Raw genomic sequence first — 93,647 nt, forward strand, 5'->3', positions numbered from 1 at the left:
GGCAGTGTGAGTCGACTAAAAACATAATGTCTCTCTCAAAGATGGGGAACAGGCAGTACGGTGCCTGGTTGCAGGTAATGCTCAATACGAAGAATAAGATCGGTTAACACCAGCTCACGGTTTACGCCTGTTACGTTCAGCAGTTGCTGACGACAATGACAAACGTCACCGAGTATCGCCTGTATCTGGGCAACGGATAACCGTTCTGCGATAGAAGATATCAGGTCCAACGCATCAGGATTCGTTAAATGGGAAACCCCATACGGACGTTTCAACGCATCCGTCAACAACGTTGCCAGCCAGTGTAAACGGGCGGTAGCCTGATCGTGGTTTAACGCCGCGAGCAAGATATACCAGTCGCCTGCGTTTAATGTGTTCACCAGTGCCGCACAAAAATCTGTGCGGTGCGCCCAGCTTTCAGCCTGCAACAACGTAAGTGCCGCGCCAGGCGAACCTGCGCTCAGGCGCAACGCGCTAAGCAGCGCTTCTGACGACGCAGTCACCTCACGAGCAAGCCAGGAGATCGCATACGACTCCTGAGGTGGCGCAAGATGATGTAACCGGCAACGACTGCGTAATGTCGCCAGCAAGCGAGCTGGCTCTGTGCTGGCGAGGAAAAACCAGGTTTGTGCCGGGGGTTCTTCCAGCGTTTTCAGCAAGGCGTTGGCGGCGGCATCGGTTAACTGGGCAGCATCCGGGATCCACACGACCTTCGCACCGCCGAGACGCGAATGCTCGTACAGCTTTTCACTGACTTCGCGTACCGCATCAACCCCGAGCGTGCTTTTGCCTTTTTCCGGCAGCAGCGAATAGTAGTCAGGGTGCGTCCCCGCCTGCATTAGCTGACAGCCGCGGCACTGTCCACAGCTTTTATGCCCTTCCGGCTGCTGGCACATTAAATAGCGGCTGAGGGCGTAAATCAGCGCGTCGTCGCCCATTCCGGGTAACGCCTGAATCAGTAACGCATGGTGACCACGACCCGTCTGGTAGCTGGCTACCAGTTTTTCAAAATCCGGTCGTAACCATGGGTACCATTTCATGCGCCCTGCTCCTTCACCCATTGGGTGATGGTATGACGGATATCAGCCATCACAGCCTCCAACGGCTGCGTAGCGTCTATAGTACGAATGCTGGCGTCTTTGGCAGCCAGCTCAAGATAGCGCGCGCGAGTACGATTAAAGAAGTCGAAAGATTCCTGCTCAATACGATCCAGCTCGCCGCGGGCACGGGCACGCTTCAACCCGACTTCTGGCGTCACATCCAGATAAATCGTCAGGTCCGGGCGAAAATCACCAAGCACCGCATCGCGCAGGGTTGTCAGCATATTTTGATCGATACCGCGTCCGCCGCCCTGATACGCCTGGGTCGACAGATCGTGACGATCGCCAATTACCCACGCGCCTTTCGCCAGTGCAGGTTTAATAACGGTTTCGACCAACTGTACACGCGCCGCGTAAAACATCAGAACTTCGGCTTTATCGGTAATGACCTCGTCACCGACCGATTTAATATCCAGCACCAGACTCCTTAGTTTCTCAGCCAGCTGCGTTCCACCAGGTTCACGGGTGAAAACCATGTCACGAATACCGAGTTGCTCAAGTGTCTCCACCACCACGTTACGCGCGGTGGTTTTTCCGGCGCCTTCCAGGCCTTCAATGACGATATAGTTACTGCCCATTTTTTTCCTTAAGCACTTTCAGGTAATCCTGCACGGACCGGTTATGGCTGGCAAGATTGGTGTTAAACGTGTGGCCGCCTTTACCGTCAGCCACAAAATAGAGATACGGCGTTTTTGCCGGATGCGCCGCGGCCTGCAATGAAGCCTCTCCCGGCATGGCAATCGGGCCTGGCGGCAGTCCAGTAATGGTATAGGTGTTATAGGCGGTCGGGGTGTCTAAATCCACACGCGACAATTTGCCATTATACCGTGTACCCATCCCGTAAATCACGGTCGGATCGGTTTGTAAACGCATACCGATACGTAAGCGATTAATAAAGACCGAAGCCACCTGGTCGCGCTCGCTGGCAACCGCAGTTTCTTTTTCAATAATAGAAGCCATGGTTACCAGCTGATTTTTGTCCTGATAAGGCAGGCCATCAGCGCGCCCCTCCCAGACAGTATCCACCGCTTTAACCATTTTCTGATGCGCGCGTTTTAGCAACGCTACGTCAGTAGTATTGGCGGTATACATCCAGGTATCTGGCCAGAACCAGCCCTCCACCCATTGCGGGTTTTCCAGCTTCAGCGCCTCGGCAACAGTCTCATAGCTATCGTCGCTCAGCGTATGTTTGATATACGGGGCATCACGCAGCTGTTTGAGGTAATCGCTCAGGCGCATCCCTTCAACCAGACGTAACGGGAACTGCGCCTCTTTGCCGCTTTCCAGCAGTTGCAGCATGTCCCGCACCGTCATGTCAGGCGTGAAGCGATATGTTCCGGCCTTAAAATGCGACAGCTCGGGCTCCACACGCAGCAGCCACTGGAACACGCGCGGACGATTGATAACTTTGTCTGCATACAGCTGTTCGCCGAGAGCCAGACGGCCCGTTCCCGCTTTCAGCGTAAAAATCGTTTCTTCTTTAATCAATAATTTGCTGTCCGCCAGATGGCGAACTTTCCACATTCCCACTCCAGCGGCAATGCCCAGCACAACCAGCAATAACAGGACAACAAGTAACAGTTTTTTCATGACTAATTCGGGTGCTCACAAAGTGGGGCTAAATAATCGAATAACAAACGTGAAGACAACAACGTGTCGCCACAGGCACGCACGGGAATAATGGGCATTAACGCGTTACAGACGACGATTTCATCAGCCTGCATTACCTCCTCCAACCCGGCATACACTTCGACAATACTGAATGGCGATTGTGCCAGCATCCGGATACAGAATTGTCGCATAATACCGTTCACTCCGGCCTGGTCCAGCCGGGGCGTGTAAACCACATCGCCTTTACGCCAGAACAAATTAGCCGCACAGCATTCCGTAACCCATCCCTCGCTGTCAAGAACCAGCGCTTCATCGGCGTCCGTCTGTTCAAGATGAGAGCGAATCAACACCTGCTCCAGTCGATTCAAGTGTTTAAGCCCGGCAAGCAGTGGATTACGTCCCAGCCGCACTGGGCTTAGCGCCAGCGTAATACCTTCTTGCCGCCAACGATCGTAATGATCGGGCCAAGATGAAACGGAGAGGATGCGTGTGGCACTATGACAATTTTTGCCACTGTAACCCCGGCCTCCACTGCCACGGCTGATAATCACTTTCAACACACCGCGTACGTGCCCTTTCGCCAGCATTTTCATTTCATTTTGCAGCTCGGACCAATCTTCAAAAGAGATCAGCAGTTTTTGGCAAGCGTCTTGTAAACGCTCAAGATGCGCTGCAAAGAGAGGAATTTCACCGTCGATAATACAGGCAGTGGTAAAACAGCCATCACCAAATTGGGTCGCTCGATCGCTTGCGGCCAGCATATCTTGCTCGCAGCCATTAATTAAGAACATGGTGGCTCCTTATTTCTGGTCCGCTAGTTTGGCAGGATGAGTAACACAGGACAAGGGCGGAAAACCGAATAAAAAAAGGCCCGACAAGCGGACCTTTTCAATTTGCTATCGATGCTAGCGCATCACCTGACGGACTTAAATCTTTTTAAAGATCAAAGAGCCGTTGGTACCACCGAAGCCAAAGGAGTTACACAGCGCATACTCCAGACCACTAACCTGACGCGCTTCGTGAGGTACGAAGTCCAGGTCACAACCTTCATCCGGGTTATCCAGGTTGATGGTTGGCGGAATAGCCTGATCGCGCAGCGCCAGGATAGAGAAAATAGACTCTACCGCGCCCGCCGCACCCAACAGGTGTCCGGTCATGGATTTGGTGGAGCTTACCATCACACGGCTTGCCGCATCGCCAAAGACAGATTTCACTGCCTGGGTTTCAGCTTTATCGCCTGCAGGCGTAGACGTACCATGCGCGTTCACATAGCCAATCTGACCCGCTTCGATAGCCGCATCGCGCAGTGCGTTGACCATTGCCAGCGCAGCGCCTGCACCGTTTTCCGGTGGCGACGTCATGTGGTAAGCATCGCTGCTCATACCGAAGCCAACGACTTCAGCATAGATTTTTGCACCGCGCGCTTTCGCATGCTCGTACTCTTCCAGTACCACCATGCCAGCGCCGTCGCCCAGCACAAAGCCGTCACGCTCTTTGTCCCATGGGCGGCTTGCCGCTTGCGGGTTATCATTACGCGTAGACAGTGCACGTGCCGCGCCAAAGCCACCCACACCCAACGGCGTACTGGCTTTTTCAGCACCACCCGCAACCATCGCGTCTGCATCGCCGTATGCAATGATACGTGCGGCATGACCGATGTTATGCACGCCTGAAGTACAGGCGGTCGCGATGGAGATGCTTGGCCCTTGCAGGCCGTACATGATGGTCAGGTGACCAGCCACCATGTTAACAATCGTCGACGGAACGAAGAACGGGCTGATCTTACGCGGTCCACCGTTTACCAGTGAGGTATGGTTTTCTTCGATCAGACCGAGACCGCCAATACCAGAGCCGATAGCGGCGCCAATACGATGAGCGTTCTCTTCCGTAATTTCGAGGCCAGAATCCTGCATGGCCTGAACGCCAGCGACAATTCCATATTGAATGAAGGCATCCATCTTGCGCTGTTCTTTACGCGAGATAATGTCTTCACAGTTAAAATCCTTTACTAAGCCAGCAAATTTCGTTGCATAGGCGCTAGTATCGAAATGGTCGATCAGGCTGATGCCACTCTGACCGGCAAGGAGAGCTTTCCAGGTAGACTCTACGGTATTGCCGACAGGAGACAACATGCCCAGTCCGGTCACAACTACACGACGCTTAGACACGGTTGTCCTCCAGGGAGGGAAAATAATTCAAGTGGGATAAAAAGATAAAACTCAGGCGGTCGAATGACCGCCTGGAGATGTTCACTTACGCCTGGTGGCCGTTGATGTAATCAATGGCAGCCTGAACGGTAGTGATTTTCTCAGCTTCTTCGTCCGGAATCTCAGTATCAAACTCTTCTTCCAGAGCCATTACCAGCTCAACGGTGTCAAGAGAATCTGCGCCCAGGTCTTCAACGAAGGAAGCATTGTTGGTTACTTCTTCCTGCTTAACGCCCAGCTGTTCGCCGATAATTTTCTTAACGCGTTCTTCGATAGTGCTCATACTCTTAAATTTCCTATCAAAACTCGCTTTCGCGATGGTTTTCGTAGTGTATAAAATGTTGAAAAATTTGCAACTAAATCCCGGCAGGTCTTACCACGATTTTACGTTATTTTGAGGCCAAGACCTACAATAACGCAAATATTTTTCATCGTGGTTAAACCATGTACATCCCGCCGTTGACGTGCAAAGTCTCACCTGTGATGTAACTTGCTTCGTCAGAAGCTAAAAATGCAACCGCACTGGCGATTTCCTGAGCGCCACCGAGGCGACCCGCAGGAACCTGCGCCAGAATACCCGCACGCTGATCATCAGACAGCGCACGCGTCATGTCCGTTTCAATAAAGCCCGGAGCAACAACGTTTACAGTAATGCCACGAGACGCAACTTCGCGCGCCAGTGATTTACTGAAGCCGATCAGACCCGCTTTCGCCGCAGCGTAGTTAGCCTGACCCGCATTTCCCATGGTACCAACCACAGAACCGATAGTGATAATACGCCCATGACGCTTTTTCATCATAGCTCGCATTACCGCTTTTGACAGACGGAAAACAGATGACAGGTTGGTTTCGATGATATCGTTCCACTCGTCATCTTTCATGCGCATTAACAGGTTATCACGAGTAATCCCGGCATTATTGACCAGGATATCGACTTCACCAAATTCTGCGCGAATATTTTCCAGAACAGATTCGATAGATGCCGGATCGGTCACATTCAACATCAGACCTTTACCATTTGCACCTAAGTAATCGCTAATGGCCTGCGCGCCGCTTTCGCTGGTAGCAGTACCGATAACTTTCGCGCCACGGGCAACAAGTGTCTCAGCAATTGCGCGGCCAATGCCACGGCTTGCACCGGTAACCAGCGCGATTTTTCCTTCAAAACTCATGGTCTTCCTCTTTTATTGCTCTAGCGCCGCAGACAATGCCGCCGGCTCATTCAGTGCCGAAGCAGTCAGGGTGTCAACAATACGTTTCGTCAGACCGGTCAGAACTTTACCCGGACCGACTTCATACAGGTGCTCTACGCCCTGGGATGCCATAAATTCAACGGTTTTAGTCCACTGAACCGGGCTATACAGCTGACGAACCAGCGCATCGCGAATTGCGTCTGCCGTGGTCTCGCACTTCACGTCGACGTTGTTCACAACCGGAACAGTCGGCGCGTTAAAGGTGATTTTCTGCAGCTCAACGGCCAGTTTCTCAGCGGCAGGCTTCATCAGCGCGCAGTGAGAAGGAACGCTGACCGGCAGCGGCAGCGCACGCTTAGCGCCCGCGGCTTTACAGGCAGCACCAGCACGTTCTACGGCTTCTTTATGCCCGGCAATAACCACCTGACCCGGTGAGTTAAAGTTTACCGGTGAAACCACCTGGCCTTCGGCAGACTCTTCGCACGCTTTAGCGATAGCGGCATCGTCCAGACCGATAATAGCAGACATGCCGCCAGTGCCTTCCGGAACCGCTTCCTGCATGAATTTGCCACGCAGTTCAACCAGACGTACGGCATCGGCAAAACCGATAACACCCGCACATACCAGCGCAGAATATTCGCCCAGGCTATGACCCGCCATCAGCGCAGGTGTTTTACCCCCCTGCTGCTGCCATACGCGATAAAGCGCAACGGATGCGGTCAACAGCGCGGGCTGCGTCTGCCAGGTTTTATTCAGTTCTTCAGCCGGACCTTGCTGAGTCAACGCCCACAGATCATAGCCCAGTGCAGCTGATGCTTCAGCAAATGTTTCTTCAACAATTGGGTAGTTTGCTGCCATTTCAGACAACATCCCAACGGTCTGGGAACCCTGCCCCGGAAACACAAATGCAAATTGCGTCATGTTTAAATCCTTATACTAGAAACGAACCAGCGCGGAGCCCCAGGTGAATCCACCCCCGAAGGCTTCAAGCAATATCAACTGCCCAGCTTTAATACGCCCGTCGCGGACGGCTTCGTCCAGCGCGCAGGGTACGGAGGCAGCAGAGGTATTACCATGTCTGTCGAGCGTCACGACAACATTATCCATCGACATACCCAGCTTTTTAGCTGTCGCGCTGATAATGCGCAGGTTAGCCTGATGCGGCACCAGCCAGTCCAGCGCAGAACGGTCGAGATTATTGGCTTCCAGCGTTTCATCAACGATGTGCGCAAGCTCGGTCACCGCGACTTTAAATACTTCGTTACCCGCCATCGTCAGGTGGATCGGGTTTTCCGGGTTCACGCGATCGGCGTTAGGCAGCGTCAACAGTTCGCCGTAGCGACCGTCAGCGTGCAGATGCGTGGAGAGAATGCCTGGCTCTTCTGATGCGCTCAGTACAACCGCACCAGCCCCATCACCGAAAATGATGATCGTTCCGCGATCGGTTGGATCGCAGGTACGGGCCAGGACATCGGAGCCAACGACCAGAGCATGCTTAACTGCGCCAGATTTAACGTACTGGTCGGCAACGCTCAGGGCGTAAGTGAAGCCAGCACAAGCGGCTGCAACGTCAAACGCCGGACAGCCTTTGATCCCCAGCATACTTTGGATCTGGCACGCCGCGCTTGGAAATGCGTGAGTGGATGATGTGGTAGCAACCACAATCAGACCAATTTGTTCTTTGTCGATGCCCGCCATTTCAATCGCACGGTTTGCGGCGGCAAAGCCCATCGTCGCAACTGTTTCATTTGGCGCTGCAATATGGCGTTCACGGATACCTGTACGAGTGACGATCCACTCATCAGATGTCTCAACCATTTTTTCCAAATCGGCGTTAGTACGCACTTGTTCAGGCAGATAGCTGCCAGTACCAATAATCTTCGTATACATGTACGCTCAGTCACTTTTTGGTTATATACCGCTACGAGCAAATCGCTGATACGTTGGCCACATTCACAAACGCACCGTTATCTGTGTGCTCGTGATTTTGCGCTTTCGCCACCGTCCAGCAGTTCGAATCCAGCTGGGTATACAGATTCCAGGCGAGCGGCAATTCGCTGAGGAACTTGTCGCTGCACCGCCTGCACTGCCTGTTCAATCGCGACTTCAAATGCTCGCTGATTGGCCGCACCATGACTCTTAATCACCGTGCCGCGCAATCCTAACAGACAGGCGCCATTATACTGGTCGGGGTTGAGGTGACTAAATCGCCTTGTCAGGCTTTTTTGTAACCAACGTTTTAATAACAGAAGCCACCACGACCGTTTTTTGCCCTCACCCTGAGATTTCAGCAGTGAAAGGAACATTCTGACAACACCTTCCATCGTCTTTAATGTGACATTACCTGTAAAACCGTCACAGACCAACACATCGGTTTTGCCAGTCAGTAACTCATTGGCTTCAAGATAGCCGATATAATTAATGGAAGGGATTGTTTTTAGCACAGCTGAAGCATCTCGAATACTGTCGAGACCTTTCGTTTCTTCTTCGCCGATGTTGAGTAACGCTACGCGAGGATTGGCAATGCCAACAACCTCTTCTGCCAGCACGGAACCCATGACGGCAAATTGCACCAACATCGTGCTATCACAATCTACGTTGGCGCCCAAATCCAGCACCACCGTTTTGCCCTTTTGCTGATGGGGTAACACCGTCACCAACGCAGGACGCTCAATCCCCTCAAGAGGTTTGAGCAATAACTTCGCAAGTCCCATGAGTGCGCCCGTATTACCGGCGCTGACACAAGCTTGTGCCTGACCTTCTTTCACGAGCTCCAGGGCAACACGCATTGAGCTTCCACGACTGGCGCGAATAGCTTGCGAGGGCCGGGCATCACTGGCAATAACTGACTGAGCAGGGATAATCTGCAGACGCGAACGTTGTTCGAAGTCAGCTTTGGCAAGTAATGGCGTGATTGTATCGGGATTCCCGACTAAAAGAAGTGTGAGTTGCGAATTAGAATTCAGTGCCTGCAATGCTGCAGGCACTGTCACGGTAGGGCCAAAATCTCCCCCCATGACATCTAACGCCAGGGTTAGACGTGTCAAGGTATCGTCGCTGCCCGGTTAGGTGTTTCCCCAGTCACCCGGGGAAAGCCTCACTAAGCTTCATCACGCGTTCACTCTTTGTCTTTCTCACCAGAAGTGGGAAAGCCATTGAGTCATGCGTGATTACTTAGCGATTACCTTACGGCCACGGTAGAAACCGTCGGCAGTGATGTGGTGACGCAGGTGTTGTTCACCAGAAGTTTTGTCTACAGACAGGCTGGTGACTGCGGTCAGAGCGTCATGAGAACGACGCATGCCACGTTTGGAACGGGTTGGTTTATTCTGTTGTACGGCCATGGACCTTACTCCTCAATTACTTACGCTTTAAGCTGGCTAATACGGCAAATGGGTTTGGTTTTTGCGCTTCATCAGGCAATTCGCCAAAGACCATGTCCGCCTCGGACACTTCACAGTGTTCAGAATCATGCACCGGAACTACCGGCAAGGAGAGGATAATCTCATCTTCAACCATTGCAAGCAGATCGATTTCACCGAATTCGTTAACCTCAATCGGCTCATACGCTTCCGGGAGTGCTTCAGCCTGCTCGTCAGAACGGACAGGACTAAAACAATATGTTGTGTGAACATGAAGTGGGAACGGTTTCCCGCAACGCTGACATTCGAGCGTAACCGATACCTTCGCATCACCGGTTATAACGGCGAGACGCTGGTTATCGATAGCGAACGACATGGAGCATTCCACATCACTGTCCACACTGACTACAGAATCGGCGACGCGCTCAACCAGATCAGAAGTATAGATACCTTCATAATCGAGGCGTTTTTGAGCCGTACGAACCGGATCAAGAGTCAGGGGTAATTTTACCTTTTGCATAGGGCGCGCATATTAACTTTGTAACGTCATATAGTCAAAGAAAAAGGCAGCCTGTGGTTGCCTTTTGCCAATAATTCGCACACATTGCGGGTCATCGACTTAAAATCGCTCAAGACAAGCCACTACAGCCAGCTTGTAGGTCGAAGTCCATAGTTTAAAATGGCTCTCATCAATACGCTATATGCGAGGGAAAAAATATGCCTCAACTTATTCTTGCTTCAACCTCCCCCTGGCGTCGCGCTTTACTCGAAAAACTGGCAATCCCGTTTGAATGCGCTGCGCCAGAGGTTGATGAAACGCCGTTGCCCGGCGAAGCACCACGCCATTTAGTCTTGCGACTGGCGCAGAAAAAAGCGCAATCTCTCGCCCACCGTTACCCATCGCATCTGATTATTGGCTCCGATCAAATTTGTGTTCTTGATGGTGAAATAACCGGCAAACCATTAACTGAAGAAAATGCCCGCCAACAATTACTCAAAGCCCGTGGCAATATTGTGACGTTTTACACCGGACTGGCGCTGTATAATTCTGCGACCGGACATTTACAAACTGAAGTAGAACCTTTTGACGTCCATTTCCGTCATTTAAGCGAGGCGGAAATTGATGATTATCTGCGTAAAGAGCGCCCGCTCCATTGTGCAGGTAGTTTCAAAAGTGAAGGGTTAGGTATTGCACTCTTTGAACGCCTGGAGGGTCGTGACCCAAATACCCTGATCGGTTTGCCGCTTATCGCGTTGTGTCAAATGCTGCGGCGGGAAGAGATGAACCCGTTGAATGCCTGATTGATCTGCCTGATGGCGACGCGATGCGTCTTATCAGGCCTACGGTACATCACACGATTGTAGGCCTGATAAGCAACGCGCATCAGGCTTTACTGCGTAAAACCTCGAGGCAGCGCTTCAATTGCTTATCCATCGGCGCTTCAATACGCATCACTTCACCCGTTCCCGGATGGGTAAATTTCAACGCTGCGGCGTGCAGGAAAAGTCGATTCAACCCCGTATCCGCCAGTTGCTTATCGAACTCACGGTCACCGTAGCGATCGTCAAAAGCAATTGGATGACCGGCATACTGGGTATGCACACGAATCTGGTGCGTACGTCCGGTCACCGGGCTACAGCGCACAAGCGTGGCAAACGCATAGCGCTCTTCCACTTTAAAACGTGTTTCTGACGGTTTGCCTTCCTGGTTCACCCGCACGATACGCTCGCCGCTTTGCAGAATGTTCTTTAACAGCGGCGCCTGCACGGTTTTGACATGCGACTGCCATTGGCCTCGAACCAGCGCGAGATAGTCTTTCTGCATGCCTTTTTCACGCAGTTGTTCATGCAATGAACGCAAGGCTGAGCGTTTTTTGGCAACCAGCAGCACGCCGGAGGTATCCCGGTCGAGGCGATGCACCAGTTCAAGGAAACGCGCTTCCGGGCGCAGCGCACGTAATCCTTCAATGACGCCAAAGCTTAACCCGCTTCCACCATGTACGGCCGTACCTGAAGGTTTGTTAAGCACCAGAATGTGGTCATCTTCATATAAAATGACGTCGGTCAGCGCAGCGACCTTTTGCAGGTTCGGTGAAATGGCCTCTTCTTCACGTTCAGCGACACGCACAGGTGGAATACGCACAATATCCCCGTCTTCGAGTTTGTACTCGGGTTTAATGCGTTTTTTATTCACCCGCACTTCGCCTTTACGCAAAATGCGATAAATCATACTTTTCGGCACGCCCTTAAGCTGGGTGCGCAAAAAGTTATCGATGCGTTGCCCTGCTTCGTCGGCAGTAATGGCAACTGTTTTTACGGCTGGAGTCTCTGTTTTCATGGGGGCCGATTTTAAATAGCCATCAAGATTCGCGCCACACATTTTTCTATGCTTATATTAACTGCTATACCCTATTACTTAAGTTTGACATAGCCGATTTGGTGGTTATTAAAGCAATCACTACGCGGAAGTGAAAAAACTGTGAGTAACCGGGTGATAAATGGCAAAAGTCATCTTGCTATAACAAGGTTAGCAGTGGAATAATGAGGTTGTTTCCGTGTTGAATCTTGTTAAAACAAGAACTTTTCCGGAATGACCCAATTTTGCCCGACCGATCATCAACGCAGCAATGGCGTAAGACGTATTGATCTTTCAGGCAGTTAGCGGGCTGCGGGTTGCAGTCCTTACCGGTAATATGGAAGCTTTTCTGGAGAGTAACACCCAGACTGTTCCCCTGATAATTGCGCTGTGTTTCCGTATGAAATGCAGGCAACCGACACTCTGCGCCTCTTTGAGCTGACGATAACCGTGAGGTTGGCGACGCGAATAGACACGAGGCCATCGGTTCACACCCGGAAAGGCATTACTCTGCCCGCAGCTTAGTCGTCAATGTAAGAATAATGAGTAAGTTACGATGAAAAGAATGTTAATTAACGCAACTCAGCAGGAAGAGTTGCGTGTCGCCCTTGTAGATGGGCAACGTCTGTACGATCTGGATATCGAAAGTCCTGGACACGAACAGAAAAAAGCCAACATCTATAAAGGCAAAATTACCCGTATTGAACCGAGTCTGGAAGCTGCTTTTGTTGATTACGGCGCTGAACGTCACGGTTTCCTCCCGTTAAAAGAAATTGCCCGCGAATACTTCCCCGCTAACTACAACTCCCATGGTCGTCCCAACATTAAAGACGTGTTGCGCGAAGGTCAGGAAGTCATCGTTCAGATCGATAAAGAAGAACGCGGCAATAAAGGCGCTGCGCTGACTACCTTTATCAGCCTGGCGGGTAGTTATCTGGTTCTGATGCCGAACAACCCGCGCGCGGGCGGTATCTCCCGTCGCATTGAAGGCGACGACCGTACCGAATTAAAAGAAGCGCTGGCAAGCCTGGAACTGCCTGATGGCATGGGCCTTATCGTGCGTACCGCAGGGGTCGGCAAATCCGCCGAAGCGCTGCAGTGGGACCTGAGCTTCCGCCTGAAGCACTGGGAAGCGATTCAAAAAGCCGCTGACAGCCGCCCTGCTCCGTTCCTGATCCACCAGGAAAGCAACGTTATCGTTCGCGCTTTCCGTGACTACTTACGTCAGGACATCGGCGAAATCCTTATCGATAACCCGAAAGTGATGGAGATGGCGCGTCAGCACATCGCCGCATTGGGTCGTCCGGATTTCAGCAGCAAAATTAAACTGTACACCGGCGAAATCCCGCTGTTCAGCCACTATCAGATCGAGTCTCAGATTGAGTCCGCATTCCAGCGCGAAGTACGTCTGCCGTCCGGCGGCTCAATCGTTATTGACAGCACAGAGGCCCTGACCGCTATCGATATCAACTCCGCGCGTGCAACTCGCGGCGGCGACATCGAAGAAACTGCGTTCAACACTAACCTTGAAGCAGCCGATGAAATTGCCCGTCAGCTACGTCTGCGCGACCTCGGCGGTCTGATTGTAATCGACTTCATTGATATGACGCCGGTTCGCCACCAGCGCGCGGTTGAAAACCGTCTGCGCGAGGCCGTACGCCAGGACAGAGCGCGTATTCAGATCAGCCATATTTCTCGCTTCGGTCTGCTGGAGATGTCTCGTCAGCGTCTGAGCCCGTCTCTGGGTGAATCCAGCCATCACGTGTGCCCGCGCTGTTCCGGCACCGGTACCGTACGTGATAACGAATCACTGTCGCTGTCTATTCTGCGTCTGATCGAAGAAGAAGCACTGAAAGAAAATACGCAAGAAGTTCATGCTATTGTTCCTGTGCCAATCGCCTCTTACCTGCTTAACGAAAAACGTACCGCGGTTAATGCTATCGAAACGCGTCAGAATGGCGTGCGCTGTGTGATTGTGCCAAACGATCAGATGGAAACCCCGCACTATTCTGTGCTGCGCGTACGCAAAGGGGAAGAAACACCGACCCTGAGCTACCTGCTGCCGAAACTGCATGAAGAGGCAATGGCATTGCCGACGGAAGAAGAGTACGTCGAGCGTAAACAGCCTGAGCAACCGGCGCTGGCCACCTTCGCTATGCCAGACGTTCCGCCAGCCCCTGCTCTGCAGGAACCTGCCGCGAAAGCCGCCGCGCCTAAAGCTGCAGCAGCAACCGCAGCCGTTGCCGCACAGCCCGGTTTGATTAGCCGTTTCTTTGGCGCACTGAAGTCCATCTTCGGTGGTAGCGAAGAAGTGAAACCGGTTGAACAACCTGCGCCGAAAGCTGAAGAGAAAACCGAACGCCAGCAGGATCGTCGTAAACCGCGTCAGAACAATCGTCGCGACCGTAACGATCGTCGTGATAACCGTGATAATCGCGGTGACCGCGACAACCGTAGCGAACGTTCAGAAAACGGCGAAAACCGTGAAGATAACCGCCGTAACCGTCGTCAGTCCCAGCAGCAAAATGCGGAAGCTCGCGATAACCGCCAGCAAACCACTGATGTTGCAGACAAAGCGAAATCCGGTGATGAACAGCAGGCGCCGCGTCGCGAACGCAACCGCCGTCGTAACGATGACAAGCGTCAGGCTCAGCAGGAAGTTAAAGAGCTGAACCAGGCTGAACAACCTGTGCAGGATACTGAGCAGGAAGAGCGCGTACGTCAGCCTCAAACCCGCCGCAAACAGCGTCAGTTGACTCAGAAAGTTCGTTTCACAGACAGCCCGGCGGTTGAAGCCGAAGTGGCTACTGTTGCTGCAATCGCTGAAACTGCTGTTGCTCAACCAACAGAACAGCCGGTACCGGCACAGCGCACCGAACTGGCGAAAGTTGATCTGCCAGCCGTCGTTGCGACTGAGCAGGAAGACAACAGCGAAGCTCGTGACTCCAACGGTATGCCGCGTCGTTCTCGCCGCTCTCCTCGCCATCTGCGCGTCAGTGGACAGCGTCGTCGTCGTTACCGTGACGAGCGTTATCCGGTTCAGTCACCGATGCCGTTAACGGTCGCCTGCGCATCTCCTGAATTAGCGTCCGGTAAAGTTTGGATCCGCTACCCTGTCGCACGTCCTCAGGATCAGCAGGTTGAAGAACAGCGTGAACAGGAAATGGTCCAGCAGCAAGCTGCACCTGTCGCCGTAGAACCTCAGGTTGCTGCCGCTGCCGTTGAACACATTGTGGATACCCCTGCGCCGGTTGAAGCCGTGCAACCAGAGGTTGTCGTAGCTGAGCCTCAGTCCGCCGTTGTTGAAACCACACAGGTTGAAACCACGCATCCGGAAGTGATTGCGACCCCGGTCGAGGAACAACCGCAAATTATCGCTGCATCTGATGCGCCCGTAGCAGAAGAAATCGCCGCTGAAGCCGAACCTGTGGCTGACGTTGTGACTGCACCAGTTGCCGAAGAGCCTGCAGAGGTGGTTATTCCCCAGCCAGAAGTGGTTGAAGAGATTACTGAGGTTGTGGAAACAGCGCCAGTTGTTGAAGAGGTTGCAGCGCCGAAAGACGTTGTTGCCGCGCCTGTCGTCGAAACTGAAGTCGTTAAGGCTGAAGTTGTCGCAGCCAGCGCTGATGCTGAACACCTGCACAGCCATGCAACCGCGCCAATGACCCGCGCTCCGGCACCGGAATATGTGCCAGAAGCGCCGCGTCATAGCGACTGGCAGCGTCCGGCATTCGCCTTTGAAGGCAAAGGTGCCGCAGGTGGACACAGCGCAACGCATCAAGCGACTGCGCCAGCAACACGTCCACAGCCTGTTGAGTAAGCCATAATCAATATCAAAGCCGGCCCTCGGGTCGGCTTTTTTATATCTGATCTACACCTTTCATCCCCGTCAGCTGCGGCATAACATCCTTCATTAGGGCCAGAAACTTGCGTAAGCGGGTCGGATAGTAACGCGCCCACGGATAAACCAAATGTACAGGCAACGGCGCCGCATGCCACTCAGGTAGCAACGCAACCAGACGTCCATTGGCAATATCCTCCGCCACCATCCAGCTTGAAACAATTGTCACTCCCAACCCCGCCAGCGCGGCATTTCTTGCGACATAAATACTGTCTGTGCTTAATCTGGGTGAAATATTCAGCGTGACTGGCTCATTACGCAATTGGTGCAACAACGAAATGCTATGCTGATAAAACGTGTTCACGGCAATCCAGGGCAGCGCTGATAACTGCTCAGGATGAGAAAGCTCGCCATATTGCTCCAGCAGTCCTGGACTCACCACCATACTACGGGGAACTTCAGCCAGTAAGACGGAAACCGTGGCCGGATCCACCTCAGCACCAACCCTGATCGCACAATCAATATTATCGCTCAGAAAATCAACGGTTTTATCGTTGAGCATCCACTCTACTGCCAACTGGGGATAGCGCGAAAGAAACTGCAAAAGTGGCTCAAGTAGTTGTTGTTGCCCGAAGGCATGCGGTGCGCGGACTCGCAACGTCCCCACCGGTTCATCTTCTGTGACATTAAGTCCATCTTCCAGCGCCAGCCAGGCATCAATAATCTTCTTAGCATGCTGATAGCCTCTTTCGCCATCGTCGGTCAATTTCATCGCATGCGTGGTACGCATAAGCAGTTTCACACCCAGCAGCGTTTCCAGCGATTGCAGCCGTCGGCTAACGGTCGCCTGCGTCGTCCCTATCTGTTTTGCCGCTGCCGAAAGCGATCCTGCTTCAACAATACGTACAAACGTACGCATCAGCTCCACCCTGTCTATACGCTCATTTTTTATCATTTTCAGTTTCATCATACGCCTGACGTATAACTGTTTTACCACTGCGCTCGCTACCGCGCCACTCGCTGAAGGATAAAAATAGCCGCACATCCTGTGATTGAGGAATCATTTGTGAACACACATACCGCACTTTCCCGTTGGGTCATTTTTGTTCTGGCAATGGGCGCCGGATTCAGCGTGGCCGCTATCTACTACGCCCAGCCTCTTCTGCCTTTAATGGGTCAAGATCTGGCCTTAAGTCTCACCGGTATGGGGTTGGTCCCGACGCTGACCCAGGCGGGATATGCGTTAGGTATATTGTTTTTATTGCCATTAGGCGATCGTTATGACCGCCGGACATTAATCCTGCTGAAAAGCATCTCTCTTGCCGCGCTGCTGCTGGCCTGTAGCTTTACCGGTCAGTTGCATTCGCTATTACTGGTGAGCCTGCTGATGGGAATGGCGGCAACCATGGCACAAGATATTGTGCCTGCGGCGGCAATACTGGCGCCCGAAGGCAAGCAGGGAAAAACGGTGGGCACGGTGATGACGGGCCTTCTGCTGGGGATTTTACTCTCACGTACCGTCAGTGGACTGGTGGGCGAAGCGTTTGGCTGGCGCGAGATGTACCAACTCGCTGCCGTCAGCATTGCCGTAATTACCGCGATTATGTGGAAAGTACTGCCTCGCTTTACGGTCCATTCCACGTTGAGCTATCCATCATTAATGCTCTCAATGGCGCAACTTTGGCAACGATATTCCACCTTGCGCCGCGCAGCACTGGCACAAGGCTTTCTGTCCATAGCCTTTAGCGCCTTCTGGTCTACGCTGGCGGTAATGTTATCTGAGCATTACCACATGGGTAGCGCTATAGCGGGTGCTTTTGGTATCGCGGGGGCAGCCGGAGCGCTTGCCGCACCGATGGCGGGCCATCTTGCCGATAAAGTGGGTGCGGCAAAAGTGACGCAATTGGGTGCTTTGCTGGTAACGGTATCTTTCGCACTGATGTTTTTGTTACCCGCCCTGCCCGTTCAGGGGCAGTGGCTGCTCATCGCCCTTTCGGCTGTAGGTTTTGATCTCGGATTGCAATCCAGCCTGGTTGCCCACCAGAATCTGGTCTATAGCCTGGAACCTCTGGCACGAGGACGATTGAACGCTCTGCTGTTTACGATGGTGTTTATCGGTATGGCGCTGGGTTCGGTTCTCGGAAGTCAGGTCTACGCCCTGGCCAATTGGGAAGGTGTCGTTGCGTTGGCTACCTTCAGCAGTGCAATTGCGTTGGTCATAAGACTGACGGGGAACCCGTCGCTTAGTAATACGTCGGTTGCCTAAAAAAATGCCCGCTCCGGGGTGTTAAAGGAGCGGGCAGACAAACATACCCAGTTTCAAGATATGTTTCAAAACGAGGCGTTAACGATTGAGCTGGAACAACGACATTCCCTGCATATCGGTAAACGCTTTGTATGATGCCTGTAGCGCAGCTTGCTGCATGACATAAGACGAGATCGCGGCGTTCCAGTCGACATCCACCAGATTACTCATCTGCTGAGTTTGGCCTAATGCACGATCGGCACCCAGTGAATCCAGCGAGCTTAATTCACTCAGCTGCGTACCTAATTCTGCACGAACGGACAGGACGTTATTCAACGAGTTTTTCAGGCCACGGTTGGTTTTATCAATGGCAGCAGCGGCGGTAGCTTTTGCCACGTCATTACCCTCAATAGGGGTTTTGAGCGCATCAATAGCGGTATCCAGCATTTTGAACAGGTTCTTTTCCTGAGTGCCGCCACCAGGTTCCGGTACAGCGTTGCTGGTCAGGTTGGCGAATACTTTATCGCCAGTATGACCAATCACCATGGTTCGGGAGGCATCGACCTGTTGGGTAACGTTTGTTGTACCGCCGCTGTAAGCGCCATCTGCCTGGGCAAACGGTGCGGATTCTGTTTTATATCCACCGAAAATATAGCGACCATTACCGTCGGTACTGTTTGCCAGGTTCATCAGCTGATCGCGGATCCCCTGCAGGTCGGTGGCCAGCGATGCACGGTCATCATCACTTAACGTTCCGTTCCCGGCATAAACGATTTTTTCCTGTGCAGCCTGAATTGCCGTCGTCACCTGGCTCAGAACATTCTCTTCCAGCGACACCTTTTGCGTCGCGAATGAGCGTGCCAGCGTATATTGGCTGTTCTGCGCCTGAGCCTGAGAAAGTACCACGGCCTGCGAGGCGGCAATCGGATCGTCTGATGGGTTGATCACGCGTTTGCCCGTTGACATCTGCTCGCCGAACTTCATCCATTCAGCCTGAGAGTTAGTGATGCCACGCATATTCTGCTGGTACATCATCTGGGTGCTGATACGCATTGTGTCCCTCTCCCTTAGCGGATATTAATCAGTGCATCAAACAACGCATTCGCGGTCTGCAGCACTTGCGCGTTAGCCAGGTAATACTGCTGAAAACGCTGTAAATTACCGTACTCTTCGTCGAGGTTAACGCCGGAAATAGATTGTTGCTGCCGGTAAAGCTGTGTCACCACGTTGTTCTGGGTGGTGGCACTGGTTTTCAGCGTAGCGGTTTTGTTCCCGACATCGCTTACCAGCGTGGCATATGCATCGTTGAAGGTCTTATTGCCGACAGTCGCTTTGGTTTGCAGATCTAACAGTTTCTGACCGTTACGGTTGTCGCTCTTGCCTTTATCGATGGTGGGGTCCGTATCATTTTTAGACACTTGAGCCATGGCGATTTTCGACTCGTCGGTCACCATAACTTTCATATCAACGATAGCGTTACTCACGGGTTTTACAGTAAAACTGTCATTAGCTTTCGCGCCAGCATTAACGGTGATTTCCATCCCGTCAAAGGACATTTTTCCACCGGTCACGGTGGCTTTGAAGCTGGTATTATCCGCCAGGCGAGTAACCTGCCAGTCCGTCCCATCAAAAACGATTTTATAATCTGTCGCCTGCACAGCGGAGCTGTCAGTGATCTTAGCGCTTAACGATCCTGTACCCGTATTTTTCGCGTTGTTGAAGACTTCCGGGCTGCCGATAGCAAAGAAATCCTTACCCTGATCGCCGTTGGCATCAAAACCTTCTTTATGCTGGGCGTTAAATGCACTGGCAAATGCAAGCGCCAGTTGGCCGAGGGTATTACGCGTCTGATCCAGCTCCTGAGAACGGAAGGTGAGCAGTCCGCCCAGTGAACCGGTATTCAGCAGTTTCTCCGGAATTTCAACAGCTCCGGCAACGCCATCAACGTAGGCCACGGTTGTACGATTAGGATCATCGCTGGAAGGCACTGCCGCCAGTTGACGCGCATTGCTGCCCTGCACCAGCGAATAGCCGTTGGCCATGGTCAGGTTGTAAGTGCCTCCATCCTGAATGCTGACTTCAACACCGACAATCTGATTCAATTCACTGACCAGCTGATCGCGCTGGTCAAGCAGGTCGTTAGGAGACGCACCTGCGCCGACGCCTGTCATACGAGAAATCTGGTCGTTGAGGCTGGCAATTTGTTTCGAATAGTTGTTGATCTGATCAACGCTGGCTTTAATCGCGGTATTGACCTGCTTATCCTGATCGCGCAGATACTGGTCGGTCGTTTTAAACTGATTTACCAATCCATCAGCTTTACCGATTAGCGCCTGGCGTGCCGCCGGATCTTCGGCGTTGCTGACCAGCGTTTGCAGGCTGGTAAAAAAGTCCTGCATGGAGGTCGAAATAGAACTGGTTTTGCTGGAGAGCAGATTGTCGATTTTTGACATTTGCTCATAACGTGTCGTCAGACCGCTGCTCTGGTTCTGCGCTGCTCGCAACTGGTTAGTGATAAAGGAGTCATATTCACGTTGTACACCAGAAACATAGACACCATTGCCTACCCAGCCCCCCGCACCCAGCGTGCTGTTCGCTTGCGCCATAATTGTCGTCTGTCGGGTATATCCGGCAACGTTATAGCTGGAGATGTTGTTACTGGCAGTATTCAACGCGGCCTGCGCTGCGCTGAGTCCACTCATCGCGTTATTAATCAAGCTGGACATGGAGGTTCCTTGTAATCCTTCAATACTCGTTATTATCGGCAGCAGGTCGGTAGACTTGAGCTATTTAAAAGAGATTATCGATGTTCGTGCTGTAGGTTTTGCTCACTTTTTCACTCATCGATTTCAACTGCTGGATCATGCTGGTTAATTTTCGCGCATAGTTAGGGTCCGTGGCGTAACCCGCATTTTGCAATGCCTGCGCCCCTTGCTCGGCTGTCGCGGCAGCGGTCACTGCCGCATAGCGCGGGTTACGCGATATCAGACCGACATAATCCGACAACGCCTCAAGGTAAGAGCTATAGACGCGGAATCTGGCTTTCACCTTTTTCGCCTCACCGTTCTCATATTCAGTCGTGGTGATTTCAGTGGTTGGACCTTTCCAGCTTCCTGAAGCCTTCACGCCAAAAATGTTAAAGCTCGGTTCACCGTTCTCACGGCGAATTTGTCGCTGCCCCCATCCGGATTCCAGCGCCGCCTGTGCCAGAATCAGATGATGCGGGACGCCGCTTTGCTGGCTGGCCAGCTTAGCCGGCAGCGATAGCTGGGCGAGGAAGTCTTTACTGTCACCTGACAGCGGCTCATCATTGCTTTCCGTCGCCCGGGGGATGGCTTTGCGGACCAGTTGCGTCAATGCCTGATTTTGATAGCTGGTCACCGTTTCCAGTGAAAACTTCATCGGCACCTGCGGCGCGTCATCCGCAGGTTGCGCTTGCCCTTCAGTCATCTGCTTGACCATCATTTCAGCCAGCCCCAGACCTTTGCCTGCGGTCATTTGCTGCGCAATTTGTTGGTCATACATACTGGTATACAAGCGCGTTGAATCGCTGCTAAACACGCCATCTTTCGGCAGCGCTTCACGCATGCTTTTCAGCATCATCTGCACGAACATCCCTTCAACCTGACGGGCGACCGGACGGATATTCGCCGCCGGATCCTGACCCGCTTTCGCTTTCAGTTCGTTCAGTGATTGCGCATCCCAGGCCGCGCTGGTCAGCAGTTTGCTGTCACCAATCATTAGATGATTTCCAGTTTGGCGCGTAAGCAACCCGCGCTCTGCATCGATTGCAGAATGGACATCAGATCCATCGGCGTTGCCCCCAGCGCATTCAGCGCACGCACCACATTGTTCAGGTTGGCGCTGGAACGCACGCTTTGCAGTGAACCACCGCTCTGGCGCAGGTCAATCTGGGTTTGTGGCGTCACCACGGTTTGTCCACCACCAAACGGTGTGTCCGGTTGGCTGACGTTCGCCTGGCGGTTCACCGTGATCGACAAGTTGCCTTGTGCCACGGCACAGCTATCCAGCGTCACTTCACGGTTCATGACGACAGATCCGGTGCGCGAGTTGATAATCACTTTCGCATCCTGCGGCGTGACGTTCACCTCAATATTCTGGATATCAGCGAGGAAACGCACCTGCGAGCTGTTGCCGCTTGGTACGCGAACCTGAATGGTTCGGGCATCCAACGCCGTTGCGCTACCAAAGCCACGCGCGCGGTTGATGGTGTCGGTAATCTGCTGCGCCATCGTGAAATCTTCATTATTAAGCTGCAGATTAATGGTGTTACCACCGCCGAACTGGCTGGGTAATTCACGTTCGATAATCGCGCCGTTGGTAATGCGTCCACCATTGAGCTGGTTAACCTGCACACTACTGCCACCTGCAGCCGCGCCCGCACCGCCCACCAAAATATTCCCCTGTGCCAAGGCATACACCTGACTATCGACCCCTTTTAACGGGGTCATCAGCAGCGTACCGCCGCGCAGGCTTTTGGCATTCCCCATAGAGGAAACCACCACGTCAATGGTTTGTCCCTGACGACCGAATGCAGGAAACGACGCGGTAACCATCACCGCCGCCACGTTTTTCAGCTGCATATTGGTGCCAGTTGGCACGGTTATCCCCAACTGCGAAAGCATGTTATTGAGCGTTTGCGTCGTAAACGGCGTCTGGGTGGTCTGGTCACCCGTACCATCCAGACCGACTACCAGCCCATAACCTATCAGCGAGTTTTCCCGCACGCCCTGAACGCTTGTCAGGTCACGAATACGGTCAGCATGCGCAAAGGTGGTTATCAGCACCAGTACCATTCCAACAAAAGATTTAAACACTGGGTACCTCGCTTACATCGGCGACAAGTTAAGGAAGAAACGCTGCAACCAGCCCATATTCTGCGCTTCATTGATGTAGCCGTTACCGACGTACTCAATACGCGCGTCCGCAACCTGGGTTGACGGTACGGAGTTGCTGCCACTGATGGTGCGCGGGTTAACGACCCCGGAGAAGCGAATGAACTCAGTGCCCTGATTAATGGCGATCTGTTTTTCACCCACGACATGTAAATTGCCATTCACCAGTACCTGATCGACCGTCACGGTCAACGTACCGCTGAAGGTATTGCTGGCGTTCGCGCCGCCTTTACCGTTAAAGGTGTTGCCGCCGGAGGCTTCTACGTCGGCACGTTCGTTACCAAACAGCCCTTGCAGGTAGCGCGGTACGGTATCAAAACCAAAGTTGGTCTTGCCGTCGCGGCTGGCGTTTGCCGAGGAGCTTTTGCTCGCGCTGACGTTTTCTTGCAATACGATGGTCAGCGTATCGCCAATATTGCGTGGACGACGATCTTCAAAGAGTGGCTGATAACCATAGTTAATCGGTTGTGCCGACTGGAAGATTGAGCCATTCGCCACCGGCGTCGGGCCTGGAACCGGCTGAGCAGACGTTGCGCCCTGCACGAGCGGCGTGGCCGGGATCCAGGCACATCCTGTTAGTGAAACCACCAGCAGGGCTAAAATTGGGTATGGGTGAAGCGCGTATTTTCGCATTGCGGTCATCTTCAAAATCAGTGTGCCGGTGAGGTTTTCACCCCACCGGACTCCACTTTAGAGTTGCGTCAGTTTTTGCAGCATCTGATCGGTGGTCGATACCGCTTTACTGTTGATTTCGTAAGCGCGCTGAACCTGGATCATGTTTACCAGCTCTTCCGCCACATTGACGTTAGAGGTTTCAACATAGCCCTGATACAGCAGACCCGCGCCGTTCAGCCCCGGCGTGCTCTCATTCGGCGCACCGGATGACTGCGTTTCGGTGTACAGATTCTCACCAATGCTTTCCAGACCGGTATCGTTCATGAAGGTTGTCAGGTTAAGCTGTCCTACCTGAACAGGTGCCGCCTGCCCCTGTTGGGTCACGCTGACAATACCGTCGCGTCCAATGGTGATACTGAGCGAGTTAGCCGGAATGGTGATGGCAGGCTGAACCTGAAAACCACCCGCCGTCACCAACTGACCGTTCTGATCCACCTGGAAAGAACCGTCGCGGGTATAAGCGGACGTACCATCGGGCAACATGACCTGGAAAAAGCCCTGGCCTTTAATCGCCACATCTTTACTGTTGTTAGTCTGCGACAGGTTACCCTGACTGTGTAAACGCTCGGTCGCAACCGGACGTACACCGGTACCAATCTGCAAACCAGACGGCAGTGTGGTCTGCTCAGAAGACTGTGCGCCAGGCTGACGAATCGTCTGGTACAACAGATCCTCAAACACGGCACGTTGGCGTTTAAATCCGTTGGTGCTGACGTTTGCCAGGTTGTTGGCAATCACATCCATGTTGGTTTGCTGTGCATCCAGGCCGGTTTTGGCGATCCATAATGAACTGATCATAAAATGTCCTGTATTAACTCATCGACAGCAGTTGGTTGGCGCGGCCCGCGTTATCATCCACGCTACTGATAATTTTCATCTGCATTTCAAAGCGGCGGGCGTTGGCGATCATGTCGCTCATCGCAGCAACCGGTTTAACGTTACTGCCTTCCAGCACGCCCGACATCACACGGATGCTGGGGTCGGCCTGTAACGTTGCACCGCGGGTAGCCTGCGCGGCCTGGGTCAGACGGAACATACCGTCATCGCCACGTTGCACTTCAAGCCCTGTAGCCTTCACCAACTTCAACCGTCCCACTGGCGCGACCGTATTAGCCGGATCGCCTGGGTTAAGTGCAGAAATTGTCCCGTCCGCCGCAATGGTGACTTCCGAGCCTTCTGGTACGGCTATCGGTCCGGCTTCGCCAATTACCGGGTGTCCCTGAATAGTCAGTTCACCCGTTGGACTTACCTGAATAGCGCCGTTACGGGTATATCCTTCGCTACCGTCTGCGGTCTGCACAGCCAACCAGCCATCCTGTTGCAGCGCCACATCCAGCGGGCGGGAGGTATAGTCCATCTGACCGGGCGTCATATCAGCCCCCGGCGTGGAGGCCACCACCAGCGTACGCGTCGGTAAAGACAATCCTTCTACAGGAACCGCGCGCAGTGCATTGAGCTGCGCACGAAACCCTGGCGTGGAGGCGTTTGCCAGGTTGCTGGCCGTCACCGCCTGTTGATTCAGCGTCTGACTGGCCGCGCCCATGGCGGTATAAATTGCGTGATCCATTAAGCCATCCCGTCAGGCGCTTAGCGCAGGTTGACCAGCGTGTTGAGGATCTGATCCTGGGTTTTGATGGTCTGCGCGTTCGACTGATAGTTACGCTGGGCGACAATCATATTCACCAGTTCTTTACTCAAATCCACGTTTGACGCTTCCAGCGCACCGTTGGTCAGCTTGCCGAAGTTGCCTTCGCCTGCGGTACCCAGCAGCGCCACGCCGGAAGACTGAGTCGCCGCCCAAACGTTATCGCCCTGAGACGCCAGACCTTCGTTGTTGGCAAAGTTTGCCAGCACGATCTGCCCCAGAACCTGTTGCTGTTCATTGGAGTAGTTACCGACCACCGTACCGTCATTGTTAATCTGGTAGCTCACCAGATCGCCCGGCTTGTAGCCGTTCTGATTCGTGGCAACGATGTTGTTGGCACCGGTGTTCTGCTGCATGGAGTTCAGGAAGCTCAGGGAGAAGTTCGCCGGAACTGCGCCATTGATCGGACCGGTTGTAATTTTGATATCCTTTGGCCAGACGGCTGGAGCCGTCGGTGGTACTTCGGCTGCCGTGGCGCTAATACCTAAAAACAAACCATTATTATCAAAACGCATAAACCCGGCTGATTTCTCAGCATCCCCAGTAGAAGCATCTTGAGTGAAGACTTCCCAGGTGTTGCTCTCCTTATTTTTGACATAAAAAATGTTCATGTCATGGGCATTACCCTGGCTATCGAAAACGGTAACACTGCCTTTTTTGTTGTAGGAATCAGCATCGCTTGGGTTAAACGGGGTCTTGGTAGGAACCTTGTCAGTGGAGTTCAGGTTGACCTGCATTGACGCAGTGGTGGTGGATTTAGCCGCCATCAGCGTATTCGGGATAGTGATCGGTGCCGGGTTCGCACCCTGCTGAACCGTCGGTGGTGTACCGGTAGCCGGATAGCCCGTCAGCTGCAGCCCCTGCATGTTAACGATATTGCGGTTTTCATCGAGCTTGAACTGACCGTTACGGCTATAGAAAACGGAACCGTTGCTGTCTACCATACGGAAAAAACCGTTCTGGCTGATAGCAACGTCCAGACCACGTCCGGTGTTGGTGGTAGTACCGTCGGTAAAGTCCTGAGTAATACCCGCAACTTTAACGCCCAAACCGACTTTCGAACCGGCAAACATATCGGCAAAAGATGCCGTGCCAGATTTAAAACCGTAGGTGGCGGAGTTGGCGATGTTGTTACCAATGACATCGAGGTTGGTCGCTGCAGCGTTCAGACCGCTGACCGCTTGAGAAAAGGCCATGACTTACTCCTGATAAGTGTGAAGGCTTAAATTATCTGCCGTACTTCGTCGAGGGTGGTGGTTCCATAGGTGCCCAGATCCAGCGTATTACCGCCGTTACTGCGAATAACGCCCTGCACCAGCGCAAACTGAAGCGGCTGGGCCACCAGTTGCGTTCCGCCATTACTGGCAGCAATTGACACGTTGTAAGAACCGCTTGGTGCATCCGTGCCATCGGTCATGGTGCCGTCCCAGGTAAAGGTATGAACGCCTGCTTTCAACCCGCCAATGTCAATGGTGCGCACCACTTTGCCGTCTTTATCGGTAATGGTTGCGGTAACCTTATCTGCCGGTTGCTGCAGCTCAATTCCAAATGGTGTTGTCGTGGTTTTGGCACCCTCTTCTGTCCCTTTACCGGTCAGGATGGTGGTACCCGGGATCATGACCCCGTGGCCAATCAGCGTACTGGCCTGCAGCGACTGACTGTTGTCGATCTGCCCGGAGATCGACCCTAACGTGGTGTTCAGTTTCTCAATCCCGCTCACGGTACTGATTTGCGCCAACTGGGTAGTCAGTTCGTTGTTTTGCAACGGGTTGGTAGGGTCCTGGTTTTTCAGTTGTGCAACCAGCAGCGTAAGAAAGCTGCTTTGCAGGTCAGCGGCGTTGCTGCCCGTCAGGGAGCTGTTCCCCGTGGCGGCATTAACCCCCGTCGTGCTCGGGTCATTCATTTTTACAGCAATAGACATGTGCGCCTCCTTTACTGGCCTAGCGTCAGCGTTTTAAGCATCAAGCTTTTCACGGTGTTGAGCACTTCGACGTTTGCCTGGTAGCTACGTGAGGCAGACATGGTGTTGACCATCTCGCCAACAACGTCCACATTCGGCATTTTTACGTAGCCGTTCGCATCGGCCAGCGGATTACCGGGTTCATAAACCAGCTTATCCGGCGCCTGACTTTCAATGACGTCAGCAACTTTTACGCCACCGGTTGCCGCACCTGGCGCAGCATCTACCTGAAAAACAACCTGCTTCGCGCGATACGGCTGACCGTCGGGTCCGCTGACGCTATCCGCATTCGCCATGTTGCTGGCCGCGACGTTCAGGCGTTTAGACTGAGCCGTCAGCGCAGAACCTGCGATATCAAAAATATTTAACAGCGCCACGAATTAGTTCCCTCCTTGCAGCACGTTCATCATGCCTTTGATTTGTCCACCCAGCGCCGTCAGCCCCATTTGATATTTGAGGCTGTTGTCTGCAAATTGCGTGCGCTCCCGGTCCATATCTACCGTGTTGCCATCAAGAGACGGCTGGTCAGGAATACGGTAGAGCAGCTCCGTAGACGGCGCAGAAACGGTCTGGGCTGGGATGTGTTGTGCAGAGGTCAGCGTCAACGAAACGCCGCCGGTTTCTTCCCGTCCTCGCACCATGACTTTTTTTAATTCACTGGCGAAATCCAGATCGCGCGCCTGGTACCCCGGCGTGTCGGCATTGGCAATGTTGGCCGCCAATATTTCCTGGCGTTGGGCGCGCAAATTCAGCGCTTCCTGTTGAAAACGTAAGGCGGCGTCGAGCTTATCGAGCATATCTCCTCCGCAAATGACAAAATTCAGCCGACAGCTTAAATCCCATTACGCGCGCGTTATCGCCGGAATAAACGCAAAATGCGTCGCTATTTGTTGCGTTGATGACTGCGTCACACAGGTAAAATCCTGCCACTACCTGAAAAAGCGCGAGGTTTTGATGCAAACGTTTAAACGTGGAATAGTCGTGGCAGCACTGCTGTTCAGCCCTATGACGCTGGCGCAAGACCTGAATTCGCAGCTAACGGCATGGTTTTCCCAGCGCCTGGCCGGATTTAGCGATGAGGTGGTGGTCACTATCCGAACGTCACCAAACTTATTGCCCAACTGCGAACAACCAGCATTAAGCGTGTCAGGTAGCGCGAAACTGTGGGGCAATGTGAATGTGCTGGCCCGCTGTGCCAACGAAAAACGTTATCTGCAAGTGAACGTGCAGGCGACGGGAAACTACGTTGTTGCCGCTGCGTCCGTAGCGCGAGGTAGCACCTTGACCCCAGCCAGCGTAACGCTGAAACGTGGTCGACTGGACCAACTACCGCCGCGCGCGGTGCTGGATATGAGTCAGGTGCAGGATGCAGTGAGCCTGCGCGATCTGGTGCCGGGCCAACCGATACAGCTTTCGATGTTGCGCCAGGCATGGCGGATCAAGGCCGGTCAGCGCGTGCTGGTAATTGCTAACGGAGATGGCTTTCGGGTCAATGCCGAAGGTAAAGCGCTGAACAACGCCGCTGTCGCACAGAATGCGCGAGTGCGGATGATTTCAGGCCAGGTGGTGAGCGGCGTCGTCGATTCTGATGGGAATATTCTTATTAACCTATAATAGGTTAAAGATTTTTTAGCGTGTGCCGATAGATAAACAACCAATGATTACAGCGGGCCGCTATAGCGTAACCCCTCGATGAGGAAAAATAAAATGAGCATTGATCGTACCTCACCATTGAAGCCAGTAAGCACCGTTCAGCCGCGTGAAACCAGCGATGCGCCGGTGCAAAAAGCGCGGAAGGAAAAAACCACCGCGACCACCAGCACCAGCGTCATGCTGAGCGACGCTCAGGCCAAACTGATGCAGCCCGGCACCAATGACATCAATATGGAACGTGTGGAAGCACTGAAAACCGCAATCCGTAACGGTGAATTGAAAATGGATACCGGAAAAATTGCCGACTCGCTGATTCGCGAGGCGCAGAGCTACCTACAGAGTAAATAAAGTATGACTCGTTTGTCAGAAATACTTGACCAGATGACGACCGTCCTCAATGACCTGAAAACGGTAATGGATGCTGAACAGCAGCAGCTTTCCGCAGGGCATATCAACGGCAGCCAGCTACAGCGTATTACAGAAGAAAAAAGCTCCTTGCTGGCAACCCTTGATTATCTTGAGCAGCAGCGCCGCCTGGAACATGACGCCACGCGCAGCGCCAATGATGAGATTGCTGAACGCTGGCAGACTATCACCAAGAAAACACAGCATTTACGCGACCTCAACCAGCACAACGGTTGGCTGCTGGAAGGGCAGATCGAGCGTAATCAACAAGCAATACAAGTGCTGAAACCGCACCAGGAACCGGCGTTGTATGGCGCAAACGGTCAAACCTCTGCTGCGCACCGCGGCGGGAAAAAATTCTCTATTTGATGTCAGCCTGATAACGTTTTGCTTATCAGGCCTACGCCTTTTGTAGGCCGGATACGGCGTTATGCCGCCATCCGGCATTGATCCATTACGCCGTCCGGCGCACAAACTCTTTTACTTTAAAGCCCAGTACGGCGAGTGCTGCGAAGTAAGCGGCAATACCTGCCACCACGACCGCCATCAGACGCAGCAGACGCCACAACATCGTTCCCTGCGACCAATCCGGCATGATGTAGAGCATCCCAACCAGCACCGCAGACATCACCAGCACGGAAATCACCAGACGCGCCAGGAACCAGGTCCAGCCCGGTTGTGGGGTAAAGATTTTCTGTTTCCGCAGTTGCCAGTACAGCAGTGAAGCGTTCAGACATGCCGCCAGACCAATCGACAGCGACAATCCGGCATGCTTTAACGGCCCGATAAACGCCAGGTTCATCACCTGGGTCATAATCAGCGTCACAATGGCAATCTTCACTGGCGTTTTAATATCCTGGCGCGAGTAAAAGCCCGGAGCCAACACTTTCACCACGATCAAGCCAATCAAACCTACCGAGTACGCCACCAGCGCACGCTGGGTCATCGCGGCATCAAAGGCGGTAAATTTACCGTACTGGAACAGAGACACCGTCAGCGGTTTGGCCAGAATACCCAACGCTACGGCACTCGGTAATGCCAACAGGAAACACAAGCGCAGGCCCCAGTCCATCAGGCGACAATATTCATCATGATTACCGCTGGAAAAGCTTTTGGACAGCGATGGCAGCAGGATAGTCCCCAGCGCCACGCCCAGAACACCGGACGGAAACTCCATCAGACGGTCGGCATAATACATCCATGAAACTGAGCCAGAGGCCAGAAACGAGGCGAAAATCGTATTGATGATCAGTGAAATCTGGCTGACCGATACCCCAAGGATCGCCGGGCCCATTTGCTTGACGACACGCATCGCCCCCGCATCACGGAAGTTCACGCGCGGCAGCACCAGCATGCCAATTTTCTTCAAGTGCGGAAGCTGATAAATCAGCTGTAGCACGCCACCAACCGTAACGGCCCACGCCAGCGCCAGCACCGGCGGGTTAAAATAGGGTGCCGCAAATAGCGCGAAGCCGATCATGCTGATATTCAGAAAGGTCGGGGCAAACGCAGGAATGGAAAAGCGGTTCCAGGTATTAAGGATCGCACCAACGAGTGAGGCCAGTGAAATCAGTAGAATATAGGGAAAAGTGATCCGCAGCAGTTGAGTGGTCAGCGCAAATTTATCCGCTGTGTCGGCAAATCCCGGCGCGGTGACTAATATCACCCATGGCGCAGCCAACATCCCGGCTACCGTCACCACGGCCAGCGCCAGCGTCAACAGTCCGGAAACGTAGGCAACAAACACGCGGGTAGCATCTTCCCCCTGCTTGCTTTTGTACTCAGCAAGAATCGGCACAAATGCCTGCGAAAATGCGCCTTCGGCAAAAATTCGGCGCAACAGGTTAGGAAGTTTGAATGCCACAAAAAAGGCATCTGTCGCCATCCCTGCACCAAAGATTCTGGCGACAATCGCATCACGCGCAAAACCCAGCACACGTGAAAACATCGTCATCGAGCTGACGGCTGCCAGCGACTTTAATAAATTCATCTATGTTGTATTCCAGACTCTGAGGCAAACCCCCGACAAACCTGCCCGTAGGTCGGATAAGGCATTCTCGCCGCCATCCGACACTTTTGCTGTGCCTGATGGCGACACCCTGGCACCTTATCAGGCCGACAAACCAGCCTATGGTTGAAAAGAGGTGTTATTTTGAGTGGGCATATAGTACCTGGATTACAATGAATTACTACCGCCAGATGTTACAGGGGGTTATTCAGCCATCGCCTCCCGCCACAGCTTTTCAACAACACGCTGGGCCAGTAGCGCCTGCTCGCCTGCCGTCTGGGGAACCGTCTGATTTTGCACGCACTCAATGAAATGACGCGCACATCCGGCAAAACCACGCTGTTCTAAGGTCGTTTGCCAGCCCGCTATCGGCTTATGAACAACACCTTGCCCACGCTCTTCCCGCCATTCCCGCATATCAGTTACGTCAATCAGGCCGCCGTCCGTCACCGCCTGCACGCTCTCGCGCTGGCTACCGGCACGGCGATGCATACTGGTCGTTATCTGCATTTGACCGACAGAAAAATGATGCTCGGCGTAGAGCATCGCACCAGATTCATTGGTCAGCAGCGTGCCGTTTTTTAACTGCGCCTGCCCTCCCGCCAGCCACAAAGCGGTATCGACCACGTGCAGATAGTCGTCCAGCAGAGTGAAGCGCAGATCGTGCGGCCCAACGCTATCCGTACGGTGCTTATCCATACGTACAGACGCTGCGGTGCTCAACTGGGTTTTGAGATCCTGGTACAGCGGTGCAAATCGACGGTTAAACCCGACCATCAGCGTGAGTTTTTTCCGCGCGGCCAGCTCGACCAGTTGCTCAGCCTCGTGCAGGTTTTCCGCCAGCGGTTTATCCACACACACGTGAACTCCGGCATTCAGCAATTCACTAACTACCGCATAGTGCGTCGCGGTACTGGAATGGACGAAAACCGCGTCGCAGGTTTGCGCCAGATTCTTCAATGAATCCACGTAGGGTATTCGCCAGGTGTCACAGATACGCTGTGCTTTATCGCGTGAAGGTGAAAATGCGCCTTGCAGCGTCCAGTCCGCGGAGGTGCCTAGCACGGGTAGCCAGGCCTTTTGTGCAATACCGCCCAGGCCGACTACGCCGATACGTAATTTTTTCACGTTAGTCTCCCAGGTGCGCCAGCAAGGAATCAAGTCGCTGCTTAAGCTCTGCGACTTCCGTTTCCAGCGCTTCCACGCGCGCCTGCAGATCGCCGGAGGCTACAGGGGGTTCATCTGCCGCGGCAATGGCTTCATCAACCTCACCACAAAACAGGTGCATATAGCGACTTTCACGTTTGCCCGGCTCACGCGCCAGGCGGATCACATAAGGCCCATCTTCCCGGTTCGCCAGATTTTCCAGCGTCGACTCCACTTCGGCCATATCGCTGAATTCGTACATACGGGATGCGCGGCTACGCAGTTCACCAGGCGTCTGAGCGCCCCGCAGCAGCAGTGTGGTGATTATGGCCACCTCTGCGGCACTAAGCTTCAGATTGCCAAATTCAGAGTTGCAGAAACGCTGCTCATATTTCGTGACGCGATTGCCAAAACCGCTCACCGTGCGCAGAAAATGTCGCTTAACCAGGTTATCCAACTGCTCCTGCACGTCCGATTCCGACAGGTTCATCACCGGTTCACGATTCGTTTTTTGATTGCAGGCTGTTACGACTCCATTAACGGAGAGTGGGTACTGTTCCGGCGTGGTCACTTGTTTTTCTAATAAACAGCCAATCACTCGTGCTTCGGTGGCGGTTAATTCGTATTTCATCGTCTTCTCCATTAATCATGGCTGCATCTGAAACTTAGCGGCCGGGGGTCCATTCTGATGTGGTCAACGCCGTCAGCACGTGATCGCGCCACTGCCCGTCAATCAGCAGGTAGTCTTTGGCATACCCTTCTTTTTCAAAACCCAGTCGCGCCAGCAGGTCACCGCTGCGCTTATTATGTGGCATGTAGTTAGCCATAATGCGGTGAATATGCTGCGTGCGCTGCATATAACGGATGGCCGAGGTTAAGGCTTCATACATTAGCCCCTGCCCCTGCCATTTCTGCGCAATGGAGTAGCCGAGATAACAGGCATGGAAGGATCCCCGCACCACGTTTGAGAAGTTCGCAACGCCGATAATCTCTTTTTCGTCCGGATCGAGCAGCGCAAAATAATAGGCGGTGCCCTGTTTATGAAACTCAGAGATCATGCTCAGACGCGCCTGCCAGCCGGACGGATAGCAGTGGCTTTCATCGCGAATAGGTTCCCAGGGTTTTAAGAAATGACGATTTTCTGCGTAATAATCTGCCAGACGCCAGGCATCACGCTCATGCACTAAACGCACGACCAGGCGGTCGGTGGTTAAGCGCACTTTTGGCACGTTACTGCGATAGCCAAACATTCTATACCTACTCCTTCCCGTAACGTCTTCAATACGCTATTCGCATTACTATACCTGTGCGAATACGCCCTGTGAAAAGAGCAAAATGCCATTTTTTGAATTATTCACACATTTTGATGAAAACTCTCTATCAAGACGGACTTTTGATAAAAAAATATTGTCCCGCGAAGGGTGGGAAAAGCGATGACGACACCGCAGAATAGGAGGTGCTTATCTTTTAAACTCTATCCAGAGTGACGAGTTTTTCCCTGGAGGGGAAATGTCGCAAGTCTCGCAGGCAAGGAACCTGGGTAAATACTTCCTTCTCATCGATAATATGCTGGTCGTGCTGGGTTTCTTCGTCGTTTTCCCGCTGATCTCAATTCGTTTCGTCGACCAAATGGGCTGGGCCGCCGTGATGGTCGGTATTGCACTAGGATTACGTCAATTTATCCAGCAGGGGTTGGGTATTTTCGGCGGTGCTATTGCGGACCGTTTCGGTGCAAAACCGATGATCGTCACCGGCATGCTGATGCGCGCTGCCGGGTTCGCCACCATGGGCATTGCCCATGAGCCGTGGCTGCTGTGGTTTTCCTGCTTTCTCTCCGGACTGGGCGGTACACTATTCGACCCACCCCGCTCGGCGCTGGTGGTTAAACTGATCCGCCCGGAAAAGCGCGGGCGCTTTTTCTCTATTCTGATGATGCAGGATAGCGCCGGGGCCGTGGTTGGCGCGTTGCTTGGCAGTTGGTTATTGCAATACGATTTCCGTCTTGTCTGTGCCACCGGCGCAATTTTGTTCGTTCTGTGCGCGGCGTTTAACGCCTGGCTGCTCCCGGCATGGAAGCTGTCGACGGTGAAAATTCCAGTGCGCGAAGGGATGAGCCACGTGATGCATGACAAGCGCTTTGTCACCTATGTGCTGACGCTGGCGGGCTATTACATGCTGGCGGTACAGGTGATGCTGATGCTGCCAATCATGGTGAACGACATCGCAGGTTCACCGGCCGCCGTGAAATGGATGTATGCCATCGAGGCGTGCCTCTCATTGACGCTGCTCTACCCAATTGCCCGCTGGAGTGAAAAACGTTTTCGCCTTGAACATCGTCTGATGGCCGGTCTGCTGGTGATGTCTCTGAGCATGATGCCGATCGGTCTGGTGGGGAATTTGCAGCAGTTGTTCACCCTGATCTGTACGTTCTATATTGGCTCGATCATCGCCGAACCAGCGCGTGAAACCCTTAGCGCCTCACTGGCGAATGCACGTGCCCGAGGAAGCTATATGGGCTTCAGTCGACTGGGGCTCGCTATCGGCGGCGCAATTGGATATATCGGCGGCGGCTGGCTGTTTGACATGGGCAAAGCCCTGGCACAGCCTGAGTTGCCCTGGATGATGCTCGGTATTATCGGCCTCATCACCTTCCTGGCGCTGGGCTGGCAATTCAGTCTCAAACGCCCAACGAGAGGCATGCTGGAGCCAGACGCCTGATAGCCGAACCTACGTCCGGGCGCTTTTCAGTTTTTTCTGCTGGCGTCCGGGGCGCTGGTACTCGATGATGCTTTGTGTCACGATTACGCCACATGCATCATGTTGAGGAACCCCATGAAAAAGTTTTTTTTTGCCGCTGCACTGATTGTCAGCGGCCTGTTGGTTGGTTGTAATCAACTCACGCAATACACGGTTAGCGAGCAAGAAATTAATCAGGCCCTGGCAAAGCATAATAACTTTTCTAAAGATATCGGCTTGCCCGGCGTTGCTGAAGCACACATCGTACTAAATAATCTCGCCAGTCAGATTGGCCGTGAAGAACCCAATAAAGTGACGCTGACCGGTGATGCCAACCTGGACATGAATTCCCTGTTTGGCAGCCAAAAAGCGACCATGAAGCTGAAGTTAAAAGCCTTACCGGTATTCAACAAAGAGAAAGGCGCAATTTATCTGCAAGAGATGGAAGTCGTGGATGCGACCGTTACACCAGAAAAAATGCAGTCGGTACTGCAAACGCTGATGCCTTATTTAAACCAGTCGCTGCGTAACTATTTCAACCAGCAGCCAGCCTACATTCTGCAGGATGACAGTAGCCAGGGTGAAGCACTGGCGAAAAAACTGGCGAAGGGAATTGAGGTGAAACCGGGGGAAATCATCATCCCGTTCACCGACTAATAAAACTGAGGGCGCCGATGCGCCCTTTTTTTTCGTGCAAACGAAAACGTTTCCGCTTATCCTTTGTTTCCGGCAAAAAAGACTATCCTCAGCCGGAGCATATTAATGACTGCACCATCCCAGGTTTTAAAGATCCGCCGCCCAGACGACTGGCATCTTCACTTTCGCGATGGCGACATGTTAAAAACTGTCGTGCCCTACACCAGTGAAATTTATGGTCGCGCCATTGTCATGCCGAACCTGGCACCGCCCGTCACCACGGTTGACGCGGCTATCGCTTATCGCCAGCGCATTCTTGACGCGGTACCTGCTGGACACGACTTCACACCATTAATGACCTGCTACTTAACGGATACGCTGGATCCCAACGAGCTGGAACGTGGATTTAACGAAGGCGTATTCACCGCAGCAAAACTCTATCCGGCCAATGCCACCACCAACTCGACGCATGGCGTAACCTCTATTGACGCCATCATGCCGGTGCTGGAGAGGATGGAAAAATTGGGTATGCCGCTGCTGGTGCACGGCGAAGTGACGCATGCAGATATCGATATTTTCGATCGCGAAGCGCGCTTTATTGAAACGGTGATGGAACCGCTGCGCCAGCGTTTGACCTCGCTGAAAGTAGTGTTCGAGCATATCACTACCAAAGATGCTGCCGAATACGTGCGCGACGGTAACGAGCTTCTGGCAGCGACTATTACGCCACAGCACCTGATGTTTAACCGCAACCACATGCTGGTTGGCGGGATTCGTCCTCACCTGTACTGCCTGCCGATCCTCAAACGTAACGTCCACCAACAGGCGCTGCGTGAACTGGTTGCCAGCGGGTTTACGCGCGCCTTCCTCGGTACCGACTCAGCGCCGCACGCACGTCATCGCAAAGAGTCAAGCTGTGGCTGTGCTGGATGCTTTAATGCACCGACCGCACTAGGCAGCTATGCCACCGTGTTTGAAGAGATGAATGCGCTGGACCATTTCGAAGCCTTCTGCTCACTCAACGGCCCACAGTTCTATGGTTTGCCGGTAAATGAGACCTTTATTGAGCTGGAACGCATGGAGCACCTTGTTCCTGAGAGCATAGCGTTGGAAGACGATACTCTGGTGCCTTTCCTGGGTGGCGAAACGGTACGCTGGTCAGTAAAAAGCTAAAAAAAGTGTAGCCAACCGATTCGGATAACTGTATAAATAAACAGTATATTCCACAGGGGGCTACTATGCGTATTGAAGTCACTATTGCCAAAACTTCACCTTTACCTGCCGGTGCAATCGACGCACTGGCAGGTGAACTCTCCCGCCGTATTCAGCACCATTTTCCGGATAACGAAGGTAACGTTACCGTCCGTTATGCCGGCGCAAACAATCTGTCGGTTATTGGCGCGACCAAAGAGGACAAAGAGCGCATCAGCGAGATCCTACAGGAAACCTGGGAAAGCGCGGATGACTGGTTCATCAACGAATAAATAATGATATGCAGTGATGTTTGTTTGCCGGGTCGCCCCGGCTTTTTTATACACGCTATCTTGTAATCAATCGCGAATTTCTTCTGACGAGCATTTAATTTAATATTAACCCACCGATTATCTTTTAACCAAAACAACAAAATAATTGTGCAACATACTAAAAAAAAATGAATAACATGTCGGTTTCTTAGTCAGATAACGCTGAAAACAAAAAATTTATGCCCTTCCCTCTTTAAATTTTCAATGAATACCCTTATTTATTGATATACTGAAGTTGCTTCAGAAAAAAACGCATTGAACCTCGAAAACCGTTGTCTAGTAACACGAATTAGGGGGCATGATGGAAAAGAATAATGAAGTCATTCAGACTCATCCGCTTGTAGGGTGGGACATCAGCACTGTTGATAGCTACGATGCGCTGATGCTGCGTTTGCACTACCAAACCCCGAATCGCCCTGACCCGGATGGGACTGAAGTTGGTCAAACGCTCTGGTTAACCACTGATGTTGCCAGGCAATTTATTTCGATATTAGAAGCAGGAATCGCCAAAATTGAATATGGCGATTACCAGGTAAATGAGTATCAGCGACATTAAACCTGATACATCCAACCATCAAAAGGCACCTTAGCGGTGCCTTTCTTATTTCCAGGTTGAATATTCCAGGTCAGTTATTTACCCTTCTACTATCGCGATTGCAGAGAGAAGCGGATGAAATACGACTTAATCATTATTGGCAGCGGTTCGGTAGGCGCCGCAGCTGGATACTATGCCACTCGTGCCGGTCTGAAGGTTCTGATGATCGATGCGCATATGCCACCACATCAACAGGGCAGCCACCACGGCGATACTCGATTAATTCGTCATGCTTATGGCGAAGGCGAAAAATACGTTCCGCTGGTGCTACGTGCGCAAACATTGTGGGATGAACTGTCCACCCATAATGAAGAACCGATTTTTGTTCGCTCCGGAGTTATCAACCTCGGTCCGGCAGAGTCAACCTTCTTAGCAACTGCAGCGCAAAGCGCAAAACAGTGGCAACTTAACGTTGAACAATTAGATGCAGCGGCCATCATGGCTCGCTGGCCGGAAATTCGCGTACCTGACAACTATATCGGTCTGTTTGAAGCGGAGTCCGGTTTTTTACGCAGTGAGTTAGCAATTAAAACCTGGATCCGTCTGGTGGAAGAAGCAGGCTGTGCGCAACTGTTTAAATGCCCGGTCAGCGCAATTCATCACGGTGATGATGGCATCACGGTAGAAACGGTTGACGGTGACTACCACGCGAAGAAAGCAGTGATCAGCGCCGGTACCTGGGTGCAGGCTTTAGTCCCTGAACTACCGATACAACCTGTGCGCAAAGTGTTCGCCTGGTATCAGGCCGATGGGCGCTACAGCGTTAAGAATAACTTCCCGGCTTTCACCGGCGAGCTGCCAAATGGCGATCAATACTACGGTTTCCCGGCTGAAAACGACGAGCTGAAAATTGGTAAGCACAATGGCGGACAGGTAATCCATTCTGCAGAAGAGCGTAAGCCATTTGCCGCTGTAGCCAGCGACGGTTCTGAAGCCTTCCCATTCCTGCGCACAATTCTGCCTGGCGTTGGCTGTTGCCTGCACGGCGCATCCTGCACTTACGATAATTCACCAGATGAAGACTTTATAATTGATACTCTGCCGGAACATGACAACACGCTGATCATTACCGGACTGAGCGGACATGGCTTTAAGTTTGCCTCTGTACTGGGAGAGATTGCGGCAGACTTCGCTCAGGACAAACCGTCTGACTTTGACCTGACCCCCTTCAGGCTAAGCCGTTTTAAGTGATAATAAATGAATGGCCTCGTTGGTGAGGCCATTTTTAATGACAGGAATAACGTCAATGCGCCGTATCTTTCACTATCTGGTTAATAATATTCGCGAGCATCTTATGCTCTACATTATTTTATGGTCACTGCTGGCCATTATGGATGTAATATATATTATGTTTTTCTGATTCCTGCGCGCTGACAATAATTGACAAAAATTGAGATTAGCTTAATTTTCATTGCAATAAACTGAACAATAACAAAAACCATAACATCCCATAGACTAAGCCCCGCCACATATTTTCGCACTAATCCCTTGATGATTACCTCAACAATCAGTCAACTTTATTGAACAAAAAACAAATATCATCACTATTGTTATTTATTAGTTGCATTAATGTCTTTTACACGCCATTTTCATTCACTTCTGAAATATCAATCGGTGTGCTTATGCAATTCAATAATACTCCACAGCGCTATGGCGTAGTGTCAGCCACATTACATTGGCTGATTGCGATTGCTGTATATGGCATGTTTGCGTTGGGGTTATGGATGGTCACGCTCAGCTATTACGACGGCTGGTATCACCAGGCCCCCGAACTGCATAAAAGCATCGGCATCCTACTCATGATGGGACTGGTTATCCGCGTTATCTGGCGGTTGTTCTCCCCTCCGCCTGCTGCGTTGGCAAGCTACTCCCGTTTAACCCGTATCGCCGCGGCAATGGGTCACCTCGTACTTTATTTGCTGCTCTTTTCAATAGTCATCAGCGGATATCTGATTTCCACCGCAGATGGCAAAGCGATAAGCGTCTTTGGCTGGTTCGACATTCCCGCCACCCTGGCCAATGCGGGTTCCCAGGCCGACCTCGCCGGTAGCTTGCACCTGTGGCTTGCGTGGACCGTGGTGATTTTATCCCTACTACACGGACTGATGGCCCTGAAACATCACTTTATTGATAACGACGATACCCTCAATCGCATGTTGGGAAAATCGTCATCTGACTATGGAGCTTAAAATGAAAAAAAACCTGCTGGGACTTACACTCGCTTCTCTTTTATTCACCACCGGGTCGGCCGTGGCGGCAGATTACAAAATTGACAAGGAAGGACAGCATGCCTTTGTTAATTTCCGTATTCAGCATCTGGGTTACAGCTGGCTGTACGGCACTTTCAAAGATTTCGACGGTACGTTTACCTTTGATGAGAAAAATCCCGCAGCCGATAAGGTTAACGTAACCATCAACACCAACAGCGTTGACACTAATCACGCCGAACGCGACAAGCATCTGCGCAGTGCAGATTTCCTTAACGTGGCAAAATTCCCGCAGGCTACCTTCAGCTCCACCAGCGTGAAAAAAGAGGGGAATGACCTGGATATCACCGGTAATTTGACCCTGAACGGCGTTACCAAACCGGTTACGCTGGACGCGAAGCTCATCGGTCAGGGTGGCGATCCCTGGGACGGTACGCGCGCTGGTTTTGAAGCGCAAGGTAAGATTAAGCTGAAGGATTTCAACATCACCACCGATCTCGGACCTGCATCGCAGGAAGTCGATTTGATCATCTCAGTGGAAGGTGTTCAGCAGAAGTAACGCATGAATTACCGGATGAGGTTCTGCCCCTCATCCGGCATCATGTTATTGCGCAGGGTCTGGAATACCCAGTTTGGTATTCAGGTGACCGCGTGATTTATTGAAGATTTTATTGCCATTTTCACGTCCCGCACGACGACGCCGTTGTTCCTCTTCCGGCAACTCACTCTCTTCGCTACACAGCTCGCTACAGCAGCCTTTATATTTCTGCGCACAAGCCGGGCACTGAATAAACAACAGATGGCAGCCATCATTTTTGCAATTAGTATGGCTATCGCACACCGTGCCGCACTGATGGCAATGCGCGATAACATCTTCAGAGATCCTTTCGCCCATACGCTCATCAAAGACAAAGTTTTTACCGACAAAACGTACCGGAAGTCCCTGTTCACGCGCCTTGCGGGCATACTCAATAATACCGCCCTCAATGTGCCAGACTCTGCTAAATCCATTGTGTTTCATCCAGGCGCTGGCTTTCTCACAGCGGATCCCACCCGTGCAGTACATCACGATTTTTTTATCTTTATGCGCCTGCATCATTTCAACAGCTTTCGGCAACTGGTCGCGGAACGTGTCTGCCGGGATCTCCAGCGCATTCTCGAAATGACCCACCTCATATTCATAGTGATTGCGCATATCAATGAATACCGCTTCAGGATCGTCCAGCATGGCGTTCACTTCTGCTGCCTTGAGATAATCCCCCACGTTGCTGGCGTCAAAGTCTGGATCGTCAATACCATCCGCCACGATACGTTCGCGGACTTTCATACGCAGTACCCAGAACGATTTACCGTCATCATCCAGCGCAATATTCAGACGTAAATCCTTCAATGCAGCATCAAACGCATAGAGCTGCTGGCGAAATGCCTCGACGTTGCTTTGCGGTACGCTGATTTGCGCGTTAATTCCTTCATGGGCAAGATATACTCGCCCGAAGACGTTCAATGCGGTGAACATCTGGTACAGCGCATCACGCGTGTGCTGAGGATTGGCAATGGTGAAATATTTATAGAATGAGATCGTCGTGCGCGGCTCGGTCTCGGCCAGCATTTTGGCTTTGAGGGCGTCGTTCGAAATGCGGTTGTGTAACACTGGCATGGTGTACGTATCCTGCAAATAAGGAATAAATGAAAATCGGCGGCATAATAAAGCAAACATCGCCAATTTACATCCACACATTTTACGCTACATTTCATACTTCACGATAAAATCGCAACAACAATTGCGGAATTAATCACCGTTCTCCCGTCACAAATTTTTGATACGCGCGAAAAAATGCGACAATACAGGGAATTGGTCGTTTGAAGACAGGATAGACATGACGAATTTACCCAAGTTTTCGGCTGCGTTACTGCATCCACGTTATTGGTTAACCTGGCTGGGTATTGGCATCCTTTGGTTAATCGTGCAGTTACCCTACCCCATCCTCTTTAAGTTGGGCTGTGCATTAGGTCGACTGGCGCTACGTTTGATGAAACGTCGGGCAAAAATTGTTTCCCGAAATCTGGAACTGTGCTTCCCGCAGATGAGTGAGCAGGAACGCCAGCAGATGGTCGTCAAAAACTTTGAATCAGTAGGCATGGGCGTAATGGAAACCGGGATGGCCTGGTTTTGGTCCGATAAGCGTATTTCGCGCTGGACGGAAGTGATCGGAATGGAACATATCCGTGACGTTCAGGCGCAAAAACGCGGGATTCTGTTAGTGGGTCTGCACTTTCTGACTCTGGAACTGGGTGCGCGCCAGTTTGGCTTGCAGGAGCCGGGTATTGGTGTGTATCGCCCTAATGACAATCCGCTGCTGGACTGGCTACAAACCTGGGGCCGCATGCGCTCGAATAAATCAATGCTCGATCGTAAAGACCTGAAAGGGATGATTAAAGCCTTGAAAAAGGGCGAAGTGGTCTGGTACGCGCCGGATCATGATTACGGCCCTCGCGCCAGCGTGTTTGTACCACTTTTCGCCGTTGAACAAGCCGCAACAACCTCAGGGACCTGGATGCTTTCACGCATGTCCAATGCCTGCCTGGTACCGTTTGTTCCCCGCCGCAAACCTGACGGTAAAGGGTATCAATTGATTATGTTGCCTCCAGAATGTTCACCACCGTTGGACGACGCAGAGACTACAGCTGCGTGGATGAACAAAATTGTTGAGCAATGCATCATGATGGCGCCAGAGCAGTATATGTGGTTGCATCGTCGCTTCAAGACGCGTCCTGAAGGCTCCCCTTCTCTGTACTGACGCAGAGTTGCAGCCCAGTGGGCTGCAACCCGCTCCCTACCCGTTTTAGGTTTAACTGCTATCCGCATTGCAGCAACTATCAACCAGGCGCATAATTAGCCTGCTTACTTATATTCAATCGATAGCGCAAACAGCGCATCACACTGCGGATCGCTATGTCACCCTCAGATGCCCCCATAAACTGGAAACGCAACCTCACCGTTGCCTGGTTAGGTTGTTTTTTAACCGGAGCAGCATTTAGCCTGGTCATGCCCTTTTTGCCTCTTTACGTCGAGAGTCTCGGCGTCACGGGTCATAGCGCCCTGAATATGTGGTCAGGCCTGGTCTTCAGCATCACCTTTCTCTTTTCAGCCATTGCTTCTCCTTTCTGGGGTGGCCTTGCCGATCGCAAAGGACGAAAAATCATGCTGCTGCGTTCCGCGTTGGGCATGGCAATTGTGATGCTGCTGATGGGACTGGCGCAAAATATCTGGCAGTTCTTAATCCTGCGCGCCTTGTTAGGGCTGCTTGGTGGATTCATCCCCAATGCGAATGCACTGATCGCCACCCAGGTTCCACGCAATAAAAGCGGCTGGGCACTGGGAACGCTTTCAACCGGTGGCGTTAGTGGCGCACTGCTCGGGCCGCTAGCTGGCGGGCTGCTCGCGGATCAGTACGGATTACGCCCGGTATTTTTCATCACCGCCAGCGTGCTGCTGGTCTGCTTCATCCTGACGCTATTTTTTATCCGCGAGCGTTTCCAGCCGGTGAGCAAGAAGGAGATGCTGCACATTCGTGAAGTCGTGGCCTCTTTAAAGAACCCCAAACTTGTGCTGAGCCTGTTTATCACCACTTTGATCATTCAGGTAGCCACCGGTTCTATCGCGCCAATACTGACTCTGTACGTTCGAGAGTTGGCTGGCAACGTCAGCAATATTGCGTTTATCAGTGGGATGATAGCCTCTGTCCCCGGCGTTGCGGCATTAATCAGCGCCCCGAAACTTGGCAAATTAGGCGATCGAATTGGCCCAGAGAAGATCCTGATCGTCGCGCTGATCGTTTCTGTGTTACTGCTTATTCCAATGTCATTTGTCCATACGCCCTGGCAGCTTGGTGTTCTGCGCTTTTTATTGGGTGCGGCCGACGGCGCTCTGCTCCCGGCGGTACAAACGCTGCTGGTTTACAACTCGACCAATCAAATAGCTGGACGTATTTTCAGTTATAACCAGTCATTTCGCGATATCGGTAACGTAACAGGACCTCTAATGGGGGCAGCGATATCCGCCAACTACGGTTTTCGTGCCGTTTTCTGTGTGACCGCGGGCGTCGTACTGTTTAACGCCCTGTACTCGTGGAATAGCCTGCGCCGTCGTCGGAGTACAGAGGTCGTGGGATGATTTGTGTATTTGTATTCGCCGGTTCGGAATAATAAACTTATCTTACACGGCGTATATTTCAACCTTAATGATAATAGTAACACACCTTATTTCTGCCAGAATTTTTGGCTTCATACAATGCGGCATCGGCGTATGAAACAACTTTATCCGCTGATTCATCATCAATCTTACTGCAATATACACCGATACTTATCGTCATTTTTTCTTTTAACTCATACGAATTTGGTATTGACGTACCATTCTCTACATTTCGCCTAATTCGCTCTGCAACAACAATTGCCTCATCTTTATCGTTACACTTAAGAAGGATCGCAAATTCTTCGCCGCCTACTCTGGCAAAAATATCCGTATCTCTGATTGATTTATTGACAATGTCGACAATGCTGATTATCACTCTGTCACCTTCCTGATGGCCGTAGGTATCGTTAATCCGTTTGAATTTATCAATATCCAGAACCATCACACATACTGCGCCTTTTTCTAATGATGATTTTAATGACTTATAGAATAGTTTACGATTATATATTTTAGTCATTGCGTCTTTAATAGCTGAATCCGTTTCTTTTTTTAAGATGATGAAGGTGTTGTACATCAGTATTGAGATTATACACAGGGCACTTATCACCTCAATCCCCCGGCTAACATACCAAATATACATGCTATATTCATCCAGGCTCAGAAGTAGTACATTGGTCAATATTGCCGAGCAACACAGTAGCCCTATACTTTTCCACAAGATGTTATGCGTTCTGGTTTTAATGATTAAATACAACAGGACCAGTCCCCAGGATACAATAAGCGAATAAATGTACCCAATATGCCAGTGCACGGTGACATTATCAGGCTTCAGGCTTGTGATCTCGAGTGTAAAATTAGGGTTGTAACTGGCCAGAGCGTGCGCCACCACCGCGATAACAAGCATGATTAAAAAAGACAGAACGATATAGCAAGGTTCTCTTTCTTTGGTTTCAATAACTGTCGAGGATACTTTATAAGATTTTAATGAAACAAATAGCAGAGCGATGAAACTAATCTGCCGAAAGTAATAGAATATGGCTATATCGTTAGTTCTTTTTTCGATTGAGGCATAATCATTAATCAAGTCCTGAACGATGTAGATAGTCTCGATGAAAAATATGTTATTCCCAAGAAACGCCATACCTAATATCATAAGGCAGGTGAGATCTTTTCTACAAAGATACTGGAATAACATAAACAGGAAGATTATCCCATATAAAAAGAATAACCCTACAATTATAATCAGATATACTGTTTGCGGCACACTTTGTATCGTTAATTTAAATTGTGTAAGACACACTCCACCAAGAACATAGCTAGCCAAACAGATTATATAGAAAGCCATTAACCTTCTATTATTTGAATTGCCGTTATCCATAACAACCTTAAGGGCTCTCTTAATTTTGCATTTTATATAATAAAGCATAAGATTTTGCAAACTATTATATCTGCACAGATTCAATGACACTAATTCATTTCTTATTTAATGGTTTCTTATAGATTTATAACCTTTGTCATTAATAACATTTTATTATGTATACTATTTTAGTATCACTCACACCATTCACAGCCCCCATACACAAAAGATACTTTGTCACTACCAGCGACACCACTAAGTTTAGCCACTTTCATTGATTGCACCTGCGACACTTCCGTATTGGGCATTAATTTTCTTCTTTGTTTTTATTAAGTTATGAAATATTACGTCATAAGCGATCGGATTCCCTCTCTAAAACACATAAAAAATAACGTTCAACCCTGAAGATTTCCTTATATAACGTCATTTTTTAATTTTTTGATTTTCATTACTACATTGCAAATCACATACATTACTATTTTTTCTTGAATTTTTTTCCTGATATTACGTCGGCTTCAGTATCTGCCAATGTAAATTTTTTCATAAACAACCGAAGTTACTTTCCCCCAGTCTCGTAGGCATTGCAGGCAGTAATCATCTGATTGAGTGAGCCATGCAGCTAACGGGTTTGACGCTCTGCGGATCGCCGTCTATAGATTGAATCATCCCCCTTTATTGTTCGCCTTAGGAGAAGAAATATGGCAAAGAATGACATGAATTTTTATGCCACGTTGGAAGAGGCTATTGATGCAGCTCGTGAAGTGTTTCTGGCTGATAACCCTGACCTTGAGTCAGACGACGCCAGCGTTCAACAGCTAAGCGTCCAAAAATACGTGCTACAGGATGGCGACATTATGTGGCAGGCGGAATTCTTTGCTGACGAGGATGATGTAGATGGTGAATGTCTTCCAATCCTGAGCGGGGAAGCGGCCCAGAGCGTTTTTGATGGCGACTATGATGAAATTGAAATCCGCCAAGAGTGGCAGGAAGAAAATACGCTTCACGAATGGGATGAAGGTGAATTCCAGCTGGAACCTCCCCTTGATACTGAAGAGGGACAGACCGCAGCCGATGAATGGGATGAGCGATAATTACTCGTAAGGTCCATGATGTATGTCGAGCGGCAGCAGCAACGTATCAAACACCAGCGAAAATGGCAGATCGAGGATAGTGACGTAGCGCCATGCGGAGTCCCTAACATCCCATTGCACGCCAGGATAGTATTGGTTTCCGTGTCCTTGCCCTGGGATGGTACGACTAATAATGCTGCCGCATCCGCTCAGGAAGAAGATCATTATTCCTACAGCCAATATTCGCACCTGCTACCTCACGACTCATTCTATTCAATATAAAAAATACCGGCACCAGGCCGGTATTTTCACGTTACAGAACGCTTATTTTTTCCTGAGCGCCAGCGGGTTCAGTGTCAGTCCCTGATAGTAGTTCACCCACGAAGAATACTTATCAGGTGAATTCCAGACACGGTAATGTAAACGCGCCATGGTCACCGGATCGCTCAACAACACCAGGCGACGATCGCGATTCAGTTTCTCCGGCGTTTCGTTCAGTGCCTGTTCCACATGACGATCGCGTGCAATCTCCAGCACGTTGCTGGCGCGGTGGCGTGCAGTCGCCATGGCCGTGGCCAGTGCGTTAAACGACGGATTAAACACCGCATGCATAAAGCCATCGTCCAGCGTACGTTTACGGTTCATCACCAGATAGGTATCGGTATCCACCAGCACCTGCGGCGGAGAATACTCTTCCGGGATCAGGAACAGCTTCCAGCGCTTGGTACGTAACCCCACCGTGGAACGGCTGGAAATCACGGAAACAAATGGTGACAGGATCAGCGAGAAGACAATCGGTGCCAGCCAGAACAGGAAACGCAGATCCAGCCAGGCCATACCCACAGCCCACACCAGCCCCAGCAGTAACTGAGAACCGTGACGCATAAACGCTTCACCCCACGGGGTCGAATCGTCATCGCGCTGCGGCGAATTCCACACAACTTCCCAACCGAGGAAGGCACTCACGACGAAGACGGTGTGGAACAGCATACGCACCGGCGCCAGCAGCACGGAGAACAGAACTTCCAACAGTAGCGACAGCGTGACGCGGATAAACCCGCCGTACTCTTTCGTCCCTTTACACCAGATGAGCAAAATACTCAGCAGCTTCGGCAGGAACAACAGCACCATCGTTGAAGCAAACAGCGCGATCGCCAGTTCAGGTCGCCATTGCGGCCAAACCGGGAACAGCTGACGCGGTTGCAGGAAGTACTGCGGCTCCGTCAACGCATGCACCACCTGCAATGCGGTAGAGAGCGCGAGGAACATAAACCAAAGCGGCGCAGACAGATAGGACATTACACCAGTCAGGAATACCGCACGGTGAACCGGGTGCATCCCTTTCACCAGGAACAAACGGAAGTTCATCAGGTTGCCGTGGCACCAGCGGCGGTCACGCTTGAGTTCATCCAGCAGGTTCGGCGGCAGCTCTTCATAAGAGCCCGGCAGATCGTAGGCAATCCACACGCCCCAGCCAGCACGACGCATCAATGCCGCTTCCACGAAGTCATGGGAGAGGATCGATCCCGCAAACGAGCCTTCGCCCGGTAACGGCGCGAGCGCACAGTGCTCGATAAATGGCTTCACGCGGATAATTGCGTTGTGGCCCCAGTAGTGTGATTCCCCTAACTGCCAGAAGTGAAGCCCGGCGGTAAACAGCGGTCCATAAACACGGGTCGCAAACTGCTGGCAGCGCGCATACAGCGTATCCATACCGGAAGCCTTCGGTGAAGACTGGATAATCCCGGCATTCGGATTCGCTTCCATCAGACGCACCAGGCCGCTCAGACAGTCACCACTCATCACTGAGTCAGCGTCCAGCACCACCATGTAGCTGTACTGATTTCCCCAGCGACGACAGAAGTCATCAATGTTGCCGCTTTTACGCTTCACGCGACGACGACGACGGCGGTAGAAGATCTGCCCTTCGCCCTGCACTTCGGCAATCAGCTCCATCCACGCTTTTTGTTCTGCCACGCAGATATCAGGGTTGTAGCTGTCGCTCAGGATATAAACATCGAAATGTTCGGCGTTGCCCGTTGCTTTGACCGATTCCCACGTAGCGCGCAGTCCCGCAAATACGCGATCAACGTCTTCGTTACAAATAGGCATAATCAGCGCGGTACGGTGTTCGGGATTCAGCGGTTCGTCCCCAACCGTTGAGGCCGAGATACTGTACTTATCTCGTCCAATCAACAGTTGCAAGAAGCCCATCAGCGCAGTCCAGAATCCCGCAGACACCCAACAGAAAAGCACAGCAAACAAAATAAGAATGCCGGTCTGGAGCATGTAGGGCAGCAATTGCATAAAGGAGACCCATAAATCCTGCCCCATCATGTCTACCGGATTAATAAATGCCCACCCCTGATACGGGAGGATCGTCTTCATATACCAGGTTGCTACGACCGTTTGCGCCAGCGTTAGAATCAACAGCGTATAGCGGCGGATGGTGCCTACGGTACGCCATTTTTGCTCGCTTTCCTGTTCTTCTTTCGTCAAACGCGAAAGATAACGCGGCGTCACATCGCGCCCACGCAAGCGATCCCAAAAACGACCAACCGGGTTGGTACGCCAGGGATCGGGGAACATAGAGGTACGCGTTGCTTTTGGCATCGCCTGCAGCTGATCGCGGCCCTCATCGTCCTTAACCAACTGCTCTTTAGCCAAAGAATCCGGCCATGCTTGCTCAAGGCGAGCTTTCACAGAACCCTGCGGTGAATCATCTTCGCGCGAGTAAGTACGATGCTCGGCATCCAACGCCTGATGAACGGCGCGGATGTCAGTTTTCGGCAGTGCCGCTTTCTCGATATCCGAAAGCGGCATTGCGTCAATATACTCAGTTGTCTTATTCATTGGCAGGTAACTGGTAGCTCCAGGTTTCACTCAGCGTCTGATCGGCATTGACCAAGGCAGCACGCATTTCAGTGGTTTTCTTCACGTCTTTAACTTTCACGCGCAGCATCAAACGCCAACCCTTAGATACCGGGTTATAGCGTACAGTGCTTTCAACGATTTCACCGTTGTCGCCAATACTGGTTTGTGCGGTAACCGGGGTATCCTGCGGCAGCTTTTTCATATCTGTGCCGGTAAAGTCCACCACAAACGCGATGGTACCGTCAGGCTGACGAATCAGGTTGGACTGTTTTACATCACCGGTAGAACGACGAGTCTGCTGTACCCAGGCGCTTTCCGGCGCATGAAGCTTGTCCTCATCACGCGTGAACGTCAGAGTGTACTTGAAGTTCATCTCTTTGCCCGCTTCAGGCAGTTGATCCGGCGTCCAGTACGCAACGATGTTATCGTTCGTTTCATCGTTAGTTGGGATTTCAACTAACTCAATCTTACCTTTACCCCAGTCACCTTTTGGCGTGATCCAGGCGCTTGGGCGCAGATCGTAACGATCGTCGATATCTTCAAAACGCGAGAACTGACGGCCACGCTGCAACAGTCCGAATCCTTGCGGGTTTTCCATAGCGAAGCTGCTCACCGCGAGATGTTTCGGGTTATTCAGCGGACGCCAAATCCACTCCCCATTGCCCGCGTGGATAGACAAACCGTTAGAATCATGCAGTTCCGGACGATAGTTTGTCGCCGGAGACGGCTGGTTCGGTCCAAACAGGAACATACTGGTTAACGGTGCCACACCCAGTTTGCCCACTTTGTCGCGCAGGTAAACTTTGGACTGAACATCAACGACCGTGTCACGGCCTGGAATAATGACAAAACGATACGCTCCGGTTGCACGCGGAGAATCCAGCAAAGCATAAATGGTTAAACGTTTATCAGTCGGTTTCGGACGTTCGATCCAAAACTCACGGAAGCGGGGAAATTCTTCACCAGAAGGCAGAGCGGTATCAATCGCGAGGCCACGCGCTGACAGGCCGTAGACCTGACCTGCACCCAGAACGCGAAAATAGCTGGCACCGAGCATGCTGACGATTTCATCGTTTTTATCTTTGCTGTTGATCGGATACAGCACTTTGAACCCGGCGAAGCCGAGATCTTTTACCGTGTCTTTATCATGCTGAACATCGCCAAAATTAAAATAATCCGGGCTGTATTTGATTCTTTTCACCGCCGTGGCGGTAACTTCGTTGATTTTGACCGGCGTGTCGAAGTACATACCCTGGTGGTAGAACTCGAGCTTAAATGGGGTCTTGAGATTGCTCCAGTACGCTTTATCGCGATTGAACTGGATCTGTTGATAATCCGCATATTTCATGTCGCGGAAAACGGAGGGCAAGTTACTTTTTGGCGCCTCATAGCCTTTCCCGGCTAAGGATTGAGCTTGTTTTGCAACATCATCAATGCTGAACGCCCAGCTCGATGATGTGTACAGCGTTAACATGACTGCTGCACCCAACCAACGCATTTTCATCATTTGTAGTTTATGTTTCATAATTAGTAAGCACTTCCCCCTTTGTGTGCTTATATTGATCCGATCCATTTTAATGGATAATCGGGTACTCCGACAACTGAATCCCTGTATTGTTCGCGCGCTGGCTCATGGTTTAAGCAGGTTCATCTGCCTGTTTTCACTTTGCGTGCTTATCCTGGAGACAGGTTGTTGGACTTCGTGTAGGGTTGCCCTCGAATGTAACCATTATTCGTCTTAGGGATAAGACGAAAAGTCTGAGAATACGTAACTGTCTATGAGCTCTGTATCACCACCACGTGAATATTTTCTTGACTCCATCCGTGCCTGGCTAATGTTGTTAGGGATCCCATTCCATATTTCATTGATCTACTCCACCCACACCTGGCACGTGAACAGCGCAGAACCGTCATGGTGGTTAACCCTTTTTAACGACTTTATCCATGCATTTCGCATGCAGGTCTTCTTTGTCATTTCAGGTTATTTTTCCTACATGCTTTTTTTGCGCTATCCGTTAAAACGCTGGTGGAAGGTGCGTGTAGAACGCGTGGGGATCCCTATGCTGACCGCGATTCCGCTTCTTACGCTGCCGCAATTTATCATGCTGCAATACGTGAAAGGGAAAGCAGACAGCTGGCATACCCTCAGCGGCTATGACAAATACAATGCGCTGGCCTGGGAACTGATTTCCCATCTGTGGTTTTTACTGGTTCTGGTGGTGTTAACGACCCTGAGCATGTGGGTGTTTACCCAGATGAAAAACAGACTATCGCGTGGAGACGGTACCCCTGCATCGGGGGTGTCAATGACCAAATTAACGCTGATTTTTATATTGTTGGGTGTCGGCTATGCCGCCGTCAGAAGAACGATTTTCATCCTCTACCCTTCGATTCTCAGCGATGGCATGTTTAATTTTATCGTTATGCAAACGCTGTTCTATGTGCCTTTCTTTATGCTTGGTGCGCTGGCGTTTATCAATCCGAATCTGAAAGCACTGTTTACCACGCCATCGCGCGGCTGCACGCTAGGCGCCGCATTCGCATTTGTCGCATACCTGCTCAATCAGCGTTACGGCAACGGCGATGCCTGGATGTATGAAACCGAATATGTCATTACCATGGTCATGGGGCTATGGATGGTGAACGTTGTCTTCTCGCTTGGCCACCGTTTACTGAATTTCCAGTCGGCTCGCGTGACCTATTTTGTCAACGCGTCGCTGTTCATCTATTTGGTGCACCACCCGCTAACGCTGTTTTTTGGCGCGTATATCACACCGCATATCAAGTCTAATCTGCTGGGTTTTCTCTGCGGTCTGCTTTTTGTGGTTGGAATTGCGGTCATACTGTACGAAATCCATTTACGGATCCCGGTGCTGAAGTTTCTCTTTTCGGGTAAACCGCCCATTAAACAGGATAAAAACAAGGCGGTAGCCGGTTAGTTTTCTTGCATTGAATGGTTCAGAGCAGCCATTCAATGGGCAACACGGATGCAAGCCTCACCAGAACCCGCTTCCAGAATCCTGTAGCGGGTTCTTTTTTCAGTACCTGTTCGCTGCCAGAAAGCCGATCAACCCAGTTGATTCTGCCCCAACGGTCAAGACGTAGTTGCCAGGCCATGTCACGCTGGCTTTGCATAAAACGTTTATGAATCAACTCAGCCAGTACTTCACTCTCAATCACAAACCCCATTTCCGTATTGAGCAGCGTTGAACGGGGATCAAAATTAAGCGATCCTATAAACACTTTACGACCGTCAATACTGAAGGTTTTCGCATGCAGGCTGGAGCCTGAATTACCGGTTAATCCCCGGTCGTGTACTGCTGAAACGCGATCGCGGGTTGGTTTGAGCTCGTATAACTCCACGCCGTAGCGCAGGAGTTTTTTTCGCCAACGCGCATAGCCTGCGTGAACAACCGCGACATCATTCGCCGCCAGAGAATTAGTTAAAATTGCGATCTTAACGCCTTTTCTCACCAGTCTCAGGAGCTGCGCCACACCGGCGCGAGTTGGTACAAAGTAGGCGGAAATAATATCAATACGCTCGGTGGGAGATCCCATCACGTCAAACAAACGCTGCGGTAATAGTGAGTGGCGCGGCGCTTTCCCCTCTCCTTTTGCAGGATCATCACTCAACAAGCGCGTTTTCGCCCAAATTAGCGGCAGCGACCTCTGATCGAGACGGGTCATAAACTGGCTGGTTTCCAGCTTATGTAGATAGCGACGCGTGATGTCATCGTTATACCAGGATTCAGGAAGTTCGATTTTTTGCGTAGAAGCTGGTTCAGCCACCTCAAGTACGTTTTGCAATGTTGAAACCGAACGGCAGTGCCAGTAACGGTCAAAGTCGTCTGCAACATCCTGGACAACCGGTCCAATTGCCATAACGTCCAGATCGGAAAACAGTGGTTGTTCGCCTGCGCCAAAATAGGCATCGCCTATATTTCGCCCCCCCACAAGAGTTACGACGCCGTCAGCGGTATAACTTTTGTTGTGCATACGTCGATTCAACCGGGCAAAATCGGTTAAATAGCCCAGGGCACGCAGGATGCGAAAGGAAAAGGGATTAAACAGGCGGACTTCAATATTAGGGTGATTGTCCAGCAAACACAGCGTGTCATCCAGACCTGGCGTGTTGTTATCATCCAGCAACAAACGCACCCGGACGCCCCGCTTCGCTGCGGCCAGCAAAACGGAAAATAACAATAGCCCGGACATGTCGCTTTCCCAGATGTAATACTGAACATCCAGGGTACGTTCCGCCATTTCCGTCAACCGATAGCGAGCAGCAAACGCATCCAGGCTGTCATCCAACGTCAGAATGCCGCATTCTCCCGGGTGGTTTACGCATAGCGGCGTGATGGCACGCTCAAGTCGCGTCATATCAGTCCGTGCGTTCATCGCCTTGTTGGGTAAGTAATCTCTTGTATAGTCGAGCGTTTTCTTCATCAAAGCACACGAAGTATATTTGATCGGGTAGCGTACGTCGGGTGATAAATTTCAACACCGTTTTCACCGCGATCTCTGCCGCTGCAGCACGTGGGTAACCATAAGCTCCGGTGCTTATAGCTGGAAAAGCAATGGATTGATAACCATTGGCTAAGGCCAGTTGCAATGTATTTAGATAGGCCTCTTCAAGTCGTTCAGCCTCGTGGTGATCACCGCCTTGCCAGACGGGTCCGACGGTGTGAATAACTGCTTTTGCCGGAAGCGCGCCAGCCAGCGTGATAACGGCATGCCCGGTCGGGCATTCTCCCTGTTGTTGTATAACCTGTTTGCAGGCCTCCAACAACGCAGGCCCGGCAGCACGATGAATCGCGCCATCGACTCCACCTCCTCCGAGTAACGAGGAGTTGGCCGCATTGACGATCACATCTACCGCGATCGTCGTAATGTCGCCCTGTAACACATGAACACGCGATTGCATAAGTTCCCCCTGACAAAACACTCTCCGTTAAGTGTACAGCAGGGTTTTCCTTGAAATCTCACTTTTTAGCCATAAGCGTGCATACCTACGCCAGAATGATTCATTTATATTCAATATTCAGAATAGCCATGCTTTTCTGTTCATTGAGGTAATGCATTTTCACCGTGGCAATTTGTTCCACACTCTGAGGTGCTGTCGTGACCTGTTGCAGGTCGTAGAGACTATTACTCATCGTGCCATCACGCATACATGACAATTCAATCTGTTGTTGTCGAGTGTTAACGTCGCAAGGTGCTTCAACTATTGCACCACGAAAATGAATAACCCCGCCGGGTAAGATTTGCGTCGCCATTGCGGGGAGGGTTAAAAGAGAAAAAGCCCACAAACCGGTATTTAAAATACGCTTTAATAATGTACACATAAGGGTTCCTCAATGATTAATCATCCTTGAGGGATCGCAATGATCCTTCACCGCTGCGAGTTACGATCAAATAAAACGTTTGTTCGTTTCTATATTCATAGAACAGCACTGCACTCCCAGCCACACCCTTAATGCAAATCCGGCAAAAAATTATGGGTGACTGTTTGAGTCAGGCCATTGTTGCGACAGATGCAGAGACTGCCCGTCAGAAACGGTAACGATAATTTTGACCGAATCCTCCGGTGAAATATTAAAGCTCATTTTTGTTAATTCAATTGGCCGATTAGCAGGGACCGAAAGGCTTGTTTTCTGCTGTGACTGACTTTGTCCGCCCTTTCCTTTACGTACGGCAAGGACTTGCACTTCACATACGCACGGTTGAGCTAATGTCACCTGAGGAATAATGGTGTACATGTCACCTTGCTGAGTTGTATTGAATGTTATTTGATTTGCCAACGCGGCAATGAGTAATAGCGTGTGCATAATATTCTCCCGAAAAAAAACAGGGCTTTCGCCCTGTTTATTATCAGTCAGAAAACTGAATTAGTGCTGGTTAGCTGTAGCATTGTTGCCATAACCAACCTGCTGAATCAGCACATTGGAGTCAGACGCTGTCTGATTAACCACAGCACCGTTACGACCACCGAACTGAGTTACGCTGATATCAGCATTTTTTGCATTCCACTGATTGATATCAGCACTGTTCTGGAAGCCGGTCTGTTTCAGGCTAATGGTACTGTCATCAGCACCTTGGCCGACGGTCGCACCGTTACCATGTCCGTGTTGTGTGATAGTCACGTCTGATTTACGTGCATCACTTTGCAGCGCATTCGCAACGTTACTAGAGCCAAATTGGTAAATACTCATTGAAGAGTCTGGGCCATAGTTGCTACCGCCACCATGATGATTACCGCCCCATTGCGGAACAACACCTGCCAGAGCACTGCCAGAAACTACGATTGCTGCGAATGCTGCCACTTTTAAAAGTTTCATGGTAAACCCCCATCGGATTGATTTAAACGTCGTTTATGGATTAGCGTTGAGTAACGCGAATTGCCATTTGCGACTGTCTCTGCACCACAACTGCTGTTTTTTGTGTACCGTACTGGGTAATATTGGCTTTATTACCAGAGCCTTTCTGGATAATCATCGCCGTATTACCGTAAGAGCTTTGTTTAATACTCGCATCATTAGAGCTACCCGTTTGATCAATATATGCAAAGTTATTTGATCCCGTCTGGTCTGTTTTCGCCCGGTTACCTGAACCTTCTTGCGAAATGACCGACAATAACTTGGTGCCCTCCTGGCGAGTATTTGCACTATTAGCAGTACCAACCTGACCAATAATGGCTGCCTGATTAAATGAAGACTTACTTAATTCATTTACCGCAAAGTTATATTCTGAATTAGCTAAATCATAACTGGTTGCGGATGCAATCCCAGGCACTCCCAGTATTGTAAACATCATAAATAACAACTTGTTTTTCATGTTGTCACCCTGGACCTGGTCGTACATGAAGTTAAATTAATTACCACTCAAATTGTTGTTAACATGACTTACATTTGTTAACGCCACGTTACGATGAAGAGTATGTCCGTGGAAACATTTTAAATAACTCACCCGCGAGTGGTATTTTTATATCCGGATTCACACCAAAGTACTAATTAACAGTGAATAACACCGCTTCTGGTCTGGCTTTTATTTTTATTTTGCTATCAGTAATGAATTTCTATGCAGTCACTGAGAAAGTGCATTTTGCACGATATCAGGGCCTCTCAGTACAACGTCGAGATAGACATCGGTACAAGTCGTGACAAAGGTCATTTTTTTCCATCTAAAATTGACCAACGTAAATTGAGACAAGGATTTTAGAATTCATTAGAAATCTAAAACTCAACAACCATTAATTAACTAATTTAAAATCAATGCGTTAGTATAATTTGTATGATTTTTTAAATCTATGCAGCAAAGGTAAAATGTACAACTTTCCTATCAAATCTAAACTCTAATAAAACCATAAAATCACATTTTAATATATAATTTTACAAGTTGTTACACGTTTAACACTTGCTTTAAGATTTGTAATAGCTAGATTGAAATCAGTTGAAGTCCATTTGTTTTAATATTTTCACCCCTTTGGGTCGATATTTTATATCTACACAGCAGTGCAACATCTGTCAGTACTTCTGGTGCCTCTATTTTAGTAGAGACAGCTGTCAGGTGTGCGACTAAAAAGTGGAGTTTCATCATGTTTAATGAAGTCCATAGTATTCATGGTCATACATTATTGTTGATCACAAAACCTTCTTTGCAGGCAACTGCATTATTACAGCATTTAAAACAATCACTGGCACTCACCGGAAAACTACATAATATTCAACGTTCTCTGGATGATATATCCTCCAGCTGCATTGTTTTACTGGATATGATGGAGGCAGATAAAAAACTGATCCATTACTGGCAAGATAATTTGAGTAGAAAAAACAACAATATAAAGACGTTATTGTTGAATACTCCTGATGATTACCCTTATCGGGATATCGAAAACTGGCCGCATATCAATGGTGTTTTTTACGCAACTGAAGACGAGCAGCGTGTCGTAAGCGGCTTGCAGGGTATCTTGCGCGGTGAATGTTACTTCACGCAAAAACTTGCCAGTTATCTGATCACGCACTCTGGAAATTATCGTTATAACAGCACGGAGTCGGCACTGCTGACGCACCGTGAAAAAGAGATCCTTAATAAATTGCGTATCGGCGCCTCAAATATTGAAATCGCTCGCTCACTGTTTATCAGTGAAAATACGGTAAAAACACATCTTTATAATCTTTTCAAAAAGATAGCTGTCAAAAACCGTACGCAGGCGGTCTCATGGGCCAATGATAACCTCAGGCGATAAAGCCATGAAACGGTATTTGACCTGGATTGTGGCAGCAAATTTATTCTTTGCTGCCGGGAGTCTGCACGCAGCGACAACCGTAGAGGTGGAGGTTCCCGGGCTGTTAACTGACCACACTGTCTCTTCAATCGGGCATGATTTTTATCGGGCCTTTAGTGATAAGTGGGAAAGCGAGTACACAGGAAACTTAACCATTAATGAAAGACCCAGTGCGCGTTGGGGAAGTTGGATCACCATAACGGTCAATCAGGACGTTATCTTCCAGACTTTTTTATTTCCGACGAAAAAAGACTTCGACAAAATTGTAGTCTTCGCATTGGCACAAACTGAGGAAGCATTAAATCGCCGGCAAATAGATCAAACACTATTAAGCACTAGCGATTTAGCGCGTGATGAATTCTAAAACATGATTTTGTCCGGAGGCTTTCATGCGTGTTAAACATGCAGTGGTTTTGCTCATGCTAATTTCACCATTAAGTTGGGCCGGAAACATGACGTTCCAGTTTCGCAACCCAAACTTTGGTGGCAACCCGAATAATGGTGCTTTTCTGTTGAACAGCGCCCAGGCCCAGAACTCATATAAAGATCCAAGCTATGACGATTACGGTATTGAAACCCCGTCAGCTCTGGATAACTTTACTCAGGCGATTCAGTCACAAATTCTCGGTGGCCTACTCACCAACATTAATACCGGTAAACCAGGAAGAATGGTGACCAATGATTTTATCATTGATATCGCCAACCGGGACGGACAACTGCAATTGAATGTCACCGACAGGAAATCGGGGAAAACTTCGACAATTGAAGTGTCGGGTTTACAAACACAGTCGACCGACTTCTAAGTTATAGCCACGAAAGGAAATAATCATGCAGCGTTTACTTATCATGGTGGCAGTAATTTTACTCAGCGGATGTTTAACAGCTCCGCCTCAAGAAGCCGCTAAGCCGACATTAATGCCCCGAGCCCAAAGCTATAAAGACTTGACGCATCTGCCTATGCCTACAGGTAAGATCTTTGTGTCGGTATACAACATTCAGGATGAGACTGGCCAATTTAAACCTTACCCGGCAAGTAACTTCTCAACCGCCGTCCCGCAAAGCGCCACGGCTATGCTTGTCACCGCATTGAAAGATTCTCGTTGGTTCATCCCACTGGAACGTCAGGGGTTACAGAACTTGCTTAACGAACGCAAAATCATTCGTGCAGCTCAGGAAAACGGTACGGTTGCGATTAATAACCGGATCCCGCTACAGTCCCTGACCGCGGCAAACGTCATGGTGGAAGGATCAATTATCGGTTATGAAAGCAACGTTAAATCGGGTGGTGTCGGTGCACGTTATTTTGGTATTGGCGCCGATACGCAATACCAGCTCGACCAGATAGCGGTAAACCTGCGCGTAGTTAACGTCAGCACCGGTGAGATCCTGTCGTCAGTGAATACCAGTAAAACCATTCTGTCTTATGAAGTACAGGCTGGGGTGTTCCGCTTTATTGACTACCAGCGTCTGTTGGAAGGTGAAATTGGCTACACCTCTAACGAACCGGTTATGCTTTGTCTGATGTCAGCGATTGAAACGGGCGTTATCTTCCTGATTAATGACGGCATCGATCGCGGATTGTGGGATTTGCAGGATAAGAAACAAGTTGATAATGACATCCTGGTTAAATACCGTCATATGTCGGTACCGCCAGAATCCTGATGGGTCTATACAGCATAAAAAGCGTGAGGAAAACCCTCACGCTTTTTTATTTACTGGTCAGCGTCGACGATATTCTATTTTCACGGCGAGATGCCAGCCACAGACCACTGTTTTTCATTGCATAGCCGAATACGAGGCCCAGTGCCAGCGACGGTACAACCAGTCGCCAGTCGCCCTGCCCTGCAAATGTTGCACATGCGCCAATGAACGTGCCCGGTACAAATGAAAGCAGCCATTGCTTTGCCTGGATACACATCAGAAACGCGACAATTCCTGTCATGACATAACCAATAATGTCCATATGCGGAGCAAGCGCACTACCGTTAATAATCACCAACGCCCACACCACACCGCTTAGCAGCGTACACGCCGAGATCCACAGTCCTTTTAACCCACCTTGCGGGCAGGCGAAATAAGCCGTGCAACCCAGAAAGCCAGCCCAACTGAGTAAACCAAGAGAAACGGCCACCCATCCCCAGATCCCGGAGAGAATGCCCGTTGTGATTGCAATTGAGAGAAGTATGTTCATGCCGCGCATCTTAGCAGAAAAACGGCATGGTAATGAGATCGCGCACACAATTTATGCAAGCTTATAAATTGAGTTGCACTTTTAAGTGACGTACGTCACATTTATTCGTCTGTATCTTCCTGCAATTCGTCCCACATCGCACCAATGGCATCACGCGTCAGCGGTGCTATCGTACGCCAGAAAGGCGTGTTCGCGTGCGCTTCAACTTTACCAAGGAACGTACCGCACCAGGGCAGCAAGTAGTCTACAAACAAGGTTTCAAGCGCCTCACTTTCATCTTCCGCAGACTGGTCCTCAAGCCATGAAGCCGCCAGCAACAGCGTACCAATGTGATCTGCCGGTGTATCAGCAAGCGGCATGCCCCGGGCTGAAAGAAATGCACGAACATCGGATTCTTTCGCCCCTTCTACCCAGGCACTACGATAAGGCGGCACTGCACACTCGTCACCGACAAACAGCGCGTTGTAATCTGCAGCCAACTGGGGCATATCGCAGCTCTTCTGTAAACGGGTGAGCAGTTCGTCCTGTTCCAGCGGCCAGTTGGCGGACAGTTTACCTTCACTAATCAGGGTAAACAGGGGAACCAGTAAAGGGTCCTGCGGTTGGCGGTAAAACAGCGAGCCCAGTACACGACACAGGATAGAAAACTCGTTCATTGATATATTCCAGTTAGTAACAATTACAGTTCAGCAAATTCCGCGATCGGCTCCATGCCTCGCGATTCCAGAAACGCCAATAGACGTTTAGGTGTGACGTTTAAAATTCTGTCTTCAGGGAAATTAACATCATCCAGGATTTTACGGCATTCGCCAAATTCTCCCAGCGTGAAAGCGGTATGTGAATCCGACCCTAACGCCACCCATCCACCAGCATCACGCACAGCCGCAGCAACCGCACGGCAATTATCCTCACTGCCCTTACGCGAATGCAAAAACGAAGAGTTATTGATTTCCAGTGCAACCTGGTACTTTGCCGCCGCCTGCGCAATTGCTTTAATATCAACAGGATATTTGGGATTTCCCGGATGACTTATGATGTGCACATTACCGCTGGCCATCGTAGCTATCATTGCCTGGGTATTGGTGTCTTTATCGTGAGGTGCAAAAACCGGCTCATGGAAGCCCGCAATAATGAGGTCCAGGGAGGTAAACATCGGACCTGAACAGTCAATTTCACCTTCAATATTCTTAATATTGGCTTCTATTCCGCGCAGGATCCCCACGCCATCCACGACACGTGGCCAAATACGCATATTGATAAAGTGCCAGTGGTGAGGCGCATCCGCCATGTCCGGTCCATGATCGGTAATGGCAAATAGCTTGATGCCTTTGCGACGAGCTTCCGCGATGTAATCACTTAAGGTGCTGTAGGCGTGGGTGCTGGCGACGGTATGCATATGCAGGTCAACGGGATACATAACTCTCTCCTGTAGTCATTTTCCGTCAAGGATAGCAGGTATCGCCGCCATTAATACCCTAAAATTCGAGTCGCAGGCAGGTGGCAAGGGAGTGATACCTGAATCACTTACTTATGTAAGTGATTCAGGTGAACAACCGTAGCCAACGCACATGCAGCTTGAAGTATAACGGGTATTTCAGCTGAAACCCGGTACTTGCCGGGTTACCATCAATATCCCCGAACGCGATTGACCTGACCTGTTACGACTTGCTCGCTCTCCAGGTTCATAATCGTGCGGGAGATATAGTCCACCGCTTCTGCCGGACGGGTAACTGCGGCAATATGTGGCGTCATCGCCACACGCGGATGTTTCCATAATGGGCTGTTTTCTGGCAGCGGTTCACGGCTATAAACATCCAGCATGGCCCCCTTCACCTTGCCGCTTTCCAGCGATGCCAGAAGATCGTCTTCATTGAGATGAACACCGCGTGCAAGGTTTAGCACGTAGGCGCCATCCTGCAATTGGCTAAGTAAATCAGCGTTAATAATGCCTACGGTTTCTGCCGTATTAGGCAGAAGGTTGATCAGCACGCGAGTTTGACTCAAAAACGCGCCCAGTTCCTCAGTACCGGCGAAGCTTTCCACGCCAGACCAGGATTTACGCGTACGACTCCAGCAGCGCAGTGGGAATCCCCATGCCTGCAGGCTTTCGGCAACTTTTGCGCCCAATACCCCAGCCCCCATGATCCCGACGGTAAACTCCTCGCGAGTATATTCTGGCAACGGCTGCCATTTCGCCTGATTTTTCAATGCCTGATAATCATCAAAGCGACGAAACCAGTGCAGCACCTGACTGACAGCATATTCCTGCATTTGCAGGCCCATACCCGTATCTTCCAGACGGAAAAGCGGGATCGACGCATCCAACATTTCCGGATGAGCATTGAGTTTACTGAGAATAGAATCGACGCCCGCGCCCAGCGCAAATACGGCTTTTAATTTTCGTCCTGCGAGCATTTCAACCGGCGGATGCCAGACCAGCGCATAGTCAGCATGTGCATTATCACCTACTTTCCACTCACGTACGTTCGCACCAGGTATTGCCTTTGCCAACGCATTAATCCACCAGGTCGTATCGAATGTTGGGTGATAGAAAATTATATCCATATTGTCTCCTGAACATTGTTGTGCGGAACTTTCTCGCACTTATTATCATCATTTTTCGAGGGAACATCAGAGTAGCAAATTTTAGGATGCTGGCAAAAAAAACAATTCCCGCTTATTTATGCTCCATGTTGCTTGAAGTTTGTGTAAATGCACATTTTTTTCAAAAAGTTGATTGACGGCGGGGCGGTGTTTCCCCTACATTAGCGCCCGTTCCGGTAACACAGGAACAACAATATGGTGAGGTGTCCGAGTGGCTGAAGGAGCACGCCTGGAAAGTGTGTATACGGCAACGTATCGGGGGTTCGAATCCCCCCCTCACCGCCATATTTTAAGAAGAGCTCGTACGAAAGTACGGGCTTTTTTTTCACATATTGCACATCTGCGGGGGGATGAGAAACCCCGACCGGGGTTCGACTGCTGGCGCAGCCAGCTGGACAGACCGCGAACGGAGTGAGTGGGCTGCCCGAAGGGCGAGCGAAGCGAGTCAATCCCCCCCTCACCGCCATATTTTAAGAAGAGCTCGTACGCAAGTACGGGCTTTTTTTTCACATATTGCACATCTACGGGGGATGAGAAACCCCGACCGGTCATGTGTTAACGTCAAACAACAAAGCCCGGTTTCCCGGGCCTTGAAGACAGAGTACTTATCAGTTGTAAGCGTTGAGCGTCCGCTGACAGAGCGCAGAGCGGACGCAATCGTCTTTATTGAAACGAACAATCCCAACCATCTCATCTTCTTCGAAACGGGCCAGCGCATCGCTAAGCCCTGAGCGAACGTGGGCTGGTAGATCGCACTGGGTCACATCCCCATTCACAATCACCGTCACATTCTCCCCGAGGCGGGTCAAAAACATCTTCATTTGCGCAGCAGTGACGTTCTGAGCCTCGTCAAGAATGACCACTGCATTTTCAAATGTACGTCCACGCATATAGGCGAACGGCGCGATTTCCACCTTACCAATCTCAGGTCGCAGGCAATATTGCATGAAGGAGGCTCCCAGCCGTTTGACAAGCACGTCATACACGGGGCGAAAATAGGGAGCAAACTTCTCGGAAACATCTCCAGGTAAGAAGCCGAGGTCTTCATCAGCTTGCAGAACTGGACGGGTTACAATGATCCTGTCCACATCTTTATGGATCAGGGCCTCTGCTGCTTTTGCCGCGCTGATCCAGGTTTTACCACACCCGGCTTCACCGGTGGCGAAGATCAGCTGTTTACTCTCGATAGCATTCAGGTAGTGCGCCTGAGCTTCATTCCGCGCCGTGATTGGCGAGGCGTCGCGACTGTCACGCGCCATACCAATCGCTTCTACGCCGCCCATCTGCACAAGCGAGGTGACCGATTCATCTTCACGTTGCTTATGGCTACGCGAATCCCGCCTCAGCACACGTTTTGCTTCACGACGAGCTTTGATCACTGCTTTTTGTCTTCCCATGGATAGCACCTTGAGTTGTAGGTATACATCACACGCGCCGTTGGCGGCACGATTATGCGCACGAACATCTGAGGGTTGGCTTCCTTGTAAGCCATTGCTTGCTTTCGGATAAGACGCCACGCACAGCTACGCGCACCGTACAGGGCGTCAGTTGCGAAGATAAGAAGTGAATGAGAGAGAGATTTAGCGGTGACGAGGAGGCTACCGGAAGAGAAACGTCCGCGTAAGGTACTGCTGTTACTGTGAAAAACGTGTCCAATACAGGACTTTTCCATTCGCGATCTCCATAGTGAATGACAATCACCGCCGGGAACTACCGCTATTACTTATAAGTACATCATAACCTTTCGCTAATGCAACAATATTTTTACTTGCTGTTAACTTAAATTCTATCTTATCACCAGAGACAGTCTCTTGCAGAAAGATGACAGAATTATTTCAGTCGCATACCGATCATAAAAAATAGTTTGTTCCTTCATCAAGATGTCAGGAAAAACCCCGCTGTACTGCGGGGCATAATCATCAGGCTTCAAGCAGAGACTGTCCCAGATAATTATCTGCAGTTTTAACACCCGGCAAAGCAAAGAAATATCCCCCACCAATCGGTTTGACATATTCTTCCAGCGCTTCACCGTTCAGACGTTTCTGCACTGTCAAAAAACCTTTTTCCAGATCGTGTTGATAGCAGACAAACAACAGCCCCATATCCAGTTGACCGGAATTAGTCACACCGAGCGAATAACTGTAGCCACGACGCATCATCAGGCTGGAGTCGGTCTCTTTCGTACGCGGATTTGCGAGACGGATATGGCTGTCGAGCGCAATCACCTCGCCTTCAGGATCGCTGGCATAGTCAGGCACATCATGCTCATGCTGCATACCCAGCGGTGCGCCGGTGTGTTTATCGCGACCAAAAATCGTTTGCTGCTCTTTCAGCGGCGTACGATCCCAGAACTCAACGCGAAACTGAATGAGCCTGACGGCCTGATAGCTTCCGCCTTGCGCCCAGGCAGGCTCGCCCTGCCCGTCCGTAACCCACACCACGTCTTGCATCAATTTCGCATCCGTAGCGTCCGGATTCGCGGTGCCGTCTTTAAAGCCAAGCAAATTGACCGGGGTCTCTTTGCCTTTACTACGTGCGGCGTGGTCGGAAATAAAACCTTCACGTTTCCAGCGCACGCTAAGGAGATCGGGCGTATGTTTAATGATATCGCGCAACGCGTGGATGACAGTGTCCTGGGTGTTGGCACAAATCTGCAGCAGCACATCGCCATGACACAGCGCCGCATCCAGTGAATCATTCGGGAAACGGGTCATTTTTTGCAGCTTTTTCGGCATCTGCGATTTCAGGCCATAGCGTTCATCGAACAGCGAGGAGCCGACTGACAACGTCATCGTCAGGTTGTCTGGCGCAATGTATGCACCGAGGATACCGGAATCCATAGGGGGGAGACGCGGATTCGGCGTATCCGGCGCCGGTCCACCGGTTGTCAGAAACGTAAACCGGCTGGTCAGCAACCGGAATAAACGCTCAAGATCGGCCTTATCGCTGGCAAGAACATCGAATGCCACCAGCATCATTGATGCCTGCTGCGGCGTCAGGATCCCCGCCTGATGCTGACCATAAAACGGCTGCGCTTCACTACGTGCATCCGGAGACAACGTGCCCGGCGCGCTTTGTGGTTTTTGCGCGTGGGCAACCGGACACCCACCCGCCAGCGCCAGCGCCCCACCCAGGGCGCCCATCCCTTTCAGTAAACGTCGGCGTGACGGTTCGCTCACGCCGTTTTCATTATCTTGCTGCATAGTGCTTAATCCAGACCCAGAACACCGCGTAATTGCGACAAATCTTCCGCCAGCGTCGTGATTGGCCCTTTCAGTGCATTACGATCGGCATCAGTCAGTTTGTCATAGGTTTCAAAGCCGTCTTTGGTACGGTACTTGCTCAGAATGGTATCGACCTTTTTGAAGTTCGCATCCACCTTCGCAAGCAGTTCAGCATTGGATTTTTGCAACTGAGGACGCAAGAGATCGACAATTTTCTGCGCACCATCGACGTTAGCCTGGAAATCCCACAGATCGGTATGGCTATAGCGATCTTCTTCCCCACTGATTTTGCTGGCAGCAACTTCTTCAATCAGTCCTGCTGCCCCGCCAACAACTTTAGACGGTGGGAAAGCCAGCTCGCTAATACGCGTTTGCAGGTCAAGAACATCGCTGTTTAATTGGTCGGCGTACTTATCCATACCTTTGGTGGTATTGTCGCCAAACAGCGCTTTCTCCAGGCGGTGGAAGCCGGTGAATTTAGGATCGGCGGCTTTTTGTTCGTAATCATCTTCCCGCGCATCGATGCTGCCGTCGAGATCGGAGAACAGTTCAGCAATCGGTTCAATACGCTCATAATGCTGACGGGTTGGCGCATACAGCGATTTCGCTTTTTCCAGATCGCCTGCCTTAATCGCATCGGTAAAGGCTTTAGTGCCCGCAACCAACTGCGCGGTTTCGGCTGTCACATAGGCTTTGTATTCGGTAATCGCGCCGCTCAGACTCAGCAGAGCCTCGCTTTGCGCGGCATCCGCCGTTGCGCTACCTTTTACGATCAGTTTGCCTTTCGGGTTAGTCAACAGACCGCAGGTCATATCATATTCGCCTGGCTGGAGGTTAGCGGTCATTTTCTGGCTAAAGCCTGGTGCAATGTTTTCGCGCTCCTCAACCACCATAACGCCTTTGAGGATCTCCCACTCCAGCGCTTTCTGGCTATGGTTCTGGATGATGAACTGCGTTTTCCCGGCATTAACCGTGATAATCATCGGTTCACATTGTTTGTCGTTAACCGTGACTTTCACCTGCGGAATATCGGCAGCTTGTGCATTAAAAGCGGAGGCAAACAGCGCGGCGATACCTAGCTGCAGCGCACTACGGCGAAAATTAAACGTCATAACCTATCCCTATAAATAAATATGTTGTAACTAAAAAGTATTCTGCATCGCGTTTTTATCAAGGTGCGGTACGCGATGCCGTAGTGCCTGAACGCGGCGGTAACGCAAACATAATCAACGCCGGAATCAGGTAGATAAACCAGACAGCGACTTCACTAACGCTTGGCGCTTCCTGATAGCCGAAAATGCCTTCCATCAATGTGCCAAACAGCGAATGCGTCGACAGCACACTGCTCAGGTCAAACGCCACATCCTGAAAATGATTCCACAACCCAGCTTCGTGGAAAGCGCGGATCGCCCCAGCGGCAAGACCGGCAGCCACCAGCAAAATGAACAGGCTGGTCCATTTAAAGAATGCCCCGAGGTTGAGGCGAATACCGCCGAGGTAAATCAGGTAACCCAGAACCACCGCGGTAGCCAGCCCGAGCATCGCGCCTAACGGCGGCCAGATACCTACATCCTGCTGGAATGCTGCCAGCAGGAAGAACACCGATTCCAGCCCTTCACGGGCAACAGCAAAAAAGACCATCATCACCAGCGCCCAGCCGTGATGGTTGCCGCGTTGCAACGCGTTATCGACAGCCTGTTCAAGCTGGACTTTGACGTTGCGCGAAACTTTACGCATCCAGAACACCATCCAGGTGAGGATCACCACGGCAATGACCGCCACGATGCCTTCAAACAGCTCCTGTTCCTTTTGCGGAAATTCACCGGTGGTTTCGTTGATGAAAATCCCTAACGCCAGGCATAACGCCGCCGCCAGCAGAACACCAATCCACATCACACCAATCCATCGACCACGCTGAGTCCGTTTCAGGTAGCTGGCAATCAGGCTGACAATCAGCGCGGCCTCTAACCCTTCGCGCAACATAATTAGAAATGGAACAAACATGCGAAGAACCCTTAAACGTTATTCTCAGTCAATTGATGAAAAGAAAAGTAAATTACAGTGATAGTGATTATCATTACAGCAAAGAAAAACTCAAGCAGAATGTTTTGAGAATGATGACTGAATGTAAAAGGCCAAGCGGGTAATGGTTATAGCAGGTTTACAACGGAAGCAATAAAAAAGCCCGCACGCGGCGGGCTTGAAGACAGAGGCAGATTATTCTGCCTGTAAACGCGATGGCGGAGCTGAGTGATAATGCGCATCAGCCTCGGCAAAACGTTGCTGCATAGCAGTTGAAGGCGCTTTACCCAACAGGCTGAAGGCCACAATACCGATGCTGCCGAAAACAAAGCCCGGGATGATTTCATACAGACCCAACCAGGCAAACTGCTTCCAGACGATTACCGTCACCGCACCAATGATCATCCCTGCCAGCGCGCCGTTGCGGGTCATACGCGACCACATTACGGAGAACAGGACTACCGGACCAAACGCAGCGCCGAAGCCCGCCCAGGCGTAGCTTACCAGACCAAGTACACGGTTCTCCGGGTTCGCCGCCAGCGCGATAGACACCAGCGCCACGACCAACACCATGATGCGGCCAATCCACACCAACTCTTTCTGGCTGGCATTTTTACGCAGGAACGCTTTGTACAAATCTTCGGTGATTGCGCTGGAGCACACCAGCAGCTGGCAGCTCAGGGTCGACATAACCGCAGCGAGGATAGCAGACAGCAGAATACCGGCAATCCACGGGTTGAACAGGATTTGCGCCAGTTCAATAAACACACGCTCGGCGTTCTGGTTAACGGCACCGGCAAGCTGTGGGTTGTTGTTAAAGTAAGCAATACCAAAGAAGCCCACGGCCACAGCACCTGCCAGACACAGAATCATCCAGGCCATGCTAATGCGGCGAGCATGAACGATGCTATGGTGGGAATCTGCAGCCATAAAGCGCGCCAGAATATGCGGCTGACCAAAGTAGCCCAGACCCCAGCCCATCAGGGAAATGATGGCAACAAAATTCAGCCCTTTGAACATGTCCACGTTCTCAATGCTCTTTTGTTTAATCACTTCCAACGAATCGTCGAATCCACCCACGCCAATGACTACCATCACCGGCGTCAGGATCAGAGCAAAGATCATCAGGCTGGCCTGGACGGTATCGGTCCAGCTAACCGCCAGGAAACCACCAATAAAGGTATAAATGATCGTCGCGGCCGCGCCCGCCCACAGTGCTGTTTCGTAGCTCATGCCAAAGGTGCTTTCAAACAGACGAGCCCCTGCCACAATACCGGAAGCACAATAGATGGTGAAAAACAGCAGAATAACCAGCGCGGAGATAATACGCAGAATTCGGCTTTTATCTTCAAAGCGACCGGTAAAGTAATCCGGTAACGTCAGCGCATTGTTATTGTATTCGGTGTGTACGCGTAAACGTCCGGCCACCAGCTTCCAGTTGATCCAGGCGCCCAAAATAAGGCCGATGGCGATCCAGCTTTCTGAAATCCCCGACAGGAAAATCGCGCCAGGCAGACCCATCAGCAACCAGCCGCTCATGTCAGATGCCCCGGCGGATAACGCGGTCACGAATGGACCCAGACTGCGTCCACCCAGAATGTAATCGTCAAAGTTTTTGGTTGAACGCCATGCAATAAACCCTATCAATATCATGCCGAAAATATAGACACAGAATGTCACTAACATCGGTGTGCTAATAGCCATCAAAACTCTCCAAAATTATGTATCAGCAATGCCGTGGCTTGCCGTTTTATTACCCTGCCGGAACGTGGCAAAGATATCTATGTTGACCAGGGCGACCGTATCCTGCCGGAAGCGATGGTTATTCACAATCGATTTAACACACCATTTACATCAAATTTAATCCAGAGTAGATAGCATTTTTCTGTAGGTTGCACTCTCTCACATTTTTTTCGGTTGCACCTTTTAAAAGTGTTAACTATCGCAGAGAAAAAGATTCTGTAATTTATACAGCCCACATCATAAGACTCATATTTATTAACATCTCATTCATTTTCAAGCTTGCAAACCAAGTCACATTTAACACGGTTGCACAAAGTTGCAACATAGTGGATATTTCTCGGTAACTATCAGACCCGTATTTCAGTACAACAGGAGTAAACGGCATGGGAACCACCACGATGGGGGTTAAACTGGATGACGCCACTCGCGAGCGTATTAAAACAGCAGCATCACGAATCGATCGCACGCCACATTGGCTGATCAAGCAAGCCATCTTTAATTATCTCGAAAGACTGGAAAATGACGACGCGCTTCCTGAACTGCCGGCCCTGCTGGCGGGTGCCGCGAATGAGGGTGAGGAGTCAACCACGCCGCAGAATGAAGCGCATCAGCCTTTCCTGGAATTTGCCGAACAGATCCTGCCGCAGTCAGTTTCCCGCGCAGCAATCACCGCCGCGTACCGCCGAGCCGAAACCGATGCTGTGCCGATGCTGATGGAACAGGCTCGTCTGCCGCAACCCATCGCGGAGCAAGCGCACAAGCTGGCGTACGATCTGGCCGACAAACTGCGTAACCAAAAGACCGCCAGCGGCCGCGCCGGGATGGTACAGGGTTTATTGCAGGAATTCTCACTTTCTTCGCAGGAAGGCGTCGCGCTGATGTGCCTGGCCGAAGCCCTGCTGCGTATTCCTGATAAGGCAACCCGCGATGCGTTAATCCGCGACAAAATCAGCAACGGCAACTGGCAGTCGCACATTGGACGTAGCCCGTCCCTGTTCGTCAACGCGGCGACCTGGGGGCTGTTGTTTACCGGTCGTCTGGTTTCTACGCATAATGAAGCCAGCCTCTCACGCTCACTCAACCGTATTATCGGTAAAAGCGGTGAACCACTGGTGCGTAAAGGCGTCGACATGGCAATGCGCCTGATGGGCGAGCAGTTCGTTACCGGAGAGACTATCGCCGAAGCGCTGGCTAACGCCCGTAAACTGGAAGAAAAAGGTTTCCGCTACTCTTACGACATGCTGGGTGAAGCGGCTCTGACCGCCGCCGATGCCCAGGCTTATATGGTTTCGTACCAACAGGCAATCCACGCCATTGGTAAAGCCTCAAATGGTCGCGGCATCTATGAAGGGCCGGGCATTTCTATCAAGCTGTCAGCGCTGCATCCGCGTTATAGTCGCGCGCAGTATGACCGCGTAATGGATGAACTCTATCCGCGTCTGAAGTCGCTTACTCTGCTGGCGCGCCAGTACGACATCGGTATCAATATCGATGCTGAAGAGGCCGACCGACTGGAGATCTCTCTCGATCTGCTGGAGAAACTGTGCTTTGAACCTGAACTCGCGGGCTGGAACGGTATCGGCTTTGTTATTCAGGCCTACCAGAAGCGCTGCCCGTATGTTATCGACTACCTGATTGACCTCGCCACGCGCAGCCGCCGTCGCCTGATGATCCGCCTGGTTAAAGGCGCCTACTGGGATAGCGAAATCAAACGTGCGCAAATGGACGGTCTGGAAGGTTATCCGGTCTATACCCGTAAGGTCTACACCGACGTTTCCTATCTGGCCTGTGCGAAAAAACTGCTTGCGGTACCGAATCTGATCTACCCGCAGTTCGCCACCCACAACGCCCATACGCTGGCGGCGATTTATCAGTTGGCCGGTCAAAACTATTATCCAGGCCAGTACGAGTTCCAGTGCCTGCACGGTATGGGCGAACCGCTGTATGAGCAGGTCACCGGCAAAGTAGCGGATGGTAAGCTGAACCGTCCATGCCGTATTTATGCGCCAGTCGGCACGCATGAAACGCTGCTGGCATACCTGGTGCGTCGTCTGCTGGAAAACGGCGCCAACACTTCATTCGTCAACCGCATTGCAGACACTACCCTGCCGCTGGATGAACTGGTCGCCGATCCGGTCGAAGCCGTTGAAAAACTGGCGCAGCAGGAAGGCCAGGCTGGTCTGCCACATCCGAAGATTGCCCTGCCACGTGACCTGTACGGTAAAGGCCGCGAAAACTCAGGCGGGCTGGATTTAGCGAACGAACATCGTCTGGCCTCACTGTCCTCCGCCCTGCTCAACAGCGCGCTGCAAAAATGGCACGCTAAACCGATGCTCGAACATCCGGTTGCTGACGGTGAAATGACCCCAGTCGTCAACCCGGCCGAACCGAAAGACATTGTCGGTTATGTGCGTGAAGCGACTCACAGTGAAGTGGAACAGGCATTGCAGAACGCGGTAAATAACGCGCCGATCTGGTTCGCCACACCGCCACAAGAGCGCGCCGCTATTTTGCATCGCGCCGCCGTTCTGATGGAAGGCCAGATGCAGCAGTTAATTGGCATTCTGGTGCGCGAAGCGGGCAAAACTTTCAGCAACGCCATTGCGGAAGTGCGCGAAGCGGTAGACTTTCTGCACTATTATGCCGGTCAGGTCCGCGATGACTTCGATAATGAAACCCATCGTCCGTTAGGGCCGGTGGTCTGTATCAGCCCCTGGAACTTCCCGCTGGCCATTTTCACCGGGCAGATTGCCGCTGCGCTGGCGGCGGGCAACAGCGTGTTGGCAAAACCCGCGGAACAAACTCCGCTGATTGCCGCCCAGGGTATTGCCATTTTACTCGAAGCAGGCGTGCCGCCAGGCGTGGTGCAACTGTTGCCCGGCCAGGGCGAAACGGTCGGGGCACAGCTCACTTCCGATGAGCGCGTACGCGGCGTCATGTTTACTGGCTCAACGGAAGTCGCCACGCTGTTGCAACGTAATATCGCGACCCGCCTGGATGCTCAGGGGCGTCCAATCCCGCTTATCGCCGAAACCGGCGGGATGAACGCCATGATCGTCGACTCTTCTGCGTTAACGGAACAGGTCGTGGTCGACGTTCTGGCTTCTGCCTTTGACAGCGCCGGACAGCGCTGCTCCGCGCTTCGCGTCCTGTGTCTGCAAGACGATGTCGCCGACCATACGCTGAAAATGCTGCGTGGCGCAATGGCGGAATGCCGCATGGGTAATCCGGGCCGCCTGACCACCGATATTGGACCAGTAATCGATGAAGAAGCCAAAGCCAATATTGAGCGCCATATTCAGGCCATGCGCGCCAAAGGGCGTCCGGTGTTCCAGGCCGCGCGCGAAAACAGCGACGATGCGCGTGAATGGCAAACCGGTACCTTTATCGCGCCGACGCTTATCGAGCTGGAAAGCTTCGACGAATTGCAAAAAGAGGTGTTCGGTCCGGTACTGCACGTTGTGCGTTACACCCGCAACAATCTGGGTAGTCTGATTGAGCAAATTAATGCCTCCGGCTACGGCCTGACGCTGGGCTTGCACACCCGTATCGATGAAACCATCGCCCAGGTCACGGGTTCGGCACATGTGGGTAACCTGTACGTTAACCGCAATATGGTCGGCGCCGTCGTCGGAGTGCAGCCATTCGGTGGCGAAGGCTTGTCAGGAACCGGGCCAAAAGCGGGTGGACCGCTGTATCTGTACCGCCTGCTGGCAAACCGTCCGGAAAATGCGTTAGGCATTACGCTTGCCCGTCAGGATGCCGAATATCCGGTCGATGCACAGCTTAAAACGGCGCTCGTTCAGCCGCTGGAAGCGCTTAGCGAATGGGCAACCGATCGTCCAGCACTGCGTGCGCTCTGCCAACAGTTTGGTGAACTGGCGCAGGCCGGAACGCAACGCCTGCTGCCAGGACCCACCGGCGAGCGCAATACCTGGACGCTGTTGCCGCGCGAACGCGTGCTGTGTATCGCCGATGATGAACAGGATGCGCTGGTACAGGTTGCCGCTGTAACTTCCGTTGGTAGCTTAATTCTGTGGCCGGATGATACATTCCATCGCGACCTGGCAAAACGTCTGCCAGCAGTAGTTTCCGGGCGCATCCAGTTTGCCAAAACAGACAACATCACTACGCAGCCGTTTGATGCGGTTATTTTCCACGGTGATTCCGATCAGCTTCGCGCACTGTGTGAAGCTGTGGCGGCCCGCGAAGGGGCGATTGTGTCGGTCCAGGGCTTTGCCCGCGGCGAAAGCAATATCCTGCTGGAAAGGTTGTATATTGAGCGCTCCCTGAGCGTCAATACCGCCGCTGCTGGGGGGAACGCCAGCCTGATGACAATCGGCTAAGGTTGTGGTTAATTAAGGCTCCGGTAACGGGGCCTTTTTTTATTAAGCCAGAGGGAAGCATGAAACGAATCGTACTGACATGTGCAGCGCTGCTGCTTAGCGGCCAGGCGCTGGCGGATGACTGCGCCAACGCGAACACGCAGATTGAGATGAACACCTGTGCGGCAGAGCAGTATAAGGCGGCCGACGCCAAACTTAATGAAACTTATCAGAATGCGCTGAAGCGCGCCGCCCCAACCCAGCGCGATTTACTGAAAAAAGCGCAAATATCCTGGATAACTTTGCGCGATGCTGACTGTGCGTTAATCAGTTCTGGCACTGAAGGCGGTAGCGTTCAGGCGATGATTTCCAGCCAGTGCCTGACGGATAAGACCAACGAGCGCGAAGCGTTTCTCGCCTCACTTTTGCAGTGTGAAGAAGGCGATTTAAGCTGCCCGTTACCGCCGGCCAGTTAACGCACGCGGATCCCTTCAATAATCATCCGCTGTACGCTCTCCACCGTTTGGTTAAAAAAGGCTTCATCACGCAGCGTTGCGCCCGTCACCGCCTCTACCTGTGGGGCAAAATCGGCGTAGTGCTGAGTTGAAGCCCAAATCATAAAAATCAGATGATGCGGATCGACCGGAGCCAGTTTTCCGCTTTTGATCCAACCGGCAATCAGCGCGGATTTCTCATCAATTAGCGTTTTGAGATCCCCCTCCAGTTCTGCCATCAATAAAGGCGCTCCGGCCAGCATCTCCATACAAAACAACCGTGAGGCCTGAGGGTAATCGCGCGACACTTCCAGCTTAAGGCGAATGTATTCTTTAATGGCCACCAGCGGCGCAAAGTCTTCGCGAAAAGCTTTCAATGGAGCTAGCCAGATGTCGAGGATCTGCCGTAAAACGGCGATATAAAGCACCTCTTTTGACGGGTAGTAATAAAGTAGATTGGTTTTTGACACGCCCGCCTGCTCTGCTACCTGCTCCAGGCGCGTGCCGTGGATCCCATATTGGGAGAAGATATTTAATGCCGCGGTTAAGATGGCCTGGCGTTTTGCACTGACGGCCTGCGAGCGCTTACCTGTTTTTTTCTCTGCGCGTTGGACCATGCGCCCTCTCCTTCTTGTGAGGGCGTCAGCATACCAAATCACGCGGTGAATGGTTAAATTAAAGCGATTCCGGCGGCGCCTCTTGTCCAAGCGCTTTTTTCTTTTTGAACTTCAGCTCGCTGACCAGTACGCCAACAATAATGAATGCCGCACCAAGCAATGCAAGTAGCGGTAAGCGTTCACCCGCCAGACGGCCAAAGATCCCCGCCCACACCGGCTCACCGGTATAAATAACCGTCGCGCGCGTCGGCGAAACGCTGCGCTGCGCCCAGTTCATGGTGACCTGAATAATCGCGCTAAAAATCCCCAGCCCCAGCGCCACCACCAGCAATCCGGTAGACATTGGTGGTACGGTCTCTCCGGCCGGTCCCATCGCCATAAACGCCACTATCGAAGCGGTTACCAGTTGCACTACCGTTACCCGACGTACATCCACTTTTCCCGCCCACGCGCTAATCAGGATAATTTCTGCCGCAATCGCCACCGCACCGGCGAGCGTGATCCACTCGCCTTCGCCTAAAGCCAGTAAATTGCCTCCCGGTCCGGCCAGAAAAATCAATCCGATAAAGGCCAGCACAATGCCGACGCACGGCATCAGACCTGGCATGCGTCCCAGACACAACCATTGTAAAAGCGGCACCAACGGTACGTACATCGCGGTAATAAACGCCGATTTACTGCTGGGAATAAACTGTAACCCCCAGGTTTGCAGACTATAGCCCAGCGCAATTGCGATACCGATTGCAACCCCTGCTTTAACTTCCAGCCACGTCAGCTTATGCAGTGTGTGTAGCGACAAAAGCGCGACCGCCAGCGCGGCAGTGGCAAAACGCACACCGACAAAGAAAAAAGGGCCGCTCAGGGTAACGGCATATTGCACCGCCAAAAACGTGCCACCCCAGAACATGGTGATCACAATGAGGATCGCTTCCTGAGGTTTAACAGAGAAGGAATAACGAGAAAGTAATGACATGAGACACCCGATTAACTGAATGTCATTAGTCTGCGTTGCGTTTTGTTACAGTTCAACCTTGCAGACAAAAAAACCGCCGGAAAGACCCGGCGGCGGTGGCTACGTAACGTCTGTCTCTGACTCTCAGCCGTCACGACATATCTGACAGATAGCCCGACAATTACGATTTGTTGTTGCCGTGACTATTTTTGCCCCCTTTTTTGCCTGCCTCTGAAGCGCGTTGCGGGTCATTCTTGAAGTTGCCCCCGCTGTGCTGGCCACCTTTTCGACCTGCTTCTGATGCTCTTTCGCGGTCTTCCGCAAAGTTGCCGGAACCGCCCCGATGGTTTGCCATTACTGACCTCCGTCATTGATTAGACATCATATTGCATAGGTACTGAGGAGTGATACCTCACGCAGCGTTACGGGCGAGGCCCTGAAAATAACTGCGTGGGAATAAGCATAGTGAAGTGTGGCCAGTGCAGACGCTAACTGTAATATCCTGCAACAGGATCAGGAGTGACAAAGAAATAATCACCATAAGAAATCAATAAGTCTTTCTTATGACTACCGAATTCTACCCGGTTAAATATGTATCATTTTGCTACAAAGAAGGTTGTTATAAAAATTGTTATAAATCAAAGAAGTGATTGTGAAATTTGCACTCCTGACAGTACGTCATATCTTTAAAGGTAGGTAGCGAATCGCTACGGACACGGTTAACTCGAGGAGTAGTGTAAAATGGCAAAAGTTCTGGTGCTTTATTATTCCATGTACGGACACATTGAAACTATGGCCCACGCAGTCGCAGAAGGCGCAAATAAGGTAGATGGCGCGGAAGTGATTATTAAGCGTGTACCAGAGACCATGCAGCCCGAGATTTTCCTTAAGGCTGGCGGCAAAACACAAAACGCACCAGTCGCAACCCCACAAGAACTGGCTGATTACGACGCCATCATTTTTGGTACTCCCACGCGCTTTGGCAATATGTCCGGTCAGATGCGTACCTTCCTCGACCAGACTGGCGGGCTGTGGGCCTCTGGCGGCCTGTACGGCAAACTCGCCAGCGTATTCAGCTCAACGGGAACCGGCGGCGGTCAGGAACAAACCATTACATCAACCTGGACTACGCTTGCCCACCATGGGATGGTGATTGTACCTATCGGTTACGCGGCGCAAGAGCTGTTTGATGTCTCTCAAGTTCGCGGCGGTACCCCTTACGGTGCAACCACCATTGCCGGAGGCGACGGCTCCCGCCAGCCAAGTCAGGAAGAGTTATCTATCGCCCGCTATCAGGGTGAATATGTCGCAGGTCTGGCAGTAAAACTCAACGGCTAATCTTCAACAGGAGGATTCGAATGCCAACTCAAGAAGCGAAAGCCCATCGCGTCGGCGAATGGGCAAGTCTGCGCAATACATCGCCGGAAATAGCCGAAGCCATTTTTGAAGTCGCACATTATGACGAGAAACTGGCGGAAAAAATTTGGGAAGAAGGTAGCGATGAGGTACTCATCAAAGCCTTTGAAAAAACAGACAAAGATTCGCTCTTTTGGGGTGAACAGACTATCGAACGCAAAAACGTCTAGCGCGCTGACTCCCCCGCGAACACGGGGGAGTTTTCTTTTACTTAGCCGCCTCATTCAGCACGCTATCGAACTTATCTGTCGGGCAAAAACCATCCGCATCTATCGGACATCCTTTCAGCTCCAGCGTTACGCGCTGCGCCGGGGATTTCAGCGTCAGAACGTCTGCATTACGCAACTGCTGCGAGCTCTGATACACATACTCGATTTTCATCAGATCACGATTTGCATTGCTGTCATGCCAGCGCTGGAAGACAATCTTCCCGCCAATCGGCGTACGCTCGTTCTGATCGTGAAGCTGGTACGGTTTAAAATCCAGCGCGGTGAGCAACGAAGCGATATTTGAATCATGCCCCACCAGCACGGTTATTTTCGGTGCTTTCGCGCGTTCAGTAACCAGCGCATTATCAATATATTTCACCAGTGGTTTGGCGACGTTCTGCGCCACTTCCGGGGAGGTGAACAGGCTATCCTGATAGCCGTTTTTCAGCTTCGACAGAACCTTCCACTGCTGATCCGATTTAATCTCGCCCCAGGCAACCTTGTCCATCGGGAAGCCTTCGTAATATTGCAGCGTGAAGGCATCAACCAGCGAATTTCCCACCTTCAGCGGCCCCGAAACGCCTGGCTCCTGCTGGTACTTCGCGCTAAACGTATCTTTGGCATCGGTCAGGGAACACTGCTGTTTTTCTTTGCAGGACGGAGAGTCTTTGTAGTCGGTCATTTGCTCAAGCAACTGATAGCTATCGTTGAGCTGCATTTTGCTGCGCTCTTTCTCCATGGCCTGAACGGCCTGCTGGCTGAAGGCGGCGGAATCATCGGTGATCACCGGGTTAAAGGTGGGATCCATGGTGCCCATTTTTTCCTGATGATGGACCGGAACATCGCAACCAGGGAAAGCACCGGTAACAAAGAACTGCGCCGTGGCGACCGTACGCTGCAGGCTGTTAGCATAGGTATAGACCGTGTTCGGTGCCGGGCATTCGCCCGATTTCACCATCCCCTGCTCTGCCAGCCACTCTCGCATGTAGTGGCCCATATAGATTTCCAGCACACCGCCCTTGGTAGTGAGTTGTCCGCCGGGGACATCCCATTCTGGCCATTGTTTGGGGGTGGACTGTTCAAGAACGCTGCCATTATTGGCTAAAGGTGCGCGTAAGTTATGCCGACTCATCATCAATACTTGCTGAAGCTGATAGCCTTCCGGCGCGGTCTGCGCCTGCGCGGCGGTTGACAATAAGACCGCCCCTGCCACGGCTGTGGCGATTAACGATTTATTCATCCCTACGACCTCTTGTTGTTATCAATCACAACAGAGTGTGACAGAAATATGACATATTTCCGGGAACGCTTTCGCAAAACAGACCATCTAGCGTGTCGTTTTAACACCAAACTCGGTTTCGAGTTTACGAATGCCAAGAGGTGTGAAGATGACATGGCGGCTGCCCTGTTCGGTTTTAATCCATCGCTGTTCACTGAACCAGCGCAGCAGCGTTGCGCCAAGCACACCACCAGGATGATAACGTCGTTCGCTCCAGTCCAGACAACCACAGGTTAACTTCCGCCGGGATGAGCCAGCTGCCAGGACAATCCCCATCTGTGCCAGCTTTTCCTGGCCAAGAGGAGTCAGCGTTTCACCATCCGGCGTTAACCACTGACGGGAAACCAGCGTATCGAACAACCTCACCGCGACCTCTCCGGCGAGATGGTCGTAGCAGGTGCGGGCATGCCGCAAACCTGGCGGTGTAGTGATTCTGCGGGGCGTTGATGTCGCCCACGCAACGCCCATCAGGCGTTCCAGCAGATCAGCGATATCGGAACCTGCAAGGCGAAAATAACGATGTCTGCCCTGCGCCAACGCGACAACAAAACGTTGTTCGCACAGACGCGCCAGATGCGCGCTGGCGGTCGACGCGGATATATCCGCCACCGCGCTGAGCTCAGTTGCAGTCCAGGCGCAGCCATCCATTAGGGCGCACAACATACGCGAGCGCGATTTATCGGCCATCACTGCCGCAGTGAGTGCCATTTTTGACTCCAGATCACCCTCTTCTTCATGTAACATCACGGATGCCATAACGACCTCATTGGCCCTGAATATCTGAATTAACGATGCCATGAAAGTCGCGCAAAGTCACCGCACCGGTCACACAGCACGTAGCATCATCTCTGTACCCAACCCGACCAGACAAAACAGAAAACAGCGTTTAAACACGAGCGGAGAAATAACCCTTCGCACACGGGTACCTATCCATTGGCCAATCAGCGCAGGAAAAATGGCCAAAGCCGACAAACTTAGCGATTGTATGGGCAGCGCGTTGTGCCACCACAGACCCAGCGCCAATGCCAGGGTCGAAAAGGTAAAAGAGATCCCGAGCGCCTGCACCAGTTCATCTTTCTCAAAGCCGAGGGACTGGATCCAGGGCACGGCGGGCATCACAAACACCCCGGTTCCGCCGGTCAATAAGCCGGTCACAAATCCAATAACGAGGGAGTACGGTTTTTCACGCTGCGGGGCCACCGCAATTTTCTTTCCCGCCAGCGTCCAGATAGCGTAGGCCACCAGCGCTACGCCGAGTGCAAACTGAGTTCGGGTGGTGTCACCACCGGTAATCCAGGCGCTGGCAAGCAGTGTCGCCACCACTACTGTCAGCAGCATTGGCCACAGTCGTTTGAGTAATTGGCGTGTATTTCCACCGCCGCCAAACTGGAACAAATTGCTTATCAGCGAAGGCAATAACAGCATGGCCGCCGCGGCAACTGGCGAAATAAGCGATCCGAGGATCCCCATAGCCACGGTGGGTAACCCCATACCCGTAACGCCTTTCACCATCCCGGCGAGGACAAATGTGGCGGCAATCATCACCACCAGAGCGGGTCCAAACGCTAAAGAACTCGTCATGTTGCACTTTCCTGGAAAAGAGAAGATGGCTGATTCTGGACGTTAATCACTGTGTTTGCTTCGTCAGGCAACGAAATATGCCTTCCAGGGGAGGGCGACGCCATAAAAAATGCCGGGTTTCCCCGGCACATTTATCAGAACGTTTTCGCCCACCACAACCGAAGTTTCATGCCCCAGTAGCTGGTCCAGCCGCTGGTGGTTAATACTACCCGACCTTGTGACATCACCACCAGCGTTGGCGTGACGCTGATTGCCCAACTGCGGGAAATGGCCCCGTTCGCATCATTGATGACCGGAAAGTCCACGCCTTTACGCGACAGCCAGCGAGATACCTCAGCTTCATTTCCGGAACGTAACGCAATGGTCATCACATTTTCCCCTTCCGAACGCAGCCTGGCGACTTCCGGCGTCGTGAAGCGGCATACGCCGCACCAGCTCGCCCAGAAATAAAGCAACACCGGCTCGTCTTTGCTGAGCGCCGCCAGCGTGACGGTTTCACCATCCAGTGTTTGTAAAGGCGTGCTGTCAAAGGAGGCAGGGAGCTGCGGCGCGCGCCAGACATCCATCAGCAACATTGCCCCCGCCAACAGTGCCAGTAAGATCAGCCCTTCGCGCAACCAGCGGCGCAGTTTACTGAGCATTGGCCGCCGCCAGTTTTTCTTTTACTACTTCCTCAAGGGTTTCCCACGGCACCGCGCCGGGAATAAGTTCATCACCAATAATCGTTGCCGGGGTTCCCTGCACCCCCACCAGTCGCGCCAGTTGCAGGTTAGTGCTCAGCGTTTCAGCACTTTGGGCGTCCAGCGTCACCGGACTGGCTCCCGCTTTTTCCTGCGCCTGTTTGATACTGACGTCGGTATGATAGCCCTTCTTCTGCATCAATTTTTCATGTAATGCCAGGGACTGTTGCGGATGCTCATGCCATGTCGTCAGCACGGTCCGCGCCGCCAGTTCCGAACTTTCACCTTTAAACGGCAGCGGTTTAATTACTACCGCCACGTCAGGATATTTCTGCACAATTTTTTCCAGCATTGGATCCAACTGCTTGCAGTATGGGCAGTTGTAATCGGTGAAGTTTATCAGGGTCAGTTTCGCCTGCTTCGCGCCAATCCGCGGGCTGTTAGGATCGTTAAACAAGGCTTCCTGAATTAATGCTTCAATTTGCTTTTCCTGTTCCGGGGTAAACGGCGCAGGCTCTTTCGCGATACTGACGGCAGAAAACAGGGTCAACAGCAGAACAATCATCATTTTCATGGGGTTACTCCTTTGGCATCATTCAACGTTTGCAGTACCGCATCGCGGGTTAACAACGTGGGTAACGCCTGGCCATCCGGCAGACCGGGGCCATAAATTTGGTTATACGGCACAGCAACCTGGCCGCGTTTTTTTAGAAATTCGGTAATAGCTTCAGAAGGGAGTGTCCAGTCGCCGCGCAGCGCCACCACATCCGGCTGTTGCAATGCGGCCTGTAAGTCTTCTTTATGCAACACGTTGTATTTGTTTACCTTACAGGTGATGCACCAGTCGGCTGTGACGTCAATGAACACGCGCTTATGTTGCGCCAGCGCGTCCTCAATCGCCTGCTCGCTTAGCGGTTGCCAGTTCACGCTTTCTTTAGCGCTACTTTGTCCGCTAAACCCTAAGTGTGGGAGCAGCAACGTCGCAAGCCAGATAGCCGAACCCAGCATCATCACGCCAAGCAGACGCCGCAAAATATTCATCCACCGCCCTGGCCGCGGCAAACGCAGCGCCAGACCGGGACGCAGGGCCACCAGCAGCCACGGTAAGCTCATCCCCAGCCCAAGTGCGATAAACAATCCCCACAACGTCGGCAGCGAAGCGGTCAATGCTACCGCCACCGCCGTTCCCAGAAACGGGGCACTGCACGGCGTGGCAAGCAGTGTCGCAAATGCACCTTGCCAGAAATGTCCCGACAGTCCGTTGCCGCCGTGAGTCGCCAGCGTGGTGGTCATAGCAGAAGGGAGTCGGAATTCAAACCACCCGAACAGGCTGGCGCTGAACGTCAGCATCACTAGCACCATGACGCCAATGAACCACGGATTCTGAAACTGGATCCCCCAGCCAAGGGCCTGATTGGTTAAACGCAGCACCGTCATCAATAGCGCCAGTGCCATAAACGAGACCAGTATTCCGGCTACCGATGCGAGGAACTGACGACGGATCTGGCGACGACTTTTTTCCTCGACCAGCAAAATAGAGCCCAGCTTCATGCCCAGAACCGGTAACACACAAGGCATCAGATTGAGGATCAAACCACCCAGCAGTGCCATGAGCACCACTTGCCACAGTGGGAGTGAGGCGTTCTCAACAACCGGGGCTTCGCCAATCGCAAGACGACTCTCCTGGGCAACACCGTTATCTGCCAGCACCAGCGTGACTGACTTACCACGCAGATCCGGCGCGCCTTCTCCCCAACCGTCATGTACAGGTACCGTAGCGCGTAATGTATCCCCCTCAACATGAATTTGCGGCATGCCAAAATCCGCATCATCAACAGCATCCAGATATAGCCCTGGTTCAGTCCAGCCTCCCGCACGGCGAGCCTCGACGACTAACTTTCCCGCCCGTGCGCCAGCGCTCAGAACATCGGTCAGGCCGCTGGCAAGTGGGATCTGTCCCATCGCCTGAGCATAGTCATGTGCAAAAGTCGGGTCCTGGGCTGTGGGCTTCACGGAAAAAGGAAAATCCGTCAACAGGCAAACGTTGCTACAGGTGGATAGCGTCAAAACGCCGCTGAGCGTGGCGGGCGCTCTACCGCGCACCACCATCGGGAACGTCACCTTATCGTGATACCCCTGAGTAGTGATATTGGCGACCTCAAAACGAGCAGGGGTTGGCCAGGACCAGTCGACCGCGGGCATTTCCCCTTTCCAGGCGATAGCAGGTGCAACGCCTCCCTCGCCCGGAGAACGCCAGTAGGTTTTCCAGCCGTCCTCCAGTTTGACATCCAGCAACAGACGGGTTTCTCCGCCTGCGGACGTATCAGCGCGTAACCGCACGCTGGCGTGATCGTTATCGGGTGAACGCAGCCAGCCGGGTTCAGCCGCCCAGGATACGGGCAGCCATAGCAATAACAGACAGAGCAGCGCCTGTCTGAAAACAGTCATCATAGTTTTTCTCCGTGAATAATTATCTAACAGTCAGCAACGGCTGTTCTGTCATTCACGGAAGACGCAAAATCGGAGATGCACCCGGAGAGTGGGCGGCGAGATGGCTCGCGGTGGGAAAAAAGGTAGACGAAACGCCCGTACTGGCGCCAGCAATGACAGCAGCAGGCACAGCACCAGAATAGCACCTTCAAACAATACGGGTGGCGCAGCCAGTAATGATTTCGCACTCAGTTCACAAGGGGTAACGGGTGAGGCCTCATCGGTCTGCACTTGTGCGCTGGCGACAACGCTTGTAACGGCGGTATCCATCTGCAACGCGTGCAGGCCCGCCATGCGTTGTGCGGTGCAAACCATCACCACAACACATGCCAGACAGAGGAACCACCATCCCATCCGTTGACGTTTCGCCATTATACCCTCACTCATTGATGCGAGTTATCTTAACCACTCGCCAGGTTTTGGCAACCTTTCCGCTGTAAAGTTATGTCCTGCTATCTGCTGGATATACCGCGATTTCAATCAGATTAAGATCGGGATCCCTGACATACACCGAACGAATAGGTCCTGTCGCACCGGTACGTGCAACGGGCTCTTCAATAATCTCGACTCCGTGGGTTTGAAACGTCTCCATCACCTCTTCCAGCGTACGCGTGGTGATAAAACATAAATCCAGCGCCCCCGGCGTTGGCGCGTAGGCTTTGGGTTCAAACTCTTTTCCCCGAATGTGGAGATTGATTTTCTGATTGCCAAAGACGAAGGCTTTCCGACCTTGCGCGAAGGTTTCCAGCCTCATACCTAAAAGCTCGACATAGAAACGAACGCAAGCCTCTTCATGATTGGTGGTTAGTACCAGGTGATCCAGGTGGTCGATCATAGCGATATCCATTTGGGTTGCTCATCTCTGACACTTACCCTATTCATTCACGCACGACAAGAAAAAGAAAATCTACGGAGTTATTTGCAGAACTTAACGCAACAACCTGCAATTTACGCTTTAAAAACGAAATGATAATTAATCATATTCCCGTCTTTATTTATTACACTATAACATTGCTAAAAACACCCATGAAAATATCACACAAGTTATCATTCACTATTTACGAAGAATGCCGAAAGATATTTCCATGACAGCACACAGATAATGCCCACCACGTACTGATGCGTAAATGAAAGTAAGGGTCAGCGCATTTCCAGAGAATTTCCTTATTATATTCAGACGCAATGAATAACGTATTCATTAGCAGATAATTTGTTTATTAAATGTTATTTAGAGTATATGGAAATGAAAAAATATTTATTACCCCTGATTGGGTTACTTTTTACAGTTAGCGCTCAGGCAGCATCATTTACCGACGGCAAAGAGTATATCTCACTGGAAAAACCTGTCGCTTCCGCTCCAGCCGCACTGAAGTTTTTCTCATTCTATTGCCCTTCCTGTTATCAGTACGATGAAGTTTTTGAAATCACTGATAACGTGAAAAAAGTATTGCCTGCAGATGTCAAACTCACCGAATACCACGTCGACTTTTTAGGTCCGCTGGGGCAAGACATGACCCACGCCTGGTCCGTCGCCATGCTGTTGAACGTACAAGATAAAGTTAAGCCGTTGCTTTTTGATGCCGTTCAGAAAAAACAAACCGTTAAAACAGCGGACGATATTCGTAACGTATTTATCAGCGCGGGCGTCAGCGCCAGTGATTATGATGCGGCATGGAATAGCTTTGCCGTGAAATCACTGACCGCTAAGCAGCAAGAAATGGCGAAGGCAGTTGATCTAACCGGTGTGCCCGCCATTTTTATCAACGGAAAATATATGATCAATCCAAAAGGACTGAAGTCAGATGACCTTAATGCATTCGTGCAAAACTATGCTGATACGGTCCGCTTCCTGATAAGCAAATCCTGATTTTTAGCTAATCTCATTTTTCGCACCACACAACAGATGCCGTAACCTCAACTGCGCTGTTGGTGGTGCAATGCCTGTATCGTTTATCGCAATATCCTCCCTTCCCGGTTGGCATTCGCCGTTATCAGGATTACCCTAAACTTAGCGGTGATACCTGTTGTCAGGGTTCACCTTCTGCAAGTGTTGATTTACACGAGAGAACGCTATGGAATTAAAGGATTATTACGCCATTATGGGCGTGAAACCGACAGACGATCTCAAGACAATCAAGACCGCCTATCGTCGACTCGCCCGTAAATATCATCCTGATGTCAGCAAAGAGACTGACGCAGAGGCCCGGTTTAAAGAGGTTGCAGAAGCCTGGGAAGTATTGAGTGATGAGCAGCGACGCGCCGAGTACGACCAGCTGTGGCAGCACCGCAACGACCCACAGTTCAGTCGTCAATTCCAGCAAGGAGAGAATCAAAGCTACAGCGCCGAAGATTTCGACGATATCTTCTCCTCCATTTTTGGTCAGCGTGCGCACCAGTCACGCCAGCGCCCTGCCAGCCGCGGGCACGACATTGAAATTGAAGTTGCCGTATTCCTCGAAGAAACGCTTACTGAGCATAGCCGCACTATCAGTTACAACCTGCCAGTCTATAATGCGTTTGGCATGGTAGAACGAGAAATTCCTAAAACGCTGAATGTGAAAATTCCGGCTGGCGTCGGTAACGGTCAGCGTATCCGTCTGAAAGGCCAGGGCACCCCCGGCGAAAACGGTGGGCCGAACGGTGATTTGTGGCTGGTGATTCATATTGCGCCGCATCCGCTGTTCGATATTGTTAATCAGGATCTGGAAGTTGTCGTTCCCCTCGCGCCGTGGGAAGCTGCGCTGGGTGCGAAAGTAACCGTTCCGACGTTGAAAGAGAGCATCCTGCTGACCATTCCTGCAGGCAGCCAGGCCGGCCAGCGACTCCGCATTAAGGGCAAGGGTCTGGTAAGTAAAAAACATACCGGCGATTTGTATGCGGTGATCAAAATAGTCATGCCACCGAAACCTGACGACGCCAGTGCCGCCCTGTGGCAACAGCTGGCGGATGCACAAAAGACCTTTGATCCGCGCAAAGAGTGGGGGAAAGCATAATGGCTAACGTTACCGTCACTTTTACCATTACCGAATTTTGTCTGTACACCGGTGTGTCAGAAGAAGAACTGCATGAGATTGTCGGCTTAGGGGTGATAGAACCCCATGAAGACGAGACGTTTGACGATCATGCGCTGACAGTAATGCGTCGCGCGGTGCGTCTGCGTCAGGAGCTGGAACTTGACTGGCCAGGGATTGCCGTTGCGCTGACGTTGCTGGAGGAGAACGCTCAGTTACGCCAGGAAAACCGCCTGCTGCGCCAGCGCCTGTCTCGCTTTATCAGCCATCCTTAGTGTGTCAGGACCAGCATGGTGCTGGTCCTTTTATTATCCGCCCCGCGCTCTTAATGACATTGCCCAGCAGATGGCATACAGTCTGAGATAAGAATTATCTTAAACAATAAGACGTTGAGTCATGCAGCTTTAACCCCTCACGAAAGGTCGTTTTCACAACATCTGGCAGCAGGATGATGCCTTGATTGAGAAGATATTTCAGGAACTGCTCTCTGAAACGCAGATTATCCAGGAAGATGAGTATCTATACCGCCAGGGACAGGTTGTCGATCGACTGATCATGGTGCAATCCGGAAGAATTTCACTGCGTTACAGCGCGGAGAATGGTCGCCGATTCCAGTTGGGCGCCATGGAATGCGACGAGCAGCTGTTTGGTGAAATGGAGTTTTTTACCGGGTATCGCTGCCAGCTTGATATCGTCGCGGAAGAACCACTGACCGTAGCGGTGTGCAGCTGTGACCGTCTGGAAGAAGCGCTAAATCAGCACCCCAGACTGGCGATATTTTTTGCCAGTGCAATAGCGATTGATTATCAGGATATGCTGGAAATCTTCCTGCACCGGATGCTCTACCCTATCGTACATAACGTGGCGTATGACCTGTATCGCCAGCATCAGAACAAGCAGCCGATGGATGGTTTCCATAAAAAATACCAGGAAGCTGAGCGATTCGGTACTACCGACCGGGTCTATCGGCGGGCGGTTAAAGCGCTGACGGATGCCGGGCTGGTAACGCGAACGAAGCAAGGACTGGAAATTAAGGATCTGGATGGGCTGCGTAAATTTCTCGGCAATGACATCATTGACTGACACACCAACGCTCGTTAACAGAACATTGGTGTGTCATTTCGGCGCAATCAGAACTTATAGGTGAGGCTGAAATAGTGACCGAGCCCGGTGGTACGCCCTGCTCCGCCGTGGTTTTCCATCAATGCCATGTTACGGAAATACTTCAGGCCATAACCGACTGCATAATGCTCTGAATGCCAGTAGATACCGTTATACCATTCAATCGCGTTATTGCTGTATAACGGTTGATTAGCAATCTTATTCGCGGCGAACTGGTAGTCAAAGTACCCCTGATAGTTCAGATAACTGCCGTTGGCAAAGGTATAGAATGGCGTCGACCAGTTAGTCGAGAACATGTAACCATCCCACTTTCCTTCGTTATCCGCACCGTAGTTTTCACGAACATAATGCGCATAGATGTTCATTCCCACCAGACCAAACCACGGGACCTTCACATCTGTACCCAGGCCAACGTAATGTTCAAATAATTCCCGGTCGCCAATGTTATTTACCGTTGCAATATAGAATTCGTTAAACGGCCCAACGGATAAATCTTTATTAAAAATGGCGTCCAGGGAAAAACGCGGAGATATCTTGGCAAAGAAGTTATCACCCCCATGACGATCGTCCTGCTCGCGATCCAAAATATCAAAGAAATCCACATAACCGTACAGATCGATAATGCCAGAGCGTGCACCAAACTCCAGTTCCAGATAGGTGTCATTGCGAATACCATATGGCACTTTCGCGTCCACACTTTGCATTAAGTTCATCTGCATCCAGTTAAAATCATGTTTACGGATGTTGCCATCAGTATAGTCAGCCGCGAATGCTTGCATACAGCTCATTGCCACTACTGCACCCAGGATTGTTTTTTTAATCATTAACTTATTGTTCTTCAGCATTTTTCAATTCCTTTGAGTAAGGTTGAGTATCGCCCCACCATATAAATGGTGAGGCGACTGGCTATTTAATTAAAGAGGTAAGTGTTATTAGTGTTTTTAATTACGTTTGAGTTTTAATGTCACCATCAACATGACAAAAATAATTAAATACAACACCGGTATCGCGTACATAATTTTCTGCAATCCCATTGTTTTTTCCATGAGCGCGCTGATCGCCGGACTAAACATGGCCCCGGCACTGCCGCTAATTAAAATATAAGAAACGTTCTGACTGCTCGCACGCTTCACGAAAGAAACACCATAGGCAATAAATGAGTTATACAGCGCAGCACAGACAAACCCGTAACTGTAGGCCAGATAATCAAGCCCGGAGATATTATCCTTCGTGACGATAATTGTGGTAATAATGCTAGCCAGCAGAATAATGCTTAGCAGGAAATAATGTATCTTCACCCGAGAAACAATGACGGTTGATACTAATGCCCCGATCAGCGCAGCGCCCCAGTATTGCGTAATAATATTCCCTGCTTCTTCAAAGGGAATGCCAAATTTGTTCTTCACAAATAATGGTGCCCAGGTCAGGAAGGTGTACAGCGCCAGCATACCTAAGAACAGGCCAATGCCTCCGCTGATAATCCCTGGATTCCACTCCGATTTTACCTTGTCTGTCCGATCTGCCGTGGGCGCCGTCTCGCAGGCAGTAAAGCGGGTGAGCGCCACAACGCCCAGCGTGAGTAAGGCCACCATACCTACGCTCAGATAGCTGTAACTCCACGACATATTGTGCGTCAGGGCGAAGGTCGTGATCAGCGGAAAAACCACGCCCGCAACGTTGAAAGTGGCGTCCTGCACCACCAGCATCGTACTTTGAATACGATCCTGCCAGACCGATACCACAATCGTTCCCGCCACGCACAGACCGATCCCACCGCAAAAACCCACCAGGGTCATGGCGACCATCACAGGCCATAAGCCAGGGCTTAAATGCATTACCAGAGCGCAAAGGAACACTATCGAATAGATAATGAGCGTCATACGCTTCACACCGATTTTCTCAATCAGGAAAAAGGCGGCGATGGTGCCGGCTAATGCTCCACCATTGAGCAACGAAAATATCGAAGCAACGGTGTTCACATCGGCATCGTAGCGTACTGCAATCGGTTCGATTAGCATACCGAACTGACTGGCAAACCCTGCCATAATAAAATTTGCCAGAAAACTAATCAGCGTAAGTGCTATTTTATTCTTCATATAATGCCATCTCTGATTGGTTCAATTAAAAGCAGGAACTAAGCGGTAACAGCAGTATTTAGCGCCAACTCAATCATGTTGTTAAAGGTCAATTGTCGTTCTTCTGCGGTTGTTTCTTCTCCGGTCAGGCAATGATCGGAGACAGTTAAAATAGCCAGCGATTCAATATTAAACTGATGCGCTAAAGCGTATAAGCCTGCTACTTCCATATCTACACCCAGCACACCGAATTTTTCCAGTGCCGGTATTAAATTTTCGTCAGGATCGTAATAAAGATCGCCGCTAAAAACATTGCCGACTTTAATATCGATACCGGCCTTCTGTGCCAGCGTCCACGCCTGCTGCAATAATGGGAAATAGGCGGATGTTGCCATCGCATAGCCTGCGCTACGTTTTAAATTTGTGACTGAATCCGTTCCGGCTGCGATGGCCAGGATAATATCGCGCATTTTGACATGATGTTGTGTTGCGCCTAAACTGCCGACGCGAATAATTCTTTGCACACCAAAATCATGTACCAGTTCATGGGCATAAAGCGTCATTGAAGGAATGCCCATTCCATGTCCCATCACCGAAACAGGTTGCCCAAAATATAAACCGGTATAACCCAGCATATTACGTACATTGGTGACTTCGCGGTAATCCATTAGATAATTTTCGGCAATAAATTTAGCACGGAGCGGATCGCCCGGCATAATAACGGTTGGCGCGAAATCACCTGGCTTGGCATTAATATGTGCAGTCATAACAATTCCTGAATTATGGGTATTGAAGATATGCAGGGATTGTAACCAGACGTTTGTGAGGTGATTGAGGACAAAAGTCCTGCTCAGAGGATCGGCCTCTCATTTTTGAGAGTTAGTGGTGCAGGTAAGTGGTAAAACGGAACACAGCGTGTTGGTCTTCTGGCGTGCGGTGAGTAACGTCAGCATCCCGACGCAAAGAAGCAGTACGTTGTTCATGGCAAATTCGCACTGCCAGATGAAGGCGACGGCTGCGACGGGAACCAGTCACAAGCAAGCGCCTCACCATCCGATTGTGGCCCCCCAAATCCCCTCAGCGGCGTGGTCACTACCGACGCCAGCAGCAGGGACTTACGATTCCCATTTATAATCCGTATGCAGAATAGCGCCAAAGATAATTGCATTTCTGACTCTTGCCGCTCAATATTGTTTTTAAAGGAGGCTTATTGTTATTATCGTTTTCCATTCTAAGATTGAGTTATGCATGCCATGATCCCATTTAGATTTAGTGAGATGACTCACGCCGATATTCCTGCTGTTCAGTCGTTCCTTATTGAGCATCTTAATTTATTCTTCAATGCCGGCAGATCCATGCCTTCTGCCGAAGAAGATCTCTTTGATCTCGAACAACAGTATCTGTTACAGGAAAGAAATTTATTGCTTTGCGCATGGAGTGAAAACCAAGAATTAATCGCCACACTGGCGGTATGTCAATATAATGATCGTATTACTGAACTGCGTGGGCGTTACAACTTGCGTGAAACGGCAGAAATTTGTCGTTGCTACGTGGATGAACGCTATCGTAGACAGGGGATTGGTAGCCAATTGTTTGCTTTAGCAGATGTATTCTGCCAGCAACATCAATATAAAACGTTGTATCTTCACACCCATCATTTTTTACCCGGAGGATATCACTTCTGGTTGCGTAATGATTTTAAGGTGATTATGGATATGCAGGATGAATGGCAATTGGTACATATGGAGAGTTCATAAAAAAAGGATTCAAACACCAATCCGCAGCATTTTTGATGGTGATCAATATGTTTCATACGCAGAGATTGAATCATACTCGTAGTTTGATCAACATCAATCAATTCTCATTTAGCTTTCTGTTGTTATTTTCATTTATAGCAACACACAGAGGAATGCATCTACATCCTATTGTTTTTACTGATCATTTTCAGAACGGCATTATCTCTTTACCTCTTACATTCCGTGGTTGACCTTGTTAACAATTGCCGTTAGAGTCACTTTCGACAGCATTTCATTACATTTTGTGTATGAATAGGAATATGGTGAGAATTATTTAATTCAATTCCATAACTGCCCCCGCAACTGTAGGCGGATGCAGAATATCCTTGTGTGGCTAATAAGCCACTGGTCACTGTAAAGTTTATCTTTATGGGAAGGCTGATATTCTGATTACCGTGAGTCAGGAGACCTGCTGTCAATGATGTATACCATTGAGTGGACGGGATGGTCCATGGGATGAATTATTTGACACAAGCAGTAGTGTATTTATGAATAAGATTTTGGCTAAGTCAGGATTATTTGCATTTTTCGCATATCTTTATTCTTAAATTTCACGATTCAATGTCATCTATCTTCATGTCTCCTCCCGATATATGGAATGAAATGAGCCATGACCAGACCTTAAGATTCTGGCATCAACGGGACGATGACAATGCACGCTAATTCTACCTTTTACTCCTCTAAAAAAACGCTTCTGGCTATTTTTGGTACCACTGCTCTGCTGCTCGCTTCCGGTTTTTCTAACGCGGCAAAAACTGAATATCCTCTGACGATTAAAAACTGCGGCCGCGATATTACCTTTAATCAGGCACCAACGCGCGTGGCAACGGTGGGTCAGAACAGTACCGAGATCCTCTATTCATTAGGGCTTGCCGATCGCGTCGTCGGTACTTCATTGTGGTTTGGCCCGGTACTGGACACCTATAAAACAGAAAATGAAAAAGTTGCCGTTATTGCGCAAAATATTCCGAGCTTTGAAGGGATTTTGGCTAAAAAACCGGATCTGGTCGCCAGCCAGTTTGAGTGGCAAATCGGCCCAGCTGGCACGGTTGCCTCTTATGAACAGTTTAGTGAACTGAAGGTTCCTGTTTACACCGCGCCAGCTGACTGTGCGAAAGATAACGAAGATGGTGGTGATGGTGTCCGTAAAGGAATGTTTGATATCACCATGGTGTATCAGGAAGTCGCCGATCTGGCAAAAATCTTCGATGTTCAGGATAAAGGCGAAGCGCTGATTGCCAGCCTTAAAGCACGTGAAGCCGTAGCGAAAAATAAAATTACCGGTATTGATAAGAATGTTTCTGCCGTGTTCTGGTTTTCAAGTGCCGATTTACAGCTCGATCCTTACGTTGCCGGAAAGTTTGGCCCAGCAGCATGGATAGCCCAAACACTGGGTGTGAAGAATGTGATTGATTCTGCCGAAGAATGGCCAACAGTGGGCTGGGAAACTATCGCTAAAGCTAATCCTTCTGTCATTGTGCTCGGCGAGATGAGCCGTCGCCGCTTCCCGGCAGATGACTGGAAGATCAAGATGGAATACCTCAAGTCCGATCCTGTCACCACGCTGGTTCCTGCCGTTAAGGAAAACCATCTGCCGGTCATCGACGTACAGACAATGAATGCTGGGATCAGAACTATTGATGGGCTAGAAAAACTGGCTGATGCCCTGGTTGAATATGGCTTAGCTCATCCGCAGGCTGCTCATTAATCTACGTTTTGCGCTATATCCTGCGCGGTATAGCGCATCTCTGTTACTTAGGAACGCAGATAATCATGAGTGATCCACGCAGGATGCGTCGTGCCTTTGGTCTGCTTGCAGTGAGAGTCGGTGGGCATACCGTCTGGGTCAGTGCGCTGATGTGCTGCGTACTGCTGGCGGGGATTTCCATCGGCGGGTAATGACTCCAACTTATTGATAGTGTTTTATGTTCAGATAATGCCCGATGACTTTGTCATGCAGCTCCACCGATTTTGAGAACGACAGCGACTTCCGTCCCAGCCGTGCCAGGTGCTGCCTCA

Annotated in this window: 100 protein-coding genes, 1 tRNA gene, 1 other RNA gene, 1 pseudogene and 1 riboswitch (1 of these 104 only partly in view); of the genes and pseudogenes, 36 read left to right on the plus strand and 67 right to left on the minus strand. The window is 51.0% G+C overall.

Annotation, left to right across the window (positions count from 1 at the left end; translation table 11 throughout):
* The 13 genes from ACHHZ7_RS08740 to yceD form a co-directional block, all read right to left on the minus strand.
* Positions 1 to 25 carry the 5' portion of a metal-dependent hydrolase gene (locus tag ACHHZ7_RS08740; protein ID WP_060682382.1) on the minus strand. The gene continues 773 nt to the left of window position 1, outside the view, so only the first 25 of its 798 coding nucleotides appear in the window; the start codon lies at positions 23 to 25; its stop codon lies beyond the left edge, outside the window.
* A gap of 10 nt (positions 26 to 35) precedes the next feature.
* Positions 36 to 1,040: a DNA polymerase III subunit delta' gene (gene holB, locus ACHHZ7_RS08745; protein ID WP_060682383.1), complete on the minus strand. Its 1,005-nt coding sequence runs from the start codon at positions 1,038 to 1,040 to the stop codon at positions 36 to 38.
* Positions 1,037 to 1,678, minus strand: coding sequence for a dTMP kinase (gene tmk / locus ACHHZ7_RS08750; protein WP_060682384.1), 642 nt, complete (start codon positions 1,676 to 1,678; stop codon positions 1,037 to 1,039). The genes holB and tmk overlap by 4 nt, the downstream gene beginning before the upstream one ends.
* Complete coding sequence (gene yceG, locus ACHHZ7_RS08755) at positions 1,668 to 2,690, minus strand: cell division protein YceG (RefSeq protein WP_008784373.1); 1,023 nt, start codon at positions 2,688 to 2,690, stop codon at positions 1,668 to 1,670. The genes tmk and yceG overlap by 11 nt, the downstream gene beginning before the upstream one ends.
* Positions 2,691 to 2,692: 2 nt before the next feature.
* Complete coding sequence (gene pabC, locus ACHHZ7_RS08760) at positions 2,693 to 3,502, minus strand: aminodeoxychorismate lyase (RefSeq protein ID WP_057066415.1); 810 nt, start codon at positions 3,500 to 3,502, stop codon at positions 2,693 to 2,695.
* 135 nt (positions 3,503 to 3,637) lie between these two features.
* Complete coding sequence (gene fabF, locus ACHHZ7_RS08765) at positions 3,638 to 4,879, minus strand: beta-ketoacyl-ACP synthase II (RefSeq protein ID WP_003036260.1); 1,242 nt, start codon at positions 4,877 to 4,879, stop codon at positions 3,638 to 3,640.
* An 85-nt stretch (positions 4,880 to 4,964) separates the two neighbouring features.
* A complete protein-coding gene (acpP, locus tag ACHHZ7_RS08770) occupies positions 4,965 to 5,201 on the minus strand; it encodes an acyl carrier protein (protein ID WP_000103754.1) in 237 nt (78 codons plus the stop codon).
* Positions 5,202 to 5,355: 154 nt separating this feature from the next.
* A complete protein-coding gene (fabG, locus tag ACHHZ7_RS08775; protein WP_003036255.1) occupies positions 5,356 to 6,090 on the minus strand; it encodes a 3-oxoacyl-ACP reductase FabG in 735 nt (244 codons plus the stop codon).
* A 12-nt stretch (positions 6,091 to 6,102) separates the two neighbouring features.
* Positions 6,103 to 7,032 carry an ACP S-malonyltransferase gene (fabD, locus tag ACHHZ7_RS08780; RefSeq protein WP_003832182.1) on the minus strand — a complete coding sequence of 310 codons (930 nt, stop codon included), beginning with the start codon at positions 7,030 to 7,032 and terminating at the stop codon, positions 6,103 to 6,105.
* A 15-nt stretch (positions 7,033 to 7,047) separates the two neighbouring features.
* Entirely contained in the window at positions 7,048 to 8,001 is a 954-nt protein-coding gene (fabH, locus tag ACHHZ7_RS08785) for a beta-ketoacyl-ACP synthase III (RefSeq protein ID WP_003832181.1), read from the minus strand.
* Positions 8,002 to 8,078: 77 nt separating this feature from the next.
* Positions 8,079 to 9,158: a phosphate acyltransferase PlsX gene (gene plsX, locus ACHHZ7_RS08790; protein ID WP_071845195.1), complete on the minus strand. Its 1,080-nt coding sequence runs from the start codon at positions 9,156 to 9,158 to the stop codon at positions 8,079 to 8,081.
* A gap of 123 nt (positions 9,159 to 9,281) precedes the next feature.
* A complete protein-coding gene (gene rpmF, locus ACHHZ7_RS08795; RefSeq protein WP_003036242.1) occupies positions 9,282 to 9,455 on the minus strand; it encodes a 50S ribosomal protein L32 in 174 nt (57 codons plus the stop codon).
* Between the two features lie 16 nt (positions 9,456 to 9,471).
* Positions 9,472 to 9,993 (minus strand): 23S rRNA accumulation protein YceD, encoded by a 522-nt coding sequence (gene yceD / locus ACHHZ7_RS08800; protein WP_003036239.1) that lies wholly within the window; start codon positions 9,991 to 9,993, stop codon positions 9,472 to 9,474.
* Positions 9,994 to 10,190: 197 nt separating this feature from the next.
* Here yceD and ACHHZ7_RS08805 point away from each other — a divergent pair, with 197 nt between their 5' ends.
* Complete coding sequence (locus ACHHZ7_RS08805; protein ID WP_003832177.1) at positions 10,191 to 10,775, plus strand: nucleoside triphosphate pyrophosphatase; 585 nt, start codon at positions 10,191 to 10,193, stop codon at positions 10,773 to 10,775.
* Positions 10,776 to 10,857: 82 nt separating this feature from the next.
* On the opposite strand, the gene rluC is transcribed toward ACHHZ7_RS08805, so the two are convergent.
* Positions 10,858 to 11,811: a 23S rRNA pseudouridine(955/2504/2580) synthase RluC gene (gene rluC / locus ACHHZ7_RS08810; RefSeq protein WP_003036228.1), complete on the minus strand. Its 954-nt coding sequence runs from the start codon at positions 11,809 to 11,811 to the stop codon at positions 10,858 to 10,860.
* A gap of 574 nt (positions 11,812 to 12,385) precedes the next feature.
* On the opposite strand from rluC, the gene rne reads away from it, so the two are divergent.
* Positions 12,386 to 15,649, plus strand: coding sequence for a ribonuclease E (rne, locus tag ACHHZ7_RS08815; protein WP_008784368.1), 3,264 nt, complete (start codon positions 12,386 to 12,388; stop codon positions 15,647 to 15,649).
* Between the two features lie 40 nt (positions 15,650 to 15,689).
* Here rne and ACHHZ7_RS08820 read toward each other — a convergent pair whose 3' ends face one another.
* On the minus strand, positions 15,690 to 16,715 hold the full coding sequence (locus tag ACHHZ7_RS08820) for a LysR family transcriptional regulator (RefSeq protein ID WP_071845196.1): 1,026 nt from the start codon (positions 16,713 to 16,715) through the stop codon (positions 15,690 to 15,692).
* 21 nt (positions 16,716 to 16,736) lie between these two features.
* On the opposite strand from ACHHZ7_RS08820, the gene ACHHZ7_RS08825 reads away from it, so the two are divergent.
* Positions 16,737 to 17,936, plus strand: a complete 1,200-nt coding sequence (locus ACHHZ7_RS08825; RefSeq protein WP_020996496.1) for an MFS transporter — start codon at positions 16,737 to 16,739, stop codon at positions 17,934 to 17,936.
* Positions 17,937 to 18,014: 78 nt separating this feature from the next.
* Here the strand turns inward: ACHHZ7_RS08825 and flgL are convergent, their stop codons facing one another.
* The 11 genes from flgL to flgB form a co-directional block, all read right to left on the minus strand.
* A complete protein-coding gene (gene flgL, locus ACHHZ7_RS08830) occupies positions 18,015 to 18,968 on the minus strand; it encodes a flagellar hook-associated protein FlgL (protein ID WP_008784365.1) in 954 nt (317 codons plus the stop codon).
* Between the two features lie 14 nt (positions 18,969 to 18,982).
* Complete coding sequence (flgK, locus tag ACHHZ7_RS08835) at positions 18,983 to 20,641, minus strand: flagellar hook-associated protein FlgK (protein ID WP_008784364.1); 1,659 nt, start codon at positions 20,639 to 20,641, stop codon at positions 18,983 to 18,985.
* A gap of 64 nt (positions 20,642 to 20,705) precedes the next feature.
* On the minus strand, positions 20,706 to 21,656 hold the full coding sequence (flgJ, locus tag ACHHZ7_RS08840; protein ID WP_016152632.1) for a flagellar assembly peptidoglycan hydrolase FlgJ: 951 nt from the start codon (positions 21,654 to 21,656) through the stop codon (positions 20,706 to 20,708).
* The gene (locus ACHHZ7_RS08845; RefSeq protein ID WP_050579918.1) at positions 21,656 to 22,732 is read right to left on the minus strand and encodes a flagellar basal body P-ring protein FlgI; all 1,077 of its coding nucleotides are present in this window, start codon (positions 22,730 to 22,732) and stop codon (positions 21,656 to 21,658) included. The genes flgJ and ACHHZ7_RS08845 overlap by 1 nt, the downstream gene beginning before the upstream one ends.
* 33 nt (positions 22,733 to 22,765) lie before the next feature.
* The gene (flgH, locus tag ACHHZ7_RS08850) at positions 22,766 to 23,464 is read right to left on the minus strand and encodes a flagellar basal body L-ring protein FlgH (protein WP_016152630.1); all 699 of its coding nucleotides are present in this window, start codon (positions 23,462 to 23,464) and stop codon (positions 22,766 to 22,768) included.
* A 57-nt stretch (positions 23,465 to 23,521) separates the two neighbouring features.
* Positions 23,522 to 24,304 carry a flagellar basal-body rod protein FlgG gene (gene flgG, locus ACHHZ7_RS08855; RefSeq protein ID WP_003036202.1) on the minus strand — a complete coding sequence of 261 codons (783 nt, stop codon included), beginning with the start codon at positions 24,302 to 24,304 and terminating at the stop codon, positions 23,522 to 23,524.
* A 13-nt stretch (positions 24,305 to 24,317) separates the two neighbouring features.
* Positions 24,318 to 25,073, minus strand: coding sequence for a flagellar basal body rod protein FlgF (locus tag ACHHZ7_RS08860; protein WP_003832161.1), 756 nt, complete (start codon positions 25,071 to 25,073; stop codon positions 24,318 to 24,320).
* 20 nt (positions 25,074 to 25,093) lie between these two features.
* Positions 25,094 to 26,347, minus strand: a complete 1,254-nt coding sequence (gene flgE, locus ACHHZ7_RS08865) for a flagellar hook protein FlgE (protein ID WP_008784360.1) — start codon at positions 26,345 to 26,347, stop codon at positions 25,094 to 25,096.
* A gap of 26 nt (positions 26,348 to 26,373) precedes the next feature.
* Positions 26,374 to 27,072, minus strand: coding sequence for a flagellar hook assembly protein FlgD (gene flgD, locus ACHHZ7_RS08870; RefSeq protein WP_008784359.1), 699 nt, complete (start codon positions 27,070 to 27,072; stop codon positions 26,374 to 26,376).
* Between the two features lie 11 nt (positions 27,073 to 27,083).
* Positions 27,084 to 27,488, minus strand: coding sequence for a flagellar basal body rod protein FlgC (gene flgC, locus ACHHZ7_RS08875; protein WP_003036191.1), 405 nt, complete (start codon positions 27,486 to 27,488; stop codon positions 27,084 to 27,086).
* A gap of 3 nt (positions 27,489 to 27,491) precedes the next feature.
* Positions 27,492 to 27,908 (minus strand): flagellar basal body rod protein FlgB, encoded by a 417-nt coding sequence (gene flgB / locus ACHHZ7_RS08880; RefSeq protein WP_003036189.1) that lies wholly within the window; start codon positions 27,906 to 27,908, stop codon positions 27,492 to 27,494.
* Positions 27,909 to 28,065: 157 nt separating this feature from the next.
* On the opposite strand from flgB, the gene flgA reads away from it, so the two are divergent.
* From flgA to flgN, 3 genes are all read left to right on the plus strand, one after another.
* Positions 28,066 to 28,725 carry a flagellar basal body P-ring formation chaperone FlgA gene (flgA, locus tag ACHHZ7_RS08885; RefSeq protein ID WP_008784358.1) on the plus strand — a complete coding sequence of 220 codons (660 nt, stop codon included), beginning with the start codon at positions 28,066 to 28,068 and terminating at the stop codon, positions 28,723 to 28,725.
* Between the two features lie 93 nt (positions 28,726 to 28,818).
* Entirely contained in the window at positions 28,819 to 29,112 is a 294-nt protein-coding gene (flgM, locus tag ACHHZ7_RS08890; RefSeq protein ID WP_003832153.1) for a flagellar biosynthesis anti-sigma factor FlgM, read from the plus strand.
* A 3-nt stretch (positions 29,113 to 29,115) separates the two neighbouring features.
* Positions 29,116 to 29,538: a flagella biosynthesis chaperone FlgN gene (gene flgN, locus ACHHZ7_RS08895; protein ID WP_003036178.1), complete on the plus strand. Its 423-nt coding sequence runs from the start codon at positions 29,116 to 29,118 to the stop codon at positions 29,536 to 29,538.
* Positions 29,539 to 29,623: 85 nt separating this feature from the next.
* Here the strand turns inward: flgN and murJ are convergent, their stop codons facing one another.
* From murJ to rimJ, 4 genes are all read right to left on the minus strand, one after another.
* Positions 29,624 to 31,159, minus strand: a complete 1,536-nt coding sequence (murJ, locus tag ACHHZ7_RS08900; protein WP_008784357.1) for a murein biosynthesis integral membrane protein MurJ — start codon at positions 31,157 to 31,159, stop codon at positions 29,624 to 29,626.
* Between the two features lie 222 nt (positions 31,160 to 31,381).
* A complete protein-coding gene (locus ACHHZ7_RS08905; protein ID WP_048235654.1) occupies positions 31,382 to 32,305 on the minus strand; it encodes a Gfo/Idh/MocA family protein in 924 nt (307 codons plus the stop codon).
* Position 32,306: 1 nt separating this feature from the next.
* Positions 32,307 to 32,954: a YceH family protein gene (locus ACHHZ7_RS08910; RefSeq protein WP_020996497.1), complete on the minus strand. Its 648-nt coding sequence runs from the start codon at positions 32,952 to 32,954 to the stop codon at positions 32,307 to 32,309.
* A 34-nt stretch (positions 32,955 to 32,988) separates the two neighbouring features.
* Positions 32,989 to 33,573 carry a ribosomal protein S5-alanine N-acetyltransferase gene (gene rimJ, locus ACHHZ7_RS08915; RefSeq protein ID WP_003832145.1) on the minus strand — a complete coding sequence of 195 codons (585 nt, stop codon included), beginning with the start codon at positions 33,571 to 33,573 and terminating at the stop codon, positions 32,989 to 32,991.
* 259 nt (positions 33,574 to 33,832) lie between these two features.
* Between rimJ and mdtH the strand changes: the two genes are divergently transcribed.
* The 9 genes from mdtH (at position 33,833) to ACHHZ7_RS08960 (ending at position 40,579) form a co-directional block, all read left to right on the plus strand.
* Positions 33,833 to 35,041: a multidrug efflux MFS transporter MdtH gene (gene mdtH, locus ACHHZ7_RS08920; protein ID WP_003832142.1), complete on the plus strand. Its 1,209-nt coding sequence runs from the start codon at positions 33,833 to 33,835 to the stop codon at positions 35,039 to 35,041.
* Between the two features lie 114 nt (positions 35,042 to 35,155).
* A complete protein-coding gene (locus ACHHZ7_RS08925; protein WP_020996498.1) occupies positions 35,156 to 35,716 on the plus strand; it encodes a lipoprotein in 561 nt (186 codons plus the stop codon).
* Positions 35,717 to 35,821: 105 nt separating this feature from the next.
* On the plus strand, positions 35,822 to 36,868 hold the full coding sequence (pyrC, locus tag ACHHZ7_RS08930; protein WP_008784353.1) for a dihydroorotase: 1,047 nt from the start codon (positions 35,822 to 35,824) through the stop codon (positions 36,866 to 36,868).
* Positions 36,869 to 36,933: 65 nt separating this feature from the next.
* The gene (gene dinI, locus ACHHZ7_RS08935) at positions 36,934 to 37,179 is read left to right on the plus strand and encodes a DNA damage-inducible protein I (RefSeq protein WP_003036157.1); all 246 of its coding nucleotides are present in this window, start codon (positions 36,934 to 36,936) and stop codon (positions 37,177 to 37,179) included.
* A 340-nt stretch (positions 37,180 to 37,519) separates the two neighbouring features.
* On the plus strand, positions 37,520 to 37,774 hold the full coding sequence (gene bssS / locus ACHHZ7_RS08940) for a biofilm formation regulator BssS (RefSeq protein WP_395148972.1): 255 nt from the start codon (positions 37,520 to 37,522) through the stop codon (positions 37,772 to 37,774).
* Between the two features lie 114 nt (positions 37,775 to 37,888).
* Positions 37,889 to 39,004, plus strand: a complete 1,116-nt coding sequence (solA, locus tag ACHHZ7_RS08945) for an N-methyl-L-tryptophan oxidase (protein WP_060682387.1) — start codon at positions 37,889 to 37,891, stop codon at positions 39,002 to 39,004.
* A gap of 55 nt (positions 39,005 to 39,059) precedes the next feature.
* Positions 39,060 to 39,173, plus strand: a complete 114-nt coding sequence (locus ACHHZ7_RS08950; RefSeq protein WP_003036148.1) for a YceO family protein — start codon at positions 39,060 to 39,062, stop codon at positions 39,171 to 39,173.
* A gap of 262 nt (positions 39,174 to 39,435) precedes the next feature.
* Positions 39,436 to 40,002, plus strand: coding sequence for a cytochrome b (locus tag ACHHZ7_RS08955; RefSeq protein ID WP_060682388.1), 567 nt, complete (start codon positions 39,436 to 39,438; stop codon positions 40,000 to 40,002).
* A gap of 1 nt (position 40,003) precedes the next feature.
* Positions 40,004 to 40,579: a YceI family protein gene (locus ACHHZ7_RS08960; protein ID WP_060682389.1), complete on the plus strand. Its 576-nt coding sequence runs from the start codon at positions 40,004 to 40,006 to the stop codon at positions 40,577 to 40,579.
* Positions 40,580 to 40,624: 45 nt separating this feature from the next.
* Here ACHHZ7_RS08960 and ACHHZ7_RS08965 read toward each other — a convergent pair whose 3' ends face one another.
* Positions 40,625 to 41,677 (minus strand): rhodanese-related sulfurtransferase, encoded by a 1,053-nt coding sequence (locus tag ACHHZ7_RS08965; protein WP_060682390.1) that lies wholly within the window; start codon positions 41,675 to 41,677, stop codon positions 40,625 to 40,627.
* A gap of 220 nt (positions 41,678 to 41,897) precedes the next feature.
* On the opposite strand from ACHHZ7_RS08965, the gene ACHHZ7_RS08970 reads away from it, so the two are divergent.
* Both ACHHZ7_RS08970 and mdtG read left to right on the plus strand, forming a co-directional pair.
* Positions 41,898 to 42,818 carry a Kdo(2)-lipid IV(A) acyltransferase gene (locus ACHHZ7_RS08970; protein WP_003036136.1) on the plus strand — a complete coding sequence of 307 codons (921 nt, stop codon included), beginning with the start codon at positions 41,898 to 41,900 and terminating at the stop codon, positions 42,816 to 42,818.
* Between the two features lie 155 nt (positions 42,819 to 42,973).
* Positions 42,974 to 44,194, plus strand: coding sequence for a multidrug efflux MFS transporter MdtG (mdtG, locus tag ACHHZ7_RS08975; RefSeq protein ID WP_032942948.1), 1,221 nt, complete (start codon positions 42,974 to 42,976; stop codon positions 44,192 to 44,194).
* 64 nt (positions 44,195 to 44,258) lie between these two features.
* On the opposite strand, the gene ACHHZ7_RS08980 is transcribed toward mdtG, so the two are convergent.
* Positions 44,259 to 45,590: a sensor domain-containing diguanylate cyclase gene (locus tag ACHHZ7_RS08980; RefSeq protein WP_060683737.1), complete on the minus strand. Its 1,332-nt coding sequence runs from the start codon at positions 45,588 to 45,590 to the stop codon at positions 44,259 to 44,261.
* Between the two features lie 692 nt (positions 45,591 to 46,282).
* Between ACHHZ7_RS08980 and ACHHZ7_RS08985 the strand changes: the two genes are divergently transcribed.
* Positions 46,283 to 46,660 (plus strand): MysB family protein, encoded by a 378-nt coding sequence (locus ACHHZ7_RS08985; RefSeq protein ID WP_008784346.1) that lies wholly within the window; start codon positions 46,283 to 46,285, stop codon positions 46,658 to 46,660.
* Here the strand turns inward: ACHHZ7_RS08985 and ACHHZ7_RS08990 are convergent, their stop codons facing one another.
* The 3 genes from ACHHZ7_RS08990 to mdoG form a co-directional block, all read right to left on the minus strand.
* Positions 46,661 to 46,888, minus strand: coding sequence for a YceK/YidQ family lipoprotein (locus ACHHZ7_RS08990; RefSeq protein ID WP_003832117.1), 228 nt, complete (start codon positions 46,886 to 46,888; stop codon positions 46,661 to 46,663).
* 75 nt (positions 46,889 to 46,963) lie between these two features.
* Positions 46,964 to 49,492, minus strand: a complete 2,529-nt coding sequence (mdoH, locus tag ACHHZ7_RS08995; protein WP_032941800.1) for a glucans biosynthesis glucosyltransferase MdoH — start codon at positions 49,490 to 49,492, stop codon at positions 46,964 to 46,966.
* Positions 49,485 to 51,020 (minus strand): glucans biosynthesis protein MdoG, encoded by a 1,536-nt coding sequence (gene mdoG, locus ACHHZ7_RS09000; RefSeq protein ID WP_103014639.1) that lies wholly within the window; start codon positions 51,018 to 51,020, stop codon positions 49,485 to 49,487. Before mdoG ends, mdoH begins: the two co-directional genes overlap by 8 nt.
* Before the next feature lie 271 nt (positions 51,021 to 51,291).
* On the opposite strand from mdoG, the gene mdoC reads away from it, so the two are divergent.
* Positions 51,292 to 52,452 (plus strand): glucans biosynthesis protein MdoC, encoded by a 1,161-nt coding sequence (mdoC, locus tag ACHHZ7_RS09005; protein WP_032942947.1) that lies wholly within the window; start codon positions 51,292 to 51,294, stop codon positions 52,450 to 52,452.
* Between the two features lie 19 nt (positions 52,453 to 52,471).
* Here the strand turns inward: mdoC and ACHHZ7_RS09010 are convergent, their stop codons facing one another.
* The 6 genes from ACHHZ7_RS09010 to csgB form a co-directional block, all read right to left on the minus strand.
* The gene (locus tag ACHHZ7_RS09010; protein ID WP_375294537.1) at positions 52,472 to 53,962 is read right to left on the minus strand and encodes a phospholipase D family protein; all 1,491 of its coding nucleotides are present in this window, start codon (positions 53,960 to 53,962) and stop codon (positions 52,472 to 52,474) included.
* The gene (gene ymdB, locus ACHHZ7_RS09015) at positions 53,895 to 54,437 is read right to left on the minus strand and encodes an O-acetyl-ADP-ribose deacetylase (RefSeq protein WP_003832103.1); all 543 of its coding nucleotides are present in this window, start codon (positions 54,435 to 54,437) and stop codon (positions 53,895 to 53,897) included. Before ymdB ends, ACHHZ7_RS09010 begins: the two co-directional genes overlap by 68 nt.
* 100 nt (positions 54,438 to 54,537) lie before the next feature.
* Positions 54,538 to 54,858 carry a type 1 fimbrial protein gene (locus ACHHZ7_RS09020; protein ID WP_060682392.1) on the minus strand — a complete coding sequence of 107 codons (321 nt, stop codon included), beginning with the start codon at positions 54,856 to 54,858 and terminating at the stop codon, positions 54,538 to 54,540.
* 150 nt (positions 54,859 to 55,008) lie between these two features.
* Entirely contained in the window at positions 55,009 to 55,341 is a 333-nt protein-coding gene (csgC, locus tag ACHHZ7_RS09025; RefSeq protein ID WP_020996502.1) for a curli assembly chaperone CsgC, read from the minus strand.
* Positions 55,342 to 55,401: 60 nt separating this feature from the next.
* Complete coding sequence (gene csgA / locus ACHHZ7_RS09030; protein WP_008784338.1) at positions 55,402 to 55,851, minus strand: curli major subunit CsgA; 450 nt, start codon at positions 55,849 to 55,851, stop codon at positions 55,402 to 55,404.
* 40 nt (positions 55,852 to 55,891) lie between these two features.
* Positions 55,892 to 56,347, minus strand: a complete 456-nt coding sequence (csgB, locus tag ACHHZ7_RS09035) for a curli minor subunit CsgB (RefSeq protein ID WP_032941802.1) — start codon at positions 56,345 to 56,347, stop codon at positions 55,892 to 55,894.
* A 760-nt stretch (positions 56,348 to 57,107) separates the two neighbouring features.
* Here csgB and csgD point away from each other — a divergent pair.
* Genes csgD through csgG form a run of 4 tightly spaced genes read left to right on the plus strand, consistent with a single transcriptional unit; the run spans position 57,108 to position 59,459 of the window.
* Positions 57,108 to 57,758 (plus strand): biofilm master transcriptional regulator CsgD, encoded by a 651-nt coding sequence (gene csgD, locus ACHHZ7_RS09040; protein ID WP_003832092.1) that lies wholly within the window; start codon positions 57,108 to 57,110, stop codon positions 57,756 to 57,758.
* 4 nt (positions 57,759 to 57,762) lie between these two features.
* On the plus strand, positions 57,763 to 58,161 hold the full coding sequence (gene csgE / locus ACHHZ7_RS09045; RefSeq protein ID WP_008784336.1) for a curli production assembly/transport protein CsgE: 399 nt from the start codon (positions 57,763 to 57,765) through the stop codon (positions 58,159 to 58,161).
* 25 nt (positions 58,162 to 58,186) lie between these two features.
* Positions 58,187 to 58,600 carry a curli production assembly/transport protein CsgF gene (gene csgF, locus ACHHZ7_RS09050; protein ID WP_003832089.1) on the plus strand — a complete coding sequence of 138 codons (414 nt, stop codon included), beginning with the start codon at positions 58,187 to 58,189 and terminating at the stop codon, positions 58,598 to 58,600.
* Positions 58,601 to 58,625: 25 nt separating this feature from the next.
* Positions 58,626 to 59,459 carry a curli production assembly/transport protein CsgG gene (gene csgG / locus ACHHZ7_RS09055; RefSeq protein ID WP_008784335.1) on the plus strand — a complete coding sequence of 278 codons (834 nt, stop codon included), beginning with the start codon at positions 58,626 to 58,628 and terminating at the stop codon, positions 59,457 to 59,459.
* A gap of 46 nt (positions 59,460 to 59,505) precedes the next feature.
* Here the strand turns inward: csgG and ACHHZ7_RS09060 are convergent, their stop codons facing one another.
* The 4 genes from ACHHZ7_RS09060 to ghrA all read right to left on the minus strand — a co-directional run bounded on the left by ACHHZ7_RS09060 (position 59,506) and on the right by ghrA (position 62,553).
* Entirely contained in the window at positions 59,506 to 59,988 is a 483-nt protein-coding gene (locus ACHHZ7_RS09060) for a DUF1097 domain-containing protein (RefSeq protein WP_032934412.1), read from the minus strand.
* A 101-nt stretch (positions 59,989 to 60,089) separates the two neighbouring features.
* Complete coding sequence (locus ACHHZ7_RS09065; RefSeq protein ID WP_003832084.1) at positions 60,090 to 60,644, minus strand: molecular chaperone; 555 nt, start codon at positions 60,642 to 60,644, stop codon at positions 60,090 to 60,092.
* Positions 60,645 to 60,667: 23 nt separating this feature from the next.
* On the minus strand, positions 60,668 to 61,405 hold the full coding sequence (locus ACHHZ7_RS09070) for a phosphatase (RefSeq protein WP_008784332.1): 738 nt from the start codon (positions 61,403 to 61,405) through the stop codon (positions 60,668 to 60,670).
* A 209-nt stretch (positions 61,406 to 61,614) separates the two neighbouring features.
* The gene (gene ghrA / locus ACHHZ7_RS09075; RefSeq protein WP_060682393.1) at positions 61,615 to 62,553 is read right to left on the minus strand and encodes a glyoxylate/hydroxypyruvate reductase GhrA; all 939 of its coding nucleotides are present in this window, start codon (positions 62,551 to 62,553) and stop codon (positions 61,615 to 61,617) included.
* A gap of 236 nt (positions 62,554 to 62,789) precedes the next feature.
* Between ghrA and ACHHZ7_RS09080 the strand changes: the two genes are divergently transcribed.
* Positions 62,790 to 62,877: transfer RNA gene (locus ACHHZ7_RS09080), tRNA-Ser, on the plus strand.
* A gap of 44 nt (positions 62,878 to 62,921) precedes the next feature.
* A non-coding RNA gene (locus ACHHZ7_RS09085) (RtT sRNA) lies at positions 62,922 to 63,058 on the plus strand.
* Positions 63,059 to 63,200: 142 nt separating this feature from the next.
* On the opposite strand, the gene phoH is transcribed toward ACHHZ7_RS09085, so the two are convergent.
* The 6 genes from phoH to putP all read right to left on the minus strand — a co-directional run bounded on the left by phoH (position 63,201) and on the right by putP (position 69,542).
* A complete protein-coding gene (gene phoH, locus ACHHZ7_RS09090) occupies positions 63,201 to 63,989 on the minus strand; it encodes a phosphate starvation-inducible protein PhoH (protein WP_003832078.1) in 789 nt (262 codons plus the stop codon).
* The gene (locus ACHHZ7_RS09095) at positions 63,968 to 64,264 is read right to left on the minus strand and encodes a hypothetical protein (RefSeq protein WP_172111178.1); all 297 of its coding nucleotides are present in this window, start codon (positions 64,262 to 64,264) and stop codon (positions 63,968 to 63,970) included. Before ACHHZ7_RS09095 ends, phoH begins: the two co-directional genes overlap by 22 nt.
* A gap of 247 nt (positions 64,265 to 64,511) precedes the next feature.
* The gene (gene efeB / locus ACHHZ7_RS09100) at positions 64,512 to 65,795 is read right to left on the minus strand and encodes an iron uptake transporter deferrochelatase/peroxidase subunit (protein ID WP_060682394.1); all 1,284 of its coding nucleotides are present in this window, start codon (positions 65,793 to 65,795) and stop codon (positions 64,512 to 64,514) included.
* A 5-nt stretch (positions 65,796 to 65,800) separates the two neighbouring features.
* Entirely contained in the window at positions 65,801 to 66,928 is a 1,128-nt protein-coding gene (gene efeO / locus ACHHZ7_RS09105; protein WP_060682395.1) for an iron uptake system protein EfeO, read from the minus strand.
* Between the two features lie 58 nt (positions 66,929 to 66,986).
* Positions 66,987 to 67,820 carry an iron uptake transporter permease EfeU gene (gene efeU, locus ACHHZ7_RS09110; RefSeq protein ID WP_003036041.1) on the minus strand — a complete coding sequence of 278 codons (834 nt, stop codon included), beginning with the start codon at positions 67,818 to 67,820 and terminating at the stop codon, positions 66,987 to 66,989.
* A 213-nt stretch (positions 67,821 to 68,033) separates the two neighbouring features.
* Positions 68,034 to 69,542, minus strand: a complete 1,509-nt coding sequence (gene putP, locus ACHHZ7_RS09115; RefSeq protein ID WP_008784326.1) for a sodium/proline symporter PutP — start codon at positions 69,540 to 69,542, stop codon at positions 68,034 to 68,036.
* A gap of 422 nt (positions 69,543 to 69,964) precedes the next feature.
* Between putP and putA the strand changes: the two genes are divergently transcribed.
* Together putA and ACHHZ7_RS09125 are read left to right on the plus strand one after the other, a co-directional pair.
* Positions 69,965 to 73,927: a trifunctional transcriptional regulator/proline dehydrogenase/L-glutamate gamma-semialdehyde dehydrogenase gene (putA, locus tag ACHHZ7_RS09120; protein ID WP_060682396.1), complete on the plus strand. Its 3,963-nt coding sequence runs from the start codon at positions 69,965 to 69,967 to the stop codon at positions 73,925 to 73,927.
* A gap of 59 nt (positions 73,928 to 73,986) precedes the next feature.
* Positions 73,987 to 74,382 (plus strand): lysozyme inhibitor LprI family protein, encoded by a 396-nt coding sequence (locus ACHHZ7_RS09125; RefSeq protein WP_032936250.1) that lies wholly within the window; start codon positions 73,987 to 73,989, stop codon positions 74,380 to 74,382.
* Here the strand turns inward: ACHHZ7_RS09125 and rutR are convergent.
* The 3 genes from rutR to ACHHZ7_RS09140 all read right to left on the minus strand — a co-directional run bounded on the left by rutR (position 74,379) and on the right by ACHHZ7_RS09140 (position 76,324).
* The gene (gene rutR, locus ACHHZ7_RS09130; RefSeq protein WP_003036026.1) at positions 74,379 to 75,017 is read right to left on the minus strand and encodes an HTH-type transcriptional regulator RutR; all 639 of its coding nucleotides are present in this window, start codon (positions 75,015 to 75,017) and stop codon (positions 74,379 to 74,381) included. The genes ACHHZ7_RS09125 and rutR overlap by 4 nt on opposite strands.
* Positions 75,018 to 75,075: 58 nt before the next feature.
* Positions 75,076 to 75,990, minus strand: coding sequence for a DMT family transporter (locus ACHHZ7_RS09135; protein ID WP_060682397.1), 915 nt, complete (start codon positions 75,988 to 75,990; stop codon positions 75,076 to 75,078).
* A 160-nt stretch (positions 75,991 to 76,150) separates the two neighbouring features.
* A complete protein-coding gene (locus ACHHZ7_RS09140; protein WP_003036022.1) occupies positions 76,151 to 76,324 on the minus strand; it encodes a general stress protein in 174 nt (57 codons plus the stop codon).
* 386 nt (positions 76,325 to 76,710) lie between these two features.
* Here ACHHZ7_RS09140 and wrbA point away from each other — a divergent pair, with 386 nt between their 5' ends.
* Together wrbA and ACHHZ7_RS09150 are read left to right on the plus strand one after the other, a co-directional pair.
* Positions 76,711 to 77,307, plus strand: a complete 597-nt coding sequence (wrbA, locus tag ACHHZ7_RS09145; RefSeq protein WP_003832057.1) for an NAD(P)H:quinone oxidoreductase — start codon at positions 76,711 to 76,713, stop codon at positions 77,305 to 77,307.
* A gap of 20 nt (positions 77,308 to 77,327) precedes the next feature.
* Positions 77,328 to 77,555: a YccJ family protein gene (locus ACHHZ7_RS09150; protein WP_003036015.1), complete on the plus strand. Its 228-nt coding sequence runs from the start codon at positions 77,328 to 77,330 to the stop codon at positions 77,553 to 77,555.
* A 37-nt stretch (positions 77,556 to 77,592) separates the two neighbouring features.
* Here the strand turns inward: ACHHZ7_RS09150 and agp are convergent, their stop codons facing one another.
* The 8 genes from agp to ACHHZ7_RS09190 all read right to left on the minus strand — a co-directional run bounded on the left by agp (position 77,593) and on the right by ACHHZ7_RS09190 (position 84,471).
* A complete protein-coding gene (agp, locus tag ACHHZ7_RS09155; protein ID WP_060682398.1) occupies positions 77,593 to 78,834 on the minus strand; it encodes a bifunctional glucose-1-phosphatase/inositol phosphatase in 1,242 nt (413 codons plus the stop codon).
* 87 nt (positions 78,835 to 78,921) lie between these two features.
* Positions 78,922 to 79,629 (minus strand): helix-turn-helix transcriptional regulator, encoded by a 708-nt coding sequence (locus ACHHZ7_RS09160; protein ID WP_060682399.1) that lies wholly within the window; start codon positions 79,627 to 79,629, stop codon positions 78,922 to 78,924.
* Between the two features lie 69 nt (positions 79,630 to 79,698).
* Entirely contained in the window at positions 79,699 to 80,454 is a 756-nt protein-coding gene (locus ACHHZ7_RS09165; protein WP_008784319.1) for a sulfite exporter TauE/SafE family protein, read from the minus strand.
* A 134-nt stretch (positions 80,455 to 80,588) separates the two neighbouring features.
* Entirely contained in the window at positions 80,589 to 81,095 is a 507-nt protein-coding gene (locus tag ACHHZ7_RS09170; protein ID WP_060682400.1) for a protein disulfide oxidoreductase, read from the minus strand.
* Positions 81,085 to 81,708, minus strand: a complete 624-nt coding sequence (locus ACHHZ7_RS09175) for a DsbA family protein (RefSeq protein WP_008784317.1) — start codon at positions 81,706 to 81,708, stop codon at positions 81,085 to 81,087. Before ACHHZ7_RS09175 ends, ACHHZ7_RS09170 begins: the two co-directional genes overlap by 11 nt.
* Entirely contained in the window at positions 81,705 to 83,585 is a 1,881-nt protein-coding gene (locus ACHHZ7_RS09180) for a protein-disulfide reductase DsbD domain-containing protein (RefSeq protein ID WP_060682401.1), read from the minus strand. Before ACHHZ7_RS09180 ends, ACHHZ7_RS09175 begins: the two co-directional genes overlap by 4 nt.
* A gap of 48 nt (positions 83,586 to 83,633) precedes the next feature.
* Entirely contained in the window at positions 83,634 to 83,996 is a 363-nt protein-coding gene (locus ACHHZ7_RS09185; RefSeq protein WP_008784315.1) for a hypothetical protein, read from the minus strand.
* A 70-nt stretch (positions 83,997 to 84,066) separates the two neighbouring features.
* The gene (locus ACHHZ7_RS09190) at positions 84,067 to 84,471 is read right to left on the minus strand and encodes a VOC family protein (protein WP_081003600.1); all 405 of its coding nucleotides are present in this window, start codon (positions 84,469 to 84,471) and stop codon (positions 84,067 to 84,069) included.
* Positions 84,472 to 84,867: 396 nt separating this feature from the next.
* Here ACHHZ7_RS09190 and dsbA point away from each other — a divergent pair, with 396 nt between their 5' ends.
* From dsbA to ACHHZ7_RS09210, 4 genes are all read left to right on the plus strand, one after another.
* Positions 84,868 to 85,491 (plus strand): thiol:disulfide interchange protein DsbA, encoded by a 624-nt coding sequence (gene dsbA / locus ACHHZ7_RS09195; RefSeq protein ID WP_008784313.1) that lies wholly within the window; start codon positions 84,868 to 84,870, stop codon positions 85,489 to 85,491.
* Between the two features lie 205 nt (positions 85,492 to 85,696).
* Positions 85,697 to 86,617, plus strand: a complete 921-nt coding sequence (cbpA, locus tag ACHHZ7_RS09200) for a curved DNA-binding protein (protein ID WP_003832035.1) — start codon at positions 85,697 to 85,699, stop codon at positions 86,615 to 86,617.
* Positions 86,617 to 86,910, plus strand: coding sequence for a chaperone modulator CbpM (cbpM, locus tag ACHHZ7_RS09205; protein ID WP_003832033.1), 294 nt, complete (start codon positions 86,617 to 86,619; stop codon positions 86,908 to 86,910). The genes cbpA and cbpM overlap by 1 nt, the downstream gene beginning before the upstream one ends.
* 181 nt (positions 86,911 to 87,091) lie before the next feature.
* Complete coding sequence (locus tag ACHHZ7_RS09210; protein WP_225623078.1) at positions 87,092 to 87,718, plus strand: Crp/Fnr family transcriptional regulator; 627 nt, start codon at positions 87,092 to 87,094, stop codon at positions 87,716 to 87,718.
* A gap of 47 nt (positions 87,719 to 87,765) precedes the next feature.
* Here ACHHZ7_RS09210 and ACHHZ7_RS09215 read toward each other — a convergent pair whose 3' ends face one another.
* The 4 genes from ACHHZ7_RS09215 to ACHHZ7_RS09230 all read right to left on the minus strand — a co-directional run bounded on the left by ACHHZ7_RS09215 (position 87,766) and on the right by ACHHZ7_RS09230 (position 90,867).
* A complete protein-coding gene (locus ACHHZ7_RS09215) occupies positions 87,766 to 88,602 on the minus strand; it encodes an outer membrane protein OmpK (RefSeq protein ID WP_060682403.1) in 837 nt (278 codons plus the stop codon).
* A gap of 96 nt (positions 88,603 to 88,698) precedes the next feature.
* Positions 88,699 to 89,853 (minus strand): MFS transporter TsgA, encoded by a 1,155-nt coding sequence (gene tsgA / locus ACHHZ7_RS09220; RefSeq protein ID WP_060682404.1) that lies wholly within the window; start codon positions 89,851 to 89,853, stop codon positions 88,699 to 88,701.
* Positions 89,854 to 89,891: 38 nt separating this feature from the next.
* Positions 89,892 to 90,599, minus strand: coding sequence for a purine-nucleoside phosphorylase (gene deoD / locus ACHHZ7_RS09225; RefSeq protein ID WP_060682405.1), 708 nt, complete (start codon positions 90,597 to 90,599; stop codon positions 89,892 to 89,894).
* Positions 90,600 to 90,711: 112 nt separating this feature from the next.
* Positions 90,712 to 90,867, minus strand: coding sequence for a hypothetical protein (locus ACHHZ7_RS09230; RefSeq protein WP_156183252.1), 156 nt, complete (start codon positions 90,865 to 90,867; stop codon positions 90,712 to 90,714).
* A gap of 218 nt (positions 90,868 to 91,085) precedes the next feature.
* Here ACHHZ7_RS09230 and ACHHZ7_RS09235 point away from each other — a divergent pair, with 218 nt between their 5' ends.
* The 3 genes and pseudogenes from ACHHZ7_RS09235 to ACHHZ7_RS09245 form a co-directional block, all read left to right on the plus strand.
* Positions 91,086 to 91,589: a GNAT family N-acetyltransferase gene (locus ACHHZ7_RS09235; protein WP_395148975.1), complete on the plus strand. Its 504-nt coding sequence runs from the start codon at positions 91,086 to 91,088 to the stop codon at positions 91,587 to 91,589.
* Between the two features lie 247 nt (positions 91,590 to 91,836).
* A riboswitch (cobalamin riboswitch) is annotated at positions 91,837 to 92,060 on the plus strand.
* 220 nt (positions 92,061 to 92,280) lie between these two features.
* Positions 92,281 to 93,336, plus strand: a complete 1,056-nt coding sequence (locus ACHHZ7_RS09240) for an ABC transporter substrate-binding protein (protein ID WP_395148967.1) — start codon at positions 92,281 to 92,283, stop codon at positions 93,334 to 93,336.
* Positions 93,337 to 93,401: 65 nt separating this feature from the next.
* Positions 93,402 to 93,521 (plus strand): annotated as a pseudogene (locus ACHHZ7_RS09245) (iron ABC transporter permease); the annotation flags it as partial.
* Positions 93,522 to 93,537: 16 nt separating this feature from the next.
* On the opposite strand, the gene ACHHZ7_RS09250 reads toward ACHHZ7_RS09245, so the two are convergent.
* The coding region (locus tag ACHHZ7_RS09250) for an IS1 family transposase (protein WP_019725171.1) at positions 93,538 to 93,647 on the minus strand (110 nt) is incomplete at its 5' end.

This window comes from Citrobacter freundii complex sp. 2024EL-00216, assembly GCF_043945515.1.
GTDB classification, from domain to species: Bacteria; Pseudomonadota; Gammaproteobacteria; order Enterobacterales; family Enterobacteriaceae; genus Citrobacter; species Citrobacter portucalensis.

What these genes read in the sequence shown, in the direction of transcription:
- ACHHZ7_RS08950 (WP_003036148.1), top strand. Translation starts at nt 39,060, where the DNA reads ATGCGCCGTATCTTTCACTATCTGGTTAATAATATTCGCGAGCATCTT.
- mdtG (WP_032942948.1), top strand. Translation starts at nt 42,974, where the DNA reads ATGTCACCCTCAGATGCCCCCATAAACTGGAAACGCAACCTCACCGTT.
- yceG (WP_008784373.1), bottom strand. Translation starts at nt 2,690, where the DNA reads ATGAAAAAACTGTTACTTGTTGTCCTGTTATTGCTGGTTGTGCTGGGC.
- ACHHZ7_RS09065 (WP_003832084.1), bottom strand. Translation starts at nt 60,644, where the DNA reads ATGAACGAGTTTTCTATCCTGTGTCGTGTACTGGGCTCGCTGTTTTAC.
- flgN (WP_003036178.1), top strand. Translation starts at nt 29,116, where the DNA reads ATGACTCGTTTGTCAGAAATACTTGACCAGATGACGACCGTCCTCAAT.
- ACHHZ7_RS09140 (WP_003036022.1), bottom strand. Translation starts at nt 76,324, where the DNA reads ATGGCAAACCATCGGGGCGGTTCCGGCAACTTTGCGGAAGACCGCGAA.
- mdoH (WP_032941800.1), bottom strand. Translation starts at nt 49,492, where the DNA reads ATGAATAAGACAACTGAGTATATTGACGCAATGCCGCTTTCGGATATC.
- ACHHZ7_RS08980 (WP_060683737.1), bottom strand. Translation starts at nt 45,590, where the DNA reads ATGGATAACGGCAATTCAAATAATAGAAGGTTAATGGCTTTCTATATA.
- csgG (WP_008784335.1), top strand. Translation starts at nt 58,626, where the DNA reads ATGCAGCGTTTACTTATCATGGTGGCAGTAATTTTACTCAGCGGATGT.
- rpmF (WP_003036242.1), bottom strand. Translation starts at nt 9,455, where the DNA reads ATGGCCGTACAACAGAATAAACCAACCCGTTCCAAACGTGGCATGCGT.
- ACHHZ7_RS09060 (WP_032934412.1), bottom strand. Translation starts at nt 59,988, where the DNA reads ATGAACATACTTCTCTCAATTGCAATCACAACGGGCATTCTCTCCGGG.
- ACHHZ7_RS09150 (WP_003036015.1), top strand. Translation starts at nt 77,328, where the DNA reads ATGCCAACTCAAGAAGCGAAAGCCCATCGCGTCGGCGAATGGGCAAGT.
- flgG (WP_003036202.1), bottom strand. Translation starts at nt 24,304, where the DNA reads ATGATCAGTTCATTATGGATCGCCAAAACCGGCCTGGATGCACAGCAA.
- phoH (WP_003832078.1), bottom strand. Translation starts at nt 63,989, where the DNA reads ATGGGAAGACAAAAAGCAGTGATCAAAGCTCGTCGTGAAGCAAAACGT.
- ACHHZ7_RS09185 (WP_008784315.1), bottom strand. Translation starts at nt 83,996, where the DNA reads ATGGCGAAACGTCAACGGATGGGATGGTGGTTCCTCTGTCTGGCATGT.
- tsgA (WP_060682404.1), bottom strand. Translation starts at nt 89,853, where the DNA reads ATGAAGAATAAAATAGCACTTACGCTGATTAGTTTTCTGGCAAATTTT.
- flgK (WP_008784364.1), bottom strand. Translation starts at nt 20,641, where the DNA reads ATGTCCAGCTTGATTAATAACGCGATGAGTGGACTCAGCGCAGCGCAG.
- efeB (WP_060682394.1), bottom strand. Translation starts at nt 65,795, where the DNA reads ATGCAGCAAGATAATGAAAACGGCGTGAGCGAACCGTCACGCCGACGT.
- csgF (WP_003832089.1), top strand. Translation starts at nt 58,187, where the DNA reads ATGCGTGTTAAACATGCAGTGGTTTTGCTCATGCTAATTTCACCATTA.
- flgJ (WP_016152632.1), bottom strand. Translation starts at nt 21,656, where the DNA reads ATGATTGGTGACAGCAAACTGCTGACCAGCGCGGCCTGGGATGCGCAA.
- ACHHZ7_RS08985 (WP_008784346.1), top strand. Translation starts at nt 46,283, where the DNA reads ATGAATTTTTATGCCACGTTGGAAGAGGCTATTGATGCAGCTCGTGAA.
- cbpM (WP_003832033.1), top strand. Translation starts at nt 86,617, where the DNA reads ATGGCTAACGTTACCGTCACTTTTACCATTACCGAATTTTGTCTGTAC.
- csgC (WP_020996502.1), bottom strand. Translation starts at nt 55,341, where the DNA reads ATGCACACGCTATTACTCATTGCCGCGTTGGCAAATCAAATAACATTC.
- ACHHZ7_RS08845 (WP_050579918.1), bottom strand. Translation starts at nt 22,732, where the DNA reads ATGGTACTGGTGCTGATAACCACCTTTGCGCATGCTGACCGTATTCGT.
- rimJ (WP_003832145.1), bottom strand. Translation starts at nt 33,573, where the DNA reads ATGTTTGGCTATCGCAGTAACGTGCCAAAAGTGCGCTTAACCACCGAC.
- ACHHZ7_RS09190 (WP_081003600.1), bottom strand. Translation starts at nt 84,471, where the DNA reads ATGGATATCGCTATGATCGACCACCTGGATCACCTGGTACTAACCACC.
- ACHHZ7_RS09170 (WP_060682400.1), bottom strand. Translation starts at nt 81,095, where the DNA reads ATGCTCAGTAAACTGCGCCGCTGGTTGCGCGAAGGGCTGATCTTACTG.
- dsbA (WP_008784313.1), top strand. Translation starts at nt 84,868, where the DNA reads ATGAAAAAATATTTATTACCCCTGATTGGGTTACTTTTTACAGTTAGC.
- cbpA (WP_003832035.1), top strand. Translation starts at nt 85,697, where the DNA reads ATGGAATTAAAGGATTATTACGCCATTATGGGCGTGAAACCGACAGAC.
- mdoC (WP_032942947.1), top strand. Translation starts at nt 51,292, where the DNA reads ATGAGCTCTGTATCACCACCACGTGAATATTTTCTTGACTCCATCCGT.
- ACHHZ7_RS09235 (WP_395148975.1), top strand. Translation starts at nt 91,086, where the DNA reads ATGATCCCATTTAGATTTAGTGAGATGACTCACGCCGATATTCCTGCT.
- ACHHZ7_RS09175 (WP_008784317.1), bottom strand. Translation starts at nt 81,708, where the DNA reads ATGAAAATGATGATTGTTCTGCTGTTGACCCTGTTTTCTGCCGTCAGT.
- putP (WP_008784326.1), bottom strand. Translation starts at nt 69,542, where the DNA reads ATGGCTATTAGCACACCGATGTTAGTGACATTCTGTGTCTATATTTTC.
- rne (WP_008784368.1), top strand. Translation starts at nt 12,386, where the DNA reads ATGAAAAGAATGTTAATTAACGCAACTCAGCAGGAAGAGTTGCGTGTC.
- csgD (WP_003832092.1), top strand. Translation starts at nt 57,108, where the DNA reads ATGTTTAATGAAGTCCATAGTATTCATGGTCATACATTATTGTTGATC.
- flgB (WP_003036189.1), bottom strand. Translation starts at nt 27,908, where the DNA reads ATGCTCGATAAGCTCGACGCCGCCTTACGTTTTCAACAGGAAGCGCTG.
- ACHHZ7_RS08925 (WP_020996498.1), top strand. Translation starts at nt 35,156, where the DNA reads ATGAAAAAGTTTTTTTTTGCCGCTGCACTGATTGTCAGCGGCCTGTTG.
- ACHHZ7_RS09135 (WP_060682397.1), bottom strand. Translation starts at nt 75,990, where the DNA reads ATGTCATTACTTTCTCGTTATTCCTTCTCTGTTAAACCTCAGGAAGCG.
- ACHHZ7_RS08955 (WP_060682388.1), top strand. Translation starts at nt 39,436, where the DNA reads ATGCAATTCAATAATACTCCACAGCGCTATGGCGTAGTGTCAGCCACA.
- ghrA (WP_060682393.1), bottom strand. Translation starts at nt 62,553, where the DNA reads ATGGATATAATTTTCTATCACCCAACATTCGATACGACCTGGTGGATT.
- ACHHZ7_RS08970 (WP_003036136.1), top strand. Translation starts at nt 41,898, where the DNA reads ATGACGAATTTACCCAAGTTTTCGGCTGCGTTACTGCATCCACGTTAT.
- mdtH (WP_003832142.1), top strand. Translation starts at nt 33,833, where the DNA reads ATGTCGCAAGTCTCGCAGGCAAGGAACCTGGGTAAATACTTCCTTCTC.
- csgB (WP_032941802.1), bottom strand. Translation starts at nt 56,347, where the DNA reads ATGAAAAACAAGTTGTTATTTATGATGTTTACAATACTGGGAGTGCCT.
- ACHHZ7_RS09180 (WP_060682401.1), bottom strand. Translation starts at nt 83,585, where the DNA reads ATGATGACTGTTTTCAGACAGGCGCTGCTCTGTCTGTTATTGCTATGG.
- putA (WP_060682396.1), top strand. Translation starts at nt 69,965, where the DNA reads ATGGGAACCACCACGATGGGGGTTAAACTGGATGACGCCACTCGCGAG.
- ACHHZ7_RS08965 (WP_060682390.1), bottom strand. Translation starts at nt 41,677, where the DNA reads ATGCCAGTGTTACACAACCGCATTTCGAACGACGCCCTCAAAGCCAAA.
- ACHHZ7_RS08910 (WP_020996497.1), bottom strand. Translation starts at nt 32,954, where the DNA reads ATGAAATACGAATTAACCGCCACCGAAGCACGAGTGATTGGCTGTTTA.
- dinI (WP_003036157.1), top strand. Translation starts at nt 36,934, where the DNA reads ATGCGTATTGAAGTCACTATTGCCAAAACTTCACCTTTACCTGCCGGT.
- flgE (WP_008784360.1), bottom strand. Translation starts at nt 26,347, where the DNA reads ATGGCCTTTTCTCAAGCGGTCAGCGGTCTGAACGCTGCAGCGACCAAC.
- pabC (WP_057066415.1), bottom strand. Translation starts at nt 3,502, where the DNA reads ATGTTCTTAATTAATGGCTGCGAGCAAGATATGCTGGCCGCAAGCGAT.
- ACHHZ7_RS09215 (WP_060682403.1), bottom strand. Translation starts at nt 88,602, where the DNA reads ATGCTGAAGAACAATAAGTTAATGATTAAAAAAACAATCCTGGGTGCA.
- ACHHZ7_RS09095 (WP_172111178.1), bottom strand. Translation starts at nt 64,264, where the DNA reads ATGGAAAAGTCCTGTATTGGACACGTTTTTCACAGTAACAGCAGTACC.
- ACHHZ7_RS08960 (WP_060682389.1), top strand. Translation starts at nt 40,004, where the DNA reads ATGAAAAAAAACCTGCTGGGACTTACACTCGCTTCTCTTTTATTCACC.
- ACHHZ7_RS09165 (WP_008784319.1), bottom strand. Translation starts at nt 80,454, where the DNA reads ATGACGAGTTCTTTAGCGTTTGGACCCGCTCTGGTGGTGATGATTGCC.
- fabD (WP_003832182.1), bottom strand. Translation starts at nt 7,032, where the DNA reads ATGACGCAATTTGCATTTGTGTTTCCGGGGCAGGGTTCCCAGACCGTT.
- flgM (WP_003832153.1), top strand. Translation starts at nt 28,819, where the DNA reads ATGAGCATTGATCGTACCTCACCATTGAAGCCAGTAAGCACCGTTCAG.
- flgD (WP_008784359.1), bottom strand. Translation starts at nt 27,072, where the DNA reads ATGTCTATTGCTGTAAAAATGAATGACCCGAGCACGACGGGGGTTAAT.
- efeU (WP_003036041.1), bottom strand. Translation starts at nt 67,820, where the DNA reads ATGTTTGTTCCATTTCTAATTATGTTGCGCGAAGGGTTAGAGGCCGCG.
- ACHHZ7_RS08860 (WP_003832161.1), bottom strand. Translation starts at nt 25,073, where the DNA reads ATGGATCACGCAATTTATACCGCCATGGGCGCGGCCAGTCAGACGCTG.
- acpP (WP_000103754.1), bottom strand. Translation starts at nt 5,201, where the DNA reads ATGAGCACTATCGAAGAACGCGTTAAGAAAATTATCGGCGAACAGCTG.
- deoD (WP_060682405.1), bottom strand. Translation starts at nt 90,599, where the DNA reads ATGACTGCACATATTAATGCCAAGCCAGGTGATTTCGCGCCAACCGTT.
- ACHHZ7_RS09240 (WP_395148967.1), top strand. Translation starts at nt 92,281, where the DNA reads ATGCACGCTAATTCTACCTTTTACTCCTCTAAAAAAACGCTTCTGGCT.
- fabG (WP_003036255.1), bottom strand. Translation starts at nt 6,090, where the DNA reads ATGAGTTTTGAAGGAAAAATCGCGCTGGTTACCGGTGCAAGCCGTGGC.
- csgA (WP_008784338.1), bottom strand. Translation starts at nt 55,851, where the DNA reads ATGAAACTTTTAAAAGTGGCAGCATTCGCAGCAATCGTAGTTTCTGGC.
- pyrC (WP_008784353.1), top strand. Translation starts at nt 35,822, where the DNA reads ATGACTGCACCATCCCAGGTTTTAAAGATCCGCCGCCCAGACGACTGG.
- ACHHZ7_RS09020 (WP_060682392.1), bottom strand. Translation starts at nt 54,858, where the DNA reads ATGTGTACATTATTAAAGCGTATTTTAAATACCGGTTTGTGGGCTTTT.
- ACHHZ7_RS09125 (WP_032936250.1), top strand. Translation starts at nt 73,987, where the DNA reads ATGAAACGAATCGTACTGACATGTGCAGCGCTGCTGCTTAGCGGCCAG.
- agp (WP_060682398.1), bottom strand. Translation starts at nt 78,834, where the DNA reads ATGAATAAATCGTTAATCGCCACAGCCGTGGCAGGGGCGGTCTTATTG.
- ACHHZ7_RS09160 (WP_060682399.1), bottom strand. Translation starts at nt 79,629, where the DNA reads ATGGCATCCGTGATGTTACATGAAGAAGAGGGTGATCTGGAGTCAAAA.
- bssS (WP_395148972.1), top strand. Translation starts at nt 37,520, where the DNA reads ATGGAAAAGAATAATGAAGTCATTCAGACTCATCCGCTTGTAGGGTGG.
- flgL (WP_008784365.1), bottom strand. Translation starts at nt 18,968, where the DNA reads ATGCGTATCAGCACCCAGATGATGTACCAGCAGAATATGCGTGGCATC.
- flgA (WP_008784358.1), top strand. Translation starts at nt 28,066, where the DNA reads ATGCAAACGTTTAAACGTGGAATAGTCGTGGCAGCACTGCTGTTCAGC.
- rluC (WP_003036228.1), bottom strand. Translation starts at nt 11,811, where the DNA reads ATGAAAACAGAGACTCCAGCCGTAAAAACAGTTGCCATTACTGCCGAC.
- fabH (WP_003832181.1), bottom strand. Translation starts at nt 8,001, where the DNA reads ATGTATACGAAGATTATTGGTACTGGCAGCTATCTGCCTGAACAAGTG.
- flgH (WP_016152630.1), bottom strand. Translation starts at nt 23,464, where the DNA reads ATGCGAAAATACGCGCTTCACCCATACCCAATTTTAGCCCTGCTGGTG.
- yceD (WP_003036239.1), bottom strand. Translation starts at nt 9,993, where the DNA reads ATGCAAAAGGTAAAATTACCCCTGACTCTTGATCCGGTTCGTACGGCT.
- efeO (WP_060682395.1), bottom strand. Translation starts at nt 66,928, where the DNA reads ATGACGTTTAATTTTCGCCGTAGTGCGCTGCAGCTAGGTATCGCCGCG.
- ACHHZ7_RS08805 (WP_003832177.1), top strand. Translation starts at nt 10,191, where the DNA reads ATGCCTCAACTTATTCTTGCTTCAACCTCCCCCTGGCGTCGCGCTTTA.
- mdoG (WP_103014639.1), bottom strand. Translation starts at nt 51,020, where the DNA reads ATGATGAAAATGCGTTGGTTGGGTGCAGCAGTCATGTTAACGCTGTAC.
- solA (WP_060682387.1), top strand. Translation starts at nt 37,889, where the DNA reads ATGAAATACGACTTAATCATTATTGGCAGCGGTTCGGTAGGCGCCGCA.
- ACHHZ7_RS08820 (WP_071845196.1), bottom strand. Translation starts at nt 16,715, where the DNA reads ATGTGCGGCTATTTTTATCCTTCAGCGAGTGGCGCGGTAGCGAGCGCA.
- murJ (WP_008784357.1), bottom strand. Translation starts at nt 31,159, where the DNA reads ATGAATTTATTAAAGTCGCTGGCAGCCGTCAGCTCGATGACGATGTTT.
- wrbA (WP_003832057.1), top strand. Translation starts at nt 76,711, where the DNA reads ATGGCAAAAGTTCTGGTGCTTTATTATTCCATGTACGGACACATTGAA.
- tmk (WP_060682384.1), bottom strand. Translation starts at nt 1,678, where the DNA reads ATGGGCAGTAACTATATCGTCATTGAAGGCCTGGAAGGCGCCGGAAAA.
- rutR (WP_003036026.1), bottom strand. Translation starts at nt 75,017, where the DNA reads ATGGTCCAACGCGCAGAGAAAAAAACAGGTAAGCGCTCGCAGGCCGTC.
- ymdB (WP_003832103.1), bottom strand. Translation starts at nt 54,437, where the DNA reads ATGCAATCGCGTGTTCATGTGTTACAGGGCGACATTACGACGATCGCG.
- csgE (WP_008784336.1), top strand. Translation starts at nt 57,763, where the DNA reads ATGAAACGGTATTTGACCTGGATTGTGGCAGCAAATTTATTCTTTGCT.
- ACHHZ7_RS09070 (WP_008784332.1), bottom strand. Translation starts at nt 61,405, where the DNA reads ATGTATCCCGTTGACCTGCATATGCATACCGTCGCCAGCACCCACGCC.
- holB (WP_060682383.1), bottom strand. Translation starts at nt 1,040, where the DNA reads ATGAAATGGTACCCATGGTTACGACCGGATTTTGAAAAACTGGTAGCC.